Genomic DNA, 113,686 nt, shown 5'->3' with positions numbered 1-113,686 from the left:
CGAGACGCAGGCGGACACGATGGTCGGCGCGGCCCGCAAGGAGGCCGAGCGGATCGTCGCCGAGGCGACCGTCGAGGGCAACGCGCTGGTGGAGAAGGCCCGTACGGACGCGGACGAGCTCCTGGTCGGGGCCCGCAGCGACGCGACGGCCATAAGGGAGCGGGCCGAGGAGCTGCGGGGCCGGATCGAGGCCGAGATCGAGGAGCTGCACGAGCGGGCGCGGCGCGAGTCGGCCGAGCAGATGAAGACGGCCGGCGAGCGCGTCGACAAGCTGGTGAAGGCCGCGACCGAGCAGCGCGCCGAGGCGGAGGAGAAGGCGAAGGAGCTGGTCTCCGAGGCGAGTTCGGAGGCGAGCAAGGTCCGGATCGCCGCGGTCCGCAAGGCGGACGCGCTCCTCAAGGAGGCCGCGCAGAAGAAGGCCTCGATCATCGCCGAGGCCGAGGCCGTGAAGGCGGAGGCCGAGCGGATCCGCGCGGAGGCCGAGGCCGAGGCGGAGAAGACGGTCCAGGAGGGGCAGCGCGAGCTGGAGGTGCTGACGCGTCGTCGCAAGGACATCAATGCGGAGATCTCCCGTGTCCAGGACGTGCTGGAGGCGTTGGAGTCTTTCGAGACGCCGTCGGCAGGAAAGGACGGGGTCAAGGCGGGTGCGTCGGCGGGTTCCACCCGGACGGGTGGCAAGTCCCAGGACGGCTAGCCACTCAAAAGGCTGGACATTCTCCAGATCAAACGGGCATACGCTCGATGACACGCCGCTTCGGCCCCTAGGATTCCCTCTAACACCTCACCGGTCTCATTCGACAGGAACCCCATGAGCGACACTTCCTCCCCCTTCGGCTTCGAGCTCGTGCGGCGCGGTTACGACCGCGGTCAGGTGGACGACCGCATTACCAAGCTCGTGGCCGACCGCGACAGTGCCCTGTCCCGCATCACCTCGCTGGAGAAGCGCATCGAGGAGCTCCACCTCGAGACGCAGAACGCCCAGGCGCAGGTCACCGACGCCGAGCCGTCGTACGCGGGGCTCGGCGCCCGGGTCGAGAAGATCCTCCGGCTGGCCGAGGAGGAGGCGAAGGACCTGCGTGAGGAGGCCCGTCGCGCCGCCGAGCAGCACCGCGAGCTGGCCGAGTCGGCCGCCCAGCAGGTGCGCAACGACGCGGAGTCGTTCGCGGCCGAGCGCAAGGCGAAGGCCGAGGACGAGGGCGTCCGGATCGTCGAGAAGGCGCAGGGCGAGGCCAACTCGCTGCGCGCCGAGGCCCAGAAGGACGCGCAGTCGAAGCGCGAGGAGGCGGACGCCCTCTTCGAGGAGACCCGCGCCAAGGCCGCCCAGGCCGCCGCGGACTTCGAGACGAACCTGGCGAAGCGCCGCGAGCAGTCGGAGCGGGACCTGGCCTCGCGCCAGGCGAAGGCCGAGAAGCGCCTCGCGGAGATCGAGCACCGCGCCGAGCAGCTCCGCCTGGAGGCCGAGAAGCTGCGCACGGACGCGGAGCGCCGGGCCCGTCAGACGGTGGAGACCGCGCAGCGCCAGGCCGAGGACATCGTGGCCGACGCGAACGCCAAGGCCGACCGGATCCGTTCGGAATCGGAGCGCGAGCTCGCGGCGCTGACGAACCGCCGCGACTCGATCAACGCGCAGCTGACCAACGTCCGCGAGATGCTGGCGACGCTGACCGGTGCCGCGGTGGCGGCGGCCGGCTCCCCGATCGACGACGAGCGCACGGCCGGCGTCCCGGCCCAGCAGTCGCGGTAACGAGCCGACGGCACGTTCCGGAACCCCCCGTCACTCCGGTGGCGGGGGGTTTTGCGCGCCCTTAGCTTGGGACGCATGATCGAGCTCGAGGACCTGACCAAGCGCTACGGGACGAAGACGGCGGTCGACCACCTCTCCTTCCAGGTCCGCCCTGGCGTGGTCACCGGCTTCCTCGGGCCGAACGGGGCGGGCAAGTCGACGACGATGCGGATGATGCTCGACCTGGACAACCCGACGAGCGGGACGGTCCGGATCGACGGCAGGCACTACCGGGACCTGGCCGAGCCGCTGAAGTACATCGGGGCGCTGCTCGACGCGAAGGCGATGCACGGCGGCCGCTCCGCCTACAACAACCTGCTGTGTCTGGCGCAGTCCAACCGCATCCCGGCGAGCCGGGTGGGCGAGGTGCTGGACCTGGTGGGTCTGACGGCGGTCGCGAAGAAGAAGTCGAAGGGTTTCTCCCTCGGCATGGGGCAGCGGCTGGGGATCGCTTCGGCGCTCCTCGGTGATCCCGAGATCCTGATGTTCGACGAACCCGTCAATGGTCTGGACCCCGAGGGAATTCACTGGATCCGCAATCTGATGAAGGCGTTGGCGGCCGAGGGCCGGACGATCTTCGTTTCCAGCCATCTGATGAGTGAAATGGCGCTGACGGCGGATCACCTGATCGTGATCGGGCAGGGGAAACTGCTGGCCGACACCTCGATGGCGGATTTCATCCAGCAGAATTCCCGGAGTTATGTGCGGATGCGCTCTCCGCAGCAGGAACGCCTGCGGGACGTGCTCCACGCGAACGGATTCGTCGTGGTCGAGGCCGGCGGCGGGGCCCTGGAGGTGGACGGGGCGACGACGGAGAAGCTGGGCGAACTGGCCGCGGAGAACGGCCTGGTGCTGCACGAGCTGAGCGCGCAGCGGGCCTCCCTCGAAGAGGCGTTCATGCAGATGACGGCCGCCGCGGTGGAGTACCACGCGCAGGGCACCGATGTTCACAGCGGCGCCGCGGCGCCCGGCCCCCGCTGGGGCCAGACCTCCGAGGGAGCCTGAACGATGGCAGTGGCATCCGCGGTACTGCGGTCCGAGTGGACCAAGATCCGGACGGTGTCGTCGACCGTCTGGACGCTGGCGAGCGCCCTCTTCGTCACGGTGGCGATGGGCGCGGCGCTGTGCGCCCTGACGAACGCCACCTTCGACGACATGAGGGAGGCCGAGCGGCTCACCTTCGACCCGACCCTGATCAGCTTCTCCGGGATGATCCTGGGCCAGCTGGCGATGGTGGTCTTCGGCGTCCTGGTGGTGGGGACCGAGTACTCCTCGGGCATGATCCGCACCTCGCTGGCCGCCGTGCCGCAGCGCGCGACCTTCCTCTTCTCGAAGATCGCGGTCGCGGGCGGGCTCGCGCTCCTGGTGGGGCTCGCGACGAGCTTCCTCGCCTTCTTCCTGGGGCAGGCGCTGCTCGGCGGGCACCGGGTCTCCATCGGGGACGACGGCGTGCTGCGGGCGGTGGTCGGCGGCGGGCTCTACATGGGGCTGATGGCGGTCTTCTCCATGGGCGTGGCGGCGATGCTGCGCTCGTCGATGCTGTCGCTCGGCATCCTCGTGCCGTTCTTCTTCCTGGTCTCGCAGATCCTGTCGGCCGTGCCGAAGGCCAAGGAGGTGGCGCTCTACTTCCCCGACCAGGCCGGCTCGAAGGTCATGCGGGTCGTCCCCGACGCGATGAACTCGGAGGAGGCGCCGTACGGGCCGTGGGGCGGGCTCGGGATCATGGTGCTCTGGGTGGCGGCCTCGCTCGTCGGGGGCTATCTCGTGATGAAGAAGCGGGACGCCTGATTCCTCGCGCTTGGCCGGAACCGTCAACGGCTGGATAAGCTCCTAGCTCATACGGGGGGCTCCGGCCGACGGCCGCCACGCCCCGACATGGATGCGACCGACCTGTCGATGGGGCTGGAGAATGATCGAGGCAGTCGGCCTGACGAAGCGCTACGGCGCCAAGACGGCCGTGTACAACCTTTCCTTCCAGGTGAGGCCCGGTGTCGTCACCGGGTTCCTGGGGCCCAACGGGTCGGGCAAGTCGACGACCATGCGCATGATCCTGGGGCTCGACCGGCCCACCGCGGGTCACGTCACGATCGGCGGCCACCCCTTCCGGCAGCTGCCGAACGCGCCCCGGCAGGTCGGCGCGCTCCTCGACGCCAAGGCCGTGCACGGCGGCCGCAGCGCGCGCAGCCACCTCCTGTCGCTCGCACAGCTGGCCGGCATCCCGGCGCAGCGCGTCGACGAGGTCCTCGGCGTGGTCGGCCTCCAGGACGTCGCCAAGCGGCGCTCGAAGGGCTTCTCGCTCGGCATGGGCCAGCGGCTCGGCATCGCGGCGGCGCTCCTGGGCGACCCGCAGGTGCTGCTCTTCGACGAGCCCGTCAACGGCCTGGACCCCGAGGGCATCCTCTGGGTGCGGAACCTGATGAAGAAGCTGGCCGCCGAGGGCCGCACGGTCTTCGTCTCCAGCCACCTCATGAGCGAGATGGCGCTGACGGCCGACCACCTGATCGTGATCGGCCGGGGGCAGCTGCTCGCGGACATGAGCGTCAAGGACTTCATCTCGGCGAACTCCGCCGACTTCGCCCGGGTGCGGACGCCGGGCACCGAGCCGGCGCAGCGGGAGAAGCTGACGTCGGTGCTCGTGGAGGCGGGCGGCCAGGTGCTGTCGGAGCCGGACGGGGCGCTGCGCGTGACGGGCCTGCCGCTGCCGCGGATCAGCGACCTCGCGCACGGCGCGGACGTACGGCTCTGGGAGCTGTCCCCGCACCAGGCGTCGCTGGAGGAGGCGTACATGCGGCTGACGCAGGGCGCCGTGGACTACCGCTCCACCGACGACCGGCTCGCCCACCTCCAGCCACCGGTGCAGCCCGGACAGCCGGGGTACGGGATGCCGCCGCAGCCGCCGGTCCAGGAGGTGCCGCAGCAGGGCTGGTACGCCCCGCCGCCGCCCGGACAGCACCCGTACGGCGCGGCTCCGCAGGCCCCCGCGCAGAACCCGTACGCCGGGGCCCCGCAGGCTCCCGCGCCGGGTCCGTACGCCCCTCCGGCCGCTCCGCAGCCGGGTGCCCCTCAGCCGAACAGCCCGCAGCCGAGCGACACTCCGAAGGACGCCCGATGACCGCCCCCGCCCCTCACCACGCCCCGGCGCCGCACGCCTACGTCTCCCCCATCCCGGTCCGCGCCGCGCACCTCGGTGACGCGCTCGCCTCCGAGTGGACGAAGATCCGCTCGGTGCGTTCGACGATGTGGACGCTGGGGGTGATGGTCCTGCTGATGGTCGGCATCGGGATGGGTGTCGCCGCCATCGCCTCGGCCTCGGAGGCGCCGATGGGCGAGGAGTCCGCGCTGGGCTTCGGCTTCTTCGGGATGCTGCCGGCGTCGATCTGCGTGATCACGCTGGGCGTCCTGACGATCGCCTCCGAGTACGGCACGGGCATGATCCGGACGACCCTGACGGCCTGTCCGAGCCGGGCCCGGGTGCTCACGGCGAAGGCGATCGTCTTCTTCCTGCTGGTCTTCACGCTCACCGCCGTGGTCGCGACGCTCGTGGCGGCGGCCCAGGTCGCCATGGTGGACGCGGCGGAGCCGACGGCCGCCGAATGGCTGCGGGCGACGGTGGGGGCGGCCGCCTACCTGGCGACGCTCGGGCTGCTCTCGATGGCGGTCGGCACCCTCATCCGGCACTCGGCGGGCGCGATCACGGTGATGATCGGTCTGCTGCTGCTTCCGCTGGTGGCGGGCATGTTCATGTTCACCGAGGCGCTGCTGTCGGTGCGGGACTTCCTGTTCACCTACGCGATCCCCTCGCAGATGATCGCGCTCTACAGCGACGCCCCGCCGCTCGGCGACTCGGGCCCGGCGGGCTGGGAGCCGCTGCTGATCATGGCGGGGATCGCGGCGGCGGCCCTGGGCGGCGCGTTCGCCGTGCTGAACAGCCGGGACGTCTGACGGGCTAGTACCTCGGCGCGTTGCGGGACCGCTGCACCCTGCTGGTGCGGCGGTCCTTCGCGTTCCAGCAGGCCTTGTGCCAGTGGCGGCGGTCGTCCACCCCGCCCCACTCCGGCCAGGCGACCACGTGCGGGGCGCCGGACGGGATCTCCTGGTCGCAGCCCGGGCAGCGGTAGCGCTTGCCGGGCGCGCTCGCCCCGGCGACCAGCCGGACGTACCACTCCTCGCCCTGCCAGGTCTCGGTGCGCTGCACACCGCCGTACCGGTCGCCGTGGTCGCCCTGCTGCACGGGCTTCTCGCCGCCTCGGGAGCGGTTGTGACGCGGGGACACGGGCACACCTCACGGGGGTCTGGGAACACGGACCGTTCTCCCAAGCCTACGGGCCGCCACGCGGTGCCCAGGGCCCCGCCCGGGACGGCTTAGCCGAAAATCGCAAGAACTTCATGAACGGCCGTTGCCTTTGGCACGTGTCAGACGTTGGTGCCAGTGCGAGGGGAGATACGCGTCGGCCGCAAGGAGGCAAAGGCGATGCGCGTGGGTACGTTCGTTCTGGCAGCCCAGTTCCCGGGCCAGGGCCAGGGGGAGGCACTGCACCGGGCGGTGCGGACCGCCGAGGTGGCGGAGGAGGCGGGCCTCGACTCCGTCTGGCTCGCCGAGCACCACTTCGTGCCGTACGGGGTCTGCCCCTCGGCCGTGACACTGGCCGCGCTGCTCCTCGGCCGCACCCGGCGGCTCCGGGTCGGCACGGCGGTGAGCGTGCTGCCGACCGTCCACCCGGTCGCCCTCGGCGAGCAGGCGGCGCTGCTGCACCTCACCTCGGGCGGCCGGTTCACCCTGGGGGTGGGCCGGGGCGGACCCTGGGTGGACCTGGAGGTCTTCGGCGCGGGCCTGGCGGCGTACGAGAAGGGGTTCCCCGAATCGCTCGACCTGCTGCTGCGCTGGCTCACCGAGCCGCGCGTCGGCGCCGAGGGGGAACGGTTCGCTTTCCGCGAGGTGCCCGTGGTGCCCCGCCCCGACGAGCTGATCGGCGGGGCCGCCGTCCCCGAGGTGGTGGTGGCCTGCACCTCGCCGAAGAGCGTGCGGCTCGCGGCAGAGCGCGGACTGCCGATGCTGCTCGGGATGCACTGCGGCGACGAGGACAAGGCCGAGATGGTCGCGGCCTGGGCACGGTGCGCGCGGGAGGCCGGGCGGGACCCGGACGAGATCGCGCGGATCGGCGCCGGCCACGTCTCGGCGGGGGTGGCACAGCTCGCGGACCGGGGCGCGGACGCGGCGGAGGCGCTGGTCAAGGCGATGCCGGGCTGGCTGAGGCAAGGGCTCGACGCGCACGTCACGGTGGACGGCCGGCACCGGGCGATGCGGGACCCCGTGGCGTACACGGAGCTGCTGTGCGGACTGCACCCGGTGGGCACGCCCCGGCAGGCGGCGGACCGGCTCGCGGCGACCGCGGAGCGCACGGGCATCACGCGCTTCGCCCTCCTCGCGGAGGGCTCGGGCGACCTCGCGGCGACCGAGGAGAACGTCCGGCGCCTGGGCGCGGAGGTCCTGCCGCTCCTGGTGTGAGGGCCCTCACGGGAGCGGTGCCGACTGTGCTGCCGCTTCCGCGCCCCTCGGCGGCGATGCGCGTCGGCTCGCATCGTTCGCGTTCTCCCGCGGTGCGGAGCGGCAGCACCATGTCTCAGCAGTCGCGCAGTTCCGGCGACTGGTTCAGCAGCTGCCCCCGTACGGACGTGAAACGGGCGAGTCGCTCGTCCACCGACGGGTCCAGCGGGAAGACCGCCACGCGGTGGCAGTTCTGGAAGGCGAGACGCACCCCGAAGTGCCGCTGCAGCGCACCACGAATGGCGTCGCTCGCGAGCGCGCGCAGCAGCTGACCACGTGCCTGCTCATTCGGCGGCGGCGTCTGGTTGTCGGCGAACTCTCCGCCGTCGACCTTCAGCTGTGCCACCAGAGAACTGATCATCTCCCATGCGTAGGGCAGGGAGGTCCGGACGCAGTCGACGAAGTCGGCTTCGTCGACCTCGCCTCGCTCGGCCTGTTCCAACAGGGCCGGTGAGACGTCGAGCGACATGGGTTCTCCTCTCGCGACCCCGCGGACGGGGTCTTGCGGGCAGGGACGAAGGCCGCCGTGCGCCACGCAGCGTGCACGGACGACGACCTCCAGCTTCCACGGTAAGCGCGCGGTCCGGGCGACACCAGAAGAATGGGCACACAACCGGCTGATAACCGACGGGTGTTCGGCTCACGACGGCCCCCACCTCCCGTCGGGGCGATGCCCGAATCGCGCGGAAGAGCGCCCGTCTTGTAGCGTTGCCGACCATGCGTCTCGTCATTGCCCGTTGTTCCGTGGACTACGCGGGCCGGCTCACCGCCCACCTGCCCTCCGCACCCCGTCTGATCCTGGTCAAGGCAGACGGCAGCGTCTCCATCCACGCGGACGACCGGGCGTACAAACCGCTCAACTGGATGTCCCCGCCGTGCACGCTGAAGGAGGGCGTCGACGGCGAGGCGGGCATCTGGACCGTGATCAACAAAGCGGGCGAGAAACTGATCATCACGATGGAGGAGATCCTCCACGACTCCTCGCACGAACTGGGCGTCGACCCGGGCCTCATCAAGGACGGCGTCGAGGCGCACCTCCAGGAGCTGCTCGCCGACCGCATCGAGACCCTCGGCGAGGGCTACACCCTGATCCGCCGCGAGTACCCGACCGCGATCGGCCCCGTGGACATCCTGTGCCGGGACGCCGACGGCGCGACGGTGGCGGTGGAGATCAAGCGGCGCGGCGAGATCGACGGCGTCGAGCAGCTGACCCGCTACCTGGAGCTGCTCAACCGCGACCCGCACCTCGCCCCGGTGAAGGGCGTCTTCGCCGCCCAGGAGATCAAGCCGCAGGCGCGGGTCCTCGCGACGGACCGCGGGATCGGCTGCGTGGTCCTCGACTACGACGCGCTGCGCGGCATCGAGGACGACAAGCTGCGGCTGTTCTGAGCCCGTCCGGCGGGCGACGGCCCCGGGTGCGCCGAGCGCGCCCGGGGCCGTCGTCGTTGTCGTACGGGGTCAGGCGGGCGTCGACGAGGGGCTGGACGTCTCGGAGGCGGAGGGGGCCCCGAGGGTGGTGGTCTCGCTCGCCGGAGGCGCGGTCGTCGTCGGCGGGGCCGTCGTCGGCGGCTCGGTCGACGGCGGCGGGCTGGTGGTGGTCGGCGGCGGCTTCGGCGTCGTGGTCGTCGGCCTCGGCGGCAGGGTGGTCGTGACCGGCGGCCGGGTCGTCGTGGGCCGTCCGGTCGGCGGTGCCGTGGTCTCCGTGGGGGTGCCGGTCGTCGGGCTGTCCGACGGCGACGGCGAGCCCGAGGCGGACGGGTCCGTCGAGGAGGAGGGCGACGCGCTCCCGGAGCTCGACGGGCTCGGGGAGCCCGACCGGGTCGCCTTGCCCGTCTCGGCCGGGTCGGCCTCGCCGTCGGCCGGCGGCTCCTCGCCGTCGAGGCCGTCGTCGGTGCCGCTCTCGCTGGTGGTGCTGTCGGAGGTGACGCGGTCGGTGGCGGGGTTCTCGCCGTTGCCCGAGGTGGCGCCGAGGGTGACGACGGTGCCGAGGACGGCGACGAGGAGCGCGCCCGCGCCGACGGCGACGAGGTTGCGGCGGGCGCCGCCGAGGATGCCGCCCTTGAGGCCGGGGCGGCGGCCGTCGGTGTCGGGGTGGGTGAGGACCGTCGGGGCCTCGTCGGCGAAGTCGGGGAACGCGGGGACGGGGGCCGGCGCCGGGGTCCGGAGGGGGCCGCCGGGCAGCGGGGCCGTGACGGTCTCCGGTCTCGCGGGGCGGGCGGCGGGGCCGCGTAGGGCGGGGGTGCCGCGCGGCGGGGAGAGGGGTTCGTCGGCGCGCGGGGCGACCGCGGCGGCGTGCTCTCCGGAGAGGTCGGAGACGAGGGCGAGCGCCCGGCGGCCGGCGACGGTGCCGCGCTTGTCGGCGAGCACCCCGCGCATGCCGATGGAGGCCTCCAGCTCGGCGCGGGCGCGTTCCAGGTTTCCGGCGCAGATCGCGAGGACGCCGAGCTCGTGGTGGAAGTAGGCCTCTTCGGCGACGTCGCCGGTGAGCCGGGCGGCCTCCTGGCCGGCGCGCAGGGCGCGTTCCCAGGCGCCCCAGTGCAGTCCGGCGGCGAAGGCGGGGGCGGCGGCGCGGGCGAGGAGGACGGCGGTGGCGCGGTGTTCGGCGGCGGATTCGCCGGTGCCGGGGATCAGCGCGGTGAGGGCGGCGAGCAGCGCGTCGGCCTCGGCGGCGGCCCGTTCGGGGGTGACGGAGGGGTGGGCGGCCCACCAGGCGTAGTGCTGGGCGAGGGTGTGGGCGCGGTCGGCGGCCCCGTGGTCGTAGCCGTGGGCGAGGAGCTGGGTGAGGACGCCGGCGGCGAGCCGGTAGCGGGGGCCGGCCGGGGAGAGCAGTCCGCAGGCCATGAGTTCGCCGAGGGCGGCGTCGGCGTGGGTGTCGCCGACGAGGGCGGGGAGGTGGGCCTGGTGCGGGACCTCGCCGCCGAGGGCGACGGCGAAGCGCAGGGCGGACTGGGCGGCGCGGCTGAGGCGGGAGGCGAGGAGGGCGGCGGGGGCGGCGCCCTCGCCGAGGCTGGGCAGCGGCACGTCGCGCAGTTCGACGTCGGGGTCGGTGCCGTCGAAGGCGGCGGCCGCGGCGGCTGCCGACGCGGCGGGGTCGGAGGGGCCGAAGGCCTCTTCGAGGGCACCGAAGGCGTCGAACTCGGCGGGGGTGACGCGCAGCCGGTCGCGCTGCCGGAGGAGGGCGCCGGCCTGGACGAAGCGGAGCGGGAGGCCTTCGGACTCGAACCACAGGTCGCCGGCCCAGTTGGCCTCCTCCTCGGTGAGGGTGCGGCCGGCGGCGCTCTCCAGGAGTTCGAGGGCGGCGGCGCGGCCGAGGCCGGCGAGGAGGACCTCCTCGACGTGGGCGTCGGCGGAGGGTGCGGGGGTGTCGGGACCCGCGGCGAGGAGGAAGGCGCACTCGGGGGCAGCGGCGAGGAGTTCGTCGAGGGCGGCGCCGCCGAACTCCAGGTCGTCGACGACGACCACGGCGCCGACGTCGCGCAGCCGGTCGAGCAGGTCGGCCCGGTCGGGGCGCCGGCCGGGGGCGTACCGGACGGCCGCGAAGAGCTCGTGGAGGAGTTCGGTGGGCGTGCGGTGGCGGCCGGAGAGGCGGACGACCCCGTCGGGGGCGAGGTCGGCGCAGTCGGCGGCGACGGCGTCGAGGAGGGCGGTGCGGCCGGAGCCGGGGACGCCGGTGAGGCGGGCGCAGCGGCCCTGGCGGAGGATGCCGGTGAGCCGCTCGCGCTCCTCCTGGCGTTCGAGGAGGGGCAGCTCGGGTGCGGGAGGGCCGGGCGGGAGGGGCGGGGCGACGGCGCGGGCGGCCTCGGCGCGCTCCTCGGGGGTGCGGGGGCGGGGGGCCGCCGGTTCCTGGCCGGGCGGGCAGGGTTCGATCTCGCTGCCGTCGACGGGGTTGACGGTGAGGAGCAGTTCGCCGGAGACGAGCCGGACGACGCGGGCGCGCGCGGGCGCCGGCGCGGGCACGCCACGGCCCTGGCGGGCCTCCTCGCCCTCGGTGTCGTGACCGTACTCCTCCGACCCAGGGTTGATCGGGTCCATGGTCCTAGCCCCCAAGAAGCGGTGTCCGGTGCCCGCCGGTGGGTCCGCCCCATGTGCAGGCGGGTCCGTCAATGTGCGGGCGACCGAACCCTAGACCGTGGTCAGCGGCTCGGGAACAGCCGGGGTGCCCCCGAGACCAAGACGTCACGGTCTTGTGAGGATTGAGCGTGACGCCTGGTTCACACAGCTGCTTCACAGACGGCGGGCCGGGAGGACCGTCCCGGAGGTCAGACGCGGGGAAGGGACTCCAGGGCGAGGCCGCCCTCGATGGCGAGGATGCGGTGGAGCCGGGTGGCGACGAGGAGGCGCTGCATCTGGGGCGGCACCCCGCGCAGGACGAGGCGTCGGCCGCAGCGGCCGGCCCTCCGGTGGGCGCCCATGATGACGCCGAGTCCGGTCGCGTCCCAGGAGTCGAGTCCGGTCAGGTCGAGCACCAGGTCGCCGACTCCGTCGTCGACGGCCGAGTGCAGGACCGTACGGGCGTCCGCCGCGCTGCGGACGTCGAGGCGGCCCCCGACGACCAGCTCGACGTGGTCGCCCCTGATGTGCATATGCGCTCCCCGAGAGTGCTCCGTCTTCGCAACAACTGACTGCCGCATCGGCAGATACGTTGCGCCTTGTCAGCGAACCGATACCGAAATTCACCCCACGGAGTGAGGCGGGGTGGTGGGTGGGGCTCAGTACTTGTAGAAGCCCTGCCCGCTCTTGCGGCCGATGTCACCCGCGTCCACCATCCGGCGCATCAGCTCCGGCGGCGCGAACTTCTCGTCCTGGGACTCGGTGTAGATGTTGTTGGCGGCGTTCACCAGGATGTCGATGCCGGTGAGGTCGGCGGTGGCGAGCGGGCCCATGGCGTGGCCGAAGCCGAGCTTGCAGGCGATGTCGATGTCCTCGGCGGTGGCGACGCCCGACTCGTGGAGCTTGGCGGCCTCGACGACGAGGGCCGAGATGAGGCGGGTGGTGACGAAGCCGGCGACGTCGCGGTTGACGACGATGCAGGTCTTGCCGACGGACTCGGCGAACGCGCGGGCGGTGGCGAGGGTCTCGTCGCTCGTCTTGTAGCCGCGGACCAGCTCGACGAGCTGCATCATCGGCACGGGCGAGAAGAAGTGGACGCCGACGACGGCCTCGGGGCGCCCGGTCACCGCGGCGATCTTGGTGATCGGGATCGCGGAGGTGTTGGAGGCGAGGACGGCGCCGTCCTTGACGATCTTGTCGAGCGAGCGGAAGATCTCGTGCTTGACGTCGAGGTTCTCGAAGACGGCCTCGACGACGACGTCCGCGTCGGCGACGGCGTCGAGCTCGGTGGTGGCGGTGATCCGGCCGAGCGCGGCCTCGGCGTCCTCGGCGGTGAGCTTGCCCTTGGCGACGAACTTGTCGTACGACGCCTTGATGCCGTCGGTGCCGCGGGTGAGGGCGGCGTCGGTGACGTCACGCAGGACGACGTCCCAGCCCGCCTGTGCCGAGACCTGCGCGATGCCGGACCCCATGAGTCCGGCCCCGATGACGGCGAGCTTCCTGGCCACGATGTTCCACCCCTTTAACGCCTGTTCACTTCTGGCTCTCCGGCGGAGATTAGCGGTCGCGGGGCGCCATGTGACCGTGAAGTAATGCGCGTCACGCCCTCTTTGACGGACGTCACACTCACGACAGGCCCGGGGAGGCCCCTCAGGCCCGTACGGCGTACGTGAGGACCTTCTCGCCCAGCAGCTCCTCGATCTCGTCGAGGAGGACGAGGGCCTCGCGGGAGACGGCGGTCGCCTTGCGTCCGGCGGTCATCGCGTCGCTGATGAACTCGACGACGGCGCCCTGGATCCAGGCGATCTGGCCGCCCACGAGCAGCGGCATCGGGTCGTCGGGCCCGGTGCCGACCTCCTCGCGCAGGGCGGCGACGGTGGTGCGCCGGACCTCCTGCTGGAGGGCCAGGAGCCGGGCCTGGAGGGTGGGGGCCTCGTCGATCACCCGCATGAAGTCGGCGTAGCCGTCCATCAGCCCGTAGGCGGGCGAGACGGCGGTGACGTGGCCTCGGATCTCGCGGAGCACGGCCTGGGCCGCGGACTCCCCCGGGTCGCGGCCGCGGATCATCCGGGCGAGGCGGTGGGTGATGCCTTCCATCCGGTCGAGGAAGAGGTCCTCCTTGGCCGGGAAGTAGTTGTAGACGGTGTTGACGGAGACGTCGGCGGCCTCCGCGATCTCCGCCACCGTCACGGCCTGGAAGCCGCGCTCCAGGAAGAGCCCGGTCGCGATGTCCGAGATCCGCTGTTTCGTCTGACGCTTCTTGCGCTCCCTGAGCCCTTCACCCATGCCGTCATCCTAGGCGTCCTGAAATTTTGGTGACGTTGCAAAATTTCAGTGACTCTGTTTTTGTAGTCGTCATGCCAATCATCAGCACGTCCGGGCTCTCCCGGACCTTCCGTACGAAACAGGGCGAGGTGCACGCGGTCCGCGGCATCGACCTCACGGTGCGAGCGGGCGAGATCCTCGGCTTCCTCGGGCCCAACGGCGCCGGCAAGTCCACGACCCTGCGGATGCTCAGCACCCTGCTGCCGCCCACCGGCGGCGCCGCCACCGTCTGCGGCCACGACCTGCTGCGGGACCCCGTCGCGGTACGGCGGAAGATCGGGTACGTCGCCCAGGGCGGCGGCGTCGACCCGCAGGAGACCGTCCGCTCCGAACTGGTCACCCAGGGCAGGCTCTACGGCCTCCCCCGGACCGAGGCCACGGCCCGCGCCGCCGAACTCGCCCGCGACCTCGACCTCACCGAGCTCCTCGACCGGAGCACCGCCGCCCTCTCCGGCGGCCAGCGCCGCCGGCTCGACCTCGCGCTCGGCCTCACCCACCGCCCCGCGCTGCTCTTCCTCGACGAGCCGACCACCGGCCTCGACCCGGGCAGCCGGGCCGCCCTCTGGGCGCTCGTCCGGCGGCTGCGCGACGACCACGGCACCACCGTCGTCCTCACCACCCACTACCTCGACGAGGCGGACGCCCTCGCCGAACGGCTCGTGATCATCGACGGGGGCGTCGTCGCGGCCGAGGGCTCCCCCGCCGCGCTCAAGGCCGAGCACGGCGCGGACACCCTCCAGGACGCCTTCCTCGCCGTCACCGGACGCGGCCCCGCGCCCGTCGACACCACGCCCGTCGCCGTCTGATCGCCGCCCAGGAGTCCACGCGATGCTTCTCCACGACACCGCGGTCCTCTTCGGCCGCTACGCCCGGCAGACCCTGCGCTCGCCGTTCCAGATCTTCTTCGGCGCGCTGATGCCGCTGCTCTACCTGTTCTTCTTCGGCCCGCTGCTCACCGGGCTGCCGCTCGGCCGCGCGGGCGACTCCTGGCAGGTCCTCGTACCGGGCCTGCTGCTCCAGCTCGGCCTCTTCGGGGCCTCGTTCGCGGGCTTCGCCGTCATCATGGAGAAGAACTGGGGCGTCCTCGAACGCCTGCGGGTCACCCCGGTCAGCCGTCTGGCGCTGCTCCTCGGCCGGACCCTGCGGGACACCGTCCTCTTCCTCTTCCAGGCCGTCCTGCTCGTCCTCGCCGCCCTGCTCATGGGCCTGCGGGCGCCGCTCACCGGCATCCTCATCGGCTTCGGCTTCGTCGCCCTGCTCACCTTCTCGCTCGCCTCGCTGTCGTACGTGCTCGCGTTGCGGCTGCCCAGCCCACAGGAGTTCGGTCCGGCGATCAACACCCTGGCCATGCCCGCGATGCTGCTGTCCGGCCTGATGCTCCCGATGGCCCTCGCGCCCGGCTGGCTCGACGTCCTGTCGCACTTCGTGCCGTTCCGCTATCTGGTGGACGCGGTCCGGGACGCGTACACCGGGCACTACGCGACCGCCACGATGCTGTACGGCGTCCTCGCCGCGGCCGGGCTCACGGCGCTCGCCGTGACGGTCGGCACACGGACGTTCCGCGGGGCCCACGCGTAACTACGCTGGACCCATGGTCAATCTGACGCGCATCTACACCCGCACCGGCGACAAGGGCACCACGGCGCTCGGCGACATGAGCCGGACCGCCAAGACGGATCTGCGGATCTCGGCCTACGCCGACGCCAACGAGGCCAACGCCGCCATCGGGACGGCCATCGCCCTCGGGCAGCTCGACGAGGACGTCGTGAAGGTCCTCGTCCGGATCCAGAACGACCTCTTCGACGTGGGCGCCGACCTCTGCACGCCGGTGGTGGAGAACCCCGAGTACCCGCCGCTGCGCGTCGAGCAGGCGTACGTCGACAAGCTGGAGGCCGACTGCGACCGCTTCCTGGAGCGGCTCGACAAGCTGCGCTCCTTCATCCTGCCGGGCGGCACGCCCGGGGCGGCCCTGCTGCACCAGGCGTGCACGGTCGTCCGGCGGGCGGAGCGCTCCACGTGGGCGGCCCTGGAGGTGCACGGCGAGACGATGAACGCCCTGACCGCCACCTACCTCAACCGGCTGTCAGACCTGCTCTTCATTCTTGCGCGCACCGCGAACAAGGAGGTCGGGGACGTCCTCTGGGTGCCGGGCGGCGACCGCTGAGCCGGCCGCCGGGTCCTTCCTCGGGTGGACGAAGTAGCTGAGCGCGATCACGCCGTGGATGCCGACGGCCCGCCAGGCGGCGAACATCCAGCTCCGCAGGCTCTCGGTGTTCCCGTCGTCGCCGACGTACGCCGTGGCCAGGAGCAGCAGGGCGGTGGCGACGGCGCCGCCGACCAGCGTGCCCAGCCAGATCCTGCCCTCGTGGCGGGCGCGCGCCATGCCGTACTTCGGGGGCTTCGGGGGCGGCGGGGCGCCGCCGAGGCGGTGGGCGGCGTGGCCGTCGAGCCACTTCACGGTCCGGTGGCCGTGGCCGACGGTGTAGCCGATGTAGAGCGCGGCGAGTCCGTGCTCCCAGCTCGGATCGGCGCCGTTCTTGAGGTCGATCGCCGTGGCGACGAGGAGCACGACCTCCAGGACCGGCTCGGCGAGCAGCAGCGCCATGCCCGCCCGGGGCATCTTCAGGAGGTAGCGGGTGGCGAGGCCGGCGGCCAGCAGGACCCAGAAGCCGACCTCGCAGAACACGATCAGCGTGACGATCACGGCGGTTCCCCTTTCGGTCCCCTTCAGCGTCCCGTGGGACCGGCTCCGGTTCGTCGTCGCCGGTGACGAAGTCCGTCTACATCCTTCGACGGAGGGCGGCACGCGCGCGTATCGGCCCTGACGGGGAGGTTCGCGCGCGCGGGGGCGTGTTGGATGAGGACGTGACGCTCCCCCGCCCGCACCGCACCGACCTGTCCATCGCCGCCGTCGGCCTCGTCGGCGGGCTGGTCCTGTGGTGGTTCGGTCTGCACACCCAGCTGGACCGGCCGTTCACCCAGCGCTGGGCGACCCTGGTGCCGCTCGTGGTGATGGCCGGGTGCGAGGCGGTGCGCCGGACCGCGCCCAGGGCGGCGCTGACCGTCGGCACGCTCGCGATCGTCGCGGACCAGTTCACGTACGGGAGCCTGGCCACCGTCCTGATGTTCACGGACGTCGTCTACGCGGCCGTCGTGTACGGGTCGGCCGCCCACGCCCGCCGCGTCCCGTACACCACCGGTCTCGTCACGGTCGGGGTGACGATCGGCTTCCTGGTGTGGTGGCAGAACGCGTACGCGCTGCTCGTCGGTGTGATCACCGGCATGATCTCCTTCCTGCCCGCGATCACCGGCGCGATCGTCCGCAACCACCGGGAGGCGGCGGACGCGGCCCGGCTGCGGGCCGAACAGACCGCGCTGCTCGCCGAGATGGACCGGGCGCAGGCGGTGGTGGCCGAGCGGGCCCGGATGGCGCGCGAGCTGCACGACATGGTCGCGAACCACCTGTCGGCGATCGCGATCCACTCCACGGCCGCGCTCTCCCTCGACGAACCGGCCACCACCCGGCGGGCGTTGACGGTGATCCGGGAGAACAGCGTGGCGGGCCTCGCCGAGATGCGGCGGCTCATCGGACTGCTGCGGGACAGCGGCGGGGAGCCGGAGCCGGGGGCCGTGCCGAGCCTCGACGCCCTGGACTCGCTGCTCGCGCGGGCCCGGGCGAACGGTTCGGCGGGCGGCCTGGAGTTCGTCCTGGAGGACAGCCGTCCCCCGGGCGGTTCGCTGCCGGCGCCGGTGGAGCTGGCCGCGTACCGGATCGTCCAGGAGTCGCTGACCAACGCGGTCAAGCACGCCGCCCCCGGTACGGTCAGGGTGCGGATCGGCCGGTCCGGCGGTGTCCTCACGGTGGCGGTGGACTCGCCGTACGGGCAGCGGCCGGGGCCGGGCGCGCCCGGCACGGGTTCGGGTCTGGTGGGCATGCGGGAGCGCACGGAGCTGCTCGGCGGGGAGTTCCGCGCGGCGGCCTCGGGGTCGGTCTGGCAGGTGCGGGCGGTGCTGCCCGCGGACGAGAGGGTGGGGAACGCATGACGGTGCGGGTGGTGGTCGCCGAGGACCAGTCCGCGGTGCGGGCGGGGCTCGTGCTGATCCTGGGGAGCGCGCCGGACATCGAGGTGGTCGGCGAGGCGGCGGACGGCGAGCGGGCGGTGGAGCTGGCCCGCGAGCTGCGGCCGGACCTGGTCCTGATGGACGTCCAGATGCCCCGGATGGACGGGGTGACGGCGACCGGGATCGTCGTCGCGGAGGGGCTCGCCGACGTCCTGGTGCTGACGACCTTCGATCTCGACGCGTATGTGTTCGGGGCGCTGCGGGCGGGCGCGGCGGGCTTCCTGCTGAAGAACGCGGACGCCCGGGAGCTGATCGAGGCGGTGCGGACGTTGGCGCGGGGCGAGGGGCTGATCGCCCCGGCGGTGACCCGGCGGCTGCTCGCCGAGTTCGCCGCGAGCGGCCGTCCGGCACGGCCGGAGCGGGGGGCGGACCCGGCGGTGCTGGACGCGTTGACGCCCCGGGAGCGGGAGGTGCTCTCCGCGCTGGGGCTCGGTCTGTCGAACGCGGAGATCGCGGTACGGCTCGACATGGCGGAGGCGACGGTGAAGACGCACGTCAGCAAGGTCCTGGGGAAGCTGGGGCTGCGGAGCAGGGTCCAAGCGGCGGTGCTGGCTCAGGAGTTGGGGGTTTAGCAGTTCTTTGCCGACGTTGGTCTGGACCTCTTGACGATTGGTCCAGACCTTCCTACGCTCGCGGGGCGCGCGCACCTTTCGGACCACCCCCACCTTGTCCGTCCGCAACTTGAGGAGCACCGTTGAGCACTCAAGCACCGACGCGCAGAGCAGGGTTCAGACACCGGACCGCCGCCGGACTGACCGCCCTGATCCTGCCCCTGGCCGCCCTGGTCGGCCTCGCCTCCCCCGCCGAAGCCGCCACCTCGGCCACCGCGACCTACACCAAGACCCAGGACTGGGGCACCGGGTTCGGCGCCAGCTGGACCGTCAAGAACACCGGCACCACCACCATCAGCTCCTGGACCGTCGAGTGGGACTACCCCTCCGGCACCTCCGTCACCTCCGCCTGGGACGCCACCGTCACCAGCTCCGGCACCCACTGGACCGCCAAGAACGTCGGCTGGAACGGCACCCTCGCCCCCGGCGCCTCCGTCTCCTTCGGCTACAACGGCGCCGGCCCCGGCGCACCCACCGGCTGCAAGATCAACGGCGCTCCCTGCGACGGCACCACCCAGCCGGGCGACAACCCGCCCTCGGCGCCCGGCACCCCGGTCGCCTCGAACGTCACCGACACCTCGGCGAAGCTCACCTGGACCGCGGCCACCGACGACAAGGGCGTCAAGAACTACGACGTCCTGCGCGACGGCACCAAGGTGACCACCACCACCGGCCTCACCTTCACCGACAGCGGCCTCACCGCGGGCACCGACTACTCGTACACCGTCGTCGCCCGCGACACGGCCGACCAGACCGGCCCCGCCGCCGGCCCGGTCGCCGTCCGCACCACCGGCGGGGGCGGCGGCCAGCCCCTCCCGAACGCCGTGAAGATGGGCTACTTCGCCAACTGGGGCGTCTACGGGCGCAACTACCACGTGAAGAACATCGTGACCTCCGGCTCCGCGTCGAAGATCACGCACATCAACTACGCCTTCGGCAACGTCCAGAACGGCAAGTGCACCATCGGCGACGCCTATGCCGACTACGACAAGGCCTACACCGCCGACCAGTCCGTCGACGGCGTCGCCGACACCTGGGACCAGCCGCTGCGCGGCAACTTCAACCAGCTCCGCAAGCTGAAGAAGGCCTACCCGAACATCAAGGTCCTGTGGTCCTTCGGCGGCTGGACCTGGTCCGGCGGCTTCGGCCAGGCCGTGCAGAACCCGACCGCCTTCGCCCAGTCCTGCTACGACCTGGTCGAGGACCCGCGCTGGGCCGACGTCTTCGACGGCATCGACCTGGACTGGGAGTACCCCAACGCCTGCGGCCTGTCCTGCGACACCAGCGGCGCGGCCGCCTTCAAGAACATGATGCAGGCCATGCGCGCCAAGTTCGGCGCCAACAACCTGGTCACCGCGGCCGTCACCGCCGACGCCTCCACGGGCGGCAAGATCGACGCCGCCGACTACGCGGGCGCCGCGCAGTACATGAACTGGTTCAACGTCATGACGTACGACTTCTTCGGTGCCTGGGAGGCGAAGGGCCCGACCGCCCCGCACTCCCCGCTCACCTCGTACGCCGGCATCCCGCAGGCGGGCTTCAACTCCGCCGAGGCGATCGCCAAGTTCAAGGCGAAGGGCGTCCCCGCCAACAAGCTCCTCCTCGGCATCGGCTTCTACGGCCGCGGCTGGACCGGCGTCACCCAGTCCGCCCCCGGCGGCACGGCGACCGGCCCGGCGCAGGGCACGTACGAGCAGGGCATCGAGGACTACAAGGTCCTCAAGAACTCCTGCCCGGCCAACGGCACCATCGCGGGCACGGCGTACGCCCACTGCGGCACCAACTGGTGGAGCTACGACACCCCCGCCACCGTGAACTCGAAGATGAGCTGGGCCAAGAACCAGGGCCTCGGCGGAGCGTTCTTCTGGGAGTTCAGCGGCGACACCACCAACGGCGAGCTGGTCGGCGCCATCAACAGCGGCCTGAACTAGCACGAGACGAGGAGCGGGGACGGCGCAGCACGCCGTCCCCGCTCCTTCATGCCTCAGGCCACATTGACCCTCTGCCCCGGAGGCGCCGCCTCCAGCCAGGCCATGAAGCCCGTCCGGGCGTCCTCGCTCATCGCGAGCTCCAGGCGGACGCCCTCGTACATGCAGGGCTGGATCACCGCGTCGGAGAGCAGCGCGAGCTCCTCCTCGCCCTCCGGCATCCGGCGCTCCAGGGCCACGATGGAGGCGCGCTCCAGGACCCGGCGCGGGCGGGGCGCGTACGAGAAGACACGGAACCAGGAGATCTCGTCACCGCTGTAGCGGGCGACGCCGTACACCCAGCCCTTGCCGGTCGGATCCGGCTCGTCGGGGACGTCCCAGCGCAGCGAACAGTCGAAGGTGCCGCCGGCGCGCTGGATCAGTCTGCGGCGCAAGCCGAAGACGAAGAGCCCGATCACCACCAGTGCGACGACCAGGCCGCACACGAGCAGAGCGAGGAACATCTTCACCGACCTCCTCGCTGCGTCCCGTAGCCGGCACCGCCGGCAGAACCGAATACGACCTGCATCTGCATCGCCTCAGCCGCGACACGCTCCGGAGTATTCCGGACCGTGCCGCGGCTGAGGGCACTTCTACTCGGCGCGGACCGTCAGCGGACCGCTACCGCGCGCAGCCGGACCTCGGCGCGCCGCTCGGCGGCGGCGTCGGAGTCCGTCTTCGCACGCTCCAGCGCGCGCTCGGCGCGCTGGGCGTCGATCTCGTCCGCCAGCTCGCAGATCTCCGCGAGCAGAGACAGCTTGTCGTCGGCGAACGAGATGAATCCACCGTGGACGGCGGCGATGATCGTCCCGCCCTCGCTCGTACGGATGGTCACCGGGCCCGACTCCAGCACACCGAGCAGCGGCTGGTGGCCGGGCATGACGCCGATGTCGCCGGAGGTGGTACGCGCGATGACCAGGGTGGCCTCGCCGGACCAGACACTCCGGTCCGCGGCGACCAGCTCGACGTGCAGCTCAGCAGCCAAGGGTGGCTCCTCGGGTCACCACCCGGCGGTCGTGCCGGGTGTTGGGGTCAATTCTAGGGGGCGTGGAGAGGGGGACGGGACGGATCCCGTCCCCCTCGGGCGAGCACGGGGCTCAGGAGACGCCGAGCTCCTTGGCGTTGTTCTTGAGGTCCTCAAGGCCACCGCACATGAAGAACGCCTGCTCCGGGAAGTGGTCGAACTCACCGTCGCAGATCGCGTTGAACGCGGCGATCGACTCGTCGAGCGGAACGTCCGAACCGTCCACACCGGTGAACTGCTTCGCCGCGTGGGTGTTCTGGGACAGGAAGCGCTCGACACGACGCGCGCGGTGGACGACGAGCTTGTCCTCCTCGCTCAGCTCGTCGATACCGAGGATCGCGATGATGTCCTGGAGGTCCTTGTACTTCTGCAGGATTCCCTTGACGCGCGTGGCGGCGTCGTAGTGGTCCTGCGCGATGTAGCGCGGGTCCAGGATCCGGGACGTGGAGTCCAGCGGGTCCACGGCCGGGTAGATGCCCTTCTCGGAGATCGGACGGGAGAGAACCGTCGTCGCGTCGAGGTGGGCGAAGGTGGTCGCCGGCGCCGGGTCGGTGAGGTCGTCGGCGGGGACGTAGATCGCCTGCATCGAGGTGATCGAGTGACCACGGGTCGAGGTGATGCGCTCCTGGAGGAGACCCATCTCGTCGGCCAGGTTCGGCTGGTAACCCACCGCGGAGGGCATACGGCCGAGCAGGGTCGACACCTCGGAACCGGCCTGGGTGAAGCGGAAGATGTTGTCGATGAAGAACAGCACGTCCTGCTTCTGCACATCGCGGAAGTACTCCGCCATGGTCAGACCGGCGAGGGCCACACGGAGACGGGTGCCCGGGGGCTCGTCCATCTGGCCGAAGACGAGGGCGGTCTTGTCGAGAACGCCCGAGTCCTCCATCTCCGCGATGAGGTCGTTGCCCTCACGCGTACGCTCACCGACACCGGCGAACACGGAAACACCCTCGTGCAGCTTCGCCACACGCATGATCATTTCCTGGATCAGAACGGTCTTGCCGACACCGGCACCACCGAACAGACCGATCTTTCCACCCTTGACGTACGGGGTGAGGAGGTCGACGACCTTCAGGCCGGTCTCGAACATCTCGGTCTTCGACTCGAGCTGGTCGAACGCCGGGGCCTTGCGGTGGATGGACCAGCGCTCGCTGACCTCCGACTCCGCCTCGGGCTCGTTCAGGATCTGGCCCAGCGTGTTGAACACGCGACCCTTGGTGACGTCGCCGACGGGCACGGTGATGCCGTCGCCGGTGTCGACCACGGGGGCCTGGCGGACCAGACCGTCGGTGGGCTGCATCGAGATGGTGCGGACGATGCCGTCACCGAGGTGCTGCGCGACCTCGAGGGTCAGCGTCTTGAGCGCGCCCTCCTCGGCCGGGTCGGCGACCTGCACGTGCAGGGCGTTGTAGATCTCCGGCATCGCGTCGACGGGGAACTCCACGTCGACGACCGGGCCGATGACCCGGGCGACGCGGCCCGTGGCGGCGGCCGTCTCAACAGTGGTCGTCATTACTTGTCACTCCCCGCGGTCGCGTCGGCCAGGGCTGCGGTGCCACCGACGATCTCGCTGATTTCCTGGGTGATTTCGGCCTGGCGGGCCGCGTTGGCAAGTCGGGAGAGGTTGTTGATCAAGTCTCCCGCGTTGTCGGTGGCCGACTTCATCGCGCGGCGCGTGGCGGCGTGCTTGGAGGCAGCCGACTGGAGCAGCGCGTTGTAGATCCGGCTCTCGACGTAGCGCGGCAGAAGGGCGTCGAGGACGTCCTCCGCCGACGGCTCGAAGTCGTACAGCGGGCGGAGGGTCTCCGGCTCGCCGGCCTCCTTCGCCACCTCGTCGAGGCTGAGGGGCAGCAGCCGGGCCTCGACCGCCGTCTGGGTCATCATCGAGACGAACTCGGTGTAGACGATGTGGAGCTCGTCCACGCCGCCCTCGGCCGTGTCCTTCTCGATCGCCTCGATCAGCGGGGCCGCGATCTTCTTGGCGTCCGCGTAGCTGGGCTCGTCCGTGAAGCCCACCCACGTGCCGGCCATCGCCCGCTCGCGGAAGTTGAAGTGCGAGACGCCGCGGCGACCGACGACGTAGATGTCGACCGTCCGGCCCTCGCCCTCCAGCTTCCTGATGAGCAGCTCCGCCGCCTTGATGGCGTTGGAGTTGAAGGCGCCGGCCAGACCGCGGTCGCTCGCGAGGAGCAGGACCGCGGCACGGCTCGGGTTCTCCGCCTCGGTGGTCAGCGGGTGCTTGTCGTTCGCACCCGTCGCCACCGCCGTGACCGCGCGCGTGAGCTCGGTCGCGTACGGAGTCGACGCCTGCACCTTGCGCTGCGCCTTGACGACACGCGAGGCGGCGATCATCTCCATCGCCTTGGTGATCTTCTTCGTCGCGGTGACGGATTTGATGCGACGCTTGTAGACCCGGAGCTGCGCTCCCATGAGTCAGGTCCCTTCCGTCGTCACTTCGAGACGTTGACGGCGGGAGCGTCCGCGCCGAGCAGCTTGCCGTCAGAGGTCTCGAACTGCTGCTTGAACTCCGCGATGGCGTCGGCGACGGCGGTCAGCGTGTCGTCCGACATCTTCTTGCCCTCACGGATGGAGGTCATGAGACCGGAGTGGTTCTGGCGCAGGTACGCCAGGAGCTCGGCCTCGAAGCGACGGATGTCGGCGACCGGGACGTCGTCCATCTTGCCGGTGGTGCCGGCCCAGACCGAGACGACCTGGTTCTCCGTGGGCATCGGCTGGTACTGAGCCTGCTTCAGCAGCTCGACCATGCGCTGACCACGCTCCAGCTGCGCCTTCGAGGCCGAGTCCAGGTCGGAACCGAAGGCCGCGAAGGCCTCCAGCTCACGGAACTGGGCCAGGTCCACGCGGAGGCGGCCGGCGATCTGCTTCATGGCCGGGTGCTGGGCGGAGCCACCGACTCGGGAGACCGAGATACCGACGTTCAGGGCCGGGCGCTGGCCGGCGTTGAACAGGTCGGACTCCAGGAAGCACTGGCCGTCGGTGATGGAGATGACGTTGGTCGGGATGAACGCGGAGACGTCGTTGGCCTTCGTCTCGACGATCGGCAGACCGGTCATCGAACCGGCACCCAGCTCGTCCGAGAGCTTCGCGCAGCGCTCGAGGAGACGGGAGTGCAGGTAGAAGACGTCACCCGGGTAGGCCTCACGGCCCGGCGGGCGGCGCAGCAGCAGCGACACGGCGCGGTAGGCGTCGGCCTGCTTCGACAGGTCGTCGAAGACGATCAGGACGTGCTTGCCCTGGTACATCCAGTGCTGACCGATGGCGGAGCCGGTGTACGGCGCCAGGTACTTGAAGCCGGCCGGGTCGGACGCCGGGGCGGCGACGATCGTCGTGTACTCGAGCGCACCGGCCTCTTCGAGGGCGGCACGGACCGACGCGATGGTCGAGCCCTTCTGGCCGACGGCGACGTAGATGCAGCGGACCTGCTTGTTCACGTCGCCCGAGCGCCAGTTGTCGCGCTGGTTGATGATGGTGTCGACACAGAGCGCGGTCTTGCCGGTCTGACGGTCACCGATGATCAGCTGGCGCTGACCACGGCCGACCGGCGTCATGGCGTCGACGGCCTTGTAGCCGGTCTCCATCGGCTCGTGCACCGACTTACGGGCCATAACGCCCGGGGCCTGCAGCTCGAGGGCGCGGCGGCCCTCGGTCGCGATCTCGCCGAGACCGTCGATCGGGTTACCGAGCGGGTCGACGACGCGACCCAGGTAGCCCTCACCGACACCTACGGAGAGGACCTCGCCGGTGCGCTGCACCGACTGACCCTCCTCGATGCCGCTGAACTCGCCGAGGACGATGGCACCGATCTCGCGCTCCTCGAGGTTGAGGGCGAGACCGAGGGTGCCGTCCTCGAACTTCAGCAGCTCGTTCGCCATGGCCGAGGGAAGACCCTCGACCTTCGCGATACCGTCACCGGCCAGGCTGACCGTGCCGACCTCCTCGCGCGAGGCCGCGTCCGGCTGGTACGACTGGACGAAGTTCTCCAGTGCGTCCCGGATCTCCTCCGGCCGGATCGTGAGCTCCGCCATCTGGGTTCCCTGCTCTCCTTGTTGGGCCCGAAGTTTCTTAAGGGGTCTGGGGGCCGACCCCCAGGAATCTTCTGCAATCTCTGCACGGCCCAACCGGGCCGCTGGTGATGCTGTGTTGCTGTGCTGCCTTGTGCTGCTGTGGTCGCTGCCGTCAGCCGGCCAGTCGACGGGTCGCCTCGCCGAGGCGCTCCGCGATGGACCCGTCGATGATCTCGTCACCGACGCGCACCGTGATCCCGCCGAGGACCGCGGGGTCCACGTCCAGGTTCAGGTGCATCTCGCGGCCGTACAGCTTCGCCAGTACGGCACCGAGGCGCTGCTTCTGCCGGTCCGACAGCGGCACCGCCGAGGTGACGACGGCGACCATCCGGTCCCGGCGCGCCGCGGCGAGCTTGGACAGGGACTCGAGTCCCGCTTCCAGGCTACGTCCCCGGGGCTGGGTCACCAGACGGACGACCAGACGCTCGGTGGTCGCGTGGGCCTTGCCGCCGAGCAGGCTGCCCAGCAGCGTGCCCTTCGCGGTGGCCGTGGCGGCCTTGTCCGTCAGCGCCGAGCGCAGCTCGTTGCTGGAGGACACGATCCGGCCGAACCGGAACAGCTCGTCCTCGACGTCGTCGAGGGCGCCCGCCTTCTGCGCCGCGGTGAGGTCGGCGGTGTTCGCCAGCTCCTCGGTCGCGTCGACCAGGTCACGCGAGCGCGACCAGCGGGAACGCACCATGCCGGAGACCAGGTCGACGGTCTCGCCGCCCACCTGTCCGCGCAGGAGTCGCTGCGCGAGCTCGGCCTTGGCCTCACCCGACTGGGCGGGGTCGGTCAGGACCCGGCGCAGCGACACCTCGCGGTCGAGCAGCACGGTGACGGCGGCCAGCTCGTCCGCGAGCTTCTTCGCGTCGACCGGGGTGTTGTCGGTCAGCGCGTCGAGGGACTCACGGGCGGCGGACAGTGCCTCGCGGCTCGCTCCGTTCATCGGACAGCCTCGGCCTTCTCCTCGAGCTCGTCGAGGAAGCGGTCGATGGTGCGGCTCTGGCGGGCGGCGTCCTCGAGGGACTCGCCGACCAGCTTGCCGGCCAGGTCGGTCGCGAGCTTGCCGACGTCCTGGCGCAGCGACGCGGAGGCGGCCTTGCGGTCGGCCTCGATCTGCGCGTGGCCGGCCGCGATGATCTCCTCGCGCTGGCGCTGGCCTTCCGCCTTCATCTCCTGGATGATCGCGGTGCCCTGCTCCGTCGCCTCCTGGCGAAGACGCGCGGCCTCGTGGCGGGCCTCGGCGAGCTGGGCCTTGTACTGCTCCAGCACACTCTGAGCCTCGATCTGGGCCGACTCGGCCTTCTCGATGCCACCCTCGATGGCCTCGCGGCGCTCGTCCAGAACCTTGTTGATGTTCGGGAGGAGCTTCTTGGCGAGGAAGCCGAAGACGATGACGAAGGCGATCAGGCCGATGACGAGCTCGTCGAGATGCGGGATCAGAGGAGGCTGAGGCTCCTCCGCTGCCGCAAGAAGCAGAGCGTTCACATCAGTGCCTTCCGTAAAAAGAATCGGGCAGTCGGTCCGGCTTACTGGTAGACGAAGCCCATGACGATGCCGATGAGGGCGAGCGCCTCACAGAAGGCGAAGCCCATGATCTGGTTGGTACGGATGAGACCGGCGGCCTCGGGCTGGCGGGCGAGCGCCTGCGTACCGTTACCGAAGATGATGCCGACGCCGACGCCGGGGCCGATCGCGGCGAGGCCGTAACCGATCGACGCGACGTTGCCGACGACGTTCTCCTTGGCGCCGGCGGCGAGGTTGACCATGTCGAGAGCAGCGGACATGCCGTTACTTCCTTCTCTTTCAATGACCCGGTGGGGGTTGGCCACCGGACGACTGATGGTTTCGGGGGTGGGGCTACGGAGCGGGTGCGGCTCAGTGGTGCTCGGAGAGCGCGCCCTGGACGTAGCTGCAGGCCAGGAGGACGAAGACGTACGCCTGGACGGCCTGGATGAAGAGCTCGAAGGCGGTCATCACGAGGACCATCACGAACGAGGCGCCGGCGTAGACGAAGCCCAGGCCGTTCATGAGGTACCAGGTGGCCAGCGAGAACATCACGATCAGCAGGTGACCGGCGAACATGTTCGCGAACAGTCGCACCGCGTGCGTGAAGGGCCGGATCAGCAGGTTCGAGAAGAACTCGAGGACGACGACCATCGGGAGGATGGCACCGAGGGACTTGTCGTAACCGACGATGTTCTTCCAGCCACCCACGAAGCCGTGCTTCTTGAAGGTGAGCGAGATCCACATGAAGTACACGATCAGCGCGAGACCGGCCGGGAAGGCGATCAGCGAGGTGACCGGGAACTGGGCGAGCGGAATGATCGACCAGAGGTTCATGATCCAGACGAAGAAGAACAGCGACACCATGAAGGGGACGTACTTCTCGCCGTCCTTCTTGCCGATGATCTCGTAGACGATGCCGCGGCGCACGAAGTCGTAGCCGGCCTCGCCGACCATCTGCATCTTGCCGGGGATCAGCTTGGGCTTGTTGAAGGCGGCCCAGAAGAACCCGACGACCACGATGGAGCCCAGCAGAGCGAGCAGCATCGGCTTGGTGATCTCGATGCCGGCCACCGTGGCGATGGGCTCGTACATGAACGTGTGCAGGCCCGGCGCCGGGAAGCCACATCCAGAGAAGATGTGGCAATCCGGGTCGAAGGCAAGCGTCTGGTCAGCACTCACCGCGGGCTCCTTCAGCGTGGCGCATAGGTACGGCAACCTCGTTGTGTCGGCGCGGCACGCAGCCGCGGGTCGGCACTGGACTGGTCTTACGGATAAGGGGGCGGCGGTTCGGCATCGAGCCTCTCGCTGGGACAGGCGCCGTTTCGGATGCCCGCGTCCGCAGTGCCGCAGTTGGCACCGGACGATAGCAGGAAGCCGAACTCGGCTTTATCCCGGCCCTACCCTTCACGACTTCGGCCCCGTGTTTCCGGGGTCGATGTACGTGATCTTGGCCTTCATGTAGGCCCGGGCCTGTGCGGCGACCCACACCACGGTCGTCGCGAGCAGCGTGAAGGCGAAGGCCTTGAAGTCGAACAGGGTCGTGTTCTTCAGCAAGGCCAGGAAGATGAAGAGCACCAGCAGCTGGGCCGTGTAGAGCATGAGCCCCATGGCCTGGAAGAGGTGCGGAAGCGACTTCGCCGTCCGCTGGAGAACCAGCTGCCCGATCCCCATGAAGAGGATGACCACCAGGGTGCCGACGACGGCACCGATCGCACCCTTGCCACCGGCGACCACCCCGCTGACGACCGTGGCGATCGCGCCGACGGCTGCGGAGGGTACGGCGGTGTGCAGAAGGATGCGTGCGTCGTTCGACGGCATGGCGGTGTCTCCGCTTGCTCTGGAGGGGGCGATGGTGTCGTCATGGACGAGCGTAAGCCCGGTCCGAGGTGGGTCTCGGGGCCAACAGACCGTCGCACTACGGTCTTTCGGCACTGTCGCCGGGTCTCGTGAACCGTATCACAAACTATTTGAATAGGTCTTTACCCATAAGGTGTGCCAACGGTCACACATGAGAGTTACCCCGCGCGTGTGTGCGCGACAGCGGGGCACCTTGTCTGCTATTGGCCCCGGATGGGGCTTTCGTCAACCGCGCGCCCCGGCCTTACTCCGGTCGGTGAAGCGCGAACGGTGACCGATGGCGGTCGCGCCGTTGACCCCGGCGGGCACGGGCTCCCGCTCCTCCTCGACGGAGTCGGCGGAGTCCACGGACCCGGCCGGGTCGAGGGACCCCGCCGGCACGGCGGCCGGCTTGCGGCGCCGGTAGCGGGGCGGCACCACGGACTGGGCCCAGCGCGGGGCGCGCGGCGTGAAGCGCGGCAGCAGGAGCAGCACCAGGCCGATCGCGCTGAGCGCGACGACGCCGAGGACGATCCACATCGAGGTCGAGTGGACCGAGTAGGCCAGCGTGCCGAAGGCGATGAGCGCCGACCAGAAGTACATGATCAGCACCGCGCGGCTGTGCGAGTGCCCGATCTCCAGGAGCCGGTGGTGCAGGTGGCCGCGGTCGGCGGCGAACGGCGACTGGCCCTTCCAGGTGCGGCGCACGATCGCGAGGACCAGGTCGGCCATCGGGATCGCGATGATGGTCAGCGGCAGCACGAGCGGGATGAAGACCGGCAGGGCCGCGTGCGTGGCCTCACGGGTCGATCCCTCGAAGAGCCGCAGCACGTCGGGGTCGACCTGACCCGTGATCGAGATCGCGGAGGCCGCCAGGATGAGGCCGATCAGCATCGAGCCCGAGTCGCCCATGAAGATGCGCGCCGGGTGCATGTTGTGCGGCAGGAAGCCCAGGCACATGCCCATGAGGATGGCGGCGAAGAGGGTCGCGGGGGCGGCCGCCTCGATCGTGTAGCCGTACCAGAGGCGGTACGCGTACAGGAAGAAGGCCGCGGCGGCGATGCAGACCATGCCGGCGGCGAGGCCGTCGAGGCCGTCGACGAAGTTCACGGCGTTGATGGTGAGGACCACCAGGGCGACCGTGAGGAGCGTGCCCTGCCAGGGGGTGAGGGCGACCGTGCCGACGCCGGGGATCGGCAGCCACAGGATCGTGAGGCCCTGCGCGACCATCACGCCCGCCGAGATCATCTGCGCGCCCAGCTTGATGAGCGCGTCCAGCTCGAACTTGTCGTCGAGGACGCCGATCAGCCAGATCAGGGCGGCGCCGGAGAGCAGCGCGCGGGGCTCGTTGGACTGCTCGAAGACGCTGTTCAGGTTCTGCAGGTGGTCGGCGACGAGCAGTCCCGCGCACAGCCCGAAGAACATGGCGATGCCACCGAGCCGCGGAGTCGGTTCTCGGTGCACGTCGCGGGCGCGGATCTCCGGCATCGCGCCGGTCGCGATGGCGAACTTCCGCACCGGACCGGTGAGCAGATAGGTCACCGCGGCCGTGACACAGAGCGTCAGCAGGTAATCACGCACGGGCTGCCCCACAGGAATCGCTGGCCATCTCAGCCCCACACCCTAGCCGTGCCGTCCATGTGGTCTGAGACACCGGGGGCATCCGAACGGTTGCGCTCGGGCTCCCGTCAGCGCCCATACGGGGGAAATCGGGAGGTCAGCCCCCGTACTTCCGCGCGTACCCGGGACGTTTCCCCGGCGTCGTCCCGCAACGCGACGGTGAACAGCGCGGCGATCCTCGCCATCTCCGGGGTGCCCATCCCCTGCGTGGTGACGGCCGCGGTGCCGAGCCGGATCCCGCGGCCCTCCCCGTGGGGCAGGGCGCAGGTGTCGAGCACCATGCCGGCGGCGGCGAGCCGGGCGCGGGCGGTGCGGCCGTCGACCCCGAGCGGCGCGGGGTCGGCGGTGATGAGGTGCGTGTCCGTCCCGCCGGTGGTCACCGCGAAGCCCTCGGCGGCGAGCGCGGCCGCGAGGACCTTCGCGTGTTCGACCACCTGATGGGCGTACGCCGTGAACGCCGGGGTGGACGCCTCGCCGAAGGCCACCGCCTTGGCCGCGATCGTGTGCATCTGGGCGCCGCCCTGCGTGAACGGGAACACCGCCCGGTCGACCCGGCCCGCGAGCTCCTCGCCGCACAGGATCATTCCGCCGCGGGGCCCGCGGAGCACCTTGTGGGTGGTCGCGCAGACCACGTCGGCGTACGGGACGGGACTGGGGGCCGCTCCCCCGGCGACGAGCCCGATGGGATGGGCGGCGTCGGCGATCAGGTACGCCCCCACCTCGTCGGCGATCTCCCGGAAGACGGCGTAGTCGAGATGCCGCGGATAGGAGATCGCCCCGCAGACGATCGCCTTGGGCCGGTGGTGGCGGGCGAGCGCGGCGACCTGCTCGTGGTCGACGAGCCCGGTCTCGGCGTCGACGCCGTACGGGACGAAGTCGAACCACCGCCCGGAGAAATTGGCGGGCGATCCGTGCGTGAGGTGCCCGCCGTGGCCGAGCCCCATGGCCAGGACCGTGTCACCGGGCCTGAGAAGGGCCGCGTACGCCGCCAGGACGGCCGAGGAGCCGGAGTGGGACTGCACGTTCGCGTGGTCCGCTCCGAAGAGCGCGGTGGCCCGCTCGACGGCGATCCGTTCGATCGCGTCGGCGTACTCGCAGCCGCCGTGGTGCCGGGCGCCCGGGTACCCCTCGGCGTACTTGTTGGCGAGCGGCGAGCCGAGCGCGGCGAGCACCGCCGGCGAGGTGAAGTTCTCGGCCGCGATCAGCTGCAGGCTGTCGGCCTGCCGCCGCACCTCGCCGAGCAGCACATCGGCGACCTCGGGGTCCTGCCGGCGCAGGACGTCGAGCTCCTCATCGGGTGGCGCGGTGACGGACATGGCGGACTCCGGGCGTGGAGGGATGTCAGCACCAATGTAGGCGCGGCCGGCCCGCCCCGCCCGTCGGCGCGGACACCCGTCAGCGCCTGGCCGAGACGCCCGTCAGAGCCGTCACCACGGGATCCGGCGCCTGGTTGATCTCGTCGCCGATCGAGCGGAAGAAGGTGATCGGGGCGCCGTACGGGACCCGACCCCCGACGCGCCCCTCGCACCGCTCGGCCCCGAGGGGCCTCCCCGGCTTCGGGACGCTGCGGCGGCCTCCGACCGCCGGACCACGGCCCGGGCCCGAAAACCCGTCAACGCCTGGCCGAGACGCCCGTCAGAGCCGTCACCACGGGATCCAGCGCCTGGTTGATCTCGTCGCCGATCGAGCGGAAGAAGGTGATCGGGGCGCCGTACGGGTCGTTGACCTCGTCCGCGTCCGCCGACGGGGCCAGGAGCCACCCGCGTAGAGCCGCGGCCGCGCGGACCAGGGCGCGGGCGCGTTCCACCATGCCCTCGTCGCGCGGGTCCGGGAGCGTGGCCGGGTCGATCGCGCGGACCAGGCGGGTGAACTCCTTCAGGGTGAAGGTGCGCAGACCCGCCGAGTGGCCCATCGAGATGACCTGCGCCCGGTGGTCGCGGGTCGCGGTCAGGACCAGGTCGGCGCGGATGACGTGCTCGTCGAGGAGCTCGCGGCCCACGAAGCCGCTGTAGTCCGCGCCGAAGTCGGCGAGGACCAGTTCCGCGTTGGTCTCCATGGGGGCGCCCTCGTGGCCCCAGGTGCCCGCGCTCTCCACGATCAGGCCGCCGCCGAGGGGGTCGCCGAGGCGGTCGCTCAGGGCATGGCGGGTCAGCCGCTCGGTGATCGGCGAGCGGCAGACGTTGCCGGTGCTGACGTGGAGGATGCGGAAGGTTGCGCTGTCTTCGTGTCCCGCTATGCCACGCCCCTCAGGGGCGGTCAACTGGCCACCTCGAGGTCGGGTACGACCTTCCTGAGCTCCTCCGGGGAGAGCGAGCCCTCGCGCAGCAGCACCGGCACCTTGCCCGTGACGTCGACGATGGAAGAAGGAACGATTCCGGGCGTGGGGCCGCCGTCGAGGTAGACGGAGACGGAGTCGCCGAGCATCTGCTGGGCCGCGTCGCAGTCCTCCGGCGCCGGGTGGCCGGTGAGGTTGGCCGAGGTGACGGCCATCGGGCCGACCTCGGTGAGCAGTTCGATCGCGACGGGGTGCAGCGGCATCCGGATGGCGACGGTCCCCCGGCTGTCGCCCAGGTCCCACTGGAGGGACGGCTGGTGCCGGGCGACGAGGGTGAGCGCACCGGGCCAGAACGCGTCGACGAGCTCCCAGGCCTGCTCGGAGAAGTCGGTGACGAGGCCGTGGAGGGTGTTCGGGGAGCCGATGAGCACGGGCGTGGGCGTGTTGCGGCCCCGGCCCTTGGCGGCGAGCAGGTCGCCGACGGCCTCGCTGCTGAAGGCGTCCGCCCCGATCCCGTACACGGTGTCGGTGGGCAGCACGACGAGCTCGCCCCGGCGCACGGCGGACGCGGCCTCGCGCAGGCCGGTCGCGCGGTCGGTCGCCTCGTTGCAGTCGTATCGCCGTGCCATCAGTTCCCGTCCTCCTCGTACACGTCGTGCTTGCTCATGGCATCGCCTTGCGGGCGGTCGCGAACCGCGGCCGGTTGTTGAGGTCCGGGTGGTCGGCCGCGTCGACCCAGCCGGCCTCCTCGTTGAAGATCCACGGCACCTGGCCGCCCTGCGTGTCGGCGTGCTCGACGACGACGAGTCCCCCGGGCCGCAGCAGCCGGTGCGCCGTGCGCTCCAGGCCGCGGATGAAGTCGAGGCCGTCCTCGCCGGAGAAGAGCGCCATCTCCGGGTCGTGGTCACGGGCCTCGGGCGCCACGTACTCCCACTCGGTGAGCGGGATGTACGGGGGGTTGGAGACGACCAGGTCGACCTGGCCGTCGAACTCCGGCAGCGAGGTGAGCGCGTCGCCCTCGTGCAGCGTGACGCGGGAGCCCTCGACGTTCTTCCGGGTCCACGCCAGCGCGTCCTCGGACAGCTCCACGGCGTGCACCCGCGAGCGCGGCACCTCCTGGGCCAGCGCCAGCGCGATCGCCCCGGAGCCGGTGCACAGGTCGACGATGAGCGGTTCGACGACGTCCATGGCGCGTACGGCGTCTATGGCCCAGCCGACGACCGACTCGGTCTCCGGGCGGGGCACGAAGACGCCGGGCCCCACCTGGAGCTCCAGGTAGCGGAAGAACGCCCGCCCGGTGATGTGCTGGAGCGGCTCGCGCGCCTCGCGGCGGGCGACGGCCTCCCAGTAGCGGGCGTCGAAGTCCGCGTCCTTGACGTTGTGCAGCTCCCCCCGCCTGACGCCGTGCACGAACGCGGCGAGCTCCTCGGCGTCGAAACGCGGTGAGGGAACGCCGGCGTCGGCCAGCCGCTGGGTGGCCTGGGCCACCTCGGCAAGCAGCAGGTTCACGCTGGTCCTCCGTGGTGCGGGGGTGGGGCTGGCTTGAGGGGGCCTTACGCTGCGGCGAGCTTCGCCGCCGAGTCGGCGTCGACGCACGCCTGGATCATGGCGTCCAGGTCGCCGTCGAGGACCTGGTCCAGGTTGTACGCCTTGAAGCCGACGCGGTGGTCGGAGATGCGGTTCTCCGGGAAGTTGTACGTGCGGATCTTCTCGGAGCGGTCGACGGTGCGGACCTGGCTGCGGCGGGCGTCGGCGGCCTCGGCCTCGGCCTTCTCCTGGGCGGCGGCGAGGAGCCGGGAGCGCAGGATGCGCATGGCCTGCTCCTTGTTCTGGAGCTGGCTCTTCTCGTTCTGGCAGGAGGCGACGATGCCGGTCGGCAGGTGGGTGATGCGGACCGCGGAGTCGGTGGTGTTGACCGACTGGCCGCCGGGGCCGGACGAGCGGTAGACGTCGATGCGCAGGTCGTTGGCGTGGATCTCGACGTCGACCTCCTCGGCCTCGGGCGTGACGAGCACGCCGGCGGCGGAGGTGTGGATGCGGCCGGCGGACTCGGTGGCGGGCACGCGCTGGACGCGGTGCACCCCGCCCTCGTACTTGAGTCGTGCCCAGACGCCCTGGCCGGGCTCGGTGGCGCCGTTGCCGCCCTTGGTCTTCACGGCGACCTGGACGTCCTTGTAGCCGCCGAGCTCGGACTCGGTGGCGTCGATGATCTCGGTCTTCCAGCCGACGCGCTCGGCGTACCGCAGGTACATCCGGAGGAGGTCGCCGGCGAAGAGGGCGGACTCGTCGCCGCCCGCGCCCGCCTTGATCTCCAGGATGACGTCCTTGTCGTCGCTCGGGTCGCGCGGGACGAGGAGCAGGCGGAGCTTGTCGGTGAGCTCCTCCCGCTGCTTCTCCAGCTCCTTGACCTCGGCCGCGAAGTCCGGGTCGTCGTGCATCAGCTCGCGGGCGGTCTCGATGTCGTCACCGGTCTGCTTCCAGGACCGGTAGGCGGCGACGATCGGGGTCAGCTCGGCGTAGCGCTTGTTGAGCTTGCGCGCGTTCGCCTGATCGGCGTGGACCGACGGGTCCGCGAGCTTCTTCTCGAGGTCGGCGTGCTCGCCGACCAGTTCCTCGACCGCCTCGAACATCGGGGGCTCCTGGGGTTTTCGTCAGTTGCTACGGGACGGCAAAGCGCCGGTCCCGGCCGCCCGCGCGGGGCGGCCGAGGACCGGCGCAGGGGCTCGCTACTTGGCGGAGCCGGCCTTGCCGAAGCGGGCCTCGAAGCGGGCCACGCGGCCGCCGGTGTCGAGGATCTTCTGCTTGCCCGTGTAGAACGGGTGGCACTCGGAGCAGACCTCGGCACGGATGGTGCCCTCGGTGAGGGTGCTACGGGTGGTGAACGACGCGCCGCAGGTGCAGCTGACCTGGGTCTCGACGTACTCGGGGTGGATCTCGCGCTTCAAGGTGTCTCCTAGTTTCGGGAGGGCGCCGGGTCGCCGCCGCGGGTTGCGGACAGCGTGAACCGGGGCCGACGTACCAGTCTGCCAGGACCGGCCGCATCTCCCAAAACGGGGGGCGGCCCGGAGGTATTCCCGGCTACCTCACGAGGCCGTCGGCCTTGCCGGTGGCGGTGTCCTTCGTGGCCGACGCGGGGATCGGCAGGTCGCCCTCGAGGGCCTTCCAGACCTGCCGGGACTGCGCTTCGAGGGGGACGACGCGGTTGGGGTCCCGGGGGTCGTACTCGACGGGCAGGGTGACCATGTGGACGTTCCCCGCGCCGATGCCGGAGAGGCCCTTGGCGAAGCCCATCAGCTTCTGGACCGAGTCGAGTTCGGAGTCGGGCGTGATGGCCTTGGTGGCGGCGTCGGCGAGGCCGTACAGCTTGGCCGGGTTGGTGAGGACGCCGACGCTCCTGACCTGGTCGATGAAGGCCTTCATGAAGGCCTGCTGGAGCTGGATGCGGCCGAGGTCGCTGCCGTCGCCGACGCTCTTGCGGGTGCGGACGAGGCCGAGGGACTGCTCGCCGTCGAGGGTGTGCGTGCCCGGGGCGAGGTCGAGGTGGCTCTTGGAGTCCTTGATGGCCTGCGTGGTGGTGATCTCGACGCCGCCGAGCTCGTCGATGAGCTTCTTGAAGCCGGTGAAGTCGACCTCGATGTAGTGGTCCATGCGGATGCCGGACATCGACTCGACGGTCTTGACGGCGCAGGCGGGGCCGCCGACCTCGTACGCGGTGTTGAACATGGCCCGCCGCTCGCCGGGGACGGCGGCCCCCTGTCCGTCGGTGCAGGAGGGCCGGGTGACGAGGGTGTCGCGGGGTATGGAGACGACGCTCGCCTTCTTGTGGCCCTCGTAGACGTGCACGACCATCGCGGTGTCGGAGCGGGCGCCGCCCTCGTCCTCGCCGTACGCGCGGTTGTCGCCGGAGCGGGAGTCGGAGCCGAGGACGAGGATGTCGAGGGAGCCGTTGTCGACGTTCTCGGGGCGCTTGTCGCCGAGCTGGGCGTTGATGTCGACGCCCTGGAGGTTGCCGTCGAGCTTGAGGTACACGTAGCCGAGGCCCGCGCCGCCGAGGACGAGGATCGCGGCGGCCCCCGACATCAGGATCGGCGCCTTGCGTCGTCCGGCGGGCTGCTTGCGTCGGCGGCCGCTGCCCGCGCCCCGCGCGCGTCCGCTCTTGCTCTGCTCGGTCATCGTCTTCCCTCAGCCCTAGGATTCACCTTCTGTGACGGCGAAGCACCCGAAAGGGTTGCATGCGGGCCTGTGAGGTTTGGGCGGGCTCCGACCGGAAACGCCACTGCGCCCACCGTGCGGACACGGTGGGCGCAGTGGTTCACGCAGGTCACGACGGGGTTACGGGATCGGGGCCCGGCTCTCGTCGTGTGACGCGGCTCTCACGTCAGTCGTTGTTGCCGGCTCCAGGGGTGGTCTTCTGGATCTGGAGCAGGAACTCGCCGTTCGACTTCGTCTGCTTGAGCTTGTCGAGCAGCAGCTCGATCGCCTGCTGCTGGTCGAGCGCGTGGAGCACGCGACGCAGCTTCCAGGTGATGGAGAGCTCGTCGCTGCCGAGGAGGATCTCCTCCTTGCGCGTGCCCGAGGCGTCGACGTCGACGGCCGGGAAGATGCGCTTGTCGGCGAGCTTCCGGTCGAGCTTGAGCTCCATGTTGCCGGTGCCCTTGAACTCCTCGAAGATCACCTCGTCCATGCGCGAGCCGGTGTCGACCAGCGCGGTGGCCAGGATGGTCAGCGAGCCGCCGTCCTCGATGTTGCGCGCGGCACCGAAGAAGCGCTTCGGCGGGTAGAGCGCGGTCGAGTCGACACCACCGGACAGGATGCGGCCGGAGGCGGGCGCCGCGAGGTTGTACGCGCGGCCCAGACGGGTGATGGAGTCGAGCAGGACGACCACGTCGTGACCCAGCTCCACGAGGCGCTTGGCGCGCTCGATGGCCAGCTCGGCGACGGTGGTGTGGTCCTCGGCCGGACGGTCGAAGGTCGAGGAGATGACCTCGCCCTTGACCGACCGCTGCATGTCGGTGACCTCTTCCGGACGCTCGTCGACCAGGACGACCATCAGGTGGCACTCGGGGTTGTTGTGCGTGATCGCGTTGGCGATCGCCTGCATGATCATGGTCTTGCCGGTCTTCGGCGGGGCCACGATCAGACCGCGCTGGCCCTTGCCGATCGGCGACACGAGGTCGATGATCCGCGTGGTCAGCACGCCCGGGTCGGTCTCCAGGCGGAGCCGGTCCTGCGGGTAGAGCGGGGTCAGCTTGTTGAACTCCGGGCGGCCGCGGCCGGAGTCGGCGGCCATGCCGTTCGCGGAGTCCAGGCGGACCAGCGCGTTGAACTTCTCGCGGCGCTCGCCCTCCTTCGGCTGACGCACGGCGCCGGTGACGTGGTCGCCCTTGCGCAGGCCGTTCTTGCGGACCTGGGCGAGGGAGACGTACACGTCGTTCGGGCCGGGCAGGTAGCCGGAGGTCCGGATGAACGCGTAGTTGTCGAGGATGTCCAGGATGCCCGCGACGGGGATCAGGACGTCGTCGTCGGCGACCTGCGGCTCGCCGGCCTGGAAGTCGTCACGGCCACGACGGCCGCGACGGTCGCGGTAACGACCGCGACGCCCGCGACGGCCGCCCGCCTCGTCGTCGTAGTCGTCCTGCGGACCGGCCTGCTGGCCCTGGCCGCCCTGGCCCTGGCCACCCTGGCGCTGGCGCTGGCCGCCCTGGCCGCCGCCCTGCTGCTCGTCGCCCTTGCGGTCGCGCTGACGGTCACGGCGGTCACGGCGGTCGCCGCGCTCCCCGCGCTCGCCCCGCTCGCCGCGGTCGCGACGGCCGCGGCCCTCGGCGCCGTCCGCGGCGGCCTCGGCCTTGGCGTCGGCCTGCGGCTCGGCCTTGACCTCGCGGGTCTCGGTGCGGGCCTCGGTCTTGACGACCTGGACGGCCTCGGCCTTGGCCTCGCCCTCCGGGGAACCGGCGGGGGCGGTGGCACGACGGCGACGGCGCTCGCCGGCCGGGGCGTCGTCGGCCGCCGGCTGGCCGGGGATGTCGATCTGCTGCTGGGCGACGGCCTTCTCGGCCTTCTCCGCCTGGGGCGCGGCGGCCTCGGCGGCCTCGCCCGTGCGGGCCTTGGAGGTGGCGCGGCGCTTCGGCTTGGTCTCGGCGGCGTCGGCGGCCTTTGCGGGGGCGGAGCCGCCACCGGCCTGCGCCTCCTTGATGACCTCGATCAGCTGGCTCTTGCGCATCCGCGCGGTGCCCCTGATGCCGAGGCCGGACGCGACCTGCTGCAGCTCGGCCAGGACCATGCCCTCGAGGCCGGTGCCGGAGCGGCGGCGCCGTGCGGTGCCGGTGGCACCTGCGGCGGGCGCGGCGGTGTCGACACTGTTGTCGGCAGTCACGCCCATCAGATCGGTGGTGTCGCTCACGAAGGGTCCTTCCCTGGAGCGGACGTCGGCCATCTGGCTCGGCGACCGGTTGTGCTGTCCGGCAGGGTCCTGGTTCGTGGACCGTGTCCGGGGCGGTGGTCCCGCCGGGTACGGCGGAGAGAGAAAACGTGCTGTGGGTCCGGCCCGAGCGCCCCCTGCTCGGCCCTCACTGCAGAAGAGCGAGGGGTGTCGTGCCGGTTCCGGAGCATGCTCGAAACTGCTCAGGCAGGCTGCTCAGGCAGTTGGGGAGGCTCCCGGAAGAAGGGTGGTCCCTGATGGGGACACTCCGCACCGCTCCACAAAGAGGTCGGGTGCAGACTTGAGGTTAACACTACCGGCTCCAACAAACATTCCCCCTCTCCCTCACCGGCAATCTCCTGTCCGAGGCGCTGCCCGGCGCCCCGGCCGCCGCACGCCTAGGGCGCCAGCGGCAGGACACTCGCTCCGGACGCGTCGAGGTCGAGCCGGTTCGCGGCCCAGCCCTCGCCCGCGAGGCGGGCGACCTTGTCGGCCGTCCCGTGTTCGGCCAGCGCGAGGACCGTGGGGCCCGCGCCGGAGATGACCGCGGGGACGCCGTCCGCGCGCAGCCGGTTCACGAGGGCGATGCTCTCCGGCATCGCGGGGGCCCGGTACTCCTGGTGCAGCCGGTCCTCGGTGGCCGCGAGCAGCAGCTCGGGGCGGCGGGTCAGGGCCTCGACGAGGAGGGCGGCGCGCCCGGCGTTGGCGGCGGCGTCCACGTGCGGGACGGTGCGCGGCAGCAGTCCGCGGGCGGTCTCGGTCAGTACGGGCTTTCCAGGGACGAAAACCACCGGAACGATGGAATTCGAGGGGTCCATCCTGATCGCCCGCGCGGCACCGGCCTCGGTCCAGGCGAGCGTGAAGCCGCCGAGCAGACAGGCGGCGACGTTGTCGGGGTGGCCCTCGATCTCGGTGGCCAGCTCCAGGAGGGCGGCCTCGTCGAGCTTGGCGTCCCCGCCTATGGTCACGGCGCGGGCGGCGACGATGCCGGCGCAGATGGCGGCGGAGGAGGAGCCGAGGCCGCGGCCGTGCGGGATGCGGTTGGCGCAGACGACCTCGAGGCCGCGCGGCTGACCGCCGAGCAGGTCGAAGGCCGTGCGCAGGGAGCGTACGAGCAGGTGGCGCTCGTCGCGCGGGAGCGTCTCGGCGCCCTCGCCGGCGATGTCGACGTGCAGCCCGGAGTCGGCGACCCGGACGACGACGTCGTCGTAGAGCCCCAGCGACAGGCCGAAGGCGTCGAAGCCCGGGCCGAGGTTGGCGCTGGTGGCGGGGACGCGCACCCGTACGGCGGCGGCGCGGAACGCTGGACCGGCCATCGCTCGTTGACTCTCCTTGATCACGAAAACGGTGTTTCAGACAACGGGTATTCAAGAGAAGTACTCGGGGACCCGGGGGCCGTTTCGGCCGCGGGGGCGACAACGGCAACGACACCGCGCATATGCGTCGGGGCGGGTTCGGTACAGCCTATCGAAGGAAGGTTCTGTGGCGACATAGGGCGCACAGGAGGCGCACGATGCGTGTCGCGAGCCATCCTGTGCGCCTATGTAGGTTCCTGATCGGGTTTCACCCGATCAGGAACCGGTGGCCCTGGCCGTTTTCAGACCGGGCTTTCAGGCCAGGCCGAGACGCTCGGCGGCGGTCGCGGCGTCGACCGGGACGGTGACCGGCTGCGGCGCGCCGGCGACGGCCCAGTCGGGGTCCTTGAGGCCGTTGCCGGTGACCGTGCAGACGATCCGCTGGCCGGGGTCGACCTTGCCCTGCGCGGCGGCCTTCAGCAGACCGGCGACCGAGGCGGCCGAGGCGGGCTCGACGAAGACGCCCTCCTGGGCGGCCAACAGGCGGTAGGCCTGCAGGATCTCACGGTCCGTCACCTCGTCGATGAAGCCGCCCGACTCGTCGCGCGCGGCGATCGCGTAGTCCCACGAGGCCGGGTTGCCGATGCGGATCGCGGTGGCGATCGTCGACGGGTCCTTGACGACCTCGCCGCGCACGAGCGGGGCGGAGCCGGAGGCCTGGAAGCCCCACATGCGCGGGCGGTGGGTGGCGAGGCCGTCCTCGGCGTACTCGCGGTACCCCTTCCAGTACGCGGTGATGTTGCCCGCGTTGCCAACCGGCAGGACGTGGATGTCGGGGGCGTCGCCCAGCATGTCCACGATCTCGAACGCGGCGGTCTTCTGGCCCTCGATGCGGACCGGGTTGACCGAATTGACCAGCGCCACCGGGTAGTTCTCGGAGAGGCTGCGGGCCAGCGTCAGGCAGTCGTCGAAGTTGCCGTCGACCTGGAGGATCTTCGCGCCGTGCACGAGGGCCTGGCCCATCTTGCCCAGCGCGATCTTGCCCTGCGGCACGAGGACGGCCGAGACCATGCCGGCGCGGACCGCGTAGGCCGCCGCCGAGGCGGAGGTGTTGCCGGTGGAGGCGCAGATGACCGCCTTGGCACCCTCCTCCTTGGCCCGGGTGATGGCCATGGTCATGCCCCGGTCCTTGAAGGAGCCGGTGGGGTTGGCGCCCTCGACCTTGAGGTGCACCTCGCAGCCCGTGCGCTCGGAGAGGACCTGAGCGGGGACGAGCGGCGTGCCGCCCTCACGGAGCGTGACGACCGGCGTCGTGTCCGTGACCGGAAGGCGGTCCCGGTACTCCTCGATGATGCCGCGCCACTGGTGGGTGCCCTTGTGGGTCATGGGTCCTTACTCCCCTTCAACACGCATGATGCTGGCGACACCGCGCACGGTGTCGAGCTTGCGCAGCGCCTCGACGGTCCCGGAGAGGGCGGCGTCGGGCGCGCGGTGGGTGACGACGACGAGGGAGGCCTCGCCGTCCTTGCCCTGCTGGCGCACCGTATCGATGGATACGCCGTGCTCGGCGAAGACCGTCGCGACCTGGGCGAGGACGCCCGGCTTGTCGGCCACGTCGAGGCTGATGTGGTACCGCGTGACGACCTCGCCCATGGAGCTCACGGGCAGCTGGGTGTACGCGGACTCGCCGGGGCCCGTCGCCTCGTTGAGACGGTTGCGGCAGACGGCGACGACGTCGCCGAGCACGGCCGAGGCGGTCGGCGAGCCGCCCGCCCCGGGGCCGTAGAACATGAGCTGCCCGGCGGCCTCCGCCTCGACGAAGACGGCGTTGTACGCCTCGCGGACGGAGGCGAGCGGGTGGCTGAGGGGGATCATCGCGGGGTGCACGCGCGCGGTGACGGACCCGCCGTCTGCGGCCCGCTCGCAGATCGCGAGCAGCTTGATGGTGCAGCCCATCTGCTTGGCGGAGGCGAAGTCCGCGGCGGTGACCTCGGTCATGCCCTCGCGGTAGACGTCGTCGAGGCGCACGCGCGTGTGGAAGGCGATCCCGGCGAGGATGGCGGCCTTGGCAGCGGCGTCGAAGCCCTCGACGTCGGCGGTCGGGTCGGCCTCGGCGTACCCGAGGGCGGTGGCCTCGTCCAGGGCCTCCTGGTAGCCGGCGCCGGTCGAGTCCATCTTGTCGAGGATGAAGTTCGTCGTCCCGTTGACGATGCCCATCACCCGGTTGATCTTGTCGCCGGCGAGGGACTCGCGCAGCGGCCGGATGAGCGGGATGGCGCCGGCGACGGCGGCCTCGTAGTACAGGTCCTGCCCGTGCTGCTCGGCGGCGGCGTACAGGCTCGCGCCGTCCTGGGCCAGCAGCGCCTTGTTGGCGGAGACGACGGAGGCGCCGTGCTCGAAGGCGGTGGTGATGAGGGTGCGGGCCGGCTCGATCCCGCCGATGACCTCGACGACGACGTCGATGTCCCCGCGTTTGACCAGGGCGGTCGCGTCGGTGGTGATCAGCTCGGCGGGGACTCCCCCGCGGACCTTGTCGGGCCGGCGGACGGCCACGCCGGCGAGCTCGACCGGCGCGCCGATGCGCGCGGCGAGGTCGTCGGCGTGCGTCGTCATGATGCGCGCCACCTCTGAGCCGACTACTCCACAGCCCAGCAGCGCCACCTTCAGCGGACGCGTACGCATCATCCGACCTCGTTTCTCGTACTACTTCGTCGTCGTATTTCTACGGTGGAACCAGTCTCACTCACCGGACGGGGGTTTCCGCCCTCCGTCCGGATCCTGAGACATCTATTTCATCACTCGACTATTTCACCACGCGACGATTTCCTCAGCCGACGTCGAGACGCAGGAGATCTTCCTCCGTCTCGCGCCGGACGACGACCCGTGCCTCGCCCTCGCGGACGGCGACGACGGGCGGCCGCAGCGCGTGGTTGTAGTTGCTGGCCATGGAGCGGCAGTACGCGCCGGTGGCCGGCACGGCGATGAGGTCGCCGGGCGCCAGGTCGGAGGGCAGGAAGGCGTCGCGCACGACGATGTCGCCGCTCTCGCAGTGCTTGCCGACGACGCGGGAGAGCATCGGCTCGGCCTCGCTGGTCCGCGAGACGAGGCTCACGCTGTACTCGGCGTCGTAGAGCGCGGTGCGGATGTTGTCCGACATGCCGCCGTCGACGCTCACGTACGTCCGCAGCCCTTCGAGCGGCTTGACGGTGCCGACCCGGTAGAGGGTGAAGGCGGTGGGTCCGACGATGGCCCGCCCCGGCTCCACGGAGATACGGGGAGTCCGCAGCCCGGCGGCCTCGCACTCCCGCGTCACGATCTCGCTGAGCGCCTTGGCGATCTCGTGCGGCTCGCGCGGGTCGTCCTCGGAGGTGTACGCGATGCCGAGACCGCCCCCGAGGTCGATCTCGGGCAGTTCGACCCCGTGCTCGTCCCGCACCTCGGCGAGCAGCTGGACGACGCGCCGCGCGGACACCTCGAAGCCGGCCATGTCGAAGATCTGCGACCCGATGTGCGAGTGGATGCCGATGAGCTCGAGGCCGTCCAGCTTCAGCGCCCGGCGCACGGCCTCGGCGGCCTGCCCGCCGGCGAGCGCGATGCCGAACTTCTGGTCCTCGTGGGCGGTGGCGATGAACTCGTGCGTGTGCGCCTCGACGCCGACGGTCACCCGGATCTGCACCCGCTGGCGCTTGCCGAGGGACTGGGCGATGTGGGCGACCCGCACGATCTCCTGGAAGGAGTCGAGCACGATCCGCCCGACCCCGACCTCGACGGCCCGACGGATCTCGTCCTCGGACTTGTTGTTCCCGTGGAAGGCGATCCGCTCGGCGGGCATCCCCGCGGAGAGGGCGGTGGAGAGCTCCCCCCCGGAACAGACGTCGAGGTTGAGCCCCTCCTCCTTGAGCCACCGGACGACGGCCCGGGAGAGGAAGGCCTTCCCCGCGTAGAAGACGTCGGCGTCCTTGCCGAAGGCCTCGGCCCAGGCGCGGCAGCGGGCGCGGAAGTCGTCCTCGTCGAGGAAGTAGGCGGGCGTGCCGAACTCCTCGGCGAGGGCGTCGACGCCGATCCCGCCGACGGTGACGACCCCGCGCGCGTCCCGGTCCACGGTCCGGGACCAGACCTTGGGGTCGAGCCGGTTGAGGTCGGCGGGCGGAGCGGAGTAGTGCCCCTCGGGCAGGACATCGGCGTGACGGGGCCCGGCGGGGTGGGCGGAACGGCTCATGACGACTGGCTCTTTCAGATCTGGTCGGGTGCGCTGATGCCGAGCAGGGACAGGCCACCGGCGAGCACCGTCCCGGCGGCTTCGGCGAGCGCGAGCCGGGAGCGGTGGGCGGCCGAGGGTTTCTCGTCGCCGAGGGGCAGCACGGTGTGCTGGAACGCGAGCAGCGCGTCGGCGGTGGCTTCCAGGTGCCGGGCGACCCGGTCGGGGGCGCGGTGGCGGGCGGCGGCGAGGAGGACGACGGGGTGGTCTCCGAGGACGCCGAGAAGCTCGGGAGCGTGGATGTCGGTCTCGTACGAAGGGGTGAAGCCGAGCTGCGCCGCATTGACGAGCAGCCGCTTCACGCGCGCGTGGGCGTACCGGACACGGAAGAGGGGGTTGCGCTCGTGCTGGACGAGAAGGGGAGCCCCGTCGAGAACCCGATCACGGGCCGCGGCCCGCAACAGGGCCCACCGGGCGGCATCGACACCGAAGGCACCGGGCCGGTACTCCCCACCCCTCACGTGGATCCGCTCGTCCCCGCCGAAGGCGGCGTCGGCCCCCTGACTCCGGAGCAGCCGCAGCACGACGTCGGTCACGACCGCGGCGCGCCCCGGGGGCACCTCGGCGAACCGCACGACGGTCCCGGCGAGGGCGGTGCCGTGGCCGTACGCGGCCCCGGCGTCCCGAACGGCCCGCACGAGATCCCCGCCCACGTCACCGCGGAGGGTGAAGTTCAGGAAACCGGGCCCGGTGATCTCGACGGCGAGGATCCCGGGGGCTCCCAGGAGCCGCTCCTTGAGGACCTCGGCGACATCGAGCGCGCTGCGCCCGGCGGGCCGGGCGAGCCCGAGGGCGACGTTGCTGGCGTACTCCCCGGTCCCACCGGGCCGGGCCCGCTCCACCTTCACGCGGGAGGGGACGTCGACCCGCAGCGCACCGTCGTCGACCGCACGGCGCACGGCGTGCTGCACGGTGAGGGAGAGGTCCGCGGGGGTCACGGGACCAGCCTAGGGGAGGAGGGGGGGCGGAACGCGAACCGGTTTCGCCATGCGGGACCGCGCCCTCAGATCACCTGGCGCGCGCTCCCGGCACGTCGACGCACCGGGCACCCTGCTCCTGCAGCCCCTCGACTGCGGCAGGTTCCTCTCCCCCGTCGGGGCCGGCCGCCTCGGGACGCTCCCGCCGCTCGCGGTGCATCAACTGCCGCACCACGCGCACGAGCTCCGAGGGCTCGAAGGGCTTGGCGAGAAAGGCGTCGGCCCCACCGGCTTCGTGCTCGCCGCAGGCACTGATGATCGCCACCGGCAGATGACTGGTCCGCGGGTCGGCCCGCAGCCGCTCGGCCGTCTTGATCCCGTCCAATCGAGGCATGACGACGTCCAGGGTGACGACATCAGGACAGACCTGATGCACGACATCCAGACACTCGGCACCATCGGCCGCGGTCACGACCTCGAACCCCTCGAGTTCGAGATTGACCCTGATCAACTGGCGGATCACCTTGTTGTCATCGACAACGAGCACCCGACCGGACACGCCTGACACACGAACGAGAGTAGGCCGCCCCCCACAGCCGCGTCCGGGTTTTACCCACTTCTGACCCGTGCGGGGGACGGACCCCCCGGTGACGCCCCGGAAATACCTGTTCACAGGCACGCCCGAAGAGCTGGTAGGGTTCTACCCGTCGCCGCGAAACGCAGCGGACGCCCCCGTAGCTCAGGGGATAGAGCAACGGCCTCCGGAGCCGTGTGCGCAGGTTCGAATCCTGCCGGGGGCACTCCAGCTCGGACAGCGTGATCAAGCCGCTGACCTGCTGAAGTGCTGAAGATGAAGGGTCGGACTCAGTCTCACTTAGTCCGACCCTTCATCGTTGTCTGTCACTGGTCGCGCGTGAGCGGCGCGTGGGCCGGCAATCGACCACAGCCTTGCCTCTCCGGCTCAGGATCAACTCGGCCAGGCACCCCCACTCGGTGCGGGACGGCGTCGTCGCCCCCTCGATGCACAGCTCCCGCAAAGAGGAAACTCTCCTACCTTGATGATCAGAAGTTGAGAGGGTGACCGTACGACTCGGACCCGAGGGAGACGGAGCCACCCGCTTTGATCATTCTGGACGCGAACATCCTCAAGTCGACCTCGCTGCGGAGTCCCGCCGCTGACATGCTTCGCGCGATCCGCGCCGCGAAGGTGGAGCGAATCGCGGCGCCATGGATTGCCATGGAGGAGATCGCCGCGCAGCAGGTCTTGAGCTACCAGGGGAAGCACGACGCGGCCGTGGAGGCGGTGAATACCCTACGCAAGGCCACCCCTTGGGCAGACATCGTGCACCCTAAGCGGTTCGACGACGAGCACGTGCGCAAACACTGGCGGTCACGGTACTCGGAGATCGCGGATGTCATCGAGACGTCCGCCTCCGTCTACCAGATGGCTATGTTCCGCGAGACGAACCTCCTCGCTCCCTGCAAGACCGTCAACAGCGGCAAGAACAAGACTGGCGCCCGAGATGCCGCGATATGGCTGACGGCCGTCGAGTACGCCAGGAGGCACCCGACGGAGACCGTCTATTTCGTTAGCAACAATACGGAAGACTTCGGTGACGGCACGTCCTTCCCCTCGCCCATGGATAAGGACCTCCGCGGTCTGGAGACCCGATTCTTCCTCTTCACCTCGCTCGACGGCGTTCTGACGAAGTTCGCCACCGAAGTTGACGCAGATGTTGAGGACGTTCAGACGCTCCTGAGCACTGCCGAGAGCCATGCGACGGTCTTGGAGGCGGCCCGGGGCGCGAGCCGGCGCTTTCGAATGGTCAACGGATCGCTGCTGTACGAGGACGGAATGCGCGGGACGCTGAGAAGCGCTCGGGGCTGGGAACCCCAAGCAGTTGCTCTCGATAATGTTGCGGAGGTCAGCGCCCGCGAGATCGACGGGCATAAGTGGTTCACGGCGTCCGTGCGCTGGCTGTTTGCTGAAGACGGGCATCAAGTTCGCCGGTACGGCCGGCAGTGCGACAGGGTCGCCTACGCCTGGGAGACGCGTGTCATGCTGAGCCCAACGGCCTCGGAAAGCGGCCTGACGATTCTCGACTCGAAGCGTCCTAGCCCTGTCAGCATGGACGACATCCCTAACGTTCCGGTCATCGTCGAGCCTGAGGAACTTTCGGCGCTGTGGGAGGCAGAACGCGCTGGTGAATTCTCAGAGGCTCCCGTGCAAGTTCGGCAGATCTTGCACGCCCTGAGGGAAAGAAGGGCCGACCACGGCACTCTGGAACGGGTACTGCGTCTCATGGCCGATAGTGATCACGCTTCGGCCTACAGGTTGCTGCTAAACGCAGCAAACGATCTCAGCGAGGGGGACGCTGAGGAAGTGCCGTAGCGGCAATGAACGGCTGAGGGGCGATCGGCCGCTGGTGTTTAACCATGGGATGTCGTGAGCGCAGCCGCCCCTAAGGGCTGTCCCGCAACCCGGCGCAGGGGGCACGGGACAGCCCTTAGTCGGGCACCCCGTTCCACCCCATCGCGAACTCGATCTTCCTGTTATTCAATTCCTCGTGGCCGTCAATGCAGCCCTCGTACCTGCGATGGATGACCTCGGGAGAATTGCCCGCCCTGCGAGCTACCTCCGCCACAGGGACTCCAGCATTGAGCCAGTTCGTGATGCATGTATGGCGCAGGTCGTACGGCCGGTGCGCCAATGGGGAATCGACCCTGTCTGGAGAGAGGGCGAGCGGCCGGGCGTCCTGCCAGACCCTCCAATAGCTGGAGGTGCCGAGGACTCCGCCGCGCTCGTTTGCGAAGATCCGACCATCCCTCGCCGTGCCGAACTCCGCTATGTGGTTGCGAAGCATCGCAACCAGAAGGGGCGGGATGGGGACCGGACGATCCGCCTTGGGCCCGCGGGACTTGAGGCCGCGCTTGTCGTGGCGCTCGCCCGAGTCCGTCCACTTCTTCCCCGACACCGGCCGCGTCTCCCTCAGCGTGAGGGTTCCCCACCCGGTGTCGGGGAGGTGGCAGTCCTTCTCTCTGAGGCCGACCGCCTCGGCCGGTCTCATCGCCGCGTAGAGCTGGCAGGCAAAGAACGCGACCAGGCGGCGACCGCGGTTGCGGTGGACGGAGCCTACGTACGAGACCGCCGTCAGCAGCTCAGCGCCCTGGACAGGATTCACCAGAACTCGGGGGTCGACGACGTCGCCCTTCGCGGGCCCGGAGCGCTTGAGCCCATGGAGTGGGTTCTCCTCCAGATACCCGCACTCGATCGCGTACTCCATCGCCGTGTTGAAGCCGCGGCGCCGGCGCTTGTACGTCTCCCCAGCCGCCGGAGTGTCGTCCAGCTTGAAGGAAAGCCGGTACTGCACATCCCGGACCACCTTCGGGTCCATGAGGGCCGACAGCCGGAGCGAACGGTGCTGAAGCCACTGGCAGGCCGCAGCCAGCTCGCGCGGCGGGTCCTCCTCATGGTGCGCCGGAACGACCGCCCACCGCATCGCGAGTCGGATCTCCTCCGGCTGCGGCGCCTTCTTCCCAGCCTCCACCATCGCGAGCGCCACCGTGGCGAGGCTGTCGGCGAGGCCTTCCCGCGTCTTGGCCGCCGCCGTGCGCCATCGGCTCGCCATGTACTCGCGGCTGAAGTCCCACCACGACGGGTCGGAGCGCTGGTTCTCCTTCGCGGCTGCGGCTCGGAGTTCGGACTCCGGGAGCCCGGTCTCGACATCGAAGGCTTCGCCCCTTCGCATCGCTTGCCACAGTTCGGAGCGGCGGCTTTCGGCGAGAGTGGCCGTGGCGAAGCTGGCCGTCTTCACCCGGCCGGCGACCTTCCAACGGAGTTGGTACGGCGCCTTCTTGCTGCGTACCTGGCTGACCTTCCACACCCTGACGTCGGTGGAGAGTATGGCGGCCTCGGAAACGGGCGGGCGCCCACTGTTGCGAGCGCCCGTCGTCGTGCTGGTCTTGCGGTGGGTCACGCTGCGTCCTCCAGCGTCTCGATCCAGCGCTCCAGCTCGGAGCGGCGGATGCGGACGGAGCCGTTCGGGAGCTTGATCGACCTGGGGCCCTTCTTCAGCTGACGCCACCTGTAGAAAGTCGCACGGGGTACTCCGATCTCCTCCACGACCTGGTCGATGGTGAGCATCTCGTCACGCGCCATGGGCTCGGGTCCTCCTCATCTGGCTGAGCAGTACGGGACTGACGGGCACCGCAAAAACCGCGGAGGCCGCAGATTGCAGCGGATCTGAGGTCTGACCTGCGGCTTTGGGAGTGCGGCAGTGGCTGCCGCAAAAGTCTCGGGAATCGCCACAGAAACCGGTGCCGATGGGTACGGCGGGACGCCCCGGGAGCAGAGTGCCCATTACTGCGGATGTTTCAGGGACTTCTGCGGCAACGACGCCGAGGAACCGTCGCCGCAGGTGGGCGGGGGCGGCCGGGGTCTTCTGCGGGTTCTGTGATTTGCGCGGCAAGGGGCCGAGGCAGGAGAGCACGCGGTGGCTCACGCCTGAGCCCCTCGCACGCAGGGGTGGATGAAGTAGCGGGGCGCTGGCGGGCGGCCTCGCTTGCCGGTCCGGGGCGGAGTCTCGATCCGGATGTAGCCGTGGTCCTCCAGGACGGCGGCGGCAGGCTCCAGCTCGGCGACCGTGGGGAAGGCGGAGCGCGATACCTTGCTGAACAGGTCGCGTCGGCTGACGCTCTCCCAGCCGTTGTCCTCCAGGACCGACAGGAGGGTACGGGCGCGGGCGAGAGTGGCATCTGCGCCCATCAGGTCGAAGACGCTCAGAGCGTGGGCAGTGAAGTAGTCCGCCAATTCGATCGCGGACTGCATGGTCGCCGCGCTGATGGGTTTGTTGGTGCCGCCGTCGATGTGGTCGGCCAGGTGAAGGAGCCCGGCGATGCGGGCCGTGGCACCGATGACCTTGCCCGCCCACTTGCCGATGTGTCCGAGACGTCCGCCCTTCGTCCGCAGCTGCGGCTCGATGCGTTCCGCGTATGCGACCAGGGCAGCGTCAGCCTCGGCGCCCACCTGGACCACGAGAGGATCAGTCCAGTCCGCGAGCTTGAGCGTGAGAGCGAAAACGTTCCGCTCGTACGTCGCCGCCACGGCGGGCGGAACGGGTTCCGGGTCGATCTTCCGGTAACCGACCAGGGATTCCGGCAGGCAGTAAAGGAAGCGGGCGAGCAGGCCGCGGCCGTCGAAGCCGCGGTTCTTGCCGATGTCCTCCAGGACGCTGGGCTGGACGGCGAGCCCCATGGTGAGCGCGGGTGCCTCGATGAACTCCTGGCGGGTCCGGCGGTCGACGCGCAGCCGGTCGCCGGCGTGGCCCTTGAGGAAGACCTCCATGTTGGGGACGCCGGAATACCGCCCGGCGATGATGTCGAAGATGCCGCCCTCGGCGGACATGACCGCGAGCCGGCCGCCCTGCTCGGCGAGCAGGGTGGTGACGGTCTCGGGGGTGGCGTCGTCGGCGAGGAGCCGCGGGCGCGGCGGCACGGTCAGGGACTCGGCGGTCTGGGCGAGGCCGATCGCCTCGGCCACCAGGTTGTCCCGCTCGGGACCCTCGGCCTTGGCCGCTTGAGCGGCGGCCTTGTCGGCGGCCTCGCGGGCCATGCGGGCGGTGACCTCGGCCTCCACGATCGTGAGGTTGGAGCCCTCCACGAGCGTGTTCTCCGCCTCGTAGAGCGGGGCGGTCATGGCGGCGAAGACGGCGGACTTGCGGTTGGCCGGGCCGAGGGCGACGACGACGAAGAGGTTCGTGGGCTCGCGCCATCGCCCTCGCACCTGGACGACGGCCCGGCCGCCGGCCGCGGTCGCGAGGACGGAGAGGGCGAGGGCGCCCGCGAGGTCCACCGGCGTCTGGGTCTCCTCGGCGAGCGCGATGACGAAGTCCGAGACCCAGCCGGGCAGGGCCTGGACGGGGAACGGCGGCAGCTTCGGCTGCCGGTCCAGCGGAATCGGCTCCGGCCAAGCGGCCGGGACGGTCGCGGCGCCGAGCGCGAGGGCCTCGCGGAGGTCGTCCTCGGTGGCCTCGGCCGACATGCCGGCCTGGACGATGCGGGTGCCGACCTCGATGCTCCGGCGGCGCCGGGCGAGGTCGTGGACGATCTCGGCGTAGTAGGTGGCATTGGCCGTGGAGGGCACGGCCTGGATGAGGGTGTGGAGGTAGGGCCGGCCGCCCGCGCGGACGAGTTCGCCGGTCTGCTCCAGGTGGTGCCCGAGGGTGATCGGGTCCACGGGCTGGCCCTGGGAGTGCAGGGCGAGGATCGCGCGGTGGATCGTCTCGTGGGCGGGCACGTAGTGGTCGGCCGGGTCCATCGAGCCGTTCACGTCGCCGATGACGCCGGGCGCGAGCATGAGCGCGCCGACGACGGCCTGTTCGGCTTCCCGGTCGTGCGGTGCCATCCGCTCCGTGCCGTCGGGCACGCTGTGCAGCGGCACCACGGGGGCGTACTGCCCATGGGCGGGCTCAGGTGTCATGCTGGGGTTTCTCCTGTTTCTGTCGAAGGGACGGAGAGCCGGGGCGGTCGCGGTCTTGTGGTGAGAGGCGACCGCCCCGGGCACAGCTACTTCTGCTTGAGCCACCGCTCGTACTGCTGGCGGACGTAGGCGCGGGGGTCGCAGATGACCGTGGCGTCGTCGGTGACCATGAGGCGGCGGGCCGCCGCGGTGGCCATCTCCGCCGCGTCGGTGCGTACGCGCTCGCTCTCGTCGCCCAGCGCGATGCGGTCCAGGAGTGCGGCCTTGCGGAGCCAGAACTCGCGGCTGAGGCCCTTGCCGAACGGCTTGTCGGCCGCGGTGCCGGCGGTCCAGCCGACCTCGCTGATGACGCTCGGGGCGAGCGCGTAGGCCTCTTCGGGCGTCGGCCACCGCTCGGCCCGCAGGTCGGCGGTGAGGTAGAGACGCTCGCGCTTGCCGTCGCGGTTGACGTACTGGCGTACGGCGCCGGTGGTGAAGGCGTCGCCGAGCGCGGCGGTCACCCGCTCGGTGTCGTCGGGGTCGCAGATGACGCGGATCTCGAACATGGGGTCAGTGCTCCTTGGTGGTCTCGGTGGCGGGGAGTTCGGGCAGTCCGGCGCGGGTGAGGGCCTGCGGGTCGAAGCCGGGCAGGGCCGCGCGCGTGAGCAGGGCGGTGGCGAGCTGCTCGGCGTAGAGGGCGCCGGTCCGGGCGGCCTCGATCTGGGCTCCGGCGCGCAGGGCTTCCACGCGCTCGATGTGGGCGTGGTCCTCACGCCGCTCGACGGTGCGGCGCTCGTAGGCGGTGGTCTCGCGGCGGGCGGTGCGCCAGTAGCGGGCGGCGAGGCCGTAGGCGACGGCGGTGGCGAGCACCCACAGCAGGAGCGGAAGGGACAACCCGTCGGCGTATCCGGCGACCCCGGCGAAGGCGAGGCCGCCCGAGGTCGCGAACGCAGCTCCGGCGAGCGTGCTGTCGCCGCGGTGACCGGCCGCAGCGAAGGCGCCGGCCGTGGCCGCCCCGGCGGCGAGAACGACCATGAGGGTGGCGTTGCCGATGGAGTGTTCGGCGCCATTGGCGTTCCAGATCCGGCCGAGGACCAGGACCGTGGACGTCGCGAGGGCGGGGGCCACCTTCGGCGTGGCCGTGGTGAGCCAGTGCGGGGCGGTGATCGGCTCGTTCATCGTGGACTCCTTCGGCTAGTTGGCGAGGTCGGAGAGGGCCGTGGCGGAGGACTGGACGAGGTTGGCGATCGGCTCGTACGCGCCGGTCCCGGCGGCGAAGAACCCGAAGAGGAAGAGCACGATGGCGGCGCCGGCGCCGGAGGACTTGCTCTTCACGGCGAAGGCGGACGCGGCGCCGAAGAGCAGGACGGCGGAGATCTCGAAGTTCATGTCAGGCTCCTGTCGTTGCGGGGTCAGCGGGTGCCGTCGCGGTGGAGGCGGGCGGCGATGTTGAACAGGTGGCGGCCGACGCGGATGCGGATGCCGTGGCCCTTGCAGCGGCGGCAGGTCTTGCCGCGCTTGGGCTTGCCCTTGCGGTCCGTCGTGAGCGCGAAGCCGAGTCCGTTGCACTTGCGGCAGTTGCCGAACGGCGAGGCCACACACAGGGCGATGTAACCGAGTGTGACGGCGAGCAGGAGTGCGCTAGCGGCGAGGAAGGGGGTCATCGGGGGCCTCTCCGGCGGTTTTCGGGGTATGCGCAGGTCAGCCCGCTAGGAACTAGCGTGCTGATCAGATGCGGTATGGGGTGCTAGCGGTGCCGCTAGACCTAGCGGGGCTTGCTGCTAGGTCTAGCGGCGATCCGCGTCAGCTCGCGTCCCGATTTCCGTCACATTCCGTGATGACAGCGGAGATGCGGGAACGCTCGATGCCGCGCCGGTTGGCGCCCTTGCCGCTCTCGGTCTTGCCCCACACCTGGGTGGTGGAGATGCCGTGCGGCTTGAGGGCGGCGGCCAGTCCCTCCGGGTCCCAGCCGCCGTAGACGTCGGGGCGCAGCTCGGCGAGCCGGGCCACGACGACTTCGGACCAGACCTTGGGCTCCTCGGCGGGGACGACGGCGAGGATGTCGCGCAGCAGGTCGTACGCGCTGGTCTCGCCGGTCTCGAACGACTCCCCCATCGCGTGGCCGGAGAGGGTGCCGGCCTGTTCGCGAAGCTTGCGGGCCCGCAGGCCGATGGTCTCGGCGGTGGGGGCGTCGACGTAGACGGAGGAGACGATCCGGGCGTCCGCTCCTTCACCGACGAAGTAGTGGATGCCCTTGTCCTTCCAGGAGAACATCGTGGCCCGCACACCCCGCTTGTACGAGGACGTGCCCAGGACCATGTCGTTCTCCAGCTGGCCCATGACCTTCAGGCAGAACCGGGCCGACGCGTTCGCGCTGATGCCTGTCGGCAGGGCCTTGGCGTCGGGGCGCTGGGTGGCGAGCAGCAGCACGATGCCGGTGGCCGGGCCGCGCTTGACCAGGTCGGTGCAGATCTCCTCGAACTCCGCCCCGTACTTGGGGTGCTCGAACCACACCTGGCACTCGTCCACGCCGACGACGATCGGGTGGAGACCCAGGTTCTTCATGTTCGCCAGCTCGCTGGTCACCTTCGACTCCGGGCAGATGTCCCGGGGCAGGGAGCGGATCATCTTCGCCCGGCGCCGCAGCTCGTCCCGCAGTTCCCGCAGGTCGGCGAGGGCGTACTCGATGTCCTCGTCGTCGTCCCCGGCGCGGTGGCGGTGCGAGACGCGCTCGCCGACCGGGTCCAGGTCGCCGGTGCCCTTGAGGTCATAGGTGTGCAGCTCGGCCCGCGGGTCGAGAGCCGCGATCAGGAGCAGCAGGCGCAGGAGGAACGTCTTGCCCATGCGGGGGATCGCACCGATGACGGCCGCGATGTACATGAGCGTCATCTCCACCCAGCGACCGCGCTGGTCGGTTCCGAAGGCAACCGGCTTGAACAGGTCCGTGGCCCCGCTCTTGAGCAGCGGCCACACGGGCTTCCGCGCGGTCGACATGTCCTGGTCGCCGACCCACAGCACCAGGTGCCCGGTGTGTTCTTCCGGTACGGCCTCGGGCCAGACGCAGCCCAGCGGGCGGCGCAGACCGGACGCGAGCTTGTCCCGGCGCTCGATCACGTCCGTGACGGTCACGCCGTACGGGAGATCGCCCTCCGCGCGCCAGCCGGGCCCGTCGCGGGTGATCGGGGCGGTGAACGTGAACCCGTCCCGGCCCTTGCCCTGTGCTTGGTTGATCGCCGGGATGCCGAGCGCCCCCAGCGCGCGCAGGACGATGTCGCTGGTGAGCTTGGGCGCCTTGGTGACCTCCACGGCCCGGTTGATGACCGGGGCATCGGCCTGGCCGCCGGCCGACCCGAGGGCGAGCAGCAGCGCGCCGACCGAGACGACTTGGAGCCAGCCGGGGGCGAGGACGTAGAGGGCGAGCGCGGTGCCCATGCCGACGAGTGCGGCGAGGGTGGCGACCAGGGTCCGCAGCCGGACCCGGCCGTCACGCTGCCGGGACAGCTTGAGGTACTCCGCCGCGTCCTCACGCCGGACGGCGGCGAGTCGGACGGGCTCGCCCTCGCGGTCCGCGACCCAGCGCATCGTGCCGCCGACGAACTTCGCCGCGCCCCGCGGGGCCTGGAGCGCGAGGCGCCCGGCGTAGACCGGGGAGCGGAGCGCGTGGTACCCGGCGAGGTGGGCGTAGTGGCTGGCGACCCAGCGGGCGGCCGTCTTGAGTTCGGTCGTCGACCGCAGCCACGCGGGGACGATCCGTCGCCGCTTCGCGCCCGCGAGTCGGCCGAGGTATCCGGGCCCGGCGAGCGCCGGACCATCGACCAACCGGCGGGCCGACGGGTCGCCCGACTCGTCGGCCGACTCGTCCGTGTGGGAGTCGGGCGACGCGTCGGCGGTGGAGTTGGCCGACTCGGTGCGGGCGGATCGGGCCTTGTCGAGGTCGACCACATCGGCCCCGGAGTCGGGCGACCCGGTAGTGGCCATGTCGGCTTCGAGTCGGTCGAAGAAGTCGTTCTCGTCGTCGGGGTGCTTCACTGAGACTCTTCCTTCTCTCGGGAGGGATGGCGGGGTCCGGCCGCTGCTTTGGTCGGTCGTGACCGGACCCCGTGACTCACAGGTCGAACAGGCCGCCCTGGTCGTCGCCGGGCGCCACGGCGGTGCGCTGGGCGGCCCGGTGGGCGGCGGTGAAGCAGGGCGGGCACCAGGCGCGCAGCTCGCTCGCGGGCAGGGTCGCGGCGGCGAGCTCGGTGGTCAGCGGGTCGGCCGCGGCGGCCATGAGGCGGATTGGGCCGCTGTGCTTGCCCGCGTGGCGGCCGTGCTCGCGGGTGCAGCGCCCCTCGCCCTTCGTATGAGGCTGTCCGCATGCGCCGGCGCACTGGCAGCGGTGCTGTGCAGCCTCCATCACGGTGTGGAAGAGGTCGGCGGCGGCGAGCGGGCCCGGCGTCATGCCGCCGCCCCCACCGCCGGTGCCCCGGTCGGGGCACCTCGGCGTCCCGACCGGCGGCCGGTGACCGCCGAGAGCAGCCGACCCAGCCGGGCTCCCTTGATCCCGGCGCGGCTCTGCTTGGCCGTGTACATGGCCTCATCGGCCCGGCCGAGGAGCGCGGAGAGGTCCTCACCGGGGAAGTCGGCGGCGCGGACCCAGCCGAGGGACACCGTGGTGGACACGTGCGGGTTGGCCTTGTCGGCGGGGCGGGCCAGTACCCCGTGAAGGACGGCGAGTAGGTCCGCGACGGTGCCGTCGGTGTCCAGGACGACGGCCGCGAACTCGTCGCCGCCGAGGCGCCCGGCGACACCGTTCGGGCCGACGTAGTGGGCGAGGCGGTCGGCGGTGGCCTTCAAGAGGGCGTCGCCGGCCGCGTGGCCCTGACGGTCGTTGATCTGCTTGAAGTGGTCGACGTCCGCGAGGACGACCACCGCCCTGTCGTCGCGCAGGAGCGCGGCGGCCCGGCGAGTGAAGCCCTCACGGGTCCGCAGCCCGGTCAACGGGTCACGACGGGCAGTGCGGAGCCGACGGCGCAGCCACAGCACGTGGCCGGACCATCCGGCCGCGAGCGGGCCGGTAGCGGCGAGGATCGTGGCGAGCGTGTTCATGCGGCGACCTCCTCGGCCGTCTCGGCGGACTCGTCCGTGTCGCTGCCGTCCTTCGTCTCGACGGAGTGGAGCTCCGGGCGACTGGCTCGTTCGGCGAGCAACTCGTCCCGCAGAACGCGAGAGTTCGCTGCCGAGCAGTGCAGCGCGGTCCGGATCGCTTCGGCGTTGATCCCCGCCAGCGGCCAGTCGGCGGTCAGCTCGCGGGCCTCGGCCAGCAGCTCCGCCGCCGAACGCGGCGGTTTCGCTCCGTTGGGCTTCTGGCGGGTGGTGCGCTTGCGCGGCTTCCGCTCGTCCTGTTCCTCGGCCGGCGGCGGCACGGCGGGCTCCTGCTCCGGCTCCTCCACGGCCCCGCCGGGGGCAAGCTCCCCGAGCCGCAGGAGGACGCGCTCGCGACGCGGGGTCTTCGACCTCCACCGCCAGCCGTAGGTCTCACGCAGGTCGGCGCGGGCGAGCTGCCGCTCCTTCTCGCGGGAGAGCGCGTCGGCGTAGGAGGTGATTTCCCAGAGGGTCATCCGGCGCCACAGCGAGAAGGTGGAGGGGAAGGCGAGCAGCCACCGCGAGGCCCGGATCTTGTCCATCCGACGCCCGGTCGCGGCCCCGATCCGTACGGCGTAGATGTGGGCGCCGATCTCGGAGAACACCACCCACAGCAGCGGCATTGTGCCGTGCGCGAGCTTGGCCCACATGCCGTGCCCGGCGGCCACGTTCAGGCCGCAGGTGATCAGGGTCAGGACCCAGGGGACGAACCGCACCCATGCGAGGGCCATGTCCATCCGGATCAGCAGGAGGTTGGCCACCGTGAACACCGGAATGGCCACGTCGATGCCGACCGGCAGCATCCACGGTTCGCCGAATCCCCACCGCAGGGCAGCGGCCGATACGGCGTCGAAGGAGGAGATGAGCCCGAGTGCTCCGACGCCGGCCGCGGCGAGCGCGCCGATACCGGCGAGGCCCATCTCCGGACGCGTCAGCGGCGGCACCGCCGACCGCTCGTTGGTGATCGCGGTCGTCATCGCGCACCGCCGAAGAGCTTCCGGTTCCGAACCGCCCAGCCGATGTGCTGGATGAGGAACCCGAGAACCGCCGCGGCGAACAGCCACGCCTGATGGTCCGCAACAGCTCCGGCGGCGCTGCCCACCGCGATCAGCGAGCCGAGCCAGACGAGAACCAGCTCCGGGCCCCAGGGCACCCTGGCGCTCATGCCGCCGCTCCCTTCCGGGAACGGGAGCGGCGGGCCGCCGGCCGTACCAACGGGAGGACGTTGAACAGCTCCGGCGCGAACGCCTCGATCGCCTCGGCGGCGACTCGGCTCACCTCGTCCGGCAGGTTCGGGTTGTCCGCGAGGATGTCCCGCGCCGCGTCCAGACGGGCCGCGCGCTCCTCCTCGCTCTCGCCCTCCACCCCGAGCCACAGTTCCACCGGGGTGCCGAGGGCGAGTTCCACGAAGTCGTTGGTGCTGACGGCCTGATGGCCGCCGATGTACGTACGCATGGCTGATCGCTCCTGCTTCTGTCGAAGGGGCACCGGTGCGGCCTCGGTCCGTGGTGAGAGGCAGCCGCTCCGGTGCGGTGGGGTCGGAATGCTCCGGCTCCCCTCGGCCTCGCCCGTACGGCACCCCATGTGGGGCCCGGACGGGCGAGGGAGGCAACCGGCCGCGGCGGAAACCGCGGAGGGATGGGGTGGCGCTGTTCTTCACGCGGAGTCCGCGTGGCCGCCTACTTGGCCGAGGAGAGGCGGCGTAATCCTCATTCAGTTGTCAAGGAACGAGCACTTCCTTCGAGCCCTCTCGGGTCCTCCGGGCGCACGTCAGTGCAGGTCAGGACAGTCGGAACCGTCCCTCGCTCCACATGAGATACACGCTTGAACGTGTATCTCACAATGGGGCGCCCGATTGCGGCTGTCAAGTCCTTCGCTGCTATCGGGCCCTCCTGGGGCGTGACATCAGAGTGGCCCGACCCCTCGGGACGAAGTCACCACGTCCCTGGACGACTTGGGACGTCCTCGATAGCGTTCGGGGAGTCGAGTACGTCCCTGGACGTCCCTGGGGGTTGGGATGGCGAACGAGCGGTTAAGGTCGGCGATGCTGACTCGCGGCATCACGGTCGATGCCATGGCGGGACACATAGGCGTGGACCCCAAGACGGTGGAGCGATGGATCTCCCAAGGGCGGTCCCCGTACCGACGCCATCGCCTCGCAATAGCGGCTTACCTACGTGAGGACGAGGCGTACCTCTGGCCGAACGGCCTCCCCGACGGTCAGCGTAAAGATGCAGCTGACGCCGAGGTCCTCAAGGTCTACCCACATCGCTCATACGTCCCGCCGGAGCTGTGGTTGGAGTTGTTCGGCCGGGCCGAGCGCGAGATAGGCGTGCTCGTCCACGCCGGCGTGTTCCTCGCCGAGAATCCCCGATGGTCCCAGTTGCTCCGGCTGAAGGCGGCTTCCGGCGTCCGTGCACGCATTCTGCTGGGCGATCCCGATAGCCCCGAGATCCAGCGCCGGGGCCAAGAAGAGGAGATCGGAGAGGGCGTCGCCTACAAGGTCCGCGAGGTGATGAAGCTCTACCGCCCGCTCTACTCAGTACCTGAGATCGAGTTCCGGATGCACCGGTCGACGCTCCACAACTCCCTGTACCGCTCGGATGATGAGTGGCTCGTCAACACTCAGGTCTACGGGGTCAGCGCACCTATGGCCCCGGTCCTGCATCTGCGCCGTGTAGCCGGGGCCGAGCTGGTCTCGACGTACCAGCAGAGCTTCGAGAAGGTGTGGGAGGAAGCCCTCCCCATCGAAAGGACCTCATGAGTCGCCGCACTGACTACTTCAATGACCCCGCTGCCCCGAAGGCGAACAGCATCGTCCCGGCAGTGACAGCCTTCGTAGTGAACGACGTCGGCGAGGTCCTCCTCGAACGGCGTTCCGACAATGGCCGTTGGGGCATGCCGGGTGGCGTCCAAGAGATCGGCGAGAACATCGCCGGGACGGTCGTGCGTGAGGTCCTGGAGGAGACAGGGATTCAGGTGAAGGTGGTTGGCCTGGTCGGCATCTTCACTGACCCGGGCCATGTCATCGCCTTCGCGGATGGGGAGGTCCGCCAGGAGTTCTCACTCTGCTTTCGGGCCCGACCGGTCGGGGGTGAGATCAAGGTGAGCTCGGAGTCCTTCGCGGTGCGGTGGGTTCCACGGTCCGAGCTGGACGCCCTCGACGTCTCTCCGGCCACGCGCCGGCGCCTGGAGGAAGGCTTCCGAAATGCGCCGATCCCCGTGATCAGCTGAGCCGTGCCGCCGCAGCCTCAGCCTTCCGGTCTCGCACACGTGCGACCCTCTCCAACAGTTCTGGCCGGGCCGCCGAAACCGCCCGGAAGACCACGTGCTCGGGTCCGTAGCGCTCCAGCACCTCCGCAAGCCTGTGAGCCGGATCAACCAGTTCGCCGACCGGGCTGCTGGTCAGGTCGCAGTACGTGATCGCGTCCACCAGCTCAGGTTCGGCGGGACCGAACTCGGCAAGTGCCTCTTCAAGCCCGAGCTCCGACGCCTCCCATGGCGAAGAGGTGTGGAAGGCGACGATGCTGCAAAGCCGTGGGTTGGCTCCCACCACGTCCCGCAGATATCGGGCGCCGTCGATCATGTGCTGACCAGTGTCCACCGCTTGCTCGGCGTACCCGACGTCGTGCGAGATGGCCGCGGCGGCCAACAACTCGGCGTCGGCACCAAGCGCTGGACCCAGCACAAGAGCCTGTTCGTAGACCCGCTGGGAATGAGCCCACCGCTGCGGCAGAGCCTCAGCAAGCAGTGACTCGGCGAGATCATGGGCCCACTTAACCAACTGCATGTCCAGCGCCTCCGAGAGAGTCAGAACCAGGAGTTCAATTTTCAGGTTTCAGGAGGAGGAGCGAACGAACCGCCCCACGCCGTGCCGAGCCTCGACGTACCCAGAGGTCTCTAGTTCGCGCACTGCGCGGCGCACGGTCCCGCGGGCAACCGCGTACGTCTCGGCGAGCACTGTCTCGCTAGGCAGCCGCGCGCCGGCGGGCAGCTCCCCACTCCGGATCTGCACCAACAGGTCGTTCATGATCCGCTCATACGGCGGAGAATCGGCACCTCCGGCCACCGCACGTCCAACGCCAGCCACGGTCTTGATGGACCCGGCTTCTTCGAGGGCACGCAGCGCGCGCCGCACGGTCGTACGCGCGACGCCGAACTCCCGCCCGATCTCTGCCTCGGAGGGCAACCCATCCGTGTAGTCACCAGCAGCAATCCGCTCACGCAGCACCTGCGAGATCACCTGATACGTCCCACGCGGGCTGGGGCTCGACACGCATTCCTCCTTCAACCGGGGTCGCGTTCCAGCTTCGCACGCCAGACTCCCCAGAAGGAGTGCCCCGACCGTCCGGCCATCCGGTTAGGCCGCTGACCAGCAGCATGAATCCGGACAATGCGGAGGTGCCCTGGCCGGCCTGTCCGATTCAAACTGCCACAGAACACAGCGAGCTCTGCTGTTACTCAGTCGTCAAGCTCTCCTGCCATCAGACGGGAAAGCAGGTGCCGGGTATTCTCTGTGGCTGGGTGTCCCACTCCGGAGATCTTCTCACGCAAAATAAGAACCGCCTGAGCCTCGGCGATTGCACGGCCCCGGTCTCCAACCCGACCATGAAAATATGCAAGATTGTGCCGCGTAACTAGCACATCTGGATGATTTTCCCCTAAATTCAAAAGCTCCACTTCGAGCAGTGCTTCCAAATCGGCGATCGCCCCTATTGCGTCGCCAGAATCCGCCCGCAGTCCAGCCAGGTTATGCCGAATCGTACAGGCGAAATCACCGTTTGCATCAATCGACGAAGGCAAGTCTGCAAGGATTCCCTCCAGAGCCTGAATCCCTCCCTCGAAATCCCCACCCCTTGCGCGCCAGTGCGCGATCTGGCATTTCGCATCGATTACCAACATATGAGTAGGATCATGGCTCTCAAGCAAGCATTCAAGGATTTCCTCAAACACGCGCGCAGCGCCTTCGTACTCTCCATGCGCCCCCAACATTTGCGCCAATTCGCCTCGCGCCCCTAGGGTTTCGACATGGTTCGCCCCTTCGATCCTCAGCAGGTCCGAATATGCTTTCGTAAGCGTATCAGCAGCGCTATCGAAGTCTCTGTCCTTCGACTGCCACGAACCGATCCGGCGAAGACACTTCAGCGTGTCCGGGTGATCCGGGCCAAGGATCTCTGCGGCCGTTTCCCAAAGTCTACGCCACTGGGAAATTGCGGTGGAGTACATTCCTGCATCCCCATAGCTGTCTGCACCATGAAACAGGACGTCGTAAGCTTCGACCTTCCAGACCAAATCAAAAGCTACGGATGAAAGTGCATCAATATTTCCACGTAGTACGTGCCGCAGCTCCCGCTCTCCTGGGTTACGCGACCACGACGACAGGATGCAGAGCGATGCGAAGAACGCCAACTCCCCCTGATGGGCATCGTCTACAGACTCTCGCGCCACACGCTGCACGAGTGGGTGGACTCGCACCATGCCATGCTTTTCATACGGAGAGTGGCTTACCAGGCTTAGACGATGCAGAGAGCGTAAAGAAGCCAGTACCTCTTCTTCAGAGAGGTCAGGCACGTCGACCTCAAGCGACCCCTCTGGCTCATACATCAAATACTTACAAATTCCCAGGTATGAGCGGGCAGGTTCACTCATGAGCACCGCATCGGGAATCCCATTTGGATTCATCACCGAAGCGAGGGCCAAGAGGTAACGAGATATTCCCTCTGGCCACAACTGGTCAGCTCGCGCCATGGACAGGTCCCAAACTGCAGCTAAAACCTCCTCGTGATCGTCCGGCAAGCTGCTCTCATCTGGGACCAGCTCCGACAAGACTCTACGCCGATCCGCCAGAAGTTCCCTATAGCGGGAAACCTTCAAGCCCTGGTCAGCAATATAGGAAGCGGCTTGAGAAAGCGCCAACGGCAAGTGCCCGAGGTCTACCGCGAGATTTAGAATCTCGTCCTCTCGATCTTGGCAACCGTGCGCATTAAGCTTCCTCACCAGATACGAAACGGACTCTCTTTCAGTGAAGACCCCAACTTCTACCAGCTCTCTCCCCTGACCTTGAAGCGCAGAGTCTCGACGCCGCGTGGTAACCACCACTTGACATTGGGGACGGGATGGCGGCCAGAGCCCTCGCATATCCGCTGGATCAGCCACGTCATCAAGGATGATGAGACAGGATCGCTCAGTCATTTGCAGCCAGGCAATAAACATTTGCGCCGCTTGGCGAGGGTTTTCTTCCGTAACGGCGCAGACATCGCGCGCTGCTTGCGCATAAGCGAGCTCGATCGCATCACGGTTGACTGCACTTACCCAAACAAGTAGATCAGTTCTTCCGCTGTCCTGGGCAGAGCGTGCGAACCTAGCCGCCAGTTGGGTTTTACCCACCCCACCCATGCCAGAAAGAATTTTCGTGGAGCCCACAGAAAGCGAATTCAGAGTTAGCCTCGGTTCGAAGCAATGAGCTTCGAGTGGAACAACTCCCACCTGATGAGGCCACGAGACACTCGGGGCCGGCTGCGGCGCGTGGAAGTTCTGGATATTTCCGATAGCTAGACCGCCATCGGACGCATAGATAGAAGTATCCGCGTTAACTGATGGGCTATGCAACCCGGAAGCGGTCAGCCCTGAGACCGGCCCGGCGAGCGAGGGTTTTCAATATGAACGTTGCCTTCGAAAACGACACCTGCAACTGACCCTCTATCTGCCCTAACTGAGACACTCCCAGTGAACGTGTTGCCGGGCTTGAATGTTTGTCCCGAACCCTCGCCTAGGGCCAACAACTGGGATGCTGTTGCTTGCAGTTGGTCGCCCTCGCTGCTGGCAAGCAGCTCCTCGAACCTAAGTCGCCAGAAGGCCGCTTGTAGCGCCATCTCGCGTTCACGTTCTTCGTCAGGAACTGCTAGTTGCAGTGTGGCCGAAGTATGGTCAAGTGACTCACTCACTGTGCGCTCTTGACTTGCCCCAAAGAGTCTGCTTACGCGATCGCGTACCGTTTCCCAGGCGTCTGTGCCTGCCGCCTGTACCACCGCTCCGGCACCCATCGCAGCAATGGCCGCGAGCCCTTCAGCTAGCATGCCGCCCCCTCCCATACAGAGCCAGGCTTCCATTCAATCCCGCCCTGTGGCGCTCTGCATCATGTTTGGGCATGTCTGCTGTGGGGAGCGTGCGGCACCCCACCTCATGAACGGACGTCCTACTCAGAGCGACGGGTCCTGTCGCAGGGAGGCCCAAGGGCTGCGCGTGAGTGGCGCGTGAGCTCGATAGACCAGCGACGGACGTTCGACGATCGCGCAGGTCACAAACCGCTTCCAGGTCCGCTGAGCCATGCCCTCCGGAGCCGTGTGCGCAGGTTCGAATCCTGCCGGGGGCACTTCGCAGGAAGTGCCACACAGACCCCGTGATCAGCGGAAACGCTGAGTACGGGGTCTTGTTGTATGTGCAGGTGTGTGCAGTGCTGAGCCGCCGTACGACGGCGGTCGCGGCCCATACGTGGCCCAGGCCGTGAGGCATCGCCCCAGGTAGGAGCACAGGGACGACGAAGGCCCCGGGACGGATCCCAGGGCCTCACGACGAAGCGACGCGGTCCGGCTAGTCGGCGGTCACTCCCCAGTAGCCGATCAGGTCCGGCCGGCCGTCGCGGTAGAGCACCGTGCAGTTCCCCTGGGCGCGGTCGGGGAACTCCAACCGCCCTGTGGCGAGAGCCTCGTCCCAGTCCTCGTAGGTGGGCCGGCCGTCCGGGGACCAGGCACGCACTTCGCCGTCGGTCAACGGCCGCATGAACGGACCGTCGCTCCGTTCCGTGGCATCGATCATGTCGGGGAAGTCCAGCACGGTGCACGTACCGCCGGTGAAGATGTACTCGTGCCAGTCCGGATCGCGCCACAGCGCCTCGACGGACCGCTCTCCGAAGCCGTGGTCGTCCTCCGCCAGGCTCGCTTCCTGAGCCTGCCGGAATGCCGCCGCCAGATCAGGCCGATACGGGCCCGTCTGCGTCCACGCGTTGCCGCCCACCCTGTCCCCTCCCCATGCGAACCGTCCAAACGGAAGCGCAGCGTAGGCCATCGCACTGACAAGCCTCCCCGCTTGATCACCCGTACTCCCGCAGTAGGTCTTCGATCCTCCGATTCGCCACTTCCTGACGGCCGGCGGGAGGGTGGGCTCCCGGGCTTCCTGCCAGGCCCGGTAGCAGGTCGAGGAGACCACTCCCCCGTTCTCGCCGGAGAACAGGCGCCCGTCGCCCGCGGTGCCGAAGGTGTCGATGTGCTCGCGGAAGACGCGCACGAGCTGGGGAGGGACGGGGACGCGCCGGACGTCCCCCGTGGGCCGGTTCTTGAGACCGCGGTCGTCATGGCTCTCCCCGGAGTCGGTCCACTGCTTGCCCGGCTGGTCGAGGAAGGCGATCACCGGAACGTCGCCGTCCCCACGAGGCGGTGTCTCCAGCGGTTCGCGTGCTCTCCTCGTCATGCCGGCTCGGCCATTCCCATGCGGCGTCCCGTCCTCGCCTGTAACGTCGTCGACCGCCCTCCCCCTTCGGAAAGGTGCCGCATGCCCGAGCCCGCCGCCGTGAACCTCACGAAGGCCGCCCCCGCGGTCTCCCTGGACAAGCACGGCGTGACGTCGGGGCTGATCAGGGTCAACCTCAACTGGACCTCGCCACAGGCCGCCGCCCAGCGGGAGGCCGGCGAGGCCCGTGGCCTGTTCGGCCGGATCCGGGCCTCGATGCGATCGGCCGCGGCCAGGAAGGTGGATCTCGACCTCGGCTGCATGATCCGCTGCGCCGACGGCTCCAAGACCGTGGTCCAGGCCCTGGGGAACGCCTTCGGCTCGGTGGACCGCTTCCCGTACGTCGCCCTCGACGCGGACGACCGGACCGGGGCCCGGGAGGCGGGAGAGAACCTCGTCATCAACCTGGACCACCAGGCCGAGTTCCAGAAGCTCCTGCTCTTCGTCTACATCTACGAAGGATCCGGCGACTTCCGCGGTCTCGACGCGGTGGTGACGCTGACCTCGGAACGCGGCGACCGCTTCCGGGTCGTCCTCGACGAGTGCCCGCCGCAGGCGCACGCCTGTGCCATCGCCCTCATCAAGCGGCAGAAGGGCGAACTCGTCATCGGACGCGAGGTGCGCTGGTTCACCCCGGCGGACGGCCCCGGCGTCCAGGACGTGATCTCCCGCGCGTACCGGCTCGGCATGAAGTGGACCCCCGGCCGGAAGTAGCGCCCGCAGCCGTGTACGCCCTCGGCGCCGGGTGCCGGGCGGGGCTGGTGACACCGGATGCCGCCGGAAACGGCGAACCCGCGCGGCACGTGGTGTGCCGCGCGGGTCCGGTGCCTGCTGGGGTTACTTGACGTTGATCGCCGTCCAGGCGGCGGCGACCGCGTTGTACTGGGTGCTGCCGGCGCCGTAGAGGTCGGCGGCGGCCGAGAGGGTGGCCGTGCGGGCGCCCGCGTAGCCGGTGGTGGAGGTCATGTAGGTGGAGAGGGCCTTGTACCAGATCTTGTACGCGGCCTGGCGGCCGATGCCCGTGACCGTGGAGCCGTCGTAGGTCGGCGAGTTGTAGGTGACGCCGTTGACGGTCTTCGTGCCACTGCCCTCGGAGAGCAGGTAGAAGAAGTGGTTGGCCGGGCCCGAGGAGTAGTGGACGTTCAGGCGGCCGACCGACTTCGACCAGTAGTCGGCGGAGCTGCCGTCCTTGCTGGGCTTGTCCATGTAACGGAGCGGCGTGCCGTTGCCGTTGATGTCGATCTTCTCGCCGATGAGGTAGTCGCCCGCGTCGGCGGAGTTGTTGGCGTACCACTCGACCGAGGTGCCGAGGATGTCGGAGGTCGCCTCGTTCAGGCCGCCGGACTCGCCGCTGTAGCGGAGGTTGGCGGTGGAGGAGGTCAGGCCGTGGGACATCTCGTGGCCGGCCACGTCGAGGGACGTGAGCGGGTGGGTGTTGTTGATGCCGTCGCCGTAGGTCATGCAGAAGCAGGAGTCGTCCCAGAACGCGTTGACGTACGCGCTGCCGTAGTGGACGCGGGAGTAGGCGGCGACGCCGTCGCCGCGGATGCCGAGGCGGCCCAGCTCGTTCTTGTAGAAGTCCCAGGTCACCGCCGCGCCGTAGTGGGCGTCCGCGGCCGCCGTCTCGCGGTTGCTCGCGAGGCCGTTGCCCCAGGTGTCCGTGGAGTTGGTGAAGAGCGTGCCCTGGCCGGACGTGGCGCCCTTCAGGTCGTACGTCTTGTGGCCGCCGCGCGTGGCGTCGGTCAGGGTGTACGAGCCCGAGGTGCCGAGGGTGACCTGGCCGGCGTACATGGTGTTGCCGACGCCGGTCTCGATCGTCTCGGCGGAGAACAGCTCCTTGCCCGTCGTGGCGTCGGTGACGACCTGGCGGCGGCTCGGCGTGCCGTCCTTCTGGACGCCGGTGACGTAGGTCTCCCAGGCGAGGACCGGCTTGCCGGTGGCCGCCCAGATCACCTTGCGGGCGGAGGAGACGGCCTCGTTCGTGTTGGCGGCGGAGGCGAGGGCGGCCTTGCCGGCGGCGGCGCGCTCGACGGCGGGCGTCGTGCTGGCCACGGATATGCGGGCCGAGGTCGCCTTGGTGGTGGAGCGGGCGCCCGACTTCTTCTGGTGGACGACCAGGTCGCCGCCGAGGACCGGGAGGCCCGCGTAGGTGCGCTCGTAGCGCGTGTGCACGGTGCCGTCCGCGTCCTTGACGACGTCCCGGACGACCAGCTTCTCCTGGGCCTGCAGGCCGATGGCCCGGGCGGTGGCGGCGGCCTCGCCCTGCGCCTCGTGGATGGCGGCGGCACGCTGGGCGCCGGCCGGCTGGACCGCCACGGCGTCGGCCGTGCGCTGGGCGTCGGCGTTGGCGGAGCCGGTCTGGACGCCGACGACGACCATGGCGGCCGATGCGATCAGCGCGGCGGCTCGGGCGGTGGTACGGCGGGACGAAGACTGCTGGCGGGTCACGCGGGCTCCTTCGCTGAAAAGCGTGGGGATCGTGGGGGTGGTGGTGCGGCTGTGAGCGTGCCAGCGAAGTCGCCCGTTTGACAGGTCTGCAACAAGAATTTGACCATGTGTTGCCCGAAGGTCGGTGAACTCTGTTCGTTATGCGGGGAGTTCGTGGGGTACGGCGCCCCTCTCTGCCCAGATTCGGGCAGCCTGGGGTCCCCTGGAGGGGGCGCCGGGGGAGTTGGGGTCCTCTGGGGCTTTTCGGGGACTGCGTGTGCCTCCGGGGCGGTTGTCGGGTTGAGCGGTGGAGTCTCCTGTGGGTGGGGGCTCCTGTGGGTGGTGACGACTGCGGGTGGGGCCTCCCGCGGGTGGGGTCCCCCGCGGGTGGGGTCTCCCGCGGGTGGTGACGCTTCGGGATGTGCGGCTGCGCAGCCCCGCGCTTGCGGGGCCGTTTCTCCGGTGGGACTCCTCAGGCCCTGACCAATCCGCTCCGCCCGCCCGCCCCATGGGCGACATCGCGCCACGTCTGGGGCCGTACGGGGCCCCCATGGCGCCGTTCTCCGCACCCGAGCGGGCGGGGGCCGTCCCCCGACCCGGGCCCCGGCCCGTCCCGTGCGTCGCCTTCGGCGGGTGCGAGCCGCCGCTCCGCGACCGGTCGGAGCCGCTCGGGGCGCCGTCGCGAACGGGTGCGGCTCGCCCTGCCGGGCGGCCTCCGCCCGGGTCCGACGCGGGATCCGGCGTGCGGACACGAGCGACGTCCTGCTGCTCACCCTCGTCGGGCCCGCCCGCGCGGCCCCGGCGCCGGGCGTACGGCTCACCGGCGGCGGTGCTCGTCCGCGTCCCGCCGGAAGGGCGGGCGAGGGGGGCGGGTCCCGCCCGGCAGCCCTGCCCCTTCGCACCGGCTCGGCGTGTCACCCGTACGGACACCGACCGCAACTGCCTTGCTCCGCACCGTACATGGCGCAAAGAGACCGCAACAGGCGCTCCCTGCACGGCAGGTGTCGCCGGTTCGGCTTTGTTGTCCCTTCTGTGGTGCACACTTGCTGCCTGGCACAGCGCTCACGGGGAAGGCGGCCTGGCAATGCTGACGGGGATCGAGGAGGTCGACTGGGCCTCGCTGGGGCACGCGTACGGCCCCGCGGACGACGTGCCGGAGCTCCTCCGCGGACTCGCCTCCGCCGACCCCGCGGAGCGGGAGACCGCCCTCGACGGCATGTACGGCGCGGTGCACCACCAGGGCGACGTGTACGACTCGACGCTCGCCTGCATCCCCTTCCTCCTCGAACTCGTCGCCGACCCCGCCGTCCAGGACCGGGGCTGCATCGTCGAGCTGCTCACCAGCATCGGCGGGATCGAGCTCGACGACGAGGAGGAACTGGACGAACTCGGCTCCGACGAGGAGGAGTTCATCCCCGCCGCCAACTACGCGATGGCCGCCGCCGCCATCGCCGCCGGTGCCGACGTCTTCCTCGGTCTCGTCTCGGACCCCGACCCCGAGGTGCGGCTCGCCGCCCCGTGCGCGCTCGCCTCGCTGCACCCCGAGCCCGCCCGGGTGCTGACCCTGCTGCGGGAGCGCCTCACCGTCGAGCGCGACACCGAGGTGCGGCTCGCGCTGGTGGCAGCCGTCGGGCGGATCGCCCTGCGGCACGCCTCGCTGCGCGCCGAGACCGTCGACTGGCTCGACTGGCTCGCCCGCGCCGCCCAGGACCCCGGGCTCCGGCTCGCGGCCCTCGCGCAGCGGGCGCGCTGCGCGCCCGGTGACATTCCGGACGATGTCGTGCCGTGGGTGACGGGGCTCCTGGAGGAGATCAGGACCTCGGCGAACCGGGCGGCCTCCCCCGGCGGCGAGCGGGCCGCGACGCCGACCCTCATCGGGCAGGTCCGCGAGCTCCTGGAGGAGCACGCCGCGGGCCGGCCCGCCCCGTGGACCGAGGAGCTGCTGCGGACCCTGCACGCCGCGCTCGACGACCGGGTCGACGACCGGATCGCGCTGATCCTCGCGCAGCTGCGCAGCCCCGACTGGGGGCAGCGCTCGGACGCGATCTGGCTGTGCGGCGGTTTGATACGGGTCTGGCGCGGGCGGTACGAGGAGGTCGTCCGGCTCGTCGGCGCCCAGCTCCAGGACCCGGAGCCCCGGCTCCGGGAGGCGGCCACGTCCTTCCTGGAGCGGCTCTTCGAACTGGGCGCGCCCGCCGCCGACGCGCTCGCCTCCCGCCTCGCCGCGGGACCGGGCGCCGCGGGACCGGGTGCCACGGGACCGGGCTCCGCAGGACCCGGCGGGTCCCCCCGTGCCGCCGGGCAGAGTCCCTTCGTCGGGCGGTCCGGGCGGGACGGGGCGCTGCTCGCGCTGGCCCGCGCCGGGGACACCCGCGCGGTCCCGCTGCTCGCCCGCGCCCTGGAGGGGGCCGAGGTGCGGCGCGAGCTGCTGTACGCCGTGGACGGACTCGGGCCCTCCGCGGCGATGCTCGCCCCGCTGCTCCGGCGCCGGCTCGCCGAGGTCGAGTTCGACGAGCGGCTGTACGACCGGGCGGCGCCGCTGCTGTACGCCCTGGCGGCCGTGCGGGGCACCCAGGCCCTGCCGGAGGTGCTGCGGATCCTGCGCGAGGCGCCGGCGAACCGGCGCGACTGGGTGCGGGAGGCCGCCCTGCGGACCCTGGCCGCCTTCGGGCCCGCCGCCCGGGAGGCCGTACCGGACATGCGAAGACTCCTGGCCGCCGAGTCGGCCTCCGTCGCCACTGCGGCGGCGCGGGCCCTGTGGGCGGCCGAAGGCGACCGGGGGGACGTGCTGCCGGCACTGGAGCGGTGGCTGCGGCCGGGCACGCCCGGCGCGGACTGGTGCGCCGCCGCGCAGGCCCTCGGCGAGATCGGCCCGGCGGCGGCCTCGGCGGCCCCGGCCCTGCGACCCGGCCTGGTCTCGCGGGACCTGTGGGTGCGGGTCCGCAGCGCGGCGGCGCTGTGGCGGGTGTCCGGCGAGGCGTCGGCGTCGCTCCCGGTGCTGCTCGCGGCCTGGGAGGAGAACCGGCACGCGCGCGTGGACATCGCCGAGTGTCTGGCGGAGATGGGTCCGGCGGCCTCGCAGGCGCAGCTGGTCGTCCTCACCGAGCTCACCCGCAGGCGCCGCCACAACGCCCGCGAGGGCGGCTCCGGCACCCACGGCATCCACCTCGACGAGAAGCTGCTGACCCTGTGCCGGGCGGCGCTGGCCCGGATGGAGCGGGGGGCGTTCTAGGGGTGCCCGGAAAGTAGGGCCAGGCGGGACCTTCCGGTCCCCCTGGGGGTGTCCTGCCGATCGGGCCGGGGCACCCGGCGAACCCCCGGAGGAACTCCCGAAGGACCTCCCCGGTGGGCGGTGCTCCGATGGCGGTCCGGGCGCGGTCCGATGGTGAGACAAAAAGGACTTCACTCCGCATAAGGTCTACTGGGAGTCCCCTTCCCCACCGACCCCATCGAGGAGCAGCGTGAGACCCCGCGGAGTCCGGAGCGCCGCCGGCGTCCTGTGCGCCCTCGGTCTCGGCCTCGCGCTCGCCGGCTGCGGCGACGAGGGCGGGCTCAGGAGCGCCGGGCCCACGCCCACGGCCGTGGGGCCCGTCCGGCTCTGGCCCGATCTGCCGCCCGCCACGAATCCGCCGATCGACTACGGCGAGTCCGACATCCAGCGCGTCCCCGACATCGAGGTCACCGACAACGACGTCCACTCCGTCGACCCCGTGGCGGTCGTCCGCGCCGAGGTGCGCGCCCATCCCGACACGTACACCGGCGCGGACGGCATGTACGAGCAGACCGCCCGGGCGATCGAGGCCTGCGACACGGCACCGGCCGCCTGCCCGGTCCTGCGGCCGTACTACCGCGACCTCACCGGCAACGGCCGGGACGAGCTGATCGTCGGGATCCGGATGCCGGACCAGCAGGTCGGGGTGCGGGTCTACCTCGCCGAGAACGGCGGTCTGACCCGGATCATGTCCACCGTCGACCAGGTCATCAGCGTGGAGCTGGCGGGCCGGGACCTGATCATGCGGGTCGGCTCGGCCGGCATTCCCGGGTACGAGTACCGGACCGCCTGGTCCTGGGACGAGCAGCAGGGCAGCATGCTGCCCACCCGGGACGAGATCGTCCGGGTGAAGCCCTCCGGCGTCGGGCCCTCCATGGTGCCCGCGCCCCATCTGGTGAGCCCGACGCCGACGCCCACGGACAGGCCCGTCTCCCTCCCGCCGGAGGCGACGCCGTGAGGGCGCCCCGGCGGCCCGCCTGGACCGCGACCCTCACCTGGAAGGCAGCGGTCTTCATCGCGGTCATGTGCTGCGCCCTCGCCGCCCTGCTCGGCGTCCTCGTCCACGTCTCGGTGGCCGGCCAGACCGTGAACGACTCCCGGGAGAAGGCCCTGGCCCGGCTCACCGAGGTCAGCGGGCTCTACGAGGCGGGCGAGCCGCTCCCCCGGTTCGCGGGCGTCGATCCGCCCGGCCTTCCGGCCCCGCTGCGGGCGCTCGCCGCGCGCGGGCAGCGCGGCACGATGGTCGCGGAGCACGAGGGCCGGCCGACGATGTGGGCCGCGGGCCCGGCGGACGGCCGCGGAACGGGACCCGCGGGCGGCCGCGCCCTCGCCGTGCGCCTCGACTACACCCAGAGCGCCGAGACGATCGACGCGCTCGACCGCTCGATCCTGGGCTCCTCCGTCCTGGCCATCGGGGCGACCCTGCTCGTCGGCGCCTTCGCCGTCACCCGGGTCACCCGCCGCCTGCACCTCACCGCGCAGGTGGCCCGCCGGATCAGCGCCGGCGACCTCGACGCGCGCGTGGACGATCCCCGTACGAAGGACCCGACCCGGCCCCAGGACGAGGTGGCCACGGTCTCCGGGGCGCTCGACACCATGGCCTCCTCGCTCCAGCGCAAGCTGCAGAGCGAGCAGCGGTTCACCGCCGATGTGGCGCACGAGCTGCGGACCCCGCTGACCGGGCTCTCGGCCGCGGCCGAGCTGCTGCCGGAGGGGCGGCCCTCGGAGCTCGTACGGGACCGGGTGCGGGCGATGCGCGGGCTCACCGAGGACCTCCTGGAGATCTCGCGGCTCGACGCCCGCACCGAGACCGTGGACCTGGCGGTGCACGAGCTCGGACCGCTCGCCGAACGGGTGGTGCGCGCCTCGGGCACGGACACGGAGGTGCGGGTGGTCCGGGACGCCACGGTGGAGACGGACCGGCGGCGGGTGGAGCGGGTGCTCGGCAACCTGGTGGCCAACGCGCACAAGCACGGGGCGCCGCCGGTGGTGGTGACGGTGGACGGCCCGGTGGTGTCTGTGCGGGACCACGGGCCGGGGTATCCGGCGTATCTGCTGGAGTCGGGGCCGCAGCGGTTCCGCACCGAGAGCGGGGGCAAGGGGCACGGCCTCGGGCTGACCATCGCGGTGGGGCAGGCGGAGGTGATCGGCGCCGAGCTGGTCTTCGCCACCGGCCCGGACGGGGGCGCGGAGGCCCGGCTGCGGCTGCCGGAGTACGTGCGGCTCGCCGATCCGGAATCCGAGCAGTGACGGCACACCGTCACACAAAAGGGACATAGGGCATACCGCTTGCTACGTTGCGGCCATGACCGCACCCCCGCCCGGCATCCGCGCCCCGAAGCGGCGCGGCGTGGAGCTGTCGCTCCTGATCGGCGCGGTCCTGATCGCCGTCCTGGGCTATGCCGAGGTCGGCCTCGCCCGCAGCGGCGCCGTGCCGCCCGACGCCGCCCGCTACGGGGCCGGGCTCGGGCTGCTCGCGCTCGTCGCCCATCTCGCGGTCCGCTTCCGCGCCCCGTACGCCGACCCGCTGCTGCTGCCGATCGCGGTCCTGCTCAACGGCCTCGGCCTGGTGCTGATCTACCGCCTCGACCTGGAGACGCCGAAGGACCAGGCGGCGACGACGCAGCTGGTCTGGTCGACGGTCGGGGTGACGCTGTTCATCGTGGTCGTCCTGCTGCTGCGCGACCACCGGACGCTCCAGGGGTACGCGTACGTCTCGGTGGCCGCCGCGCTCGCCCTGATGATCCTGCCGATCTTCTTCCCCGCCGTGAACGGCGCCAAGATCTGGATCAGGCTCGGCGGGCTCTCCTTCCAGCCGGGCGAGTTCGCCAAGATCCTGCTCGCGGTCTTCTTCGCCGCGTACCTCGCCGCCAACCACAACGCGCTCGCGTACACCGGCCGCCGGATCTGGAAGTTCCAGTTCCCGACGGGCCGGGTCCTCGGCCCGATCGTGGCGATCTGGCTGCTCAGCGTCGGCGTCCTCGTCCTGGAACGGGACCTGGGCACCTCGCTGCTCTTCTTCGGCCTCTTCGTGATCATGCTGTACGTGGCGACCGGCCGGACCGGCTGGATCGCGGTCGGCCTCGTCCTGGCCTCCGCGGGCGCCTTCCTCGTCGGCTCGCTCGAACCGCACGTCCACAGCAGGGTGCAGGACTGGCTCGACCCGTACGCCTCGATCCGCGCGGGCGAGGGGCCGGGGCAGCTCGCCCAGTCGCTCTTCGCCTTCGCCGCGGGCGGGATGCTCGGCACCGGGCTCGGCCTCGGCCATTCCGTCCTCATCGGCTTCGCCACCAAGTCGGACTTCATCCTGGCGACGGCCGGCGAGGAGCTGGGGCTCGTCGGCCTCACCGCGCTCTTCCTGCTGTACGCGCTGCTCGTCGCACGCGGCTACCGCGCCGGACTCTCGCTGCGCGACCCCTTCGGGCGGCTGCTCGCGATCGGCCTCGCCTCGATCGTGGCGCTCCAGGTCTTCGTGATCGCGGGCGGGGTGATGGGGCTGATCCCGCTGACCGGCATGGCGATGCCGTTCCTGGCCCAGGGCGGTTCCTCGGTCGTCACCAACTGGGTGATCGTCGCGCTCCTCATCCGGGTCAGCGACTCGGCCCGCACGCCCCGGCCGGACGCCGCCGACACCGGGGAACTCGCCAAGGTCGGGGAGGGCGCGCGGTGAACGGCTCCGGCGGCCCGGGAGACCGTCCGGCGGCCGGCTCCGGCGCCCGAGGGGGCCGCGCGGTGAACGGTTCCGGCGGCCGGGGAGGTCCGATGGTCCGGTACATCCGGCGCGCGGCGGCGCTCTGTCTCGTCCTCCTCGTGGCGCTGCTCGTCAACGCCGCCCGGGTCATGGTCTTCGAGGCCGGCTCCCTCGACGACAACCCGGCCAACCGGCGGATCGCGATCGACCGGTACGCGAAGCCGCGCGGCGAGATCGTCGTCGACGGGAAGCCGGTGACCGGCTCCCGGGACAGCGGTCAGCAGCTGCGCTGGGAGCGGACGTACAGGCAGGGGCCGTTGTACGCGCCGCTGACCGGCTACGCCTCCCAGACGTACGGCACGACGCTCGTCGAGCACGCTGAGGACGGAATCCTCGCGGGCACCGACCCGATGCTGGCGCCGCTGCCCCTCTGGGACGACCTCACCCGCGGCCGGCGGCCCGGCGGCGACGTGGTGACGACGATCCGCGCCCCCCTGCAGGAGGCCGCCTTCCGGGGGCTCGACGGGAAGCGGGGCGCGGTCGTGGCGATCGAGCCGTCCAGCGGCCGGATCCTGGCGCTCGTCAGCTCGCCCTCGTACGACCCGGGGGTGCTCTCCGGGACCGGACGGGGCGTCAAGGACGCCTGGCGGCGGCTGAACGCCTCGCCGAACCAGCCGATGCTGAACCGGGCGCTGCGGCAGACGTACCCGCCGGGCTCCACCTTCAAGATCGTGACGGCGGCGGCGGCCCTGGACGCGGGGGTGGTGCGGGATGTGGAGGCGCCGACGGACACCCCGGAGCCGTTCGTGCTGCCCGGCACCCGGCAGGTGCTGCCGAACGAGGCGACGGGCTGCGGGGACGCGTCCCTCGCGTCCGCGATCCAGTGGTCCTGCAACACGGTGATGGCCGGACTCGGGGTGAAGGTGGGGCTGACGGGGATGGTCGACGCGGCGGAACGGTTCGGCTTCAACGACACGGGGCTCCAGGTGCCGTCCTGGGTGGCGAGGTCCAACTTCGACCGCGCGATGAGCCCGGACCAGCTGGCGCTGTCGTCGATCGGGCAGTTCGACACGACGGCGACGCCGCTCCAGATGGCGATGGTGGCGGCGGCCGTCGCCAACAACGGGGAGATCGCCCACCCGTACCTCGTCGACCGCACGACGACCTCCCGCGGCACGACCGTGGACCGCACGGGCCGCCGCAGCTACCGGCAGGCGATGAACCCCGCGACGGCGATGCAGCTCCAGCGGCTGATGGTGCGGGCCGTGGAGGAGGGCACGGGGACGAACGCGGCGATCCCCGGGGCCCGGGTCGGCGGCAAGACGGGCACCGCCCAGCACGGCTTCGGCAACACGGGCACCCCGTACGCCTGGTTCATCGCCTGGGCGCAGGCGGACGACGCGGCCCAGCCGGCGGTGGCGGTGGCGGTCGTCGTCGAGGACGCGGAGGCCTCCCGTACGGACATCAGCGGGGGCGGCAGCGCGGCGCCGATCGCGAAGGCGGTGATGGAGGAGGCGCTGAGGCTGGAGGCGGAGGCGCGGAACCCGTGACCCGCTCCTCCGGCCCCCGCCCCGGTGCCTCTCGCCCGTGGTGTCGCCCCTGGTGCCTCTCGCCCCCGGGTCCCGCCCCGGGGTCAGCCGAGCGGCTTGCGGACCTCGGCGCGGATCTTGACCGTGGTCTCGGCGAGTTCGGCCAGGTCGATGTCCTTCGGGTCCGTGGTGGCCGTCTCGGGGGTGACGAGGGCCACGGCGGCCGCGGTGCTGTCGTCGCCCCAGGCGCACATGGGGAGCGTGGTCGTGCCGAGGCCGCCCTTCGACGTGGTGACCTGACATCTGACGGTCACCCCGTACCCGGCGGGGGTGAAGTCCCTGGGCCGGACGACGAGCGTGGAGTCCTTCTCCGTGGCGGCGCCCCGGAGGATGGACGCACGGGTGGCCTCGCCGTTCTTGATGCGTCCGTACATGCCGGAGAGGACGAGGGTGGCCCCGCCCTTGCCGCCGTACTGCCCGACCGCCGCCCGGGCGTCCTTCACGGTGAAGTCGGGGGTGTCCTCGATCTCCTTGCCCTGGGTGTCGGAGAGGTCGGAGACCAGGGTGTACCGGCCGGCGAGGAGGGTCTCGGGGACGACGAGCCTGTGCGTCGCCTCGGGGAAGGAGCCGGTGACGCCGTCGAGGCCGGCCTTGGCCGCGTAGCCGAGGCCGCCGACCAGGACCAGGGATCCGAGGACGATGGCGACGATCGCTCCGGCCGACAGCTTCTTCTTCGGCGGCGGCCCCATGGGCGGCGGCCCCCAGGCCCCGGCGCCCGGCCCGGGAACGCCCGGCCCGGGGTACTGGGACGGGAGGCCCTGCGGAGGGTGCCCCTGGGAGGGGTACCCCTGCGGCGCCCCGAACGCGCCGGGCGGCTGCGGGGGCGGTACGGGACCGCCGTACGGATGGTGGGGCGGCGGGGTCGACGAAGGCGGCATGGTCATGACGGGCACGCTACGTCACCCGCGTGACCACCCCTCACGCCTCCTCCCTCCTCCGCCCACCCCTACGCCCCTTCCGCCGCCCCCTGTTCGATCGCGGCCTCCACCTCGGCGACCCGCTCCGCCTCCTCCGCCGCGAACCGTTCGCGGTCCAGCGCCTCCGCGATCTCCTCGTCCTGGCTCATCAGCAGGTCGAGGTTGGAGTCGCCGAGGTCGAAGACGCCCATGTCCAGGTAGGCCTTCTGGAGGCGTTCGCCCCAGAGGCCGATGTCCTTGACGCAGGGGACGATCCGGCTGAAGAGGAGCTTGCGGAAGAGGTGCAGGAACTCGCTCTGCTCGCTGAGCTCCTCGGCCTCCTTCTTCGGGATGCCGAAGTTCTCCAGGACCTCGACGCCGCGCAGCCGGTCGCGCATCAGGTAGCAGCCCTCGATGACGAACTCCTCGCGCTCGCGGAGCTCGGCGTCGGTGAGCTGCTTGTAGTAGTCGCGCAGGGCCATCCGGCCGAAGGCGACGTGCCGGGCCTCGTCCTGCATCACGTACGCGAGGATCTGCTTCGGCAGCGGCTTGTCGGTGGTGTCGCGGATCATGCCGAAGGCGGCGAGGGCGAGGCCTTCGATGAGGACCTGCATGCCGAGGTAGGGCATGTCCCAGCGGGAGTCGCGCAGGGTGTCGTCGAGGAGGCCCTTGAGGTTGTCGTTGATCGGGTAGAGCATCCCGATCTTCTCGTGGAGGAAGCGGCCGTAGATCTCGGCGTGCCGGGCCTCGTCCATGGTCTGGGTGGCCGAGTAGAACTTGCCGTCCAGGTCGGGCACGGACTCGACGATCCTGGCGGCGCAGATCATGGCGCCCTGCTCGCCGTGGAGGAACTGGCTGAACTGCCAGGAGGAGTAGTGCCGGCGCAGGTCCCCCTTGTCCTTCTCGGTCATCTTCGCCCAGTGGCGGGTGCCGTGGAGGGTCAGGACCTCGTCGGGGGTGCCGAGCGGGTCGTACGGGTCGACCTCGATGCCCCAGTCGATCCGGGTGGCGCCGTCCCACTGCTTGTCCTTGCCCTTCTGGTAGAGGGCGAGGAGGCGTTCGCGACCGTCGTCGTAGTCCCAGGAGAAGCGGGCGGCGCCGGCGGCGGGGACCTCCCAGACGGGTCCGGCGGGGGCGTTCACGTAGAGGTCGTGCGTCGACACTGGCGACTCCTTCCGTCCGTTCGCAGCAGGCTCACACGTTGGTAGACGGATCGTCAACAAGTCGTGCGCGGGGGATTGGAGGGACCTGACGGGGGGTCACTCCGCGCGGGCCGCACTCCTGCGGACCCGCGCCTGCCCGGACGGCACCCGCGCCCCGTCCGGGCCCGCACCCGCCGAACCGGGCCCTGCCGGGCGGCCCGCGCCCCGGGGGCGGCTCCCTGCCCGTACGGGCCGCGCCCTGCGGGGCGGTGCCTCCTGCCCGCGTGGGCCGCGCCCGCCGGGGCGGCTCCCACCCGCCCGTGTGGGCAATCGTCCCGCTGGGGCGGGACGGGTGGGCACACGGGACGGCGCCCTGAGCGGCGCCTCCGCGTTCCGAGCCTGAACCCGCACCACCAGTGCGCTGTGCACGGGGTGCGGGTCCAGGCACATGAGCCTCGGGCGCCGACAGGGCGCGGGTCCGTTGTGCCCACCCGTTCCGCCCCAGCGGAACGACTGCCCACAACGGGGGTGGGCGGGGGCACCGGTCCAGCGGGCGCAGCCCGCAACGGAGGTGGGGGGCGGCCCCGTGGGCGCAGCGCGCGGTGGGGGTGCCGGCTCGGTGGGACGGCGTCCCGTAGTGGGCGGGCGCGCGGATACGCTGCGGTTCATGACGAGCGCCGCCACCCCCGCGTACCGCAGACTCAGCGTCGAGGAGCGGCGCGGCCAGCTCCTCGAGACCGCCCAGGAGCTCTTCGCCCACCGCGCCCCCGAGGACGTCTCGCTCGACGACGTCGCCGAGGCGGCCGGCGTCTCGCGGCCCCTCGTCTACCGCTACTTCCCCGGCGGCAAGCAGCAGCTGTACGAGGCGGCCCTGCGTTCCTCCGCCGACGCCCTGCACCGCTGCTTCACCGAGCCGCCGGCCGGGCCGCCGACGGAGCGGCTCGGCCGGGTGCTCGACCGCTACCTGGCCTTCGTCGACGGGCACGACGCCGGGTTCAGCGCGCTGCTCCGCGGCGGCAGCGTCGCCGAGACCTCCCGGACCTCCGCGATCGTGGACGAGGTGCGACGGGCCGCCGCCGAGCAGATCCTCGTCCACCTCGGGGTGGAGCGTCCGGGCCCCCGGCTCGGCATGCTCGTCCGGACGTGGATCGCCGCCGTCGAGGCCGCCTCGCTCATCTGGCTCGACGGGGGGAAGCAGCCGCCGGCGGCGGAGCTGCGGGACTGGCTCGTCGACCATCTCGTCGCCCTGCTCGCGGCGACCACGGCGAGCGACGAGGAGACGGCCGGGGTCGTGAAGCGGCTCCTCGCGCAGGAGACCCCCGAGGGACCGGTGGCGACGCTGGCCCGGCGGGTGATCCCGGTGGTGGGCGAGGCCGCGCACCTGCTGTGAGGCCGGGGCCGGGGGAGACTGTGGGGGTGAAGAGCGAGAACACCCCCTTCCGCGGTGGCCCCCTCGACGGCCGGGTCCTGCCGATCCTGCTCGGCCCGACCGGCCACCCGCCGAAGTGGTACGAGGTCCCGGTCCCGGCGCACGACGGGCATCCGCCGACCCTGTACGCCTACCGGCGCGAGCCCGCGGGCTACACGAAGCGGCTCGGGCTCCAGCGCGGCTGGGTCTACGTGTACGTCCCCGAGGGGCGGGAGCGGCGCGAGCTGAAGTGGCCGTGGTCGAAGCCCACACCGAAGCCGAACCCGAGCCCGGACCCGAACCCGAGCCCGGACCCGAAGCCGAACGGGTGACGCGGAGGGGCGCGCCCCGATTCGTACGGTAATCGCATGAAGTGACTTGTCATCATCCCCGTGGAGGTGGTGACGTGTCGCGAAGGCTGCTGCGCACGGTCTGCACGGGGGCGCTCGCCGCGGCGACGGCGCTCACGGGGGCGCTTCCGGCGGGCGCCGCCCCGGACCCGCCCGCGGACCCCCCGGCGGAGGCCCCGATCGCCTGGGCGGACCCGGCGGCGGAACCGGTCGGCCCGGTCGACCCCGCCGCACCGCCCGCCACGCACGCGGACCCAGGTACGGATCCCGTGACGGGTGCGGGCCCCCGTACGAGTCCCAGCACGAGCCCCAGCACGAGCCCCGGCACGAGTCCCGGCGCGGACCCTTCCCCCGCTCCCCCCGTCGAGGACGACGCCGCCGCCCTCCCCGCCCCCGGCGGGAGTTCCGTCGGCGGGCTGCTCACCCGGTTGCGGACGCTGTACCAGCAGGCCGAGGCCGCGACCGAGCGGTACAACGCCGCCGAGGAGGCGCTGAAGCGCCAGGCCGCCGACACGAAGAAGGTCACCGCCCGGCTCACCGCCGCCCGGACGGCGCTGGCGCAGGGCCGGGCCGCGGCCGGGCGGATCGCCCGGGAGCAGTACCAGGGCAGGGCCGGGTTCTCCTCGTTCTCCTCCCTGCGGCTGCTCTTCGCCGCGGACCCCCGGTCGGCCCTGGACGAGGGGCACCTGGTGGCCCGCGCGGCCCGCGACCGGGCCGCCGCGATCTCCCGGCTCACCAGGGCCGAGCGGCAGGCCGGCGGCCTCGCGAGCGCCTCCCGCAAGGCCCTGGACCGGCAGCAGGGGCTCGCCGCCGCGCAGCGCACCCGGCGTGACGAGGCGCGGGCCAAGCTGCTCCAGGTGGAGAAGCTGCTCGCCGCCCTGTCGCCGGACCAGCTGGCCCGGATCACCGAGCTGGAACGGGTCCAGACCGCCGGCGCGCAGAGCGAGCTGCTCGGCTCCGGGGTCCTGGACGGCCCGCGCACCCCGTCCCGGGCGGGCGCGGAGGCGCTGCGCTTCGCGGTGGAGCAGATCGGCAAGCCGTACGAGTGGGGGGCGGAGGGCCCGGAGGCGTACGACTGCTCGGGGCTGACGCAACAGGCGTGGGCGGCGGCCGGCCGGGAGCTGCCGAGGACCAGTCAGGAGCAGTGGGAGACCCTGCCCCGGGTGCCGCTGAGCGAGCTCCGCCCCGGCGATCTGGTGGTCTACTTCCCGGGCGCGACCCATGTGGCCCTCTATCTGGGCGAGGGCCTGGTGGTGCAGGCCCCGCGTCCCGGCGGGAAGGTGAAGGTCTCCCCGCTCGCGGCGAACCCGGTGCTCGGGGCCGTACGGCCCGATCCGGGGGGCGCGGCCCTGGAGGCGTACACCCCGCCCGAGCTTCCGGCGGGAGCGAGGGACGGCGGGGACGAGGGGTACGACCGGAGGTGAACTCCCGCCCGCCGCATGCCCCTTGCTCTTGCACGTAATATGCAACAAGCTTGACGGGTCCTTACCGATGGCCGATCGCCTCTACCGGACACGGAGCTCCGTCATGCCCAGCCCCGCCATGTCCCGACCCGCCGCGCCCCGCCCCGTCACACGCGGACCGCTGCCGGACACCCGGCCCCAACGCGCCCTCGCCGCCTCGAACTTCGTCAACGCCGTCGGCAGCGGCCTCTTCCTGACCGCCGGAGTGCTGTACTTCACCCAGGCCGTGCGCCTCCCGGCCGCCGCCGTGGGGCTCGGGCTCGGCATCGCCGGACTCCTCTCGCTGGCCGTGGGGATCGCCGTCGGCCACCTCGCGGACCGGCGCGGTGCGCGCGGGGTCCTCGTGGCCACCCTGGCGGTGCAGGCGCTCGCCACGGCTGCCTTCGTCCTCGCCGACAGCTTCTGGCCGTTCGTCCTCGCCGTCTCCGCGGCCACCGGCGCGAAGGCGGCCGGTCTCGCCGCCCGGGCGCCGCTCATCCGGCACCACGGAGGGGAGAGGCCGCAGGAGTTCCGCGCCTATCTGCGGGCCGTGACCAACGTCGGCATCTCCTTCGGGGCGCTCCTCGCGGGGTGGGCGGTCCAGGTCGGCACCCTCGGCGCCTACCAGGTCCTGGTCGCCGGGAACGCCCTCGCGTTCGCGGCCTCCGCCGCCGTCCTGCTCCTGCTGCCGCCCGTCGCCCCCGCGCCCGTCGCCCGCGGGCCCCGGTGGATCGCGCTCCGGGACCGGCCGTACCTGGCGCTCACCGCGCTCGACGGCGTCATGGCGATCCAGTTCAAGGTGCTCACCGTCGCGATCCCGCTCTGGCTGGTGGGGTCCACCACCGCCCCGCACTGGCTGGTATCCGGCACCATGCTCACCAACACCGTCCTCGTCGTCGGCCTCCAGGTGCGGGCGAGCCGTGGCGTCGACTCGCCCCGGGCCGGCGGCCGCGCCTACCGGCGCGCGGGAGCGGCCTTCCTCGTCTCCTGCGCCCTCGTCTCGCTCTCCGCCGGGACGCCCGTCGCGGTGGCGGTGGTCCTGCTCCTGACCGCCGTGGTCGTCCACACGGTCGGCGAACTCTGGCACGCGGCCGGTGGCTTCGAGGTCTCGTACGCGCTCGCGCCGCCGCACGCCACCGGCCAGTACCTGGGCGTCTTCGGTCTGGGCGCCGGCCTCTCCGAGGCCCTAGGCCCCGCGCTGCTCATCGCGCTCTGCATCGGCTGGGGCCGGCCCGGCTGGTTCGCCGTGGGGATCCTCTTCGCCCTGACCGGCCTCCTGACCCCGCTCGTCGTCCGGCGCGCGGAGGAGGGCCGTCAGTCGCTGAAGAGGGAGACGACCCCGAGCACCCAGACCCCTCCGAAGACGATCGTCCCCATCAGGCAGCCGGCGCCCGCGACGAACCCGCTCAGCGACCAGCCGCCGGTGTCCGGCGCGTGCTCCCCGTCCGCGTCCTCCTCGTAGGAGGCCGGGTCGTCCCAGTCGACGGGGCGCCCCAGCTCCTCGGCGCGGGCCGTCCGCACGGCCGCCAGCTCGTTCGCGGCGAACGCGGTGGCGGCCAGCGCCTCGGGGCCGCGCCACGCGAGGGCCTTCATGCGCCACCCGGGGGACCCGTACCGCTCCTCGAAGGCGGCGGTCTCGTCCGGGCTCCGGTCCTCTTCGAGGTACATCCAGCGCCCGGCCTCGGCCGCGTCCCCGTACAGCCGGTACACCTCGGCCAGCCTGCGGCGGAGGGTCAGGTCGTACGGGAAGGAGGAGACGAGTCCGCGCAGGCGCTGGCGCGCCATCGGCACACGGCCGGCGGCCAGGTCCGCGTCCACGCGGGCGAGGGTGTTCTGCTGGGACATGGACACATGATCGAGCATCCGTGCGGAACACCTCGACCCGTTTTCCGCGGGCCCCCGCGCCTCGACGGCCGGCCCTTCCTCCGGGGCCTGCCGTGACGAGGGCTCCTTCTCCGTCCTCTGCCGGCCGCGGCCTCGCACCCGGCGGACGCCGATGCCGCCCACAGGGCGGGGTGCCGGCGAGAATCCCGTCACCGGACGCGATCGGTGGGGTCAGCTCAGCAGCAGGAGCAAGGCCGCCCCGGCGGCCTTGCGGATGTCGGTCATGTCCTTGACGTAGCCGACGCTGCTGCCCGTCCACCGACCGCCCCTGACGACCGTGCCGTCCTCCCTGACGTGGCCGACGCTGTCGCCCGTCAACCGGCCGCCCCTGATGATCGTGCCGTCCTCCTTGACGTGGCCGATGCTGTCGCCCGTCAACCGGCCGCCCCTGACGACCGTGCCGTCCGCCTTGACGTGGCCGACCGGGTTGCCCGCCCACCGGCCGCCCCTGACGACCGTGCCGTCCTCCTTGACGTGGCCGATGCTGTCGCCCGTCAACCGGCCGCCCCTGTACACGTCCATCCGAGCCACCCCCATTCACCCGAACTCCGTCTGGACCGGGGGGAGTTTACTCCGCGCGTGCCGAACCGGCCGCTCCGGCCGCTCCTGGTGGCCGGGGGCTCAGCCTGACGCACGGTCGGCGGCCGGGGCCGTCCCCGGACCGTCGAAGGGGTGCCGTCGGTGACCGACAACCACCGACGACACCCCTTCAGCAACAGGTCAGAGGCTCGTCAGGCCCCGGCGACCGAGGCCAGGTACGCGTTCGTCTTCTCCGGGTCGAAGAAGAAGTTCTCGAAGTCCGCCGGGTCGTTGAAGCCGTTGGCGAAGCGGTCGGCGACGGGCTGGAGCTGTCCTGCCGCGCCGAGCAGGTTCAGGACGTGCTCCGGCGGGGGCGCCAGCATCGCGTTCGTCCACTTGGTGACGGGCTCGGCCGTCTTCCAGTAGCGGTCGAAGGCGCCCTGCATCCACTCCTCGTCGAAGGGCTTGTCGCCCTGCTCGACGATGGCGGCGAGGTACGCGGCGGCGCACTTGGACGCCGAGTTGGAGCCCTGGCCGGTGATCGGGTCGTTGGCGACGACGACGTCGGCGACGCCGAGGACCAGGCCGCCGCCGGGAAGCCGGCCGATGGGGTTGCGGACGGTCGGCGCGTACCGGCCGGCGAGGGTGCCGCCCGCGTCGGTCAGCTCGACCTTCGTCGCCCGCGCGTACTCCCAGGGCGTGAACTTCTCCATCAGCTCCAGGGTGAGGGAGAGGTGCTCCGCCGGGTCCTTGACGCCCTTGAAGACGTCGAGGGGGCCGCCGGGGACGCCCTCCCAGAAGAGGATGTCGGCGCGGCCGCCGGTGGTGAGGGTCGGCATGACGAAGAGCTCGCCGACGCCCGGGACGACGTTGCAGCGGACCGCGTCGAAGTCCGGGTGCTCGGGGCGGGGGCCGAGGCCGTGGACGTACGCGACGGCCAGGGCGCGCTGCGGCTCGCTGTACGGGGAACGGGACGCGTCCCGGCCGAACATGGAGACCAGCTCGCCCTTTCCGGCGGCGACGAGCACCAGGTCGTAGCTGCGGGAGAAGTAGTCCAGGTCTCCGACGGCCGCGCCGTGGATCACCAGCTGGCCGCCGCGCTGGGCGAAGGTGTCCATCCAGCCGGCCATCTTCACGCGCTGGTCGACGGACTGCGCGTAGCCGTCGAGCCGGCCGACCCAGTCGATCAGGCGGGCGGAGTCGGGACCGGCGACGGAGACGCCGAGGCCCTCGATCTTCGGGGCCTGGGACTCCCAGAAGTTGAGGCCGAGGTCCCGCTCGTGCTGGAGGGCGGTGTCGAACATGCACTGCGTGGACATGACCCGGCCGGTCCGGATCTCGTCCGCGGTCCGGTTCGACATGAGGGTGACCTCGTACCCCTGCGACTGGAGTCCGAGGGCGAGCTGCAGGCCGGACTGGCCGGCGCCGACTATGAGTATCTTCCGCATGGGCGGGGCTCCTGGCGTGACGGGTCGAACTGTTCGGGGGGCGGCTATTCGGGCGTGGCTTCGAGGGCGTGCGCGACCATCGAGAGCAGGGTCTCGACGACGCTGTACCGCTTGCGCGCGTCCATGATCACCACGGGCACGTGCGCGGGCACGGTCAGGGCCTCCCGCACGTCCTCCGCCTCGAACAGCTCGGTGCCCTCGAAGTGGTTGACGGCCACGATGTACGGCAGCCCGCAGCTCTCGAAGTAGTCGAGCGCCGGGAAGCAGTCGGTGAGCCGGCGGGTGTCGGCGAGCACGATCGCCCCGATCGCCCCGCGCACCAGGTCGTCCCACATGAACCAGAAGCGCTGCTGTCCCGGCGTGCCGAAGACGTACAGCACCAGGTCGTTGTCGAGGGTGATCCGGCCGAAGTCCATCGCCACCGTGGTGGTGAGCTTGTCCGGGGTGGCGGTGAGGTCGTCGGTGTCCTCGCTCGCCCGGGTCATCAGCGCCTCGGTCTGGAGGGGGGTGATCTCCGAGACGGCGCGGACGAAGGTGGTCTTGCCGACGCCGAAGCCGCCCGCGACGACGATCTTCGTCGCGATCGGGGCGCGGGAGTGGTCGAGCTGCCAGTCCTGGGCGCCCTCCTCGGTGTCCACCCCGTCGGTGGCGGCCTCGTCGGCGACCGGTTCGCGCGATGCGGACCCCGGCTGGGCGGGGATGCCGACGTCGACCGCCGGCGTTTCGGAGACGGCGGTGGCGTCAGAGACGACGGAGTCCACTCAGCACCCTTTCGAGGAGCGCGCGGTCGGGCTGCCCGGTGCCGTGACCGGTCCCGTACACACGGATCTTTCCCTGGTCGGCCAGGTCGCTGAGCAGCACCCGGACGACACCCAACGGCATCTTCAGAAGCGCCGAGATCTCCGCGACCGTCCGCATCCGGCGGCAGATCTCGACGATGGCCCGCATCTCCGGCATCAGGCCGCGGGCGGCGGGCCCCCCGTCCGTCAGGACCTTGCGGGTGGCGGGCGCTTCGAGCGCGGCCACGAAGGTCTCGACGAGCAGGATGTGCCCGAAGCGGGTCCGGCCGCCGGTCAGGGAGTACGGGCGCACGCGCGCGGGGCGCCGTCCCTCTCCCCGTACCGGCAGCTTGAAGGCGTGATGCGCCGAGGACATGGCCGTCACTGGGTGCTCTCCATCGATTTGCGCAGCTCGCTGCGGACTTCGGGGGTGAGTACGTGACCGGCGCGGCCCACGAAGAGCGCCATGTGGTACGCCACGACGCTCATGTCGCAGTCGGGCGTGGCGTGCACGCCGAGCAGCGAGCCGTCGCTGATCGACATGACGAAGACGCTGCCCTCCTCCATCGCCACCATCGTCTGCTTGACGCCGCCGCCGTCCATCAGCCGGGCCGCCCCGATGGTGAGGCTGCCGATGCCGGAGACGATGGTGGCCAGATCGGCGCTGGAGCCGCGCGGCCCGTCGGGGCGGCCGGCTCCCGTGGTGACCGTCGTGGTCTGCTGGGTGGCCGGATCCGACGAGAGCAGCATCAGGCCGTCGGAGGAGACGACGGCCACCGAGCGGACCCCCGGGACCTCCTCCACCAGATTCCCCAGCAACCACTGCAGGTTGCGGGCTTCCGTGCTCAGTCCGAACGTTCCCGTCGCGGTCAACTGCGTGCCTCCTCGACTGTGTCCCCCGTCTTCTCCCCTGTACGTGCGGTCTTCGTGGCTTCTGTGCCCGCCGCGCCCAGCTCCGCCTCCACGTCCCGGCGCCCGGCCTTGGCGCCCTGGTGGAAGCCGCCGAGCCGGCGGCGCAGGGCCTCCGCGTCCACGCCGCCCCGGCGGGGCGCGGTGGGGGCGGAGGGCTGGCGGACCACCTGCGGGGTGCGCTTGGGCAGCCCCTTGTCGGTGACCCGCTCCCACTGCGCGGGGCGCGGGCCGGGCACCGCCCCGTCGGCGGCGGCCGCCCCGGCGGGGGCCGCCTCCTCGCCGTCGGCGGTGCGCTCGTGGGCGTCCGGCTCCGGCGGCGGGTCGGGCAGCCGGACCTGGAGCGTGGTCTCGGAGACGGACTCGCCGAACTCGGCGGACTCGTGCGGCGCCCGGGGCGCGGCTTCCGGCTCGGGCGCGGGCTCGTGGGCCGCTTCCGGTTCCGGGGCGTACGCGGGCGCGGGCGCCGGCTGCTCGTGCTCCGGGCCGTACGCGGGCGCGGGAGCGTGTGCCGCCTCCGCTTCCGGTTCCGGGGCGTACGGCGCCTCGGGCGCGGTCTCCTGCTCGGGGGCGTACGCGGGCTCGGACTCGGGCGCCGAAGGCTCCGGCGCGTACGCCGATTCCTGCTCCTGCTCCCGCTCCCGCGCCGGCTCCGCCGCCAGGAACGCGGCCTCCGCCGCCTCCACGAGGGGGTCGCGGTGCCGGGGCGGCAGGGTGTTGGAGTTGGCCTCCGCGACCGAGCCGGGCAGCTGGATCGCGGGCGCGGTGCCGGCGACCCGTACGGGCTCCGACACGGCCGTCGGCGGGGCGGTCGGCAGCAGGGGCAGCGGCAGGACCACGACGGCCGCCGTGCCGCCCTGCTTCTGCTCGCGCAGCTCGACGCGGACCCCGTGGCGGGCGGCGAGCAGGGCGATGACCCGCATGCCGAGCCCCTCGCCCTCGAAGGCCTCCGGGTCGGCCTCGGCGAGGCGCGCGTTGAGCTCGGCGGACCGGGAGGCGGTCATGCCGATGCCCGAGTCCTGCACGGAGAGCATCACCTCGCCGCTCTCCAGGAGCCAGCCGGAGAGCTGGACCTCGGCGTCGGGCGGCGAGAAGGAGGTGGCGTTCTCCAGGAGCTCCGCGACCAGGTGGCTCAGGTCGTCCGCGGCGAAGCCGGCGACCTGGGCGTGCGGCGGCAGCGACTGGATGGTGACCCGCTCGTACCGCTCGATCTCGCTGACGGCCGCGCGCAGCACGTCGACGAGCGGGACGGGCCCGGCGTGGCCGTGGACGTGCTCGTGGCCGGCGAGGACGAGGAGGTTCTCGCTGTGGCGGCGCATGACGGTCGCCATGTGGTCGAGCTTGAAGAGGGTCGCGAGGCGGTCCGGGTCCTGCTCGCGCTCCTCCAGCTTCTCGATGACGCCGAGCTGCCGCTCGACGAGCCCGAGGCTGCGCAGCGAGAGGTTGACGAAGGTGTGGTGGACGGTGCCCCTGAGCCGTTCGAGGTCGGCGGTGAGGAGGGCGACCCGGCCCTGGAGGTCGGCGCGCTGGGCGGCGAGCTCCGAGCCGACGGCGTCCTTGGCGGCGGCCAGGTCGGCGCGCTCGTCGGTAAGCCGCTCGGTCTGCGCGGCGAGGCCGGCGAGCTTGCCGTGCAGGGCGTTGAGGGAGCGGACGACCTGGGCGAACTCGTCGTTGCGGCCGGTGAAGCGGATCGCTTCCTCGGTGTGCGGCTCGGGGGCCGCGGCGAGCCGGGCGGCGCCGAGGCGGAGCACGGCGAGCGGCCGGGTGAGGGTGCGGGCGACGTAGGTGGAGATGCCGATCGCGACGAGGAGGCAGCCGCCGAGGAAGGCGACGCGCAGTTCGAGGGCGGTGACGTCGTCGTCGCGGAGCGCGGCGAGGCGTTCGACCCGCTGGGTGGCGAGGGCGGACTCGACGCCGCGCATCTGCTCGATGCGGGCGGAGAGGGCGGCCTCCAGGGCGGCCGGGTCCGTGCCGCGCTCGGCCTCGGTCAGCTTGGGCTGGTCGGTGAGGCTGGCGAGGGCGAGTTCGGCGGTCTTGACGTCGGGGCCGGTGACGGTGGCCGCGAGGGAGTCGCGGGCGGTGGAGCCGGCGGCCTGGTCGAAGTCGCCGAGGGCGGCGAGCTCGCGGACACGGGCCTGCTGGGCGGCCGCGGTGAGGCCGTCGCGGGCCCGGTCGGCCTCGGCGGCGCCCTCGGGCTCGTCGGCGACGTAGGTGCCGCTCCGGGCGTCGTAGTGGACGCCGCCGGTGGGCTGGGGCTGCGGCACGGAGAGCGCGCCGAGGAGCAGGCCGCGGGTGGCGGAGGCCTGTTCGACGGCGCGGCCGAGGGCGGCGGGGGCGCGGGTGGCCCCGGTCAGCGTGGCGTCGGAGGCGCGGGCCGGGGTCTTGTCGGCGAGTTCGTCGGCGAGGGCCTGGAGCTTGTCGATGACGTCGGAGTACGCCCTGTGGGCCTCCAGGGCCGTGCCCTTGCCGGTGAGGGCGGTGCGGCGGACGGAGGGGACGCCGGCGAGGTCGCGGCGGAGTTCGGCGGGGGCGGCGGCCCGGATCTCGTCGATCTGGCGGTCGACGCGGGTGGAGCGCGCGTCGGTGACCTTGCGCCGGTGCTCGGCGTCGCCGGTCTGGGTCTCGCGTCCGGCGGCGATGTACGCCACGACCTCGTCGCGCTCGTCGGCGAGGGAGTGGGCGAGGGTGACGGCCTGCCGGTCGAGTTCGGCGAGGGTGACGAGGCGCTGGGACTCGGTGAGCTCGGCGGAGGCGGCGAGGATCGCGGGGGCTCCGGCGGCGAGGACGGTGACGCCGACGAGGGCGACGCCGGCGACCAGCCGGTTGCGGACGCGCTTGGGCCGGCCGGCGGGGGCCTGCGGCTCACCGGTGGTCTGGCTCTGCGTGCCGTTGTTGCTCCGAGGCCGCTTCTTCTGCACCGGTGCTCGCATTCTTGATTCGTCCGCCGATGAAGCAGAGGTGACGGCCGGTCACATGGAGCGCCCCCACCCCTGGTACGGCTTCCGACCATTCCAGCGCTTCCGGCAGGGGGACGGGCATCGGCCGCTCCGCCACCCGAACGAGTGAACAACACTCAGTAGTTGGCGAACAACTTCCGGAGGCGTATTCCGGTGGCTCGCGCGGGGCGCCGGTTGGATCTTCCGGGCGGGCTTTGGCAGGATGCGCGCCCGCAGCTTCCCGGAGGTGCTTCTTCCGCCTCTCGGGCAGCGTTCGCGAGGTTGGTACAGGCCTTTTCCGGTCATTTGCAGGTCCCGTGAAGGAGTTCCGGGGAGGACGCGCGGGGACGGGCAGACTGGAGGCCATGCGCAGCGAAGTCGCCTCCCTCCCCGGCAGCCCCGAACGCCCCAACGAGGACTGGGTGGCCACCGTTCCGTCCAGCTCGGACGGCGGAGGGGCGCTCGTCCTGCTCGACGGCGTCACGCCTCCCGTCGGTGATGACGGTTGTGTGCACACGGTCCCGTGGTTCACCGCGCGACTGGGCGGAGCTTTGACCGAACTGTCCGGTTCCCGACGGGACATGTCGCTGTCCGAGATCCTGTCGCTGGCCATCCGGCGCACCGCGGACACCCACCGCGACACCTGTGACCTTTCTCACGTGCGAACGCCGCAGGCGACCGTGGTGCTCGCCCGCTGGGACGGGGTCCGGGTCGAGCACCTCGTCCTCTCCGACTCCGTCCTCCTCCTGGAGGCCCCCGACGGGACGGTGCGGGCGGTGGTCGACGACCGGCTCGACCGGGTGCCGGACGAGGTGCGGCGCTCGCTGGAGGCGACGGACCGGCTGCGGAACCGCGCGGGCGGCTTCTTCACCGCGGCGGCGGACCCGGCGGTCGCGGCGCGGGCGGTGGCCGGGACGACCCCGCGCGCGGAGGTGCGGGCCCTGGCGGCGCTCACGGACGGGGCGAGCCGCTGGGTGGAGCTGTTCGGCGAGGGCGACTGGGCGGACTGCTTCGGCGTGCTGCGCGAGGAGGGTCCGGCCGGTCTGCTCCGCCGGGTGCGGGCCCTGGAGGCGGACGACGCGCGGGTGGGCGGGCCGCGCCGCTGGAAGCTCCACGACGACGCGACCGCGGTGTACGCGGAGCTGTGGGACCGCTGAGCGGCGGCCCCGGGCGTCAGCCCTCCGAGCGGACGTTGAAGTGGTGCAGGAGGCGGGCCAGTTCGGCGACCTCGGCGCGGTCCCAGTCGGCGAGTTTGCGGACGTAGCGTTCGCGCCGGGCGTCGCGGACGCTGCGGAAGCGGCTGCGGCCCTCCTCGGTGAGGCGGACCAGCGAGGCGCGGCCGTCGGCGGGGTCGGGGTCGCGGGCGACGAGCCCGAGGTCCTCCAGGGCGCGGAGCTGGCGGCTCATGGTGGCCTTGCCGACGCCGAAGTAGCCGGCGAGTTCGGTGGCCCGCTGGGGTCCGGCGTCGTCGAGGCGGACGAAGAGGCCGTAGGCGGCCGGCTCCAGTTCGGGGTGGACCTCGCGGGCCATCTCGCCGGACTGGGCGCGGGCGCGGCGCAGAAAGACCGCCAGCTCCCGTTCGAGGGCGAGGAATTCCTGGTCCACACCACCTCCGGCGGTGGCCCGGCCTTCATTTCCCGTACCGCTTCCGTGCACGTCAGCACCTCCCGCGCGCTTTCCGGTCGCTGAAAGTTTCCTGCCGGGGCGCCCATCGCCGCAGCTCCTTCAGTATTTCGCAGGCGTAGACCAACGGCGGCAACCGGGCCCTCTTCCGTGGGCGGGTCTACGTGCGTAGCGTCTTTTCCGGCAGCCCTGAATGACATGTCCATTCCAGGTCGTGTCGCGACACCTGCCGCCCCCGCTCCCCACCGAGCCTTTCGGAGGCACGCAATGCGTGTGCACAGATCCGGAACGACCCTCGCCGGCGCCGCCCTCGCGGCCCTGGCCCTCCTCCCCCTCGGCCTCTCCGGCACCGCCACCGCCGCCCAGGACTCGGGCGCCCGGCAGGCGGTCCCCCCGCGCGGCTCCGCCTACATGGGCATGGGCGTGATCGCGCACGACGGCCAGGGCGCCAAGCCCGGCGGCCCCTCCACCCTGGCCGCGCAGACGGAAGGCGTGGACGTCTCCAGCCACAACGGCAACGTGGCCTGGTCCACGCTGTGGAACAGCGGCGTGAAGTGGGCCTACGTCAAGGCGACGGAAGGCACGTACTACAAGAACACCTACTTCACCCAGCAGTACACCGGCTCCTACAACGTCGGCATGATCCGCGGCACGTACCACTTCGCCACCCCGGACACGACGACCGGAGCCGCCCAGGCCGACTACTTCGTCAACAACGGCGGCGGCTGGTCGAAGGACGGCAGGACCCTGCCGGGCGTGCTGGACATCGAGTGGAACCCGTACGGCGCGACCTGCTACGGCAAGACGGCGTCCGGGATGGTCGCCTGGATCCAGGACTTCGTGAACCGCTACCGGTACCGGACCGGCCGCGACCCGGTGATCTACACGGCCACCAGCTGGTGGAAGCAGTGCACCGGCAACTCCGCGGCCTTCGGCTCCACCAACCCGCTGTGGATCGCGCGGTACGCCTCCGAGGTCGGCGAGCTCCCGGCCGGCTGGCCGTACCAGACGATCTGGCAGTACACCTCCTCCGGCCCGACGGTCGGCGACCACAACCACTTCAACGGCGACCTCTCGCGGGTCCAGGCGCTCGCGAACGGCTGAGCCGGCCCCCTCCCGCCGGGCGGCGGTCCCCCGGGTGCGGCGGCACCCGGGGGACCGCCTTTTTCCGTCCCTCCCCTTGCCCATTGGTATGGACCAATGCGAGGCTTCCTCCGCCGGACGCCCGCGGCCCAACTCCCCTGCGTCCGGAGCGCGTTGCTCACCCCGTACTCCCCCACGCACGAGAGAGAGCCCCCGCATGCCGTCCTCCCGCCGTACCGTCACCGGCGCCGCGGCCCTGTCCGCCGCCGCGGCCCTGGTCAGCCTCACCCCCGCCACCGCGAGCGCCCACGGAGCCGTCTTCAACCCCGTGAGCCGGGTGGCGGCCTGCTACGCCGAAGGCCCCGAGACGCCCAGGTCGCAGGTGTGCAAGGACCTCGTCGCCGACTCCGGCACCCAGCCGCTCTACGACTGGAACGAGGTCAACATCGCCGACGCCGCCGGCCGGCACCAGGCCCTCATCCCGGACGGCAGGCTCTGCTCGGCCAACCGCGAGAAGTACCGGGCCCTGGACTGGGCGCGCACCGACTGGCCGGCCACGGCCGTCGCCGCCGGCCCCTTCGACTTCAGGTTCCGGGTGACGGCCCCGCACTCGGGCACGATGACCGTCTACATCACCAAGGCCGGGTTCGACCCGACCCGCCCCCTGAAGTGGTCGGACCTGGACCCGACCCCCGTCGCCGTCCACACCACCGGCCGCACCGCCACCGACGGCTACTACAACTTCACGGGCACCTTCCCGGCCCGCACCGGACGCCACGTCGTCTACAAGATCTGGCAGCGCAACGACAGCCCCGAGGCCTTCTACAGCTGCTCGGACGTCACCTTCGGCGGCACGGCGGCGTCGACGTCGACGGGGAGCCGGGCCCAGGCCCCGACCGAGGCGAAGATCGCGGCGGGGGCCTCGCTCTCCACCGTGAGCCACGCGGGCCACGGCGGCGACGAGCAGCCCCCGGCCCTGTCCGCCGACACCGCCGAGGCCCCCTCCTCGCCGCTGCCGACGGCCCTCGCGGGCGCGGGCGCCCTCGCCGTCTTCGCGACGGGCAGCCTCCTCCTGAGCCGCCGCCGCGGCACGCCCGCCTCCTGAGGTCACGGGGCGCGCCTTGAGGCCGCCGGGGGCGCGCCTTGAGACCACGGGGACGACCCCGAAGCCGCGGGGACACGCCCTGAGGACCGCGGGGACGACCCCGAGACCGCGGGGACACGCCCTGAGGACCGCGGGGACGGCTCCGAGGCCGCGGGGCCGCCCCTGAGGGACCGCGGGGACTCCTCCGGCTCCTAGGAGCCGGAGGAGAGCGGGAAGAGGGCGGTGAGCCGGGGCATCGCCGACCCCTCCGGCCGGGGTCCCCGGTACTCCTCCCACTCCCCCGCCGCCTCCGCGGCGTCCTCCGCCTCCTCGACGGCGTCGAGGAACTCCTCGCCGTCGTCGTCCTCCTGGCCCGTCAGCTCGTCGTACGCGTCCTGTGCGACGTAGTCGAGCTCCTCCCACTCGGGCCACTCGTCGTCGTCCCACTCGTCGTGGTGCCGGCCCACGAGCGCGCGCACCCCGGGCACGTCGGCCAGCGCGTCCGGGTCGGCGAGGACCGACTCGTACACCTTCCGGCCCTGGCCCACCAGCCACAGCGTGAAGTAGTGGAAGCCGTCCTCCGTGCAGGCGCCGCCCTCGATCCGGTTCGCCGCCGTCCACAGCGCGCGCGTGTCCGCGAGCTCGGTCGCCCGCTCCAGACGCACCTGGAACGCCACGCTCTCGGCCTCCGGGCGCCGCAGCAACTCCGCCCGCAGCCATTCGAGCCGCTCCTCCCGGTCACCCGGCCGGCGGCCCAACTCGTCGATGAGAGCCCAGAAGGCGTCGTCGTTCATGCGTACGAGCATGCCAGTCCCGGCTGACATCCGGGTAAACGGCACCCGGGCACGCCGGAGCGGGGTGCCGCGGTCGGCACCCCGCTCCGGAACGTGGGGAGTTACGCCGCCACCTCCACCGGCAGCACCGCCGGCGCGAGGGCGATCTCCAGGACCTGGCGGACGTCCGTCACCGGGTGGACCTCCAGCTTCTCCAGGATCTCGGCCGGGACGTCGTCCAGGTCGGCCTCGTTCCGCTTGGGGATCACGACGGTCGTGATGCCCGCCCGGTGCGCGGCGAGGAGCTTCTGCTTCACGCCGCCGATCGGCAGCACCCGGCCGGTGAGGGAGACCTCGCCGGTCATGGCCACGTCCGTGCGGACGAGCCGGCCGCTCAGCAGGGAGGCGAGGGCGGTCGTCATGGTGATGCCCGCGCTCGGCCCGTCCTTGGGCACCGCGCCCGCCGGGAAGTGGATGTGCACGCCCCGGTCCTTCAGGCCGGTGACGGGCAGTTCCAGCTCCGCGCCGTGCGAGCGGAGGAAGGAGAGCGCGATCTGCGCCGACTCCTTCATCACGTCGCCCAGCTGACCGGTGAGGGTCAGACCGGCGGCGCCCGTCTCCGGGTCGGCGAGGGACGCCTCCACGAAGAGGACGTCACCGCCCGCGCCGGTCACGGCGAGCCCGGTGGCGACGCCCGGCACGGCCGTCCGCCGCTCCGCCGGGTCCTGGGCCGACTCCGGCACGTGGTGCGGGCGTCCGATGAACTCCCGCAGGCCGTCGGCGCCGACCGTGAACGGCAGCTCGCGGTCGCCCAGTTCGTGCTGGGCCGCGATCTTCCGCAGCAGCCGGGCGATCGAGCGCTCCAGGGTGCGGACGCCCGCCTCGCGGGTGTACTCGCCGGCCAGCTTCCGCAGCGCGGCCTCCTCCAGGACGACCTCGCCCGGCTCCAGGCCGGCCCGCTCCAGCTGGCGCGGGAGCAGGTGGTCGCGGGCGATGACGACCTTCTCGTCCTCCGTGTAGCCGTCGAGGCGCACCAGCTCCATGCGGTCGAGGAGAGCCTCGGGGATGGCTTCGAGGACGTTGGCGGTGGCCAGGAAGACGACGTCGGAGAGGTCGAGCTCGACCTCCAGGTAGTGGTCGCGGAAGGTGTGGTTCTGCGCGGGGTCGAGGACCTCGAGGAGCGCCGCCGCGGGGTCGCCGCGGAAGTCGGAGCCGACCTTGTCGATCTCGTCGAGCAGGACCACCGGGTTCATCGAGCCGGCCTCCTTGACGGCGCGGACGATCCGGCCGGGCAGGGCGCCGACGTAGGTCCGCCGGTGGCCGCGGATCTCGGCCTCGTCGCGCACGCCGCCGAGGGCGACCCGGACGAACTTCCGGCCCATGGCGTGGGCCACGGATTCCGCGATCGACGTCTTGCCGACGCCGGGCGGGCCGACGAGGGCGAGGACGGCTCCGCCGCGGCGGCCGCCGACGACGCCGAGGCCGCGGTCGGAGCGCCGCTTGCGCACCGCGAGGTACTCGGTGATCCGTTCCTTCACGTCGTCGAGGCCGGCGTGCTCGGCGTCCAGGACCGCGCGGGCGCCCCGGATGTCGTACTCGTCCTCGGTCCGCTCGTTCCACGGCAGTTCGAGGACGGTGTCGAGCCAGGTGCGGATCCAGGAGCCCTCCGGGGACTGGTCGCTGGCCCGCTCCAGCTTCTCGACCTCCTTGAGGGCGGCCTCGCGCACCTTCTCGGGCAGGTCGGCGGCCTCCACGCGGGCGCGGTAGTCGTCGGACTCGTCGCCCTCGGACTCGCCGTTGAGTTCGCGGAGCTCCTTGCGGACGGCTTCGAGCTGGCGGCGGAGCAGGAACTCGCGCTGCTGCTTGTCGACGCCCTCCTGGACGTCCTTGGCGATGGTCTCGGCGACGTCCTGCTCGGCGAGGTGGTCGCGGAGCTGGGCGGTGGCGAGCTTGAGGCGGGCGACCGGGTCGGCGGTCTCCAGGAGTTCGACCTTCTGCTCGACGGTGAGGAAGGGCGAGTAGCCGGAGTTGTCGGCGAGGGCGCCGACGCCGTCGATCTGCTGGACGCGGTCGACGACCTGCCAGGCGCCGCGCTTCTTGAGCCAGCTGGTGGCCAGCGCCTTGTACTCCTTGACCAGTTCGGTCACGGAGCCGGGCAGCGGGTCGGGCAGGGTCTCCTCGACGGTGCTGCCCTCGACCCAGAGGGCGGCGCCGGGACCGGTGGTTCCGGCGCCGATGCGGACGCGGCCGAGGCCGCGGATCAGTGCGCCGGGGTCGCCGTCGGACAGCCGGCCGACCTGCTCGACGACGCCCAGGACGCCGGTGGCCGCGTAGGTTCCGTCGACGCGCGGCACCAGCAGCACGCGGGGCTTGCCCGTGCCGGTGCGGGCCGCGGCCTGGGCGGCCTCGACGGCGGCCCGTACGTCGGTGTCGGACAGGTCCAGCGGCACCACCATTCCGGGCAGCACGACCTCGTCGTCGAGCGGCAGCACAGGCAGAGTGAGCGGCACGGACGCCATGGACTCAGAAGCCATGATCTCCCCTTCGGCAGTCAAGTTGAGCTATGTGCACTCAATGCTTGTGAGCCCCGGGATGTTCCCGGACGCCCGTTCGCTCTGAGCGATCACCCCCGCACTGTCCTGTGACGCCGGTCTCTTCGTTTCGCAGCTTTACTCTTCGTGTGCTCGTTCGCCTTGCAGAGTGACCTTTCGTCGCGGGGTGGGGTTAGCGAGTCGTGGCACGTGCGTTAGGGGTTCTGCCGGGTGGTGTCTCCGGGCCGCCGGCGGAGGGGTTTGAGGTCGCGTACACCGACCGGTGCGGGTCGGAGTTCCGCCTGCCGCTGATGGATGCCCGGGCGGTGCGGTTCGAGGACGTAGCGCCGGTACGCGCGTTCAAGTCGTACAAGGGACAGCGCCATCTGCCGGGCCTGTGGTGGTCGGCGACGGTCGGCGGTCACATCGGATACGAGTCCTGGCTGGAGCGCGATCATGTGATGCTGCTGGACTTCGATCCGTCGGTCGTGGGGATCTCCTCGCAGCCGTTCTGGCTGTTCTGGCAGTCGGAGGCGGGCAGGGGCGTCTCTCACGCGCCGGACTACTTCGCCCGCCGGGAGGACGGCACTGCGGTGGTGGTCGACTGCCGGCCTGCGGACCGCCGCAAGCCGAGGGATGTGGCGAAGTTCGAGGCGGCGCAAGCAGCCTGCATGCAGGTTGGGTGGGAGTTCCGGCTGGTGGGGAACCCGGACACGATCGTCCTGCGCAATGTGCGCTGGCTGGCCGGTTACCGGCACCCCCGGTATCGGCTGGAGCCGGTGGTCTGCGGATTGCTGGCGGCGTTCACGGAACCGCGGCCGCTGATGGACGGGGCGTCGTCGGTGGGTGATGAGATCGCGGTGCTGCCGGTGCTGTTCCATCTGCTGTGGACGCACGAGCTGACCGTGGACATGTCGGTTCCGCTGCATTCGGCGACGGCGGTGTCCGCGGGGGTGACCGGTGGCTACTAAGCGTGGGGCCGTGCTGCGGCCCGGTGACTGGATCACCTACGACAACGAGGACCACCAGGTGGTGGGGCTCGCCGGTACGTCTGTGCGGCTGCGGTCGCAGGCCGGGGCGGAATCGGTGGTGCTGGCCTCGCATCTGATGGCGGCGCCGGACTTCGCCGTCACCGGCACGGAGCCGCTGCCCGCGCTGGAGCCGTCGGGGCTCCTGGGAACGTTGCCGGAGTCGGTCCGGGAGGCTGCACGGGAATGGGAACGGCACATGGTGGAGGTCGAGACCGGGCTGCCGCCGGATGCCGTGGCGGGCACCGAGCCGCGCCCTGGGTATGACCCGGCTGTCTACTCCCTGATGGAACGGATGGCCGCGAAGGCGAGCGAGCTAGGAGTCACCGTTCGGACGGTGCAGAACCGACGGTCGCGCTACGTCCAGCAGGGGCTCTGGGGGCTGGTGGACCAGCGGGCGACCCGGACCTGGGAGGCTACGGGGCGGGCGGACGCCCGGCTGGTCGCGGCCGTCCAGGAGGTCCTGGACACGGAGACGCACACTTCGACGGGGACCCGGTCACGGCTGATTCGCCGGGTGGTCAAGCTGGTGGAGGCCACCCACGGCGAGGGGGTGGTTCCGCTGCCGAGCCAGCGGACCCTCTACAAGCTGGTCGACGCGCTCTCCACCGGTCGACACACCTTCGGTTCGGCGGTCACGCGGCGGCAGACGGCGAACCGCCCGCAGGGGCCATTCACGCCGACGTTCGCGGACCGGCCCGGGGAACAGGTGCAGATCGACTCCACCCCGCTGGACGCGATGGTGGTGCTCGACTCCGGGTTGACGGCCCGCGCGGATCTGACGATCGCGGTCGACGTCGCGACCCGCACGGTCTGCGCCGCAGTGCTGCGACCGGTGGGCACCAAAGCGGTGGACGCCTCGCTGCTGCTGGCCCGGATGCTGGTGCCCGAGCCGATGCGGCCGGGCTGGTCCGCTTCGCTGCGCATGGCGGCGTCGCGGATGCCGCACCTGCGGCTGCTGGACGTGGACGCGCGGATGGAACAGGCCGCGGCGAAACCGGTGATCGTGCCGGACACGGTCGTCATCGACGGCGGGAAGGTTTTCGTCTCCGACACGTTCCTGCGGGCCTGCGAACGACTCGGCATCTCAGTGCAGCGGGCGCGTCCGCGCACGCCGACCGACAAGGCGATCGTGGAGGCCACGTTCTCCTCGATCAACACGCTGTTCACCCAGCACCTGGCCGGCTACACCGGGCGGGATGTCTCCCGCCGCGGCGAGAAGGTCGAGGACCAGGCCGTCTGGACGGTTCCGGAGCTTCAGGACCTGCTGGATGAGTGGTTGCTGGCTGGCTGGCAGGCCAGGCCGCACACCGCTCTGCGCGACCCGTTCCGCCCGAAGAAGGCGATGTCGCCGAACGACAAGTACGCCTCGCTGGTGGCGGCCTGCGGCTATCTGCCGCTCGTGCTCCGCGGCGAGGACTACCTGGAGTTGCTGCCGGTGGCCTGGCGAGCGATCAACGACTACGGCATCCAGATCAGCTACCGCACCTACGACTGCCCCGACCTGGGGCCGCATCGGCGCGAGCACTCCGGGATCACCGCCAAGCGCGGTCTTTGGGAAGTGCACTACGACCCCTATGACCTGTCCCAGGTATTCGTCCGCACGACGGGCGGCTGGATCACCGTGCCGTGGACGCAGTGGCCGCTGGTGAACGCGCCGTTCGCGGACTTCACCTGGCAACACGCGCGCCGATTGGCAGCCGAGGCCGGACTGGACGACACCAACGAAACGGCCGTCGCCCGTGCCCTGGACGGTCTACTCACCCGCGCCGAGCACGGCCCTGACACCAGGTCGGCCAAGGTGGTCGCCCGCACCCGCACGGCCCGCGCCGTCCCCGCGCCCGCAGCGGCACCCGAGGCCGAACGCCGCGCGGAGCCGGCGCCCGAGGTCCAGTTGCCCGTGACCACGGTGGAGTTCGGGATCTTCGACGCTCACGCAGAAGCCGAGAGGTGGCTATGAGCACGTTCTCCCCGTCCGCCCCTGACACGGACGCGGCCTCACAGGTTCCGCCCGACAACCCGCTGACCACCAAGGAGGGGTGGCATCATTTCGTCGGCCATGAGCCGGTTCCGCCCCGCCTGCTGACGGCTGGCGAACGAGCGGCCCTGATCCCGCAGGAACAGATGCACGTGGACGAACGTCGCCGCGAGTATCACGCCGCTCTACCGATGGTGAACACCCCGGTCATCCGCAAGGTCACCGCCACCTCCCGGTTGCTGATCCAGCTCAACCGCAATCAGATCTCCGCCCGCCGCGGCGTGATCCTCTCCGGTGCCTCCGGCACCGGGAAGACGACCGCCCTGACCCAGTTGGGGCGGGCGCACGAGCTAGCCGTCCGCAAGCGACACCCCCACGACCGCAACCGGCTCCCGGTCGTCTACGTCACCGTTCCGCCCGCGGCCACACCGAAGATGCTCGCAATGGAGTTCGCCCGCTTCTTCGGACTGACCTTCCCTTCCCGGGCCAACATCACCGACGTCGTCGACGCCGTCTGCGCCACCGCCGCCCACGTCCACGTCGACCTGGTCCTCGTCGACGAGATCCACAACCTGACCCTCACGACCCGCTCCGGCGCCGAAGCCTCCGACCAGCTGAAGTACTTCGCCGAACGGCTGCCCGCGACGTTCGCCTACGCGGGCATGGACGTCGAGTCCAACGGCTTGTTCGCCGGCACCCGGGGACGGCAGATCGCAGGACGCTTCGTCGTCGTCCCCGCCACCCCGTTCGCACACGTCACCGCCGAGGACCAGGAAACCTGGCGGGCCCTGGTGGGCACTCTGGAATCCACGCTCCGGCTGCACAACCACACCTCCGGCACACTGACCGGTCTGAGCGAGTACCTCTTCCACCGCACCGGCGGCATGATCGGCAGCCTCTCCCAGCTCGTCCGAGGCGCCGCCGTCCTCGCCATCCAGGACGAGAGCGAACGCATCACTGAGGACCTCCTGGAGATCGTCCCAGTCGACTACGCGGCCGAGCAGTCCGAGAAACGCACCGCACCCGCCAAACCTTCTGCCCGGCGGAGGCGCGTGGCCTGATGCTCATCCGCCGACTTCCCGATCCCGTCCCGCCCGCCCGGCACGAGATCCCCGCTTCCTACATCAGCCGCCTGGCCACGCTCCACGGCCTCGACATCAACGACCTCTGGACCCAGGTCACCGAACGCGAGAAGTCTGGCGGCATGCGCCGCGTCGTCGTCCCCGAACGCCTCGCCGCGCTCACCGGCCGCACCGCCCATGCCCTCGCCGGCGCAATGCCCGAACTCCGGAGCCCCGCGCCCGACTGGGCAATGTTCCGGCACCAACCACAGACCGGCTGCCACCGCTGCGACGCCCGGCACCCCGGCGGCAAGGTGACCCGGCTCCTGCCCCACCACCGCTACGTCTGCCTGCGCCACCGCACGTGGATCGGCCCGCCCGACATCGACCACCCCGCCGTCGACCTCACCCGGCTCCCCGAAATCGTCGACGCCCAGCGCAAGCACTTGCGCCTCCTCAGCCGCTACGGCTGGTCAGCCACCTACGACGCCGTGCTCAGCGCCCTCATGCTCTGCGCACACATCTGGTCCGTGGACGGACGTCCCTCCAGCGCCGTGTTCGGCACCTGGGACACCTGGGAAGACCGCATCGACCTCCTCATCCCGTTCAGCCGGGAGACGCGCACCTACCCCAGCTACAGCACCTCGCGGTTGTTCGCGGCGATCTACCCCGAGGCTGTCGCCATGGCACCGCTGATCGCCTCACCACACTGGCGGCAATTGGCCGACGGCACAGCGACAGAGCAAGCCCGGTTCTTCGCGGAGATCGGCAACCGCGTCACCTACCCCTACAAGCCCGCCGACCGCCGCGGCGACGCCATCGCACACTGGTCCCTCGCCGACTCATGGCGCCCACCGAGCCGCCCCTTGACGACCTACACACCCGGCCGGATGCGCGGCACCCTCCCCGGCCTCGCAGCGAACCGCCTCGCCCGGCACGAAAAGAGCGCAACGTGGTTCAACCGCACCCGGCGGGAACAGGGCCGCGCAATGCTCTTCCACGGCCACCTCAAGTCCGTCCTCCTACGTGACCCCGATCCCCAGTACGAGAAGTGGGAAGGAACCATCTGGCACAGCACACGCACCGACGACCTCATGCGCGAAGAAGTCGCGAAGAAGCGCCGAGCCTCCGAAGCAACAACCCTTCCCCACTACAGTTCCGGCTCGTGACAGATGCCACCCACCGCACCGCTGCGGACGACGACACGCTTCTGGAGAGACTGCACGCACTCGCATGGGGCGCCGGAGGCACGATCCCCTCCCGCGGAAGCCTCCCCGACAAGCCCTTCCCGCCTGTCACATTCGCCGAAGTCGAGCACGCGGAACAGAAGCTCGGATATCGGCTGCCCGAGTTGCTTCGACGTGTCTACACCGAGATCGGTGACGGAGGATTCGGGCCGGATGGCGGCCTCGCATCACTGACACCGCGCAGCATTCCGCACTGGCACGTGCAGGACTGGCCCTGCGCAACCGCCCTCCATGACCAGCGGCCAGGATGGGGCCCACCAGCCTCGTGGTTCTTCCTGACGGGTGGCGGCTGCACCATGGAGTGGTACGTCTCCCTGATAGCGATCGACAATCCGGTGCTTCTCTGGGACGCCGACGGCTGGGTACCCGAATGGGGCCAGAACCCTCACGATGGCGTGCGCTACGCGGCACCGTCTCTGCGTCAATGGCTGTGGACCTGGGCGGATGGAGGGGACGTGTGGGACGAGGCGCTGGTGCAGATCAAGCAGGACGTCAACAACTGAACGTGACCCATGCGGCGATCCCCGTGGGCAAGGAAAACGCAGGGTAAGTCTGCACAAAGCGTCCTCCTCCCAGGACGAATCACTTTGCGTTCCCGAGGTCACAGTCCTGCTGGACGCAGAGATCAATCTCACAAGACACGCACGCGCCCGCGTGAAGCCGATGTAATGCCTGCATGGATATTGCAGCCATTACTTCCGCCTGGGTGGCGGGCTGGACCGTCTCCCGGGGCACCCCGGCCGCCGTCGCCGAGCCCTGGGGCTACCGGATCGACGTCGGGCTGCCCCGGCACGTCGTGCGGCACGTCCTGCCCGCCCCCGACGCGGCCTCCGTCGGCGCGCTCTGCGCCCGGCTGACCACGCCGTACAGCTGGCTCAAGGTGATGGCGACCCCCGAGGAGGCGGCGTCCTGGATCACCGACGGGTGGACGATCCCCGACGACCCCGGCTTCATGATGGTGAAGCGGCTGGACCCCGGCGCCCGCCCCGCGCCGCCCGAGGGGTACGCGCGCACCACCGAGGTCGACGACGGCGTCGTCCGGGTCCGCGTCCTCGCCCCGGACGGCACCCTCGCCGCCCGCGGCCAGATCGCCCCGACCGGCTCCACCGCCGTCGCCGACCAGATCGAGACCGACCCCGCGCACCGGCGCCGGGGCCTGGGCTCGAACGTCATGCGCACCCTGGAGGCCGCCGCCGCCCAGGCCGGCGCCGAGACCGGGGTGCTCGCCGCGACCACGGACGGCCTCGCGCTCTACGACTCGCTGGGCTGGCGCCACCGGGGACCGCTCACCGGAATCGTACGGACGACCCCCTGACGCTCCCTGCCGCGTCCGGCTGCGCGCGGGGCCCCGGAGCGGGCATGCTCGTCCCATGGTGCGAGGCGTACGGGGTACGGGAACGTGGTGCGGGGCCCTGCTGCTGGCGGGGGCCCTGGTGGGCGGCGCGAGCGGCTGCGGCCCCGGGACGCCGCCCGCGCCCGGCGGGCCGTCGAGCGCGAGCGCGCCGGCCCTGCCGAGCCCCACGACGGACCCCGGCACACCGGCGGCGGACCCCCAGCCGGGCGAGGTCCTCGTCGAGGTGGTCGTCAACGGCGGCCTGGCGGGCGTCCGCAACCGGCTCGTCGTCCACTACGACGGCAGCTGGACCGTCCGCTCCGGCACCAGGCCGCCCCGGACCGGCAGGCAGACCCCCGCCGAGGCCGCGGAGCTCCGGGCGGCCTTGGAGGACCCGGCGTTCGCCCTGGTCCCGGAGCGCCCGACGGGCAGCCCGATCGCGGACGGCTTCCAGTACTACGTGACGTACCGCCACCGCCTGGTCGTCGCGGACGACGGCTCCCGGCCGCCCGCCCTCGAGCGCGTCTTCGCCGCCCTCCCGGAGGGCGGCCCGCCGACGGGCCGCTGAACGGACCCGGGGCCCGTCGGCCGGCGGCGGGCGAGGACCGCCGTGCGCCCCGCCCCGCCCCCGGCCGAGGTCGCGTTATGCGTTTGTCCCGGCCGTCGGCGCCCCGCCAGGATGGCCGGGACGAACCGGACGCACACGAGACCACGGAGTGATCATGACCAGCCCCGTCACCCTCGACCGACGTGAAGGGCCGTACGGAGAAGTGGTGCTCCGGCGCCGCGCCGAGCACTACGAGATCATCGCCAACGGCACCTTCCTGATGGACACCTCCGACGGGCGTTCCGAGCGGCTCCTGATCGACGCGGCCCTCGACGCCCTCCCCGAGGGGTCCCGTCCCGGCGCCTCCGTCCTCGTCGGCGGCCTCGGCGTCGGCTTCTCCCTGGCCCACGCCGCCGCCGACCCCCGCTGGGGCCGGATCACGGTCGCCGAGCGCGAGGAGGCGATCATCGACTGGCACCGGCAGGGACCGCTCGCGGCGATCTCGGGGGCCGCGCTCGCCGATCCGCGGACCGTGATCCTGCACACGGACCTCGTGACCCACCTCCGCACCACCACCGACACCTACGACGCCCTCTGCCTCGACATCGACAACGGCCCCGACTGGACGGTCACCGAGGACAACGAATCCCTGTACTCGGCCGAGGGGTTGGCGACCTGCGCGGCCCGCCTGAACCCCGGCGGGATCCTCGCCGTGTGGTCCGCGCAGCCGTCCGCCGATTTCGAAGAGTCGTTGCGGAATGCCGGATTCAGCGGGGTACGGACGGAAGAGATCCCCGTTGCCCGGGGCGTCCCCGACGCGGTCCACCTCGCCGTCCGTCCCGGGTAGCTCCTGGATAGCCTGGACGCCGCCGGTACCTCTAGGCTGCTGCACCGACATCGGCGACGCGAGGCGGGGCAATGGAGCAGACACACACCACTCACCACGGTGCGGCGGCCACTCCGGGGGCCCAGCGGCGCGTCCTGGTGGTCGAGGACGACGCCACGATCGTGGAGGCGATCTCCGCGCGGCTGCGCGCCGAGGGCTTCCTCGTGCAGACCGCGACCGACGGCCCCGCGGCCGTCGACGCGGCCGAGGCCTGGCAGCCCGACCTGATGGTCCTGGACGTGATGCTGCCCGGTTTCGACGGCCTGGAGGTGTGCCGCAGGGTCCAGGCCCAGCGCCCCGTCCCGGTCCTCATGCTGACCGCCCGCGACGACGAGACCGACATGCTGGTCGGCCTCGGCGTCGGCGCGGACGACTACATGACGAAGCCGTTCTCGATGCGCGAGCTGGCCGCCCGGGTGCACGTGCTGCTGCGCCGCGTGGAGCGGGCCGCGCTCGCGGCGGTCACCCCGCGCAGCGGGATCCTGCGCCTGGGCGAGCTGGAGATCGACCACGCGCAGCGCCGGGTCCGGGTCCGCGCGGAGGACGTGCACCTGACCCCGACCGAGTTCGACCTGCTGGTCTGCCTGGCGAGCACCCCCCGGGCGGTCCTCTCCCGCGAGCAGCTGCTCGCCGAGGTGTGGGACTGGGCGGACGCCTCGGGCACCCGGACCGTGGACAGCCACATCAAGGCGCTGCGCCGGAAGATCGGGGCCGAGCGGATCCGTACGGTCCACGGCGTCGGTTACGCGCTGGAGACCCCGGCGCCGTGAGCCGGCCGGGGCCCGGGAGGCCGCACACGGGACAGAGCGCGCGCCGGCCCCGCCGGATCGTGATCTCGATCAAGACCAAGCTGGGCGCCCTGGTCGTCGGGGCGGTCCTGCTGACCTCCTGCCTGGCCCTGGTGGCGATCCGCACCTCCACCGAGTTCCGGTACATCACGGTCTTCGCGATGATCGCGACCCTGCTGATCACCCAGTTCGTGGCGCAGTCCCTAACGGCGCCGCTGGACGAGATGAACACGGTGGCCGGGTCGATCTCGCGCGGGGACTTCAGCCGTCGGGTGCGGGGCGCCGACCGGCGGGACGAGCTGGGCGACCTCGCCTCGACGATCAACCGCATGGCGGACGACCTGGAGGCCGTCGACCGGCACCGCAAGGAGCTGGTGGCCAACGTCTCGCACGAGCTGCGCACGCCGATCGCCGCGCTGCGGGCCGTCCTGGAGAACGTCGTGGACGGGGTGTCCGAGGCCGATCCGGAGACCATGCGCTCGGCCCTGAAGCAGACGGAGCGGCTCGGGCGGCTCGTGGAGACCCTGCTCGACCTGTCACGTCTTGACAACGGTGTCGTGACGCTCCGGGCGAGCCGTTTCGAGGTCTGGCCGTATCTGTCGGGCGTCCTGCGGGAGGCGAACCTGGCCGCGTCCCAGCGCGGCCTGTCGTCCACCTCGGGGCTGCACCGGCGCACGGACGTGCACCTGCACCTGGACGTGTCGCCGCCCGAGCTGGTCGCGCACGCGGACGCGGAGCGGCTGCACCAGGTGATGGCGAACCTGATCGACAACGCGGTGAAGCACTCCCCGCCGCACGGCCGCGTCACGGTCCGGGCCCGGCGCGGCCCGTATCCGGACTCGCTGGAGCTGGAGGTCGAGGACGAGGGTCCCGGCATCCCGGAGTCGGAGCGGCACAAGGTGTTCGAGCGGTTCAACCGGGGCTCGGCCAAGGACCGGCAGGGCCCGGGCAGCGACGGCGGCACGGGTCTCGGGCTCGCGATCGCCCGCTGGGCGGTGGATCTGCACGGCGGCGGGATCGGAGTGGCCGAATCGTCACGTGGATGCCGCATCAGAGTCACTCTTCCGGGCAGGCTTCCCCTCAGAGATTGACGTAGGGTTCGAACCGGAAGCACACGTTCTGCGTGTACGTGAGCAGGACGTGCGTCAACGTGAGCGGGACTGCGTCTCCGTGAGCGAGACCTGCGCCTCCGTGAGCGGGACGTGATCAGGAGTGCGGCCGAACCGGGCCGTGCTGACGCTTCCTCCTACCCTCACACCTGCGGAACCACGGTTGTTTCCCGCCATTCACGGCATCGAAACACCCTGTCAAGTGTGACTTGCACAACGTTGGACTGCCCGGCCTGCACCTCCCGGCCGGACAGGCGTAGCCTTTATTTCCGCTGTCCATCACCTTGCGAAGCGGAAGAGGGCGGTTGCCGCCGTGTCGTCTCAGTCCCCCAGTACCCCGAGCTCCCCGGCCGACCAAGACGGGCAGGGCGTAAGCCCCGCAGCCGCCTTCGGTGCCAATGAGTGGCTCGTCGACGAGATCTACCAGCAGTACCTCCAGGACCCGAATTCGGTCGATCGTGCCTGGTGGGACTTCTTCGCCGACTACAAGCCCGGAGCGTCGGAGACCCCGGCCGCCCCGGCTCCCACCACCACGCAGAGCGCGCCCGCCGCGCCGCAGGCGGGCCCCGCACAGGCCGCGCCTTCGGCTCCGGCGGCCGTCCCGGCCCCCGCGCCCGCCCCGGCCCCCGCGCCCGCCCCGGCTCCCGTGAAGCCGGCCGCGGCTCCCGCGCCCGCCGCCGCGAAGCCCGCGGCCGCCGCCCCGGCCCCCGTGAAGGCCGCTCCGGCGCCCGCCAAGGCCGCTCCCGCCGCCGAGGCCCCCGCCGGCCCCGAGCTGATCACGCTGCGCGGCCCCGCCGCCGCGGTCGCGAAGAACATGAACGCCTCCCTGGAGGTGCCGACGGCCACGTCCGTCCGCGCCGTCCCGGTGAAGCTGCTCTTCGACAACCGGATCGTGATCAACAACCACCTGAAGCGCGCCCGGGGCGGGAAGATCTCCTTCACGCACCTCATCGGCTACGCGATGGTGCAGGCGATCAAGGCCATGCCGTCGATGAACTACTCCTTCGCGGAGAAGGACGGCAAGCCGACCCTGGTCAAGCCGGAGCACGTGAACTTCGGCCTCGCGATCGACCTGGTCAAGCCCAACGGCGACCGCCAGCTCGTCGTCGCGGGCATCAAGAAGGCCGAGACGCTCAACTTCTTCGAGTTCTGGCAGGCGTACGAGGACATCGTCAAGCGCGCCCGCGTGGGCAAGCTGACGATGGAGGACTTCTCCGGCGTCACGGTCTCCCTGACCAACCCCGGCGGCCTCGGCACCGTCCACTCCGTGCCGCGTCTGATGCCCGGTCAGTCCGTCATCATGGGCGTCGGCTCGATGGACTACCCGGCCGAGTTCCAGGGCACCTCCCAGGACACCCTGAACAAGCTGGGCATCTCGAAGGTCATGACCCTGACCTCGACGTACGACCACCGCGTCATCCAGGGCGCCGCCTCCGGCGAGTTCCTGCGGGTCGTGTCGAACCTCCTCCTCGGCGAGGACGGCTTCTACGACGAGATCTTCAAGGCCCTGCGCATCCCCTACGAGCCGGTCCGCTGGCTCAAGGACATCGACGCCTCGCACGACGACGACGTCACCAAGGCCGCGCGCGTCTTCGAGCTCATCCACTCCTACCGGGTCCGCGGCCACGTCATGGCCGACACCGACCCGCTGGAGTACAAGCAGCGCAAGCACCCCGACCTGGACATCACCGAGCACGGCCTCACCCTGTGGGACCTGGAGCGGGAGTTCGCGGTCGGCGGCTTCGCCGGCAAGTCGATGATGAAGCTCCGCGACATCCTCGGCGTGCTCCGCGACTCGTACTGCCGCACCACCGGCGTCGAGTTCATGCACATCCAGGACCCGAAGCAGCGCAAGTGGATCCAGGACCGCGTCGAGCGCCCGCACTCCCGCGTGGAGCGCGAGGAGCAGCTGCGGATCCTGCGCCGGCTGAACGCCGCGGAGGCCTTCGAGACCTTCCTGCAGACGAAGTACGTCGGCCAGAAGCGCTTCTCCCTGGAGGGCGGCGAGTCCGTCATCCCGCTGCTCGACGCGGTCATCGACTCGGCCGCCGAGTCGCGCCTCGACGAGGTCGTCATCGGCATGGCCCACCGCGGCCGCCTGAACGTCCTGGCGAACATCGTCGGCAAGTCGTACGCGCAGATCTTCCGCGAGTTCGAGGGCAACCTCGACCCGAAGTCGATGCACGGCTCCGGCGACGTGAAGTACCACCTGGGCGCCGAGGGCACCTTCACCGGCCTGGACGGCGAGCAGATCAAGGTCTCCCTGGTCGCCAACCCCTCGCACCTGGAGGCGGTCGACCCGGTCCTGGAGGGTGTCGTCCGCGCCAAGCAGGACGTCATCAACAAGGGCGGCACGGACTTCACCGTCCTCCCGATCGCCCTCCACGGCGACGCGGCCTTCGCCGGCCAGGGCGTCGTCGCCGAGACGCTGAACATGTCGCAGCTGCGGGGCTACCGCACCGGCGGCACGGTCCACATCGTCATCAACAACCAGGTCGGCTTCACCGCCGCCCCGGAGTCCTCGCGTTCCTCGATGTACGCGACCGACGTGGCCCGCATGATCGAGGCGCCGATCTTCCACGTGAACGGCGACGACCCGGAGGCCGTGGTCCGCGTCGCGCGGCTCGCCTTCGAGTTCCGCCAGACGTTCAACAAGGACGTCGTGATCGACCTCATCTGCTACCGCCGCCGCGGTCACAACGAGGGCGACAACCCGCAGTTCACCAACCCGCAGATGTACAACCTGATCGACAAGAAGCGTTCGGTGCGCAAGCTGTACACCGAGTCGCTCATCGGTCGTGGCGACATCACCCTCGAAGAGGCGGAGCAGGCGCTCCAGGACTTCCAGGGCCAGCTGGAGAAGGTGTTCGCGGAGGTCCGCGAGGCCACCGCCGCCCCGGCGTCGGCCACCGTGCCGGACGCGCGGGCCGAGTTCCCGGTCGCCGTCACCACCGCGGTCTCCCAGGAGGTCGTGAAGCGGATCGCCGAGTCGCAGGTCAACGTCCCGGAGCGGATCACGGTCCACCCGCGTCTGCTCCCGCAGATGCAGCGCCGCGCCGCCTCCATCGACGACGGCACCATCGACTGGGGCTTCGGCGAGACCCTCGCCATCGGCTCCCTGCTGATGGAGGGCACCCCGGTCCGCCTGTCGGGCCAGGACTCCCGCCGCGGCACCTTCGGCCAGCGCCACGCGGTCCTGGTCGACCAGGAGACCGGCGAGGACTACACCCCGCTGCTCTACCTGACCGAGGACCAGGCCCACTACAACGTCTACGACTCGCTGCTCAGCGAGTACGCGGCGATGGGCTTCGAGTACGGCTACTCGCTGGCCCGCCCGGAGGCGCTGGTCATCTGGGAGGCCCAGTTCGGTGACTTCGTCAACGGCGCGCAGACCGTCGTCGACGAGTTCATCTCCTCGGCCGAGCAGAAGTGGGGCCAGACCTCCGGCGTCACGCTGCTCCTGCCGCACGGCTACGAGGGCCAGGGCCCGGACCACTCGTCCGCGCGCCCGGAGCGCTTCCTCCAGATGTGCGCCCAGGACAACATGACCATCGCCATGCCGACGCTGCCGTCGAACTACTTCCACCTCCTGCGCTGGCAGGTGCACAACCCGCACCACAAGCCGCTCATCGTCTTCACCCCGAAGTCGATGCTGCGTCTGAAGGCCGCGGCGTCCAAGGTGGAGGAGTTCACCACCGGCGGCTTCCGCCCGGTGATCGGCGACACGACGGTCAACCCGGCCGACGTCCGCAAGGTCGTCTTCTGCGCCGGCAAGGTCTACTACGACCTGGAGGCCGAGCGGCAGAAGCGCGGCGACACGGAGACCGCGCTCATCCGTCTGGAGCGCCTGTACCCGCTGCCGGGTGCCGAGCTGCAGGCCGAGATCGCCAAGTACCCGAACGCCGCGAAGTACATCTGGGCCCAGGAGGAGCCGGCGAACCAGGGTGCCTGGCCGTTCATCGCGCTCAACCTGATCGACCACCTCGACCTGGCGGTCGGCGCGGACATCCCGGCGGGCGAGCGCCTGCGCCGGATCTCGCGTCCGCACTCCTCCTCCCCGGCGGTCGGCTCGGCCAAGCGCCACCAGGCGGAGCAGCAGCAGCTGGTCAACGAGGTCTTCGACGCCTGATCGACCTCGGTACGTACGGAGGCCCGGCACCCCACTGGGGGTGCCGGGCCTCCGGCGTTCCCACCGGCGGTGCGGGTCTCGGCCCGGGTTCCGTCGGCGGTACGGGCCCGGCCCGGGTTCCGTCGGCGGTGCGGGCTCAGCCCAGGTTGGCCTCGAAGTCCCAGTAGGGACGGTTGCGCTGACGCGCCGACAGGGTGTGCGGGTGCTGGGCGCCCAGGGTGCGGGTGAGGGTGAGCAGCGCGGCCTCCTCCAGCTTCCCGGCCTCATCGGTCTCCCTGAGCCCGCGCAGGTCGGTGGCGAGGGCCACCTGGCACGACAGGGTGAGCGGGTGCTCGTTGCCGAGGGTGTGCCGGGCCCGGCGCAGGGTGTCCCGGCTGAGCTCGGCGGCGTCGGCCACCCGGCCGTTGAAGTTGCGGGCGGCGGAGGCGTTGAGGGCGCAGCCGAGCACCCAGGGGTGGTCGGGGCCGAGCGAGGAGGTCAGTCCGGCGAGCGCGGCCTCCAGGATGGCCAGGGCGTCCGCGCGTTCGCCGGAGGCCTGGAGGACGAGGGCGGTGTTGGCGAGGACGCCGGTGGCGACCGGGTGGGCGGGGCCGAGGAGGGCGCGGTAGCCGGCCTCGGCCTCGTGGCTGAGTTCGCGGGCCTGGTCGAGGTCGCCGTGTTCGCGGAGGTAGTTGGCGTAGTTGTTGATGGCGCTGAGCGTGAGGTAGTGCCCGCGTCCGTGCACCTGCTGCATCTGGTCGAGCACGCTCGCCATCGTGGCGCCCAGGTCCTGCTGGAAGCTGCCCTCCCGCCGGCGGCACAGGGCGAGCTGCGCCCGGGCGTACAGGGTCTGCAGGTGCTGGGGCCCCAGGATCCGGACCTGGACGCGGACGTTGGCCTCCTGGCGGGCCAGGGCCTCGCGGTAGTGGCCGAGCAGGCGCAGGTCCTGGGCGAGGTTGTTGCTGGTGATGAGGGTCAGCGAGTGCAGGGCGCCGAGGGCGCTCTCCGCGCGGGCGAGGGTTTCGACATCCTGGTCGTACGCCTCCTGGTAGCGCCCGAGGTTGCGCAGCACGATGCCGAGGTTGCTTCCGGCGGAGAGGGTGAGGTGCTCGTTCTCGCCGAGCAGGCGCCGGGCCTCGGCGAGGGCCTCGCGCTGGACCCGTTCCGACTCCTGGTACTGGCCGAGGTAGCGGAGGTCGCTGGCGATGGAGACGGCCGCGCGGAGGGAGCCGAGCGGGTTGGGGGCCGCCGCCTCGGCGAGGCGGGCGCTTACGGCGAGGTCGAGTTGGTAGGCGTCGCGGAAGCGTCCGTACTTGCGCAGGATGACGCATTCCTGGGAGGTGAGTTCCAGCATCTCGTTGCTCACCGGGTCCATGAAGGTGGACCACTGCTCGCGGATCTTCTCCGCGAGCCGGATGCCGGCCCGGAACTCGGCGCTGCGCAGGCAGTAGCGCAGACAGTTGAGGACGGCGGTCTGCACGCGCGGGTTGCGGCTGGCCAGGGCGCCGGAGGGCTCCAGGTGCGGCAGCAGTTCGGCGTACCTGGGCCAGTTCCGGCTGTCCGTGGGGTTGCCGGGATCGGCCTCGGCGAGCACGGTGCGGACGGCCTTGCGGTGGGCCGCGCGGCGTTCGCCGTCGGTGAGCCGGGCGACGATGTTGTGGACGAGCCGGTGCATGTGCACGGACTCCTGGTGCGGTCCCGTCTCGCCGCCGTCGGCGGGGCCGCGTGACTCGCGGCTGAGCACGGAGTAGTTGACCAGGGTGTCGAGGGCCCGGGACCACGCGGCGAGGTCGGTGACCATCCAGCGCAGGTCCTCGGGGAGGTCGGCCTGCGGATAGGCCCGGACGAGGCCGAGCGGGATGCGGCCGGGGGCGAAGGAGGCGCACAGGCTGAGCACGTCGATGGCCTGCGGCTGGGAGAGGCGGAGCCGGTTGATCAGTATCGACCAGGAGGTCAGGGAGGAGTTGGGCATGCCGTACGGGCCGGCCGGCTCGTCCACGGCGGAGATGCTGCCGTCCCGGACCATCCGCAGGTATTCGGAGACCTCCATGCGGGACTCGCCGAGCCAGGCGGCGGCCTGCACCAGCGGCAGGGGTACGTCTCCG

The 113,686-nt window shown here is 71.2% G+C and carries 103 protein-coding genes, 1 tRNA gene and 2 pseudogenes (2 of these 106 running past the window's edge); 42 read left to right on the top strand and 64 right to left on the bottom strand.

All coding sequences use genetic code 11. From position 1 onward, the window contains the following. The 6 genes from scy to ACIGW4_RS18640 form a co-directional block, all read left to right on the top strand. Window positions 1-694 carry the end of a polarized growth protein Scy gene (gene scy / locus ACIGW4_RS18665; protein WP_399581581.1) on the top strand. 4,064 nt of this gene lie to the left of the window's left edge, so the window shows 694 of its 4,758 coding nt (coding positions 4,065-4,758); its start codon lies off the left edge, out of view; its stop codon occupies window positions 692-694. Between the two features lie 114 nt (window positions 695-808). Further along, window positions 809-1,744, top strand: coding sequence for a cellulose-binding protein (locus ACIGW4_RS18660; RefSeq protein WP_116158785.1), 936 nt, complete (start codon window positions 809-811; stop codon window positions 1,742-1,744). Window positions 1,745-1,819: 75 nt separating this feature from the next. Continuing rightward, window positions 1,820-2,788 (top strand): ABC transporter ATP-binding protein, encoded by a 969-nt coding sequence (locus ACIGW4_RS18655; RefSeq protein ID WP_123455434.1) that lies wholly within the window; start codon window positions 1,820-1,822, stop codon window positions 2,786-2,788. 3 nt (window positions 2,789-2,791) lie between these two features. Beyond that, the gene (locus ACIGW4_RS18650) at window positions 2,792-3,571 is read left to right on the top strand and encodes an ABC transporter permease (protein WP_359588279.1); all 780 of its coding nucleotides are present in this window, start codon (window positions 2,792-2,794) and stop codon (window positions 3,569-3,571) included. Window positions 3,572-3,692: 121 nt separating this feature from the next. Continuing rightward, entirely contained in the window at window positions 3,693-4,895 is a 1,203-nt protein-coding gene (locus ACIGW4_RS18645; protein WP_399581576.1) for an ABC transporter ATP-binding protein, read from the top strand. Further along, window positions 4,892-5,725: an ABC transporter permease subunit gene (locus tag ACIGW4_RS18640; protein ID WP_399581574.1), complete on the top strand. Its 834-nt coding sequence runs from the start codon at window positions 4,892-4,894 to the stop codon at window positions 5,723-5,725. The genes ACIGW4_RS18645 and ACIGW4_RS18640 overlap by 4 nt, the downstream gene beginning before the upstream one ends. A 4-nt stretch (window positions 5,726-5,729) precedes the next feature. On the opposite strand, the gene ACIGW4_RS18635 is transcribed toward ACIGW4_RS18640, so the two are convergent. Continuing rightward, window positions 5,730-6,056, bottom strand: a complete 327-nt coding sequence (locus tag ACIGW4_RS18635) for an ATP/GTP-binding protein (protein WP_123457496.1) — start codon at window positions 6,054-6,056, stop codon at window positions 5,730-5,732. 198 nt (window positions 6,057-6,254) lie between these two features. On the opposite strand from ACIGW4_RS18635, the gene ACIGW4_RS18630 reads away from it, so the two are divergent. Continuing rightward, window positions 6,255-7,289: an LLM class flavin-dependent oxidoreductase gene (locus ACIGW4_RS18630; RefSeq protein WP_123455430.1), complete on the top strand. Its 1,035-nt coding sequence runs from the start codon at window positions 6,255-6,257 to the stop codon at window positions 7,287-7,289. 115 nt (window positions 7,290-7,404) lie between these two features. On the opposite strand, the gene ACIGW4_RS18625 is transcribed toward ACIGW4_RS18630, so the two are convergent. After that, complete coding sequence (locus tag ACIGW4_RS18625) at window positions 7,405-7,797, bottom strand: SCO5389 family protein (RefSeq protein ID WP_015036224.1); 393 nt, start codon at window positions 7,795-7,797, stop codon at window positions 7,405-7,407. Window positions 7,798-8,045: 248 nt separating this feature from the next. On the opposite strand from ACIGW4_RS18625, the gene nucS reads away from it, so the two are divergent. Beyond that, the gene (gene nucS, locus ACIGW4_RS18620; protein WP_041131270.1) at window positions 8,046-8,717 is read left to right on the top strand and encodes an endonuclease NucS; all 672 of its coding nucleotides are present in this window, start codon (window positions 8,046-8,048) and stop codon (window positions 8,715-8,717) included. A gap of 69 nt (window positions 8,718-8,786) precedes the next feature. On the opposite strand, the gene ACIGW4_RS18615 is transcribed toward nucS, so the two are convergent. From ACIGW4_RS18615 to ACIGW4_RS18600, 4 genes are all read right to left on the bottom strand, one after another. Next, window positions 8,787-11,360: an ATP-binding protein gene (locus ACIGW4_RS18615; protein WP_399581570.1), complete on the bottom strand. Its 2,574-nt coding sequence runs from the start codon at window positions 11,358-11,360 to the stop codon at window positions 8,787-8,789. A gap of 227 nt (window positions 11,361-11,587) precedes the next feature. Then, window positions 11,588-11,911 carry an STAS domain-containing protein gene (locus ACIGW4_RS18610; protein ID WP_030210572.1) on the bottom strand — a complete coding sequence of 108 codons (324 nt, stop codon included), beginning with the start codon at window positions 11,909-11,911 and terminating at the stop codon, window positions 11,588-11,590. 126 nt (window positions 11,912-12,037) lie between these two features. Then, the gene (locus ACIGW4_RS18605; protein WP_123455427.1) at window positions 12,038-12,886 is read right to left on the bottom strand and encodes a 3-hydroxyacyl-CoA dehydrogenase family protein; all 849 of its coding nucleotides are present in this window, start codon (window positions 12,884-12,886) and stop codon (window positions 12,038-12,040) included. A 142-nt stretch (window positions 12,887-13,028) separates the two neighbouring features. Continuing rightward, complete coding sequence (locus ACIGW4_RS18600; RefSeq protein WP_123455426.1) at window positions 13,029-13,664, bottom strand: TetR/AcrR family transcriptional regulator; 636 nt, start codon at window positions 13,662-13,664, stop codon at window positions 13,029-13,031. 71 nt (window positions 13,665-13,735) lie between these two features. Here ACIGW4_RS18600 and ACIGW4_RS18595 point away from each other — a divergent pair, with 71 nt between their 5' ends. Genes ACIGW4_RS18595 through ACIGW4_RS18585 form a run of 3 tightly spaced genes read left to right on the top strand, consistent with a single transcriptional unit; the run spans window position 13,736 to window position 15,867 of the window. Then, window positions 13,736-14,509 carry an ABC transporter ATP-binding protein gene (locus ACIGW4_RS18595; protein WP_123455425.1) on the top strand — a complete coding sequence of 258 codons (774 nt, stop codon included), beginning with the start codon at window positions 13,736-13,738 and terminating at the stop codon, window positions 14,507-14,509. A 22-nt stretch (window positions 14,510-14,531) separates the two neighbouring features. Further along, on the top strand, window positions 14,532-15,281 hold the full coding sequence (locus tag ACIGW4_RS18590; protein WP_123455424.1) for an ABC transporter permease: 750 nt from the start codon (window positions 14,532-14,534) through the stop codon (window positions 15,279-15,281). Window positions 15,282-15,294: 13 nt separating this feature from the next. Then, window positions 15,295-15,867 carry a cob(I)yrinic acid a,c-diamide adenosyltransferase gene (locus ACIGW4_RS18585; RefSeq protein WP_359588276.1) on the top strand — a complete coding sequence of 191 codons (573 nt, stop codon included), beginning with the start codon at window positions 15,295-15,297 and terminating at the stop codon, window positions 15,865-15,867. Here the strand turns inward: ACIGW4_RS18585 and ACIGW4_RS18580 are convergent. Then, window positions 15,787-16,407: a hypothetical protein gene (locus ACIGW4_RS18580; protein ID WP_399581565.1), complete on the bottom strand. Its 621-nt coding sequence runs from the start codon at window positions 16,405-16,407 to the stop codon at window positions 15,787-15,789. The genes ACIGW4_RS18585 and ACIGW4_RS18580 overlap by 81 nt on opposite strands. A 161-nt stretch (window positions 16,408-16,568) precedes the next feature. Here ACIGW4_RS18580 and ACIGW4_RS18575 point away from each other — a divergent pair, with 161 nt between their 5' ends. The 3 genes from ACIGW4_RS18575 (at window position 16,569) to ACIGW4_RS18565 (ending at window position 20,367) form a co-directional block, all read left to right on the top strand. Next, window positions 16,569-17,747: a sensor histidine kinase gene (locus ACIGW4_RS18575; RefSeq protein ID WP_398707499.1), complete on the top strand. Its 1,179-nt coding sequence runs from the start codon at window positions 16,569-16,571 to the stop codon at window positions 17,745-17,747. Continuing rightward, on the top strand, window positions 17,744-18,397 hold the full coding sequence (locus ACIGW4_RS18570; protein ID WP_399581562.1) for a response regulator: 654 nt from the start codon (window positions 17,744-17,746) through the stop codon (window positions 18,395-18,397). Before ACIGW4_RS18575 ends, ACIGW4_RS18570 begins: the two co-directional genes overlap by 4 nt. Window positions 18,398-18,519: 122 nt before the next feature. After that, complete coding sequence (locus ACIGW4_RS18565; RefSeq protein WP_399581559.1) at window positions 18,520-20,367, top strand: glycosyl hydrolase family 18 protein; 1,848 nt, start codon at window positions 18,520-18,522, stop codon at window positions 20,365-20,367. A 53-nt stretch (window positions 20,368-20,420) separates the two neighbouring features. Here ACIGW4_RS18565 and ACIGW4_RS18560 read toward each other — a convergent pair whose 3' ends face one another. The 26 genes and pseudogenes from ACIGW4_RS18560 to ACIGW4_RS18435 form a co-directional block, all read right to left on the bottom strand. Further along, window positions 20,421-20,867, bottom strand: a complete 447-nt coding sequence (locus ACIGW4_RS18560; RefSeq protein WP_123457494.1) for a DUF2550 domain-containing protein — start codon at window positions 20,865-20,867, stop codon at window positions 20,421-20,423. Between the two features lie 146 nt (window positions 20,868-21,013). Beyond that, complete coding sequence (locus ACIGW4_RS18555; protein ID WP_123455419.1) at window positions 21,014-21,388, bottom strand: F0F1 ATP synthase subunit epsilon; 375 nt, start codon at window positions 21,386-21,388, stop codon at window positions 21,014-21,016. A 112-nt stretch (window positions 21,389-21,500) separates the two neighbouring features. Then, entirely contained in the window at window positions 21,501-22,943 is a 1,443-nt protein-coding gene (gene atpD, locus ACIGW4_RS18550; RefSeq protein WP_123455418.1) for a F0F1 ATP synthase subunit beta, read from the bottom strand. Continuing rightward, window positions 22,943-23,860 (bottom strand): F0F1 ATP synthase subunit gamma, encoded by a 918-nt coding sequence (locus ACIGW4_RS18545; RefSeq protein WP_123455417.1) that lies wholly within the window; start codon window positions 23,858-23,860, stop codon window positions 22,943-22,945. Before ACIGW4_RS18545 ends, atpD begins: the two co-directional genes overlap by 1 nt. Window positions 23,861-23,880: 20 nt before the next feature. After that, window positions 23,881-25,476 (bottom strand): F0F1 ATP synthase subunit alpha, encoded by a 1,596-nt coding sequence (gene atpA / locus ACIGW4_RS18540; protein ID WP_123455416.1) that lies wholly within the window; start codon window positions 25,474-25,476, stop codon window positions 23,881-23,883. Between the two features lie 151 nt (window positions 25,477-25,627). Next, window positions 25,628-26,443, bottom strand: a complete 816-nt coding sequence (locus tag ACIGW4_RS18535; RefSeq protein ID WP_399581554.1) for a F0F1 ATP synthase subunit delta — start codon at window positions 26,441-26,443, stop codon at window positions 25,628-25,630. After that, on the bottom strand, window positions 26,440-26,985 hold the full coding sequence (locus ACIGW4_RS18530) for a F0F1 ATP synthase subunit B (protein ID WP_123455414.1): 546 nt from the start codon (window positions 26,983-26,985) through the stop codon (window positions 26,440-26,442). Before ACIGW4_RS18530 ends, ACIGW4_RS18535 begins: the two co-directional genes overlap by 4 nt. A 41-nt stretch (window positions 26,986-27,026) precedes the next feature. Further along, complete coding sequence (gene atpE / locus ACIGW4_RS18525; RefSeq protein ID WP_093874070.1) at window positions 27,027-27,284, bottom strand: ATP synthase F0 subunit C; 258 nt, start codon at window positions 27,282-27,284, stop codon at window positions 27,027-27,029. Window positions 27,285-27,375: 91 nt separating this feature from the next. Then, window positions 27,376-28,185: a F0F1 ATP synthase subunit A gene (gene atpB / locus ACIGW4_RS18520; protein WP_123455413.1), complete on the bottom strand. Its 810-nt coding sequence runs from the start codon at window positions 28,183-28,185 to the stop codon at window positions 27,376-27,378. Between the two features lie 225 nt (window positions 28,186-28,410). Then, a complete protein-coding gene (locus ACIGW4_RS18515; protein ID WP_123455412.1) occupies window positions 28,411-28,824 on the bottom strand; it encodes a hypothetical protein in 414 nt (137 codons plus the stop codon). 264 nt (window positions 28,825-29,088) lie between these two features. After that, on the bottom strand, window positions 29,089-30,423 hold the full coding sequence (locus tag ACIGW4_RS18510; protein ID WP_359588272.1) for an MraY family glycosyltransferase: 1,335 nt from the start codon (window positions 30,421-30,423) through the stop codon (window positions 29,089-29,091). A 107-nt stretch (window positions 30,424-30,530) separates the two neighbouring features. After that, window positions 30,531-31,778, bottom strand: a complete 1,248-nt coding sequence (gene glyA, locus ACIGW4_RS18505) for a serine hydroxymethyltransferase (RefSeq protein ID WP_399581550.1) — start codon at window positions 31,776-31,778, stop codon at window positions 30,531-30,533. Between the two features lie 79 nt (window positions 31,779-31,857). Further along, window positions 31,858-31,962 (bottom strand): annotated as a pseudogene (locus ACIGW4_RS18500) (protein-tyrosine-phosphatase); the annotation flags it as partial. A 112-nt stretch (window positions 31,963-32,074) separates the two neighbouring features. Next, window positions 32,075-32,722: a protein-tyrosine-phosphatase gene (locus tag ACIGW4_RS18495; protein ID WP_359588269.1), complete on the bottom strand. Its 648-nt coding sequence runs from the start codon at window positions 32,720-32,722 to the stop codon at window positions 32,075-32,077. Continuing rightward, window positions 32,719-33,366, bottom strand: a complete 648-nt coding sequence (locus ACIGW4_RS18490; protein ID WP_123455408.1) for an L-threonylcarbamoyladenylate synthase — start codon at window positions 33,364-33,366, stop codon at window positions 32,719-32,721. The genes ACIGW4_RS18495 and ACIGW4_RS18490 overlap by 4 nt, the downstream gene beginning before the upstream one ends. 34 nt (window positions 33,367-33,400) lie before the next feature. Then, complete coding sequence (prmC, locus tag ACIGW4_RS18485; protein WP_123455407.1) at window positions 33,401-34,246, bottom strand: peptide chain release factor N(5)-glutamine methyltransferase; 846 nt, start codon at window positions 34,244-34,246, stop codon at window positions 33,401-33,403. Window positions 34,247-34,290: 44 nt separating this feature from the next. Continuing rightward, on the bottom strand, window positions 34,291-35,367 hold the full coding sequence (prfA, locus tag ACIGW4_RS18480; protein ID WP_359588267.1) for a peptide chain release factor 1: 1,077 nt from the start codon (window positions 35,365-35,367) through the stop codon (window positions 34,291-34,293). 96 nt (window positions 35,368-35,463) lie between these two features. Then, window positions 35,464-35,682 carry a 50S ribosomal protein L31 gene (gene rpmE / locus ACIGW4_RS18475; protein ID WP_030321069.1) on the bottom strand — a complete coding sequence of 73 codons (219 nt, stop codon included), beginning with the start codon at window positions 35,680-35,682 and terminating at the stop codon, window positions 35,464-35,466. Window positions 35,683-35,815: 133 nt separating this feature from the next. After that, window positions 35,816-36,910 carry an LCP family protein gene (locus ACIGW4_RS18470; RefSeq protein WP_123455405.1) on the bottom strand — a complete coding sequence of 365 codons (1,095 nt, stop codon included), beginning with the start codon at window positions 36,908-36,910 and terminating at the stop codon, window positions 35,816-35,818. 205 nt (window positions 36,911-37,115) lie between these two features. Next, window positions 37,116-39,137, bottom strand: coding sequence for a transcription termination factor Rho (gene rho, locus ACIGW4_RS18465; RefSeq protein WP_399581546.1), 2,022 nt, complete (start codon window positions 39,135-39,137; stop codon window positions 37,116-37,118). Between the two features lie 416 nt (window positions 39,138-39,553). Further along, window positions 39,554-40,471, bottom strand: coding sequence for a homoserine kinase (gene thrB / locus ACIGW4_RS18460; protein ID WP_093874080.1), 918 nt, complete (start codon window positions 40,469-40,471; stop codon window positions 39,554-39,556). A gap of 294 nt (window positions 40,472-40,765) precedes the next feature. Further along, the gene (thrC, locus tag ACIGW4_RS18455) at window positions 40,766-41,836 is read right to left on the bottom strand and encodes a threonine synthase (RefSeq protein ID WP_359588263.1); all 1,071 of its coding nucleotides are present in this window, start codon (window positions 41,834-41,836) and stop codon (window positions 40,766-40,768) included. Window positions 41,837-41,842: 6 nt separating this feature from the next. After that, the gene (locus ACIGW4_RS18450) at window positions 41,843-43,135 is read right to left on the bottom strand and encodes a homoserine dehydrogenase (RefSeq protein WP_185094632.1); all 1,293 of its coding nucleotides are present in this window, start codon (window positions 43,133-43,135) and stop codon (window positions 41,843-41,845) included. Between the two features lie 142 nt (window positions 43,136-43,277). After that, entirely contained in the window at window positions 43,278-44,669 is a 1,392-nt protein-coding gene (lysA, locus tag ACIGW4_RS18445) for a diaminopimelate decarboxylase (protein WP_123455402.1), read from the bottom strand. 14 nt (window positions 44,670-44,683) lie between these two features. Then, entirely contained in the window at window positions 44,684-45,646 is a 963-nt protein-coding gene (nrtL, locus tag ACIGW4_RS18440; protein ID WP_399581542.1) for an ArgS-related anticodon-binding protein NrtL, read from the bottom strand. 70 nt (window positions 45,647-45,716) lie between these two features. After that, complete coding sequence (locus ACIGW4_RS18435) at window positions 45,717-46,193, bottom strand: response regulator (RefSeq protein ID WP_123455400.1); 477 nt, start codon at window positions 46,191-46,193, stop codon at window positions 45,717-45,719. Between the two features lie 160 nt (window positions 46,194-46,353). Between ACIGW4_RS18435 and ACIGW4_RS18430 the strand changes: the two genes are divergently transcribed. Further along, window positions 46,354-46,425 (top strand) — tRNA-Arg (locus ACIGW4_RS18430). A 320-nt stretch (window positions 46,426-46,745) separates the two neighbouring features. Continuing rightward, the gene (locus tag ACIGW4_RS18425; RefSeq protein WP_399581539.1) at window positions 46,746-48,017 is read left to right on the top strand and encodes a PIN domain-containing protein; all 1,272 of its coding nucleotides are present in this window, start codon (window positions 46,746-46,748) and stop codon (window positions 48,015-48,017) included. Window positions 48,018-48,132: 115 nt separating this feature from the next. On the opposite strand, the gene ACIGW4_RS18420 is transcribed toward ACIGW4_RS18425, so the two are convergent. The 13 genes from ACIGW4_RS18420 to ACIGW4_RS18360 all read right to left on the bottom strand — a co-directional run bounded on the left by ACIGW4_RS18420 (window position 48,133) and on the right by ACIGW4_RS18360 (window position 58,661). After that, window positions 48,133-49,602, bottom strand: coding sequence for a tyrosine-type recombinase/integrase (locus ACIGW4_RS18420; protein WP_399581537.1), 1,470 nt, complete (start codon window positions 49,600-49,602; stop codon window positions 48,133-48,135). Beyond that, the gene (locus tag ACIGW4_RS18415; RefSeq protein WP_376317246.1) at window positions 49,599-49,769 is read right to left on the bottom strand and encodes a helix-turn-helix transcriptional regulator; all 171 of its coding nucleotides are present in this window, start codon (window positions 49,767-49,769) and stop codon (window positions 49,599-49,601) included. Before ACIGW4_RS18415 ends, ACIGW4_RS18420 begins: the two co-directional genes overlap by 4 nt. A 354-nt stretch (window positions 49,770-50,123) precedes the next feature. After that, window positions 50,124-52,103 (bottom strand): DUF3987 domain-containing protein, encoded by a 1,980-nt coding sequence (locus ACIGW4_RS18410; protein ID WP_399581533.1) that lies wholly within the window; start codon window positions 52,101-52,103, stop codon window positions 50,124-50,126. Between the two features lie 86 nt (window positions 52,104-52,189). Continuing rightward, a complete protein-coding gene (locus ACIGW4_RS18405) occupies window positions 52,190-52,648 on the bottom strand; it encodes a hypothetical protein (protein WP_399581531.1) in 459 nt (152 codons plus the stop codon). 4 nt (window positions 52,649-52,652) lie between these two features. Further along, window positions 52,653-53,261: a hypothetical protein gene (locus ACIGW4_RS18400; protein WP_399581528.1), complete on the bottom strand. Its 609-nt coding sequence runs from the start codon at window positions 53,259-53,261 to the stop codon at window positions 52,653-52,655. A 15-nt stretch (window positions 53,262-53,276) separates the two neighbouring features. Then, complete coding sequence (locus tag ACIGW4_RS18395) at window positions 53,277-53,471, bottom strand: hypothetical protein (RefSeq protein WP_033206753.1); 195 nt, start codon at window positions 53,469-53,471, stop codon at window positions 53,277-53,279. Between the two features lie 23 nt (window positions 53,472-53,494). Next, complete coding sequence (locus ACIGW4_RS18390; protein WP_399581525.1) at window positions 53,495-53,746, bottom strand: hypothetical protein; 252 nt, start codon at window positions 53,744-53,746, stop codon at window positions 53,495-53,497. 139 nt (window positions 53,747-53,885) lie between these two features. Then, window positions 53,886-56,111 carry a cell division protein FtsK gene (locus ACIGW4_RS18385; RefSeq protein ID WP_399581523.1) on the bottom strand — a complete coding sequence of 742 codons (2,226 nt, stop codon included), beginning with the start codon at window positions 56,109-56,111 and terminating at the stop codon, window positions 53,886-53,888. A gap of 76 nt (window positions 56,112-56,187) precedes the next feature. Next, complete coding sequence (locus ACIGW4_RS18380; RefSeq protein ID WP_399581521.1) at window positions 56,188-56,523, bottom strand: hypothetical protein; 336 nt, start codon at window positions 56,521-56,523, stop codon at window positions 56,188-56,190. After that, complete coding sequence (locus ACIGW4_RS18375) at window positions 56,520-57,170, bottom strand: GGDEF domain-containing protein (protein WP_399581518.1); 651 nt, start codon at window positions 57,168-57,170, stop codon at window positions 56,520-56,522. Before ACIGW4_RS18375 ends, ACIGW4_RS18380 begins: the two co-directional genes overlap by 4 nt. Continuing rightward, window positions 57,167-58,183 (bottom strand): DUF2637 domain-containing protein, encoded by a 1,017-nt coding sequence (locus ACIGW4_RS18370; RefSeq protein ID WP_399581515.1) that lies wholly within the window; start codon window positions 58,181-58,183, stop codon window positions 57,167-57,169. Before ACIGW4_RS18370 ends, ACIGW4_RS18375 begins: the two co-directional genes overlap by 4 nt. Beyond that, window positions 58,180-58,371 carry a hypothetical protein gene (locus ACIGW4_RS18365; protein WP_399581512.1) on the bottom strand — a complete coding sequence of 64 codons (192 nt, stop codon included), beginning with the start codon at window positions 58,369-58,371 and terminating at the stop codon, window positions 58,180-58,182. Before ACIGW4_RS18365 ends, ACIGW4_RS18370 begins: the two co-directional genes overlap by 4 nt. Further along, window positions 58,368-58,661: a hypothetical protein gene (locus ACIGW4_RS18360; protein WP_399581511.1), complete on the bottom strand. Its 294-nt coding sequence runs from the start codon at window positions 58,659-58,661 to the stop codon at window positions 58,368-58,370. The genes ACIGW4_RS18365 and ACIGW4_RS18360 overlap by 4 nt, the downstream gene beginning before the upstream one ends. A 562-nt stretch (window positions 58,662-59,223) precedes the next feature. Between ACIGW4_RS18360 and ACIGW4_RS18355 the strand changes: the two genes are divergently transcribed. Together ACIGW4_RS18355 and ACIGW4_RS18350 are read left to right on the top strand one after the other, a co-directional pair. Further along, window positions 59,224-59,970: an XRE family transcriptional regulator gene (locus ACIGW4_RS18355; RefSeq protein WP_399581509.1), complete on the top strand. Its 747-nt coding sequence runs from the start codon at window positions 59,224-59,226 to the stop codon at window positions 59,968-59,970. Next, window positions 59,967-60,440, top strand: a complete 474-nt coding sequence (locus ACIGW4_RS18350; RefSeq protein ID WP_399581507.1) for an NUDIX domain-containing protein — start codon at window positions 59,967-59,969, stop codon at window positions 60,438-60,440. Before ACIGW4_RS18355 ends, ACIGW4_RS18350 begins: the two co-directional genes overlap by 4 nt. Here the strand turns inward: ACIGW4_RS18350 and ACIGW4_RS18345 are convergent. The 4 genes from ACIGW4_RS18345 to ACIGW4_RS18330 all read right to left on the bottom strand — a co-directional run bounded on the left by ACIGW4_RS18345 (window position 60,433) and on the right by ACIGW4_RS18330 (window position 65,612). Continuing rightward, window positions 60,433-60,996 carry an HD domain-containing protein gene (locus ACIGW4_RS18345; protein WP_399581506.1) on the bottom strand — a complete coding sequence of 188 codons (564 nt, stop codon included), beginning with the start codon at window positions 60,994-60,996 and terminating at the stop codon, window positions 60,433-60,435. The two genes, ACIGW4_RS18350 and ACIGW4_RS18345, sit on opposite strands and share 8 nt — an antisense overlap. A gap of 48 nt (window positions 60,997-61,044) precedes the next feature. After that, the gene (locus tag ACIGW4_RS18340; RefSeq protein WP_399581505.1) at window positions 61,045-61,482 is read right to left on the bottom strand and encodes a GntR family transcriptional regulator; all 438 of its coding nucleotides are present in this window, start codon (window positions 61,480-61,482) and stop codon (window positions 61,045-61,047) included. 185 nt (window positions 61,483-61,667) lie between these two features. Beyond that, complete coding sequence (locus tag ACIGW4_RS18335) at window positions 61,668-63,692, bottom strand: tetratricopeptide repeat protein (RefSeq protein WP_399581502.1); 2,025 nt, start codon at window positions 63,690-63,692, stop codon at window positions 61,668-61,670. A 1,104-nt stretch (window positions 63,693-64,796) separates the two neighbouring features. Beyond that, window positions 64,797-65,612 (bottom strand): hypothetical protein, encoded by an 816-nt coding sequence (locus tag ACIGW4_RS18330; protein WP_399581499.1) that lies wholly within the window; start codon window positions 65,610-65,612, stop codon window positions 64,797-64,799. A 141-nt stretch (window positions 65,613-65,753) separates the two neighbouring features. Between ACIGW4_RS18330 and ACIGW4_RS18325 the strand changes: the two genes are divergently transcribed. Next, a complete protein-coding gene (locus tag ACIGW4_RS18325) occupies window positions 65,754-66,425 on the top strand; it encodes a hypothetical protein (RefSeq protein ID WP_399581496.1) in 672 nt (223 codons plus the stop codon). A gap of 123 nt (window positions 66,426-66,548) precedes the next feature. Here the strand turns inward: ACIGW4_RS18325 and ACIGW4_RS18320 are convergent, their stop codons facing one another. After that, window positions 66,549-68,159 carry a M4 family metallopeptidase gene (locus ACIGW4_RS18320; RefSeq protein ID WP_398707446.1) on the bottom strand — a complete coding sequence of 537 codons (1,611 nt, stop codon included), beginning with the start codon at window positions 68,157-68,159 and terminating at the stop codon, window positions 66,549-66,551. A gap of 1,063 nt (window positions 68,160-69,222) precedes the next feature. On the opposite strand from ACIGW4_RS18320, the gene ACIGW4_RS18315 reads away from it, so the two are divergent. The 5 genes from ACIGW4_RS18315 to ACIGW4_RS18295 all read left to right on the top strand — a co-directional run bounded on the left by ACIGW4_RS18315 (window position 69,223) and on the right by ACIGW4_RS18295 (window position 76,650). Next, window positions 69,223-71,370 carry a PBS lyase gene (locus ACIGW4_RS18315; RefSeq protein ID WP_399581493.1) on the top strand — a complete coding sequence of 716 codons (2,148 nt, stop codon included), beginning with the start codon at window positions 69,223-69,225 and terminating at the stop codon, window positions 71,368-71,370. A gap of 229 nt (window positions 71,371-71,599) precedes the next feature. After that, the gene (locus ACIGW4_RS18310) at window positions 71,600-72,367 is read left to right on the top strand and encodes a hypothetical protein (protein WP_399581491.1); all 768 of its coding nucleotides are present in this window, start codon (window positions 71,600-71,602) and stop codon (window positions 72,365-72,367) included. Continuing rightward, window positions 72,364-73,659: a HAMP domain-containing sensor histidine kinase gene (locus ACIGW4_RS18305; protein ID WP_359588241.1), complete on the top strand. Its 1,296-nt coding sequence runs from the start codon at window positions 72,364-72,366 to the stop codon at window positions 73,657-73,659. The genes ACIGW4_RS18310 and ACIGW4_RS18305 overlap by 4 nt, the downstream gene beginning before the upstream one ends. A gap of 55 nt (window positions 73,660-73,714) precedes the next feature. Continuing rightward, the gene (locus tag ACIGW4_RS18300) at window positions 73,715-75,079 is read left to right on the top strand and encodes an FtsW/RodA/SpoVE family cell cycle protein (RefSeq protein ID WP_399581489.1); all 1,365 of its coding nucleotides are present in this window, start codon (window positions 73,715-73,717) and stop codon (window positions 75,077-75,079) included. A gap of 92 nt (window positions 75,080-75,171) precedes the next feature. Then, window positions 75,172-76,650: a penicillin-binding transpeptidase domain-containing protein gene (locus ACIGW4_RS18295; RefSeq protein ID WP_123457491.1), complete on the top strand. Its 1,479-nt coding sequence runs from the start codon at window positions 75,172-75,174 to the stop codon at window positions 76,648-76,650. Window positions 76,651-76,733: 83 nt separating this feature from the next. Here ACIGW4_RS18295 and ACIGW4_RS18290 read toward each other — a convergent pair whose 3' ends face one another. Both ACIGW4_RS18290 and ACIGW4_RS18285 read right to left on the bottom strand, forming a co-directional pair. Further along, a complete protein-coding gene (locus tag ACIGW4_RS18290; RefSeq protein WP_123457490.1) occupies window positions 76,734-77,573 on the bottom strand; it encodes a hypothetical protein in 840 nt (279 codons plus the stop codon). A gap of 62 nt (window positions 77,574-77,635) precedes the next feature. After that, entirely contained in the window at window positions 77,636-78,748 is a 1,113-nt protein-coding gene (locus ACIGW4_RS18285) for a ferritin-like domain-containing protein (RefSeq protein ID WP_399581485.1), read from the bottom strand. 646 nt (window positions 78,749-79,394) lie between these two features. Here ACIGW4_RS18285 and ACIGW4_RS18280 point away from each other — a divergent pair. From ACIGW4_RS18280 to ACIGW4_RS18265, 4 genes and pseudogenes are all read left to right on the top strand, one after another. Then, on the top strand, window positions 79,395-80,117 hold the full coding sequence (locus ACIGW4_RS18280) for a TetR/AcrR family transcriptional regulator (protein WP_399581483.1): 723 nt from the start codon (window positions 79,395-79,397) through the stop codon (window positions 80,115-80,117). A gap of 26 nt (window positions 80,118-80,143) precedes the next feature. Then, a complete protein-coding gene (locus tag ACIGW4_RS18275; protein WP_123455392.1) occupies window positions 80,144-80,467 on the top strand; it encodes a hypothetical protein in 324 nt (107 codons plus the stop codon). Between the two features lie 74 nt (window positions 80,468-80,541). Further along, entirely contained in the window at window positions 80,542-81,909 is a 1,368-nt protein-coding gene (locus ACIGW4_RS18270; RefSeq protein WP_399581481.1) for a C40 family peptidase, read from the top strand. A 67-nt stretch (window positions 81,910-81,976) separates the two neighbouring features. Next, window positions 81,977-82,966: pseudogene (locus tag ACIGW4_RS18265) on the top strand (MFS transporter); the annotation flags it as partial. Between the two features lie 275 nt (window positions 82,967-83,241). Here ACIGW4_RS18265 and ACIGW4_RS18260 read toward each other — a convergent pair. The 7 genes from ACIGW4_RS18260 to ACIGW4_RS18230 form a co-directional block, all read right to left on the bottom strand. Continuing rightward, entirely contained in the window at window positions 83,242-83,772 is a 531-nt protein-coding gene (locus tag ACIGW4_RS18260; protein ID WP_260174491.1) for a DUF6584 family protein, read from the bottom strand. Between the two features lie 210 nt (window positions 83,773-83,982). Then, entirely contained in the window at window positions 83,983-84,333 is a 351-nt protein-coding gene (locus ACIGW4_RS18255; protein ID WP_399581480.1) for a hypothetical protein, read from the bottom strand. A 209-nt stretch (window positions 84,334-84,542) separates the two neighbouring features. Continuing rightward, the gene (locus ACIGW4_RS18250; RefSeq protein WP_123455390.1) at window positions 84,543-85,778 is read right to left on the bottom strand and encodes a styrene monooxygenase/indole monooxygenase family protein; all 1,236 of its coding nucleotides are present in this window, start codon (window positions 85,776-85,778) and stop codon (window positions 84,543-84,545) included. Window positions 85,779-85,822: 44 nt separating this feature from the next. Further along, window positions 85,823-86,539 (bottom strand): ATP/GTP-binding protein, encoded by a 717-nt coding sequence (locus tag ACIGW4_RS18245; RefSeq protein ID WP_123455389.1) that lies wholly within the window; start codon window positions 86,537-86,539, stop codon window positions 85,823-85,825. After that, window positions 86,520-86,933, bottom strand: coding sequence for a DUF742 domain-containing protein (locus tag ACIGW4_RS18240; RefSeq protein WP_123457488.1), 414 nt, complete (start codon window positions 86,931-86,933; stop codon window positions 86,520-86,522). Before ACIGW4_RS18240 ends, ACIGW4_RS18245 begins: the two co-directional genes overlap by 20 nt. Before the next feature lie 5 nt (window positions 86,934-86,938). Then, complete coding sequence (locus ACIGW4_RS18235; protein ID WP_123455388.1) at window positions 86,939-87,430, bottom strand: roadblock/LC7 domain-containing protein; 492 nt, start codon at window positions 87,428-87,430, stop codon at window positions 86,939-86,941. Continuing rightward, complete coding sequence (locus tag ACIGW4_RS18230) at window positions 87,427-90,396, bottom strand: nitrate- and nitrite sensing domain-containing protein (protein WP_399581476.1); 2,970 nt, start codon at window positions 90,394-90,396, stop codon at window positions 87,427-87,429. The genes ACIGW4_RS18235 and ACIGW4_RS18230 overlap by 4 nt, the downstream gene beginning before the upstream one ends. Window positions 90,397-90,767: 371 nt before the next feature. Between ACIGW4_RS18230 and ACIGW4_RS18225 the strand changes: the two genes are divergently transcribed. Then, the gene (locus tag ACIGW4_RS18225; protein ID WP_399581473.1) at window positions 90,768-91,559 is read left to right on the top strand and encodes a hypothetical protein; all 792 of its coding nucleotides are present in this window, start codon (window positions 90,768-90,770) and stop codon (window positions 91,557-91,559) included. Between the two features lie 16 nt (window positions 91,560-91,575). Here ACIGW4_RS18225 and ACIGW4_RS18220 read toward each other — a convergent pair whose 3' ends face one another. Next, window positions 91,576-92,058 carry a MarR family transcriptional regulator gene (locus ACIGW4_RS18220; protein WP_359588229.1) on the bottom strand — a complete coding sequence of 161 codons (483 nt, stop codon included), beginning with the start codon at window positions 92,056-92,058 and terminating at the stop codon, window positions 91,576-91,578. A gap of 234 nt (window positions 92,059-92,292) precedes the next feature. On the opposite strand from ACIGW4_RS18220, the gene ACIGW4_RS18215 reads away from it, so the two are divergent. After that, window positions 92,293-93,129, top strand: a complete 837-nt coding sequence (locus ACIGW4_RS18215; RefSeq protein WP_399581472.1) for a lysozyme — start codon at window positions 92,293-92,295, stop codon at window positions 93,127-93,129. 196 nt (window positions 93,130-93,325) lie between these two features. Further along, window positions 93,326-94,213 carry a lytic polysaccharide monooxygenase gene (locus ACIGW4_RS18210; protein ID WP_399581469.1) on the top strand — a complete coding sequence of 296 codons (888 nt, stop codon included), beginning with the start codon at window positions 93,326-93,328 and terminating at the stop codon, window positions 94,211-94,213. 191 nt (window positions 94,214-94,404) lie between these two features. On the opposite strand, the gene ACIGW4_RS18205 is transcribed toward ACIGW4_RS18210, so the two are convergent. Next, entirely contained in the window at window positions 94,405-94,986 is a 582-nt protein-coding gene (locus tag ACIGW4_RS18205) for a DUF4240 domain-containing protein (RefSeq protein WP_260174490.1), read from the bottom strand. Between the two features lie 101 nt (window positions 94,987-95,087). Next, entirely contained in the window at window positions 95,088-97,499 is a 2,412-nt protein-coding gene (gene lon, locus ACIGW4_RS18200) for an endopeptidase La (RefSeq protein WP_123455381.1), read from the bottom strand. 200 nt (window positions 97,500-97,699) lie between these two features. Between lon and ACIGW4_RS18195 the strand changes: the two genes are divergently transcribed. The 11 genes from ACIGW4_RS18195 (at window position 97,700) to ACIGW4_RS18145 (ending at window position 111,602) form a co-directional block, all read left to right on the top strand. Next, on the top strand, window positions 97,700-98,467 hold the full coding sequence (locus ACIGW4_RS18195; RefSeq protein WP_399581467.1) for a TnsA-like heteromeric transposase endonuclease subunit: 768 nt from the start codon (window positions 97,700-97,702) through the stop codon (window positions 98,465-98,467). A 10-nt stretch (window positions 98,468-98,477) separates the two neighbouring features. After that, a complete protein-coding gene (locus ACIGW4_RS18190; protein ID WP_399581465.1) occupies window positions 98,478-100,484 on the top strand; it encodes a Mu transposase C-terminal domain-containing protein in 2,007 nt (668 codons plus the stop codon). Beyond that, complete coding sequence (locus tag ACIGW4_RS18185; protein ID WP_389239211.1) at window positions 100,481-101,563, top strand: AAA family ATPase; 1,083 nt, start codon at window positions 100,481-100,483, stop codon at window positions 101,561-101,563. Before ACIGW4_RS18190 ends, ACIGW4_RS18185 begins: the two co-directional genes overlap by 4 nt. Further along, window positions 101,563-102,732, top strand: a complete 1,170-nt coding sequence (locus ACIGW4_RS18180; protein ID WP_399581462.1) for a hypothetical protein — start codon at window positions 101,563-101,565, stop codon at window positions 102,730-102,732. The genes ACIGW4_RS18185 and ACIGW4_RS18180 overlap by 1 nt, the downstream gene beginning before the upstream one ends. Beyond that, on the top strand, window positions 102,729-103,313 hold the full coding sequence (locus tag ACIGW4_RS18175) for an SMI1/KNR4 family protein (RefSeq protein WP_399581459.1): 585 nt from the start codon (window positions 102,729-102,731) through the stop codon (window positions 103,311-103,313). Before ACIGW4_RS18180 ends, ACIGW4_RS18175 begins: the two co-directional genes overlap by 4 nt. Before the next feature lie 173 nt (window positions 103,314-103,486). Next, window positions 103,487-104,125 carry a GNAT family N-acetyltransferase gene (locus ACIGW4_RS18170; RefSeq protein ID WP_123455380.1) on the top strand — a complete coding sequence of 213 codons (639 nt, stop codon included), beginning with the start codon at window positions 103,487-103,489 and terminating at the stop codon, window positions 104,123-104,125. Window positions 104,126-104,180: 55 nt separating this feature from the next. Beyond that, a complete protein-coding gene (locus ACIGW4_RS18165; protein WP_148086897.1) occupies window positions 104,181-104,711 on the top strand; it encodes a hypothetical protein in 531 nt (176 codons plus the stop codon). 154 nt (window positions 104,712-104,865) lie between these two features. Further along, the gene (locus ACIGW4_RS18160; RefSeq protein WP_399581455.1) at window positions 104,866-105,537 is read left to right on the top strand and encodes a spermidine synthase; all 672 of its coding nucleotides are present in this window, start codon (window positions 104,866-104,868) and stop codon (window positions 105,535-105,537) included. A gap of 71 nt (window positions 105,538-105,608) precedes the next feature. Next, window positions 105,609-106,346, top strand: coding sequence for a response regulator transcription factor (locus ACIGW4_RS18155; RefSeq protein ID WP_030688813.1), 738 nt, complete (start codon window positions 105,609-105,611; stop codon window positions 106,344-106,346). After that, window positions 106,343-107,455 carry an ATP-binding protein gene (locus ACIGW4_RS18150; protein ID WP_398707417.1) on the top strand — a complete coding sequence of 371 codons (1,113 nt, stop codon included), beginning with the start codon at window positions 106,343-106,345 and terminating at the stop codon, window positions 107,453-107,455. The genes ACIGW4_RS18155 and ACIGW4_RS18150 overlap by 4 nt, the downstream gene beginning before the upstream one ends. 331 nt (window positions 107,456-107,786) lie before the next feature. Beyond that, the gene (locus ACIGW4_RS18145; protein ID WP_399581453.1) at window positions 107,787-111,602 is read left to right on the top strand and encodes a multifunctional oxoglutarate decarboxylase/oxoglutarate dehydrogenase thiamine pyrophosphate-binding subunit/dihydrolipoyllysine-residue succinyltransferase subunit; all 3,816 of its coding nucleotides are present in this window, start codon (window positions 107,787-107,789) and stop codon (window positions 111,600-111,602) included. A 136-nt stretch (window positions 111,603-111,738) separates the two neighbouring features. Here ACIGW4_RS18145 and fxsT read toward each other — a convergent pair whose 3' ends face one another. After that, a protein-coding gene (fxsT, locus tag ACIGW4_RS18140; protein ID WP_123455377.1) for an FxSxx-COOH system tetratricopeptide repeat protein crosses the window boundary here: on the bottom strand, window positions 111,739-113,686 show its 3' portion. The gene runs 1,076 nt beyond the window's last position; 1,948 of the gene's 3,024 nt are visible here — the last part of the coding sequence; its start codon lies beyond the right edge, outside the window — the gene reads right to left on this strand; the stop codon is at window positions 111,739-111,741.

The organism is Streptomyces sp. NPDC053513 (assembly GCF_044544765.1).
In the GTDB taxonomy this organism is placed as follows: domain Bacteria; phylum Actinomycetota; class Actinomycetes; order Streptomycetales; family Streptomycetaceae; genus Streptomyces; species Streptomyces litmocidini.
Note: the sequence above shows the minus strand (reverse complement) of the source record. Positions and strands in the feature narration are given on the sequence as shown.

Coding starts and splice junctions, on each gene's coding strand:
- ACIGW4_RS18600 (WP_123455426.1), bottom strand. CDS start 13,664: ATGGGTGAAGGGCTCAGGGAGCGCAAGAAGCGTCAGACGAAACAGCGG.
- ACIGW4_RS18450 (WP_185094632.1), bottom strand. CDS start 43,135: ATGATGCGTACGCGTCCGCTGAAGGTGGCGCTGCTGGGCTGTGGAGTA.
- ACIGW4_RS18380 (WP_399581521.1), bottom strand. CDS start 56,523: ATGACGCCGGGCCCGCTCGCCGCCGCCGACCTCTTCCACACCGTGATG.
- nucS (WP_041131270.1), top strand. CDS start 8,046: ATGCGTCTCGTCATTGCCCGTTGTTCCGTGGACTACGCGGGCCGGCTC.
- ACIGW4_RS18215 (WP_399581472.1), top strand. CDS start 92,293: ATGCGTGTGCACAGATCCGGAACGACCCTCGCCGGCGCCGCCCTCGCG.
- ACIGW4_RS18260 (WP_260174491.1), bottom strand. CDS start 83,772: ATGTCCCAGCAGAACACCCTCGCCCGCGTGGACGCGGACCTGGCCGCC.
- ACIGW4_RS18615 (WP_399581570.1), bottom strand. CDS start 11,360: ATGGACCCGATCAACCCTGGGTCGGAGGAGTACGGTCACGACACCGAG.
- ACIGW4_RS18290 (WP_123457490.1), bottom strand. CDS start 77,573: ATGACCATGCCGCCTTCGTCGACCCCGCCGCCCCACCATCCGTACGGC.
- ACIGW4_RS18280 (WP_399581483.1), top strand. CDS start 79,395: ATGACGAGCGCCGCCACCCCCGCGTACCGCAGACTCAGCGTCGAGGAG.
- ACIGW4_RS18560 (WP_123457494.1), bottom strand. CDS start 20,867: ATGTTCCTCGCTCTGCTCGTGTGCGGCCTGGTCGTCGCACTGGTGGTG.
- ACIGW4_RS18640 (WP_399581574.1), top strand. CDS start 4,892: ATGACCGCCCCCGCCCCTCACCACGCCCCGGCGCCGCACGCCTACGTC.
- ACIGW4_RS18395 (WP_033206753.1), bottom strand. CDS start 53,471: ATGAACTTCGAGATCTCCGCCGTCCTGCTCTTCGGCGCCGCGTCCGCC.
- ACIGW4_RS18210 (WP_399581469.1), top strand. CDS start 93,326: ATGCCGTCCTCCCGCCGTACCGTCACCGGCGCCGCGGCCCTGTCCGCC.
- ACIGW4_RS18250 (WP_123455390.1), bottom strand. CDS start 85,778: ATGCGGAAGATACTCATAGTCGGCGCCGGCCAGTCCGGCCTGCAGCTC.
- ACIGW4_RS18405 (WP_399581531.1), bottom strand. CDS start 52,648: ATGTTCGAGATCCGCGTCATCTGCGACCCCGACGACACCGAGCGGGTG.
- ACIGW4_RS18360 (WP_399581511.1), bottom strand. CDS start 58,661: ATGCGTACGTACATCGGCGGCCATCAGGCCGTCAGCACCAACGACTTC.
- ACIGW4_RS18625 (WP_015036224.1), bottom strand. CDS start 7,797: ATGTCGCTCGACGTCTCACCGGCCCTGTTGGAACAGGCCGAGCGAGGC.
- ACIGW4_RS18230 (WP_399581476.1), bottom strand. CDS start 90,396: ATGCGAGCACCGGTGCAGAAGAAGCGGCCTCGGAGCAACAACGGCACG.
- ACIGW4_RS18185 (WP_389239211.1), top strand. CDS start 100,481: ATGAGCACGTTCTCCCCGTCCGCCCCTGACACGGACGCGGCCTCACAG.
- ACIGW4_RS18365 (WP_399581512.1), bottom strand. CDS start 58,371: ATGAGCGCCAGGGTGCCCTGGGGCCCGGAGCTGGTTCTCGTCTGGCTC.
- ACIGW4_RS18610 (WP_030210572.1), bottom strand. CDS start 11,911: ATGCACATCAGGGGCGACCACGTCGAGCTGGTCGTCGGGGGCCGCCTC.
- ACIGW4_RS18415 (WP_376317246.1), bottom strand. CDS start 49,769: ATGCTCACCATCGACCAGGTCGTGGAGGAGATCGGAGTACCCCGTGCG.
- ACIGW4_RS18165 (WP_148086897.1), top strand. CDS start 104,181: ATGGTGCGAGGCGTACGGGGTACGGGAACGTGGTGCGGGGCCCTGCTG.
- thrC (WP_359588263.1), bottom strand. CDS start 41,836: ATGACCCACAAGGGCACCCACCAGTGGCGCGGCATCATCGAGGAGTAC.
- ACIGW4_RS18240 (WP_123457488.1), bottom strand. CDS start 86,933: ATGTCCTCGGCGCATCACGCCTTCAAGCTGCCGGTACGGGGAGAGGGA.
- lon (WP_123455381.1), bottom strand. CDS start 97,499: ATGGCTTCTGAGTCCATGGCGTCCGTGCCGCTCACTCTGCCTGTGCTG.
- ACIGW4_RS18545 (WP_123455417.1), bottom strand. CDS start 23,860: ATGGGAGCGCAGCTCCGGGTCTACAAGCGTCGCATCAAATCCGTCACC.
- ACIGW4_RS18160 (WP_399581455.1), top strand. CDS start 104,866: ATGACCAGCCCCGTCACCCTCGACCGACGTGAAGGGCCGTACGGAGAA.
- ACIGW4_RS18300 (WP_399581489.1), top strand. CDS start 73,715: ATGACCGCACCCCCGCCCGGCATCCGCGCCCCGAAGCGGCGCGGCGTG.
- ACIGW4_RS18315 (WP_399581493.1), top strand. CDS start 69,223: ATGCTGACGGGGATCGAGGAGGTCGACTGGGCCTCGCTGGGGCACGCG.
- ACIGW4_RS18255 (WP_399581480.1), bottom strand. CDS start 84,333: ATGGACGTGTACAGGGGCGGCCGGTTGACGGGCGACAGCATCGGCCAC.
- ACIGW4_RS18660 (WP_116158785.1), top strand. CDS start 809: ATGAGCGACACTTCCTCCCCCTTCGGCTTCGAGCTCGTGCGGCGCGGT.
- ACIGW4_RS18410 (WP_399581533.1), bottom strand. CDS start 52,103: ATGACACCTGAGCCCGCCCATGGGCAGTACGCCCCCGTGGTGCCGCTG.
- atpD (WP_123455418.1), bottom strand. CDS start 22,943: ATGACGACCACTGTTGAGACGGCCGCCGCCACGGGCCGCGTCGCCCGG.
- prfA (WP_359588267.1), bottom strand. CDS start 35,367: ATGTTCGAGGCGGTCGAGGAACTGGTCGGCGAGCACGCCGACCTCGAG.
- ACIGW4_RS18155 (WP_030688813.1), top strand. CDS start 105,609: ATGGAGCAGACACACACCACTCACCACGGTGCGGCGGCCACTCCGGGG.
- ACIGW4_RS18325 (WP_399581496.1), top strand. CDS start 65,754: ATGCCCGAGCCCGCCGCCGTGAACCTCACGAAGGCCGCCCCCGCGGTC.
- ACIGW4_RS18570 (WP_399581562.1), top strand. CDS start 17,744: ATGACGGTGCGGGTGGTGGTCGCCGAGGACCAGTCCGCGGTGCGGGCG.
- ACIGW4_RS18535 (WP_399581554.1), bottom strand. CDS start 26,443: ATGAACGGAGCGAGCCGCGAGGCACTGTCCGCCGCCCGTGAGTCCCTC.
- ACIGW4_RS18205 (WP_260174490.1), bottom strand. CDS start 94,986: ATGAACGACGACGCCTTCTGGGCTCTCATCGACGAGTTGGGCCGCCGG.
- ACIGW4_RS18655 (WP_123455434.1), top strand. CDS start 1,820: ATGATCGAGCTCGAGGACCTGACCAAGCGCTACGGGACGAAGACGGCG.
- ACIGW4_RS18355 (WP_399581509.1), top strand. CDS start 59,224: ATGGCGAACGAGCGGTTAAGGTCGGCGATGCTGACTCGCGGCATCACG.
- ACIGW4_RS18400 (WP_399581528.1), bottom strand. CDS start 53,261: ATGAACGAGCCGATCACCGCCCCGCACTGGCTCACCACGGCCACGCCG.
- ACIGW4_RS18170 (WP_123455380.1), top strand. CDS start 103,487: ATGGATATTGCAGCCATTACTTCCGCCTGGGTGGCGGGCTGGACCGTC.
- ACIGW4_RS18390 (WP_399581525.1), bottom strand. CDS start 53,746: ATGACCCCCTTCCTCGCCGCTAGCGCACTCCTGCTCGCCGTCACACTC.
- glyA (WP_399581550.1), bottom strand. CDS start 31,778: ATGTCCGTCACCGCGCCACCCGATGAGGAGCTCGACGTCCTGCGCCGG.
- ACIGW4_RS18370 (WP_399581515.1), bottom strand. CDS start 58,183: ATGACGACCGCGATCACCAACGAGCGGTCGGCGGTGCCGCCGCTGACG.
- ACIGW4_RS18515 (WP_123455412.1), bottom strand. CDS start 28,824: ATGCCGTCGAACGACGCACGCATCCTTCTGCACACCGCCGTACCCTCC.
- ACIGW4_RS18630 (WP_123455430.1), top strand. CDS start 6,255: ATGCGCGTGGGTACGTTCGTTCTGGCAGCCCAGTTCCCGGGCCAGGGC.
- ACIGW4_RS18595 (WP_123455425.1), top strand. CDS start 13,736: ATGCCAATCATCAGCACGTCCGGGCTCTCCCGGACCTTCCGTACGAAA.
- ACIGW4_RS18180 (WP_399581462.1), top strand. CDS start 101,563: ATGCTCATCCGCCGACTTCCCGATCCCGTCCCGCCCGCCCGGCACGAG.
- ACIGW4_RS18470 (WP_123455405.1), bottom strand. CDS start 36,910: ATGACCGAGCAGAGCAAGAGCGGACGCGCGCGGGGCGCGGGCAGCGGC.
- ACIGW4_RS18490 (WP_123455408.1), bottom strand. CDS start 33,366: ATGGCACGGCGATACGACTGCAACGAGGCGACCGACCGCGCGACCGGC.
- ACIGW4_RS18650 (WP_359588279.1), top strand. CDS start 2,792: ATGGCAGTGGCATCCGCGGTACTGCGGTCCGAGTGGACCAAGATCCGG.
- ACIGW4_RS18225 (WP_399581473.1), top strand. CDS start 90,768: ATGCGCAGCGAAGTCGCCTCCCTCCCCGGCAGCCCCGAACGCCCCAAC.
- lysA (WP_123455402.1), bottom strand. CDS start 44,669: ATGAGCCGTTCCGCCCACCCCGCCGGGCCCCGTCACGCCGATGTCCTG.
- thrB (WP_093874080.1), bottom strand. CDS start 40,471: ATGGCCGGTCCAGCGTTCCGCGCCGCCGCCGTACGGGTGCGCGTCCCC.
- atpE (WP_093874070.1), bottom strand. CDS start 27,284: ATGTCCGCTGCTCTCGACATGGTCAACCTCGCCGCCGGCGCCAAGGAG.
- ACIGW4_RS18345 (WP_399581506.1), bottom strand. CDS start 60,996: ATGCAGTTGGTTAAGTGGGCCCATGATCTCGCCGAGTCACTGCTTGCT.
- ACIGW4_RS18645 (WP_399581576.1), top strand. CDS start 3,693: ATGATCGAGGCAGTCGGCCTGACGAAGCGCTACGGCGCCAAGACGGCC.
- ACIGW4_RS18590 (WP_123455424.1), top strand. CDS start 14,532: ATGCTTCTCCACGACACCGCGGTCCTCTTCGGCCGCTACGCCCGGCAG.
- ACIGW4_RS18375 (WP_399581518.1), bottom strand. CDS start 57,170: ATGAACACGCTCGCCACGATCCTCGCCGCTACCGGCCCGCTCGCGGCC.
- ACIGW4_RS18350 (WP_399581507.1), top strand. CDS start 59,967: ATGAGTCGCCGCACTGACTACTTCAATGACCCCGCTGCCCCGAAGGCG.
- ACIGW4_RS18295 (WP_123457491.1), top strand. CDS start 75,172: ATGGTCCGGTACATCCGGCGCGCGGCGGCGCTCTGTCTCGTCCTCCTC.
- atpA (WP_123455416.1), bottom strand. CDS start 25,476: ATGGCGGAGCTCACGATCCGGCCGGAGGAGATCCGGGACGCACTGGAG.
- ACIGW4_RS18585 (WP_359588276.1), top strand. CDS start 15,295: ATGGTCAATCTGACGCGCATCTACACCCGCACCGGCGACAAGGGCACC.